The 115,343-nt window shown below is 67.7% G+C and carries 93 protein-coding genes and 1 pseudogene (2 of these 94 running past the window's edge); 51 read left to right on the forward strand and 43 right to left on the reverse strand.

Features of this window, described 5'->3' with window-relative positions:
• A protein-coding gene (locus FND50_RS05955) for a helix-turn-helix transcriptional regulator (RefSeq protein WP_144285107.1) crosses the window boundary here: on the reverse strand, positions 1 to 254 show its 5' portion. The gene continues 19 nt to the left of window position 1, outside the view; 254 of the gene's 273 nt are visible here — the first part of the coding sequence; its start codon is at positions 252 to 254; the stop codon falls past the left edge of the window.
• A 42-nt stretch (positions 255 to 296) separates the two neighbouring features.
• Between FND50_RS05955 and lhgO the strand changes: the two genes are divergently transcribed.
• Positions 297 to 1,502, forward strand: a complete 1,206-nt coding sequence (gene lhgO / locus FND50_RS05960; RefSeq protein ID WP_144285108.1) for an L-2-hydroxyglutarate oxidase — start codon at positions 297 to 299, stop codon at positions 1,500 to 1,502.
• A 10-nt stretch (positions 1,503 to 1,512) separates the two neighbouring features.
• Here lhgO and FND50_RS05965 read toward each other — a convergent pair whose 3' ends face one another.
• The 3 genes from FND50_RS05965 to FND50_RS05975 form a co-directional block, all read right to left on the reverse strand.
• Positions 1,513 to 2,106, reverse strand: coding sequence for a TetR family transcriptional regulator (locus tag FND50_RS05965; protein WP_144285109.1), 594 nt, complete (start codon positions 2,104 to 2,106; stop codon positions 1,513 to 1,515).
• Positions 2,096 to 3,619 (reverse strand): MFS transporter, encoded by a 1,524-nt coding sequence (locus tag FND50_RS05970; RefSeq protein WP_144285110.1) that lies wholly within the window; start codon positions 3,617 to 3,619, stop codon positions 2,096 to 2,098. The genes FND50_RS05965 and FND50_RS05970 overlap by 11 nt, the downstream gene beginning before the upstream one ends.
• A gap of 71 nt (positions 3,620 to 3,690) precedes the next feature.
• The gene (locus FND50_RS05975) at positions 3,691 to 5,088 is read right to left on the reverse strand and encodes a cytochrome P450 (RefSeq protein ID WP_144285111.1); all 1,398 of its coding nucleotides are present in this window, start codon (positions 5,086 to 5,088) and stop codon (positions 3,691 to 3,693) included.
• A gap of 97 nt (positions 5,089 to 5,185) precedes the next feature.
• Between FND50_RS05975 and FND50_RS05980 the strand changes: the two genes are divergently transcribed.
• Entirely contained in the window at positions 5,186 to 5,770 is a 585-nt protein-coding gene (locus tag FND50_RS05980; protein WP_005258658.1) for a TetR/AcrR family transcriptional regulator, read from the forward strand.
• A gap of 36 nt (positions 5,771 to 5,806) precedes the next feature.
• Here the strand turns inward: FND50_RS05980 and FND50_RS05985 are convergent, their stop codons facing one another.
• Complete coding sequence (locus FND50_RS05985; RefSeq protein WP_144288988.1) at positions 5,807 to 7,342, reverse strand: acetyl-CoA hydrolase/transferase family protein; 1,536 nt, start codon at positions 7,340 to 7,342, stop codon at positions 5,807 to 5,809.
• 357 nt (positions 7,343 to 7,699) lie between these two features.
• Here FND50_RS05985 and FND50_RS05995 point away from each other — a divergent pair, with 357 nt between their 5' ends.
• Positions 7,700 to 8,482 carry a class II aldolase/adducin family protein gene (locus FND50_RS05995; RefSeq protein ID WP_144285112.1) on the forward strand — a complete coding sequence of 261 codons (783 nt, stop codon included), beginning with the start codon at positions 7,700 to 7,702 and terminating at the stop codon, positions 8,480 to 8,482.
• Between the two features lie 29 nt (positions 8,483 to 8,511).
• Here the strand turns inward: FND50_RS05995 and FND50_RS06000 are convergent, their stop codons facing one another.
• The 3 genes from FND50_RS06000 to FND50_RS06010 are packed head-to-tail and all read right to left on the reverse strand — an operon-like array spanning position 8,512 to position 11,621.
• On the reverse strand, positions 8,512 to 9,471 hold the full coding sequence (locus FND50_RS06000; RefSeq protein ID WP_144285113.1) for a C-terminal binding protein: 960 nt from the start codon (positions 9,469 to 9,471) through the stop codon (positions 8,512 to 8,514).
• Positions 9,468 to 10,097, reverse strand: a complete 630-nt coding sequence (locus tag FND50_RS06005; RefSeq protein ID WP_005258663.1) for a TetR/AcrR family transcriptional regulator — start codon at positions 10,095 to 10,097, stop codon at positions 9,468 to 9,470. The genes FND50_RS06000 and FND50_RS06005 overlap by 4 nt, the downstream gene beginning before the upstream one ends.
• Positions 10,098 to 10,145: 48 nt before the next feature.
• Entirely contained in the window at positions 10,146 to 11,621 is a 1,476-nt protein-coding gene (locus FND50_RS06010) for a sodium:solute symporter (RefSeq protein ID WP_144285114.1), read from the reverse strand.
• Between the two features lie 203 nt (positions 11,622 to 11,824).
• Between FND50_RS06010 and FND50_RS06015 the strand changes: the two genes are divergently transcribed.
• Positions 11,825 to 12,715: a LysR family transcriptional regulator gene (locus FND50_RS06015; RefSeq protein WP_005244617.1), complete on the forward strand. Its 891-nt coding sequence runs from the start codon at positions 11,825 to 11,827 to the stop codon at positions 12,713 to 12,715.
• A gap of 7 nt (positions 12,716 to 12,722) precedes the next feature.
• Here the strand turns inward: FND50_RS06015 and FND50_RS06020 are convergent, their stop codons facing one another.
• The 3 genes from FND50_RS06020 to FND50_RS06030 are packed head-to-tail and all read right to left on the reverse strand — an operon-like array spanning position 12,723 to position 15,735.
• Positions 12,723 to 13,385, reverse strand: a complete 663-nt coding sequence (locus FND50_RS06020) for an IclR family transcriptional regulator (protein WP_144285115.1) — start codon at positions 13,383 to 13,385, stop codon at positions 12,723 to 12,725.
• 37 nt (positions 13,386 to 13,422) lie between these two features.
• On the reverse strand, positions 13,423 to 14,571 hold the full coding sequence (locus FND50_RS06025) for a CaiB/BaiF CoA-transferase family protein (RefSeq protein ID WP_144285116.1): 1,149 nt from the start codon (positions 14,569 to 14,571) through the stop codon (positions 13,423 to 13,425).
• Between the two features lie 12 nt (positions 14,572 to 14,583).
• A complete protein-coding gene (locus tag FND50_RS06030) occupies positions 14,584 to 15,735 on the reverse strand; it encodes an acyl-CoA dehydrogenase family protein (protein ID WP_144285117.1) in 1,152 nt (383 codons plus the stop codon).
• Positions 15,736 to 15,918: 183 nt separating this feature from the next.
• On the opposite strand from FND50_RS06030, the gene FND50_RS06035 reads away from it, so the two are divergent.
• Positions 15,919 to 16,296, forward strand: coding sequence for a hypothetical protein (locus tag FND50_RS06035; protein WP_144285118.1), 378 nt, complete (start codon positions 15,919 to 15,921; stop codon positions 16,294 to 16,296).
• A gap of 194 nt (positions 16,297 to 16,490) precedes the next feature.
• Here FND50_RS06035 and FND50_RS06040 read toward each other — a convergent pair whose 3' ends face one another.
• Complete coding sequence (locus FND50_RS06040; protein WP_005244612.1) at positions 16,491 to 16,694, reverse strand: cold-shock protein; 204 nt, start codon at positions 16,692 to 16,694, stop codon at positions 16,491 to 16,493.
• Positions 16,695 to 16,926: 232 nt separating this feature from the next.
• Between FND50_RS06040 and FND50_RS06045 the strand changes: the two genes are divergently transcribed.
• A complete protein-coding gene (locus tag FND50_RS06045) occupies positions 16,927 to 17,766 on the forward strand; it encodes an alpha/beta fold hydrolase (RefSeq protein WP_144285119.1) in 840 nt (279 codons plus the stop codon).
• 20 nt (positions 17,767 to 17,786) lie between these two features.
• Here the strand turns inward: FND50_RS06045 and hutG are convergent, their stop codons facing one another.
• The 4 genes from hutG to FND50_RS06065 are packed head-to-tail and all read right to left on the reverse strand — an operon-like array spanning position 17,787 to position 23,189.
• The gene (gene hutG / locus FND50_RS06050) at positions 17,787 to 18,749 is read right to left on the reverse strand and encodes a formimidoylglutamase (protein ID WP_120659739.1); all 963 of its coding nucleotides are present in this window, start codon (positions 18,747 to 18,749) and stop codon (positions 17,787 to 17,789) included.
• Positions 18,746 to 19,969, reverse strand: a complete 1,224-nt coding sequence (gene hutI, locus FND50_RS06055) for an imidazolonepropionase (protein ID WP_144285120.1) — start codon at positions 19,967 to 19,969, stop codon at positions 18,746 to 18,748. The genes hutG and hutI overlap by 4 nt, the downstream gene beginning before the upstream one ends.
• Positions 19,970 to 20,016: 47 nt before the next feature.
• Positions 20,017 to 21,693, reverse strand: coding sequence for a urocanate hydratase (hutU, locus tag FND50_RS06060; RefSeq protein WP_144285121.1), 1,677 nt, complete (start codon positions 21,691 to 21,693; stop codon positions 20,017 to 20,019).
• 59 nt (positions 21,694 to 21,752) lie between these two features.
• Positions 21,753 to 23,189: a cytosine permease gene (locus FND50_RS06065; RefSeq protein WP_005258709.1), complete on the reverse strand. Its 1,437-nt coding sequence runs from the start codon at positions 23,187 to 23,189 to the stop codon at positions 21,753 to 21,755.
• Between the two features lie 230 nt (positions 23,190 to 23,419).
• Here FND50_RS06065 and FND50_RS06070 point away from each other — a divergent pair, with 230 nt between their 5' ends.
• Both FND50_RS06070 and hutC read left to right on the forward strand, forming a co-directional pair.
• Positions 23,420 to 28,114, forward strand: a complete 4,695-nt coding sequence (locus FND50_RS06070; protein WP_144285122.1) for an NAD-glutamate dehydrogenase — start codon at positions 23,420 to 23,422, stop codon at positions 28,112 to 28,114.
• A 105-nt stretch (positions 28,115 to 28,219) separates the two neighbouring features.
• Positions 28,220 to 28,984 (forward strand): histidine utilization repressor, encoded by a 765-nt coding sequence (gene hutC, locus FND50_RS06075; protein ID WP_144285123.1) that lies wholly within the window; start codon positions 28,220 to 28,222, stop codon positions 28,982 to 28,984.
• A gap of 25 nt (positions 28,985 to 29,009) precedes the next feature.
• Here the strand turns inward: hutC and FND50_RS06080 are convergent, their stop codons facing one another.
• Positions 29,010 to 29,603: a PadR family transcriptional regulator gene (locus FND50_RS06080; RefSeq protein ID WP_144285124.1), complete on the reverse strand. Its 594-nt coding sequence runs from the start codon at positions 29,601 to 29,603 to the stop codon at positions 29,010 to 29,012.
• A 137-nt stretch (positions 29,604 to 29,740) separates the two neighbouring features.
• On the opposite strand from FND50_RS06080, the gene FND50_RS06085 reads away from it, so the two are divergent.
• Together FND50_RS06085 and FND50_RS06090 are read left to right on the forward strand one after the other, a co-directional pair.
• Complete coding sequence (locus FND50_RS06085) at positions 29,741 to 30,967, forward strand: glycosyltransferase family 87 protein (protein WP_144285125.1); 1,227 nt, start codon at positions 29,741 to 29,743, stop codon at positions 30,965 to 30,967.
• A gap of 115 nt (positions 30,968 to 31,082) precedes the next feature.
• The gene (locus FND50_RS06090) at positions 31,083 to 31,364 is read left to right on the forward strand and encodes a DUF2277 domain-containing protein (protein WP_144285126.1); all 282 of its coding nucleotides are present in this window, start codon (positions 31,083 to 31,085) and stop codon (positions 31,362 to 31,364) included.
• Between the two features lie 107 nt (positions 31,365 to 31,471).
• Here FND50_RS06090 and ipdC read toward each other — a convergent pair whose 3' ends face one another.
• From ipdC to echA20, 4 genes are read right to left on the reverse strand one after another with little or no spacing between them, the layout of a single operon-like run.
• Positions 31,472 to 32,533, reverse strand: a complete 1,062-nt coding sequence (ipdC, locus tag FND50_RS06095; protein WP_144285127.1) for a (3aS,4S,5R,7aS)-5-hydroxy-7a-methyl-1-oxo-octahydro-1H-indene-4-carboxyl-CoA dehydrogenase — start codon at positions 32,531 to 32,533, stop codon at positions 31,472 to 31,474.
• A complete protein-coding gene (ipdB, locus tag FND50_RS06100) occupies positions 32,530 to 33,291 on the reverse strand; it encodes a cholesterol ring-cleaving hydrolase subunit IpdB (protein WP_144285128.1) in 762 nt (253 codons plus the stop codon). The genes ipdC and ipdB overlap by 4 nt, the downstream gene beginning before the upstream one ends.
• The gene (ipdA, locus tag FND50_RS06105) at positions 33,288 to 34,178 is read right to left on the reverse strand and encodes a cholesterol ring-cleaving hydrolase subunit IpdA (protein WP_005563742.1); all 891 of its coding nucleotides are present in this window, start codon (positions 34,176 to 34,178) and stop codon (positions 33,288 to 33,290) included. The genes ipdB and ipdA overlap by 4 nt, the downstream gene beginning before the upstream one ends.
• A 5-nt stretch (positions 34,179 to 34,183) precedes the next feature.
• Complete coding sequence (echA20, locus tag FND50_RS06110; RefSeq protein WP_144285129.1) at positions 34,184 to 34,960, reverse strand: (7aS)-7a-methyl-1,5-dioxo-2,3,5,6,7,7a-hexahydro-1H-indene-carboxyl-CoA hydrolase; 777 nt, start codon at positions 34,958 to 34,960, stop codon at positions 34,184 to 34,186.
• A gap of 64 nt (positions 34,961 to 35,024) precedes the next feature.
• Here echA20 and FND50_RS06115 point away from each other — a divergent pair, with 64 nt between their 5' ends.
• The 6 genes from FND50_RS06115 (at position 35,025) to FND50_RS06140 (ending at position 40,945) form a co-directional block, all read left to right on the forward strand.
• A complete protein-coding gene (locus tag FND50_RS06115; RefSeq protein ID WP_144285130.1) occupies positions 35,025 to 35,813 on the forward strand; it encodes an SDR family oxidoreductase in 789 nt (262 codons plus the stop codon).
• On the forward strand, positions 35,810 to 36,724 hold the full coding sequence (locus tag FND50_RS06120; protein ID WP_005244594.1) for an SDR family oxidoreductase: 915 nt from the start codon (positions 35,810 to 35,812) through the stop codon (positions 36,722 to 36,724). Before FND50_RS06115 ends, FND50_RS06120 begins: the two co-directional genes overlap by 4 nt.
• A 201-nt stretch (positions 36,725 to 36,925) precedes the next feature.
• Positions 36,926 to 37,789 (forward strand): LLM class F420-dependent oxidoreductase, encoded by an 864-nt coding sequence (locus FND50_RS06125; protein ID WP_144285131.1) that lies wholly within the window; start codon positions 36,926 to 36,928, stop codon positions 37,787 to 37,789.
• A gap of 89 nt (positions 37,790 to 37,878) precedes the next feature.
• On the forward strand, positions 37,879 to 39,126 hold the full coding sequence (locus FND50_RS06130) for a glycosyltransferase family 4 protein (RefSeq protein ID WP_144285132.1): 1,248 nt from the start codon (positions 37,879 to 37,881) through the stop codon (positions 39,124 to 39,126).
• Positions 39,120 to 39,860, forward strand: coding sequence for a class I SAM-dependent methyltransferase (locus FND50_RS06135; RefSeq protein ID WP_144285133.1), 741 nt, complete (start codon positions 39,120 to 39,122; stop codon positions 39,858 to 39,860). Before FND50_RS06130 ends, FND50_RS06135 begins: the two co-directional genes overlap by 7 nt.
• The gene (locus tag FND50_RS06140) at positions 39,857 to 40,945 is read left to right on the forward strand and encodes a prenyltransferase (protein ID WP_144285134.1); all 1,089 of its coding nucleotides are present in this window, start codon (positions 39,857 to 39,859) and stop codon (positions 40,943 to 40,945) included. The genes FND50_RS06135 and FND50_RS06140 overlap by 4 nt, the downstream gene beginning before the upstream one ends.
• Here the strand turns inward: FND50_RS06140 and FND50_RS06145 are convergent.
• From FND50_RS06145 to FND50_RS06165, 5 genes are read right to left on the reverse strand one after another with little or no spacing between them, the layout of a single operon-like run.
• Entirely contained in the window at positions 40,921 to 41,583 is a 663-nt protein-coding gene (locus FND50_RS06145; RefSeq protein ID WP_144285135.1) for a class I SAM-dependent methyltransferase, read from the reverse strand. The genes FND50_RS06140 and FND50_RS06145 overlap by 25 nt on opposite strands.
• Positions 41,580 to 41,972, reverse strand: coding sequence for a carboxymuconolactone decarboxylase family protein (locus FND50_RS06150; protein ID WP_005244588.1), 393 nt, complete (start codon positions 41,970 to 41,972; stop codon positions 41,580 to 41,582). Before FND50_RS06150 ends, FND50_RS06145 begins: the two co-directional genes overlap by 4 nt.
• Positions 41,969 to 42,844, reverse strand: coding sequence for an NAD(P)-dependent oxidoreductase (locus FND50_RS06155; protein ID WP_144285136.1), 876 nt, complete (start codon positions 42,842 to 42,844; stop codon positions 41,969 to 41,971). The genes FND50_RS06150 and FND50_RS06155 overlap by 4 nt, the downstream gene beginning before the upstream one ends.
• Positions 42,841 to 43,593 carry an SDR family oxidoreductase gene (locus FND50_RS06160; RefSeq protein ID WP_144285137.1) on the reverse strand — a complete coding sequence of 251 codons (753 nt, stop codon included), beginning with the start codon at positions 43,591 to 43,593 and terminating at the stop codon, positions 42,841 to 42,843. The genes FND50_RS06155 and FND50_RS06160 overlap by 4 nt, the downstream gene beginning before the upstream one ends.
• A gap of 41 nt (positions 43,594 to 43,634) precedes the next feature.
• Positions 43,635 to 45,104, reverse strand: coding sequence for an aldehyde dehydrogenase (locus FND50_RS06165; RefSeq protein ID WP_144285138.1), 1,470 nt, complete (start codon positions 45,102 to 45,104; stop codon positions 43,635 to 43,637).
• Positions 45,105 to 45,218: 114 nt separating this feature from the next.
• Between FND50_RS06165 and FND50_RS06170 the strand changes: the two genes are divergently transcribed.
• Together FND50_RS06170 and FND50_RS06175 are read left to right on the forward strand one after the other, a co-directional pair.
• Positions 45,219 to 46,115, forward strand: coding sequence for an SDR family NAD(P)-dependent oxidoreductase (locus tag FND50_RS06170; protein WP_144285139.1), 897 nt, complete (start codon positions 45,219 to 45,221; stop codon positions 46,113 to 46,115).
• A gap of 279 nt (positions 46,116 to 46,394) precedes the next feature.
• A complete protein-coding gene (locus FND50_RS06175) occupies positions 46,395 to 46,805 on the forward strand; it encodes a hypothetical protein (RefSeq protein ID WP_144285140.1) in 411 nt (136 codons plus the stop codon).
• Positions 46,806 to 46,833: 28 nt separating this feature from the next.
• Here FND50_RS06175 and FND50_RS06180 read toward each other — a convergent pair whose 3' ends face one another.
• Positions 46,834 to 47,436: a TetR/AcrR family transcriptional regulator gene (locus tag FND50_RS06180; RefSeq protein WP_005262931.1), complete on the reverse strand. Its 603-nt coding sequence runs from the start codon at positions 47,434 to 47,436 to the stop codon at positions 46,834 to 46,836.
• A gap of 84 nt (positions 47,437 to 47,520) precedes the next feature.
• On the opposite strand from FND50_RS06180, the gene FND50_RS06185 reads away from it, so the two are divergent.
• From FND50_RS06185 to FND50_RS06225, 9 genes are all read left to right on the forward strand, one after another.
• Positions 47,521 to 48,738 (forward strand): cytochrome P450, encoded by a 1,218-nt coding sequence (locus tag FND50_RS06185; protein WP_144285141.1) that lies wholly within the window; start codon positions 47,521 to 47,523, stop codon positions 48,736 to 48,738.
• A gap of 63 nt (positions 48,739 to 48,801) precedes the next feature.
• Positions 48,802 to 49,362 carry a TetR/AcrR family transcriptional regulator gene (locus FND50_RS06190; RefSeq protein WP_007300914.1) on the forward strand — a complete coding sequence of 187 codons (561 nt, stop codon included), beginning with the start codon at positions 48,802 to 48,804 and terminating at the stop codon, positions 49,360 to 49,362.
• A 5-nt stretch (positions 49,363 to 49,367) separates the two neighbouring features.
• Positions 49,368 to 50,594: a cytochrome P450 gene (locus tag FND50_RS06195; protein ID WP_144285142.1), complete on the forward strand. Its 1,227-nt coding sequence runs from the start codon at positions 49,368 to 49,370 to the stop codon at positions 50,592 to 50,594.
• Positions 50,587 to 51,372 carry an SDR family oxidoreductase gene (locus FND50_RS06200; RefSeq protein ID WP_144285143.1) on the forward strand — a complete coding sequence of 262 codons (786 nt, stop codon included), beginning with the start codon at positions 50,587 to 50,589 and terminating at the stop codon, positions 51,370 to 51,372. Before FND50_RS06195 ends, FND50_RS06200 begins: the two co-directional genes overlap by 8 nt.
• On the forward strand, positions 51,369 to 52,721 hold the full coding sequence (locus FND50_RS06205; protein WP_005262924.1) for a cytochrome P450: 1,353 nt from the start codon (positions 51,369 to 51,371) through the stop codon (positions 52,719 to 52,721). Before FND50_RS06200 ends, FND50_RS06205 begins: the two co-directional genes overlap by 4 nt.
• On the forward strand, positions 52,721 to 52,939 hold the full coding sequence (locus FND50_RS06210) for a ferredoxin (protein WP_144285144.1): 219 nt from the start codon (positions 52,721 to 52,723) through the stop codon (positions 52,937 to 52,939). Before FND50_RS06205 ends, FND50_RS06210 begins: the two co-directional genes overlap by 1 nt.
• Positions 52,936 to 53,514, forward strand: a complete 579-nt coding sequence (locus FND50_RS06215) for a nuclear transport factor 2 family protein (protein ID WP_144285145.1) — start codon at positions 52,936 to 52,938, stop codon at positions 53,512 to 53,514. The genes FND50_RS06210 and FND50_RS06215 overlap by 4 nt, the downstream gene beginning before the upstream one ends.
• Entirely contained in the window at positions 53,508 to 54,764 is a 1,257-nt protein-coding gene (locus FND50_RS06220; protein ID WP_144285146.1) for a hypothetical protein, read from the forward strand. The genes FND50_RS06215 and FND50_RS06220 overlap by 7 nt, the downstream gene beginning before the upstream one ends.
• Positions 54,765 to 54,776: 12 nt before the next feature.
• On the forward strand, positions 54,777 to 56,387 hold the full coding sequence (locus tag FND50_RS06225) for an acyl-CoA synthetase (protein WP_144285147.1): 1,611 nt from the start codon (positions 54,777 to 54,779) through the stop codon (positions 56,385 to 56,387).
• A 43-nt stretch (positions 56,388 to 56,430) separates the two neighbouring features.
• On the opposite strand, the gene FND50_RS06230 is transcribed toward FND50_RS06225, so the two are convergent.
• The 3 genes from FND50_RS06230 to FND50_RS06240 form a co-directional block, all read right to left on the reverse strand.
• Positions 56,431 to 57,096, reverse strand: coding sequence for a GNAT family N-acetyltransferase (locus tag FND50_RS06230; protein WP_144285148.1), 666 nt, complete (start codon positions 57,094 to 57,096; stop codon positions 56,431 to 56,433).
• A 102-nt stretch (positions 57,097 to 57,198) separates the two neighbouring features.
• Positions 57,199 to 57,684 (reverse strand): nitroreductase family deazaflavin-dependent oxidoreductase, encoded by a 486-nt coding sequence (locus FND50_RS06235; protein ID WP_144285149.1) that lies wholly within the window; start codon positions 57,682 to 57,684, stop codon positions 57,199 to 57,201.
• Positions 57,685 to 57,693: 9 nt separating this feature from the next.
• The gene (locus tag FND50_RS06240; protein ID WP_144285150.1) at positions 57,694 to 58,857 is read right to left on the reverse strand and encodes a steroid 3-ketoacyl-CoA thiolase; all 1,164 of its coding nucleotides are present in this window, start codon (positions 58,855 to 58,857) and stop codon (positions 57,694 to 57,696) included.
• A 160-nt stretch (positions 58,858 to 59,017) separates the two neighbouring features.
• Here FND50_RS06240 and FND50_RS06245 point away from each other — a divergent pair, with 160 nt between their 5' ends.
• Both FND50_RS06245 and FND50_RS06250 read left to right on the forward strand, forming a co-directional pair.
• Positions 59,018 to 60,274 (forward strand): cytochrome P450, encoded by a 1,257-nt coding sequence (locus tag FND50_RS06245; RefSeq protein WP_144285151.1) that lies wholly within the window; start codon positions 59,018 to 59,020, stop codon positions 60,272 to 60,274.
• Positions 60,275 to 60,370: 96 nt separating this feature from the next.
• Entirely contained in the window at positions 60,371 to 61,627 is a 1,257-nt protein-coding gene (locus FND50_RS06250) for an erythromycin esterase family protein (protein WP_144285152.1), read from the forward strand.
• Positions 61,628 to 61,636: 9 nt separating this feature from the next.
• Here FND50_RS06250 and FND50_RS06255 read toward each other — a convergent pair whose 3' ends face one another.
• The 5 genes from FND50_RS06255 to FND50_RS06275 are packed head-to-tail and all read right to left on the reverse strand — an operon-like array spanning position 61,637 to position 66,171.
• Positions 61,637 to 62,050, reverse strand: a complete 414-nt coding sequence (locus FND50_RS06255) for a nuclear transport factor 2 family protein (protein WP_144285153.1) — start codon at positions 62,048 to 62,050, stop codon at positions 61,637 to 61,639.
• Between the two features lie 10 nt (positions 62,051 to 62,060).
• Positions 62,061 to 62,924 (reverse strand): TIGR03619 family F420-dependent LLM class oxidoreductase, encoded by an 864-nt coding sequence (locus tag FND50_RS06260; RefSeq protein ID WP_005262910.1) that lies wholly within the window; start codon positions 62,922 to 62,924, stop codon positions 62,061 to 62,063.
• Positions 62,925 to 62,938: 14 nt separating this feature from the next.
• On the reverse strand, positions 62,939 to 64,114 hold the full coding sequence (locus FND50_RS06265) for a thiolase domain-containing protein (protein WP_144285154.1): 1,176 nt from the start codon (positions 64,112 to 64,114) through the stop codon (positions 62,939 to 62,941).
• A complete protein-coding gene (locus tag FND50_RS06270; protein ID WP_005563778.1) occupies positions 64,114 to 65,178 on the reverse strand; it encodes a thiolase domain-containing protein in 1,065 nt (354 codons plus the stop codon). The genes FND50_RS06265 and FND50_RS06270 overlap by 1 nt, the downstream gene beginning before the upstream one ends.
• Before the next feature lie 12 nt (positions 65,179 to 65,190).
• Positions 65,191 to 66,171 carry a Zn-ribbon domain-containing OB-fold protein gene (locus tag FND50_RS06275; RefSeq protein ID WP_144288989.1) on the reverse strand — a complete coding sequence of 327 codons (981 nt, stop codon included), beginning with the start codon at positions 66,169 to 66,171 and terminating at the stop codon, positions 65,191 to 65,193.
• Positions 66,172 to 66,250: 79 nt separating this feature from the next.
• On the opposite strand from FND50_RS06275, the gene FND50_RS06280 reads away from it, so the two are divergent.
• Positions 66,251 to 67,288, forward strand: coding sequence for an LLM class F420-dependent oxidoreductase (locus tag FND50_RS06280; protein ID WP_144285155.1), 1,038 nt, complete (start codon positions 66,251 to 66,253; stop codon positions 67,286 to 67,288).
• Between the two features lie 73 nt (positions 67,289 to 67,361).
• On the opposite strand, the pseudogene FND50_RS06285 reads toward FND50_RS06280, so the two are convergent.
• Positions 67,362 to 68,311 (reverse strand): annotated as a pseudogene (locus tag FND50_RS06285) (hypothetical protein).
• Between the two features lie 172 nt (positions 68,312 to 68,483).
• Entirely contained in the window at positions 68,484 to 69,338 is an 855-nt protein-coding gene (locus FND50_RS06290; RefSeq protein ID WP_144285156.1) for a crotonase/enoyl-CoA hydratase family protein, read from the reverse strand.
• Between the two features lie 79 nt (positions 69,339 to 69,417).
• Between FND50_RS06290 and FND50_RS06295 the strand changes: the two genes are divergently transcribed.
• The gene (locus FND50_RS06295; RefSeq protein ID WP_144285157.1) at positions 69,418 to 71,070 is read left to right on the forward strand and encodes an acyl-CoA synthetase; all 1,653 of its coding nucleotides are present in this window, start codon (positions 69,418 to 69,420) and stop codon (positions 71,068 to 71,070) included.
• Positions 71,071 to 72,186, forward strand: a complete 1,116-nt coding sequence (locus tag FND50_RS06300) for a nitronate monooxygenase family protein (RefSeq protein WP_005262901.1) — start codon at positions 71,071 to 71,073, stop codon at positions 72,184 to 72,186. It begins immediately after the preceding gene.
• Between the two features lie 41 nt (positions 72,187 to 72,227).
• Here FND50_RS06300 and FND50_RS06305 read toward each other — a convergent pair whose 3' ends face one another.
• Genes FND50_RS06305 through FND50_RS06315 form a run of 3 tightly spaced genes read right to left on the reverse strand, consistent with a single transcriptional unit; the run spans position 72,228 to position 76,106 of the window.
• Complete coding sequence (locus FND50_RS06305; protein ID WP_144285158.1) at positions 72,228 to 73,796, reverse strand: long-chain-fatty-acid--CoA ligase; 1,569 nt, start codon at positions 73,794 to 73,796, stop codon at positions 72,228 to 72,230.
• Positions 73,793 to 74,914 carry an acyl-CoA dehydrogenase family protein gene (locus tag FND50_RS06310; RefSeq protein WP_144285159.1) on the reverse strand — a complete coding sequence of 374 codons (1,122 nt, stop codon included), beginning with the start codon at positions 74,912 to 74,914 and terminating at the stop codon, positions 73,793 to 73,795. Before FND50_RS06310 ends, FND50_RS06305 begins: the two co-directional genes overlap by 4 nt.
• A 10-nt stretch (positions 74,915 to 74,924) precedes the next feature.
• Positions 74,925 to 76,106 carry an acyl-CoA dehydrogenase family protein gene (locus FND50_RS06315; protein WP_005262895.1) on the reverse strand — a complete coding sequence of 394 codons (1,182 nt, stop codon included), beginning with the start codon at positions 76,104 to 76,106 and terminating at the stop codon, positions 74,925 to 74,927.
• Between the two features lie 247 nt (positions 76,107 to 76,353).
• Between FND50_RS06315 and FND50_RS06320 the strand changes: the two genes are divergently transcribed.
• The 14 genes from FND50_RS06320 to FND50_RS06385 all read left to right on the forward strand — a co-directional run bounded on the left by FND50_RS06320 (position 76,354) and on the right by FND50_RS06385 (position 90,156).
• Entirely contained in the window at positions 76,354 to 76,545 is a 192-nt protein-coding gene (locus FND50_RS06320; RefSeq protein ID WP_144285160.1) for a ferredoxin, read from the forward strand.
• 104 nt (positions 76,546 to 76,649) lie between these two features.
• Positions 76,650 to 77,567 (forward strand): 3-oxoacyl-ACP reductase, encoded by a 918-nt coding sequence (locus FND50_RS06325; protein ID WP_144285161.1) that lies wholly within the window; start codon positions 76,650 to 76,652, stop codon positions 77,565 to 77,567.
• 579 nt (positions 77,568 to 78,146) lie between these two features.
• Positions 78,147 to 78,911 carry an ABC transporter permease gene (locus tag FND50_RS06330; RefSeq protein WP_005262890.1) on the forward strand — a complete coding sequence of 255 codons (765 nt, stop codon included), beginning with the start codon at positions 78,147 to 78,149 and terminating at the stop codon, positions 78,909 to 78,911.
• Between the two features lie 20 nt (positions 78,912 to 78,931).
• Complete coding sequence (locus FND50_RS06335; RefSeq protein WP_144285162.1) at positions 78,932 to 79,783, forward strand: ABC transporter permease; 852 nt, start codon at positions 78,932 to 78,934, stop codon at positions 79,781 to 79,783.
• A gap of 12 nt (positions 79,784 to 79,795) precedes the next feature.
• Complete coding sequence (locus tag FND50_RS06340) at positions 79,796 to 80,971, forward strand: MCE family protein (RefSeq protein WP_144285163.1); 1,176 nt, start codon at positions 79,796 to 79,798, stop codon at positions 80,969 to 80,971.
• A gap of 2 nt (positions 80,972 to 80,973) precedes the next feature.
• Entirely contained in the window at positions 80,974 to 81,990 is a 1,017-nt protein-coding gene (locus FND50_RS06345; protein ID WP_039952901.1) for an MCE family protein, read from the forward strand.
• A 2-nt stretch (positions 81,991 to 81,992) separates the two neighbouring features.
• A complete protein-coding gene (locus FND50_RS06350; RefSeq protein WP_144285164.1) occupies positions 81,993 to 83,048 on the forward strand; it encodes an MCE family protein in 1,056 nt (351 codons plus the stop codon).
• Positions 83,045 to 84,337 (forward strand): MCE family protein, encoded by a 1,293-nt coding sequence (locus FND50_RS06355; RefSeq protein WP_144285165.1) that lies wholly within the window; start codon positions 83,045 to 83,047, stop codon positions 84,335 to 84,337. Before FND50_RS06350 ends, FND50_RS06355 begins: the two co-directional genes overlap by 4 nt.
• The gene (locus FND50_RS06360) at positions 84,334 to 85,563 is read left to right on the forward strand and encodes an MCE family protein (protein WP_144285166.1); all 1,230 of its coding nucleotides are present in this window, start codon (positions 84,334 to 84,336) and stop codon (positions 85,561 to 85,563) included. Before FND50_RS06355 ends, FND50_RS06360 begins: the two co-directional genes overlap by 4 nt.
• Positions 85,560 to 86,975, forward strand: a complete 1,416-nt coding sequence (locus FND50_RS06365; RefSeq protein WP_144285167.1) for an MCE family protein — start codon at positions 85,560 to 85,562, stop codon at positions 86,973 to 86,975. The genes FND50_RS06360 and FND50_RS06365 overlap by 4 nt, the downstream gene beginning before the upstream one ends.
• Positions 86,972 to 87,715 carry a hypothetical protein gene (locus FND50_RS06370; protein ID WP_144285168.1) on the forward strand — a complete coding sequence of 248 codons (744 nt, stop codon included), beginning with the start codon at positions 86,972 to 86,974 and terminating at the stop codon, positions 87,713 to 87,715. The genes FND50_RS06365 and FND50_RS06370 overlap by 4 nt, the downstream gene beginning before the upstream one ends.
• Positions 87,712 to 88,230, forward strand: a complete 519-nt coding sequence (locus FND50_RS06375) for a hypothetical protein (protein WP_005262880.1) — start codon at positions 87,712 to 87,714, stop codon at positions 88,228 to 88,230. The genes FND50_RS06370 and FND50_RS06375 overlap by 4 nt, the downstream gene beginning before the upstream one ends.
• A 2-nt stretch (positions 88,231 to 88,232) precedes the next feature.
• A complete protein-coding gene (locus FND50_RS06380) occupies positions 88,233 to 89,057 on the forward strand; it encodes a nuclear transport factor 2 family protein (RefSeq protein WP_144285169.1) in 825 nt (274 codons plus the stop codon).
• A gap of 88 nt (positions 89,058 to 89,145) precedes the next feature.
• Positions 89,146 to 90,156, forward strand: coding sequence for an NAD-dependent epimerase/dehydratase family protein (locus FND50_RS06385; protein ID WP_144285170.1), 1,011 nt, complete (start codon positions 89,146 to 89,148; stop codon positions 90,154 to 90,156).
• Here the strand turns inward: FND50_RS06385 and FND50_RS06390 are convergent.
• Together FND50_RS06390 and FND50_RS35990 are read right to left on the reverse strand one after the other, a co-directional pair.
• Entirely contained in the window at positions 90,126 to 91,679 is a 1,554-nt protein-coding gene (locus FND50_RS06390; RefSeq protein ID WP_260850925.1) for a trehalose-6-phosphate synthase, read from the reverse strand. The genes FND50_RS06385 and FND50_RS06390 overlap by 31 nt on opposite strands.
• Positions 91,680 to 91,706: 27 nt before the next feature.
• Positions 91,707 to 91,877: a hypothetical protein gene (locus FND50_RS35990; protein ID WP_186301244.1), complete on the reverse strand. Its 171-nt coding sequence runs from the start codon at positions 91,875 to 91,877 to the stop codon at positions 91,707 to 91,709.
• 167 nt (positions 91,878 to 92,044) lie between these two features.
• On the opposite strand from FND50_RS35990, the gene FND50_RS06395 reads away from it, so the two are divergent.
• Positions 92,045 to 93,748, forward strand: coding sequence for an ABC transporter ATP-binding protein (locus tag FND50_RS06395; RefSeq protein ID WP_144285171.1), 1,704 nt, complete (start codon positions 92,045 to 92,047; stop codon positions 93,746 to 93,748).
• Positions 93,745 to 95,493, forward strand: coding sequence for an ABC transporter ATP-binding protein (locus tag FND50_RS06400; RefSeq protein WP_144285172.1), 1,749 nt, complete (start codon positions 93,745 to 93,747; stop codon positions 95,491 to 95,493). The genes FND50_RS06395 and FND50_RS06400 overlap by 4 nt, the downstream gene beginning before the upstream one ends.
• Before the next feature lie 58 nt (positions 95,494 to 95,551).
• Here the strand turns inward: FND50_RS06400 and FND50_RS06405 are convergent, their stop codons facing one another.
• Positions 95,552 to 96,487, reverse strand: a complete 936-nt coding sequence (locus tag FND50_RS06405) for a methionyl-tRNA formyltransferase (protein ID WP_144285173.1) — start codon at positions 96,485 to 96,487, stop codon at positions 95,552 to 95,554.
• 110 nt (positions 96,488 to 96,597) lie between these two features.
• Here FND50_RS06405 and FND50_RS06410 point away from each other — a divergent pair, with 110 nt between their 5' ends.
• The 3 genes from FND50_RS06410 to FND50_RS06420 all read left to right on the forward strand — a co-directional run.
• Positions 96,598 to 97,401, forward strand: a complete 804-nt coding sequence (locus FND50_RS06410) for an alpha/beta fold hydrolase (protein ID WP_144285174.1) — start codon at positions 96,598 to 96,600, stop codon at positions 97,399 to 97,401.
• A gap of 45 nt (positions 97,402 to 97,446) precedes the next feature.
• Entirely contained in the window at positions 97,447 to 98,646 is a 1,200-nt protein-coding gene (locus tag FND50_RS06415; RefSeq protein WP_144285175.1) for a sensor domain-containing diguanylate cyclase, read from the forward strand.
• A 290-nt stretch (positions 98,647 to 98,936) separates the two neighbouring features.
• Positions 98,937 to 115,343: the 5' portion of a non-ribosomal peptide synthetase gene (locus FND50_RS06420; protein ID WP_144285176.1), read on the forward strand. The gene runs 336 nt beyond the window's last position; 16,407 of the gene's 16,743 nt are visible here — the first part of the coding sequence; its start codon is at positions 98,937 to 98,939; its stop codon lies off the right edge, out of view.

The raw sequence follows: 115,343 nt of genomic DNA on the forward strand, positions 1-115,343 counted from the left end.
TGCGCTGAGATCGTCCAGTCGACCGTCCGGCCCACGGCCTCCGCATACCGTTCGAGCGTCGACAGGCGGGGGTCGACGTCGCCGCGTTCGAGCCGGGCCACGGCCGACTGCGACGTGCCCATGTGGGCGGCGATCTCCGTCTGCGTCAGACCGCGCTCGCGGCGAGTGCTGACGAGCTCGTCCAGCAGCGCTCGACGCCGATCGGACAGGTGCTCCAGTCCGGGAAAAGACGTGCGTCGAGGGGTGGGCGACATACCATCGATGATATCTCGAGAACGGTATACGGAGGGGTGCTCATGGCGAAGGTTCGTGCGGCCGTCATCGGCGGCGGCATCATCGGTCTGGCGGTCGCCCGGGAACTTCTGCACCGGATGGACGGCGTCGAGGTAACGCTGTTCGAGAAGGAATCGCGGGTCGCAGCCCACCAGACCGGCCACAACAGCGGCGTCGTCCACGCCGGCCTGTACTACCCACCGGGCAGCCTGAAAGCGCGCCTGTGCCGCCGTGGCGTCACCCTCCTGCAGCAGTACGCGGAGAACAAGGGTGTGGCCTACGAGGAATGCGGCAAAGTGGTGGTCGCCCACGACTCGTCCGAAGTGGCGCGGATGGCCGCCATCTTCGACAGAGCGGTGGCCAACGGCGTCCCCGGCATCCGCCAGGTCCCGGGGGAGGAGATCCCCGAGATCGAACCGCACGCACGCGGCGTCGCCGCCGTGCACTCGCCGCACACCGCGATCATCGACTACGTGGCGGTCGCGAAGGCTCTCGCCGCGGACATCGCCGCCGCGGGCGGACGCGTCCTCCTCGGCCGGGAGGTCGTGGGCCTGGACAGCCGGACCGCGGAAACGGTGGTCACCACCCGTCAGGGCAGCGAGGCCTTCGACCTGGTGGTCACGTGTGCGGGACTGCAGTCCGACCGGGTGGCACTGATGTCGGGTGAACCGCGATCACCTCGGGTGGTGCCCTTCTTCGGCGACTACTTCCTGCTCGAGCCCGAGCGGTCCTCGCTCGTGAAGGGGCTGATCTACCCGGTTCCGGACCCGCGGTACCCGTTCCTCGGCGTCCACCTCACCAAGAGGATCGACGGGCGAATCATGCTCGGACCGAACGCCTTTCTCGCCTTCGGGCGGGAGGCATACGACCGTCGGGGTTGGTCGGCGTCGGACGTGATGTCGGCGGTCGGGTTTCCCGGGTTCTGGCGGTTCGCCGTGCACAACACCGCGGCGGCAGTCCGTGAGGCCCGCACCGTCTTCAGCACGGGACAGTTCGTGAAGGAGGCGCAGAAGTACGTGCCCGACGTGCGCCGCTCCGACGTCACCCGCGGACCCCGGGGCATCCGCGCTCAGGCGATGAACGCCGACGGCAGCCTCGAGGACGACTTCGTCATCACCGGGGCGGGACGCGTCGTTCACGTCCGGAACGCGCCCTCACCGGGTGCGACGTCGTCACTCGCCATCGCGGAACACGTCGTGACGGAGGTTATCGCCCGCGCGACCGCGTGACCTGCCGGGTCTACGACGTGGCACGCCCGAGCGGCAACCCGTCCTCGAGGAACTCCAATGCGCGCAGGGCGAGTGGCAGATCACCGGGAAGCAGATCGACCACACCGAGGATGACCCCGACGATCGCCCCGGCGAGCGCGCGGACCTCGAAGTCGTCGGCGGTGCGTCCGACCCTGCGCGCCATGACACCCGCGATCATGTCGATGCTGCGCACCATTTCCTGCATGATGGCACCGCGAAGTTCCGGGACCGAGTACAGCAGTTCCTGACGCTTCCGCTCGAAGTCCAAGTCTGCCTGGGACAGGCCGGCGAACACGGACTCGGCTGCCTTCCGGAATGCGGTGATCAGCGGGACGTCCGGCGGTTGCGCTTCGATCGCCTCGATCATGATCGGATCGAGGTCGTCGGCGAGCACCAGTTGTTCCTTGGTGGGGAAGTATCGGAAGAACGTGCTCGGCGACACGTCCGCCGCCTCCGCGATCTGCTCGATCGTGGTTTCGGCGTAGCCCTGTTCACGGAACAACCGAAACGCCTCGGAACGGATGGTCAGCCGGGTGCGCGCCTTCTTCCGCTCCCGCAGGCCTGGTCGAGCGTCAATGGACATGTACCGATTCTGACTCATCCTGCTCCCGGGCCGGGGTATCGCGGGGCGTGAACCGCGCTGCGAGCACCATCGCGACGGCGCAGATGCCCGCGCACACCCACAGCATGAGCCCCATCCCGGACAGGAACGACGCCTGGACGTGCGCGAGCATCGACGGGTCGCCGGTCGCCTCGGCCACCGCGACGCCGGCGTTGACGCCGTCGCGGACCGGATCCACGTCGAGTGCGCCCAGTTCGGTCCGGTAGCGGGTGGCGAGCACGGTGCCCAGCACCGCGACCCCGATCGTTCCGCCTGCCTGCCGCAGCGCCTGGATCAGCGCCGAGCCGGAACCGGACCGTTCGGCCGACAGTGCCCCCAGGGCCGCACCCATCGCCGCCGGCATCACGAAACCCATTCCCGCGCCGACGAGTGCGATCCATGTCGCGGTGAACCAGTACGCGGAATCGACGGAGGTCAGGGCGCCGGTCGCGAGTCCCGCCGTGAGGAGGGCGAACCCGATGACGATGACCGGCCGGGCGCCGGCGCGCCGAAGCAGTTGGTCGCAGAGCCGGGTGCCGACCAGCAGTCCGCCGATCAACGGCAGCAGACGGAGGCCGCTACCCAGCGCGTCGACCCCGAGCACGGCCTGGAAGTACTGCGGAACCGTGAAGAACAGCCCGAACATCCCGAAGTTGACCAGCGTCGTGAAGATCGTGCCCCAGCGGAATCCGGGACTGGCGAACAGCGACGTGTCGATCAGGGGATGACGCGACCGACGCTCCCACATCGCGAACAGTCCGAGCACGACCACGGCAGCCGCGATCGACGTAAATGCCAGTGTGTCGCCCCAGCCGTCCTGGCCGGACTTGATGAAACCGTAAGTGAGGCAGAGTAATCCGAATGACGACAGTGTGGCGCCGAGATAGTCGGTGGGCGACTGCTCCTCGCTGCGCGATTCCGGAACCAGGGTCGCGACGGCGATCGCGCCGACGACGACCAGCGGCACGTTGATCAGGAACACCGATCCCCACCAGAAGTTTTCGAGCAACCACCCGCCGAGAATCGGGCCGAGGGGCAGGCCGATCGCGGTGGACGTCACCCAGATGGTCAGTGCCCGCGACTGTTCGCCGGCCTCGGGGAACAGCACGGGCAGCACCGCCATCGACAGCGGCATCATCACCGCGGCCCCCAGCCCCAGCAGGGTGCGTCCGGCGATCAGTTGACCCGACGTGGTCGCGTAACTGCAGAGCAGCGACGCGACACCGAACAGGACGAGTGCGCCGAGCAGAAGCTTCTTGCGGCCGTAGCGGTCGCCGAGCGCGCCCGCCGGCAGGAGCGCCGCGGCGAGTACCAGCGTGTACGCCGAACTGAACCATTGCAGTTGCGAGTTGTTCGCCCCGAGATCGACCGCCAGTGTCGGCAGTGCCACCGTCAGGACCGTGATGTCGAGTCCGATGGTCAGCATGGCCACGGACAGGGCTCCGAGCGCCCACCAGCGGCGGGGGACGACTTCGATGACCGTCGTTTCACTCATGACAGCTCCACTCGAAAGAAAGTTACTATATTTTGATAGTAACTCTCACTTTGTGGCTGTCAAGGGACCGGTCAGCGCCGGCGTATCTGCAGTGTGAAGCCCTCGGGCATGAGGGTGAGCCGCTCGGCGACCTTCAGTCGATAGCTCGGGTCGCCCACGATGTCGTATCGACGCAGGATCGTGCCGAGAACCAGGACCGCCTCGTGCAGGGCGAACTGTCGTCCGATGCAGGCGCGCTCGCCGGTCCCGAACGGCTTGTACACGTGCGCGGGACGGGACCGGATGCGCTCGGGCAGGAAATGGTCGGGGTCGAACGCCTCGGGATCGTCACCCCACACGGGGTCGCGGTGCAGGGCGGGGATGAGGACGAGAACCCAGTCGCCAACCTTCATCGGGTACTTGCCGACGAGGGTGGTGTCGACGGTCGCCTCCCTGCCGTACGCGGGGGCTGTCGGCCACAGCCGCAGCGATTCGTCGAGCACCCGGCGCACGTAGCGGAGTTTCGCGATCTGCTCGAACGCAGGCTCTTCGTCGCCCCAGACCGCGTCGACCTCCGCCTGCGCCTTCGCGAGGACGTCGGGATGTCGCGACAGATAGTACAGGGCGAACGACAGTGCGCCGGAGGTGGTCTCGTGCCCCGCGACCAGGAACGTCACCACCTGGTGGCGGATGTTCAACTCGTCGATCCGATGGGGATCGTCCTCCCGCGCTGCCCGCAGCATGAGTTCGAGCAGGTCCTCGGGGCCGGCCTCGGCGCTGTCGCGACGGGCACGGATCACCTCGTCGACGACCTCGGCCATGTGTTCGAGGTTGGCGACGTTGCGTCGATCCGACCGTCGCATCAGCAGGCGCCCGAGCGTGCTGGACTTCACGAACGTGGTGCGCTGCGAATGGCTCAGCGCTCCGACCATCGCCTGCACGAAGGGGTGCGGCCGCTCGCGTCTGAACGAGTCGAAGGAATAGCTGAAGCCGGTGCGGCCGATGGTCTCGAGCGTCAGCTTCGTCATGTCGGAGGAGACGTCGATGGGGGAGCCGTCCACCCGCTCGTCCCAGTGCTCCGCCAATTCGCCTGCGACATCCAGCATCGTGCGGTGATACGACCGCATCGCGGATTTGGTGAATGCCGGGGCGAGGAGGTTGTGCGCCTTGCTCCAGTTCGGCTCGTGGTTGTAGGCGGTGAACAACCCGTCGCCACCCACCTCACGCAGCGACGCGACACCGGGCGCCAGGTGCTTCGCGAACCGGGATTCGTCGGAAAGTTCCGCGACCATGTCGGCACCGGAGGCGAATACGAACCGATTGCCGAGGACGTTGCGCTCGAAGATGGGCCCGAGCTTTCTGCCGATCTCCATCGAATTCTGCACGGGAGTGCGGATGCTGATCCCGAAGACGTCGCCGACGACGGGAAGCCGCCATCGAGGATGCGGGATGGTCGCCTCCGCTGTGGTGTGCAGTGATTCGACGCTCATGTCGACCCCCGTGTCGATGTGGCCTGCGTTACTGAATTGATGTCTAGTACGCAAGGTACGCCTTACTGAACCGGTGTCAAGCAGTACGGTGACTGGCATGACCAGCGCCCGCCGACGGCTCGCCCCGGAGCAGCGCCGGGCGCAGTTGCTCGACATCGGCGCGCGGCTGTTCGCTGACCGCCCCTACGAGGACGTGTGGATCGAGGAGGTCGCGGAACTCGCCGAGGTGTCGCGCGGATTGATGTACCACTACTTCCCGACGAAGCGCGATTTCTTCGCCGCGATCGTCGAACGCGAATCCGAACGACTGCTCGAGGTGACGGCCCCCGACTCCACGCTCCCCGTCGAGGAACAGGTCGCGGCCGGCCTCGACGCGTACTTCGAGCACGTCGCGAGCCACCGGCACGGAGTCCGGGCCATCAACCACGGCGCACTGTCGGCCGACGCCGACATCCGGGCCATCGTCGAGCGGGAACTCGACGCCCAGCAGCGCCGCATCGTCGACGCGCTCGATCCCCCCGACGGCGAACGGGAACTCGTCGGCGTCGCGGTGCGCGGGTGGATCGCCTTCGTGCGCGCCGTGTGCATGGACTGGCTCGATCACCCGTCGATCGCCGAGGGTGAGCTACGTGAACTCTGCCTGCGCTCGCTGCGCGGAATGCTGGGTGGGCGGCTCGACTGAGCCGCGCTCAGCGTCCGGCTCTGCCGGGGGTCCGGGCTACCGGGCGGGACCGTCCTGGAGCCGCATCGAGCCGGACTCGACGTACCGCTGGTGGAACGAGAACGCCTCCCCGAGCAGGTGCGGCGTCTGGCCGGCTCCCGGGGTGGCCGTCGCCCGCTCGACGTAATCGGTGAGCAGCGGCCGGAATTCCGGATGCGCACAGCGCTCGATGATCACCCGTGCCCTCCGGCGCGGCGACAACCCCCGCAAGTCGGCGAGGCCCTGCTCGGTGACCAGCACCTGGGTGTCGTGCTCGGTGTGGTCGACGTGCGGGGTCATCGGGACGATCGACGAGATCGCCCCGTTCTTCGCCGTGGACGGGCTGAGGAACATCGACAGGTACCCGTTGCGCGCGAAGTCCCCGGAACCGCCGATGCCGTTCATGATCTTGGTGCCCATCACGTGCGTCGAATTGACGTTCCCGTAGACGTCGGCCTCCAACATCCCGTTCATCGCGATGATTCCCAATCGGCGGACCACCTCGGGGTGGTTGCTGATTTCCTGCGGACGGAGCCGGATGTGCTGCCGGTAGAAGTCGATGTTGGAGGTCAACTCCTCGATCCCCGCCTCCGAGAGTGCCAGCGCGGTAGCCGACGCGAACCGGACGGTGCCGTGCTTGATCAAGTGCAGCATCCCGTCCTGGATGACCTCGGAATAGCAGGTCAAACCGCGGTACGGGCCGCGATCGAGCCCGCCGAGTACGGCATTGGCCACGTTTCCGACGCCCGCCTGCAGTGGCAGCAGGGTGTTCTCCGGGAGCCGGCCACGCCTCACCTCGTGGTCGAAGAAGTCGAGCACGTGGGCCGCGATCGCCTCGCTGACCGCATCCGGGGCGGTAAGCGCGCTCGCACTGTCGGGGGCGTTCGTCTCCACCACCGCAACAACCTTGGCCGGGTCCACCCGGTAATGCGGTTGCCCGATGCGGTCCTCGACGTCGGTGAGTTCGATCGGCCGGCGGTGCGGGGGCAGCGCTGTGCCGTAGTAGATGTCGTGGATTCCGTCCATCGCGTCCGGAACCCACGAGTTGACCTCGAGAATGACTTTCTCCGCGACGTCGAGCCAAGTCTTGTTATTTCCGACCGACGCGGAGGGGATCAGCTCACCGGTCTCGGTGATGCCGGAAACCTCGACGACCGCGACGTTCACCACACCGTAGTAGCCCTCCCACACCTGCTGGGCCACGTGTGAGAGGTGGATGTCGACGTAATCCATCCGCCCCTGGTTGATCTTCTGGCGCGCCGTGGATTCCGCCTGGTAGGGCATCCGCAGGGCGATTCCGTCGATCTCGGCGAGCATCCTCTCGGTCTCCGTCGACACGGACGCCCCGGTCAGCAAGTCGATGGTGAAATTCGCGCCGGCCGCGCGGGCGGAGTGAATCCGGTCAGCCAAGGCCGGGATGACCGCCTTGGGTGTCCCTGCGCTGGCGAAACCGCTGACAGCGACGGTGTCACCCGGACCGATGGCCTTCACCGCTTCCTCCGCCGACGTCACCTTCTGCTGAAACGCCGAATGTCGAATCCGGTTCGACTGCAACGGGGACGCGGGATCACTGATCTGGAGGCTCACGGCGGCCAGTGTAGAAGTGAGTGGCGTGACGCGAACACCCGAAAGTTCGTCGGATCACATCCGGTGTTCGCCACTACCCGTCGTCCGCGACCGTTCGTCGCGGCGGGCCCGCCGCTCGTCGGTTCTGCGAGGTCGCCCGTCGAATCGCGCACGCGGCCGCCTCGTATCGTGATTTTGGTCACACGACGAGGGCTTACCGTGCGGAAGCTCGGCGAGAACGCCGATGGAGAGGCGGAGGGTGCGGGATCGGCAGAACGCTGGCATGTAAATAAATCAGTTGATATATTTAAGCCGAAATCCCTTCGGTGATCAAGGAGATCCCGCATGAGTGCACCCACCGTTACGTCGCAGGCCCGAACGAGCCCGGCGAAGACCGAGGCGGAACTGCGTCGTGAACTCGCGGCGGTGTACCGCCTGCTCGCGCATTTCAAGATGACCGACCTCATCTTCACGCACGTCTCGGTCCGGCTTCCCGGGCCCGAACATCATTTCCTCATCAACCCGTACGGTCTGCTCTTCGAAGAAATCACAGCCTCCAACCTCGTGAAGGTCGGACTCGACGGCGAACTCGTCGCACCGTCCGAATATCACGTCAACCCTGCGGGGTTCGTGATCCACGGCGCGATTCACGAGGCCCGGCCGGACGCGCAGTGTGTGTTGCACACCCACACGAAGGCCGGGTGCGCGGTGGCCGCGCAGGAGCACGGACTGCTGCCGCTGAACCAGATCTCGATGGAGTTCTTCAACCGGGTCGGCTACCACGACTACGAGGGCATCGCGCTCAACACGGCCGAACGTGTGCGGTTGGTCGAGGACCTCCTCGACCACCCCGCGATGATTATGCGCAATCACGGACTGCTCACCGTGGGCGAATCCGCCGCCGAGGCGTTTCTGCGAATGTTCTATCTGGAGAAGGCGTGTGACATCCAGATCGCCGCCCAGGCGTCCGGTGAACTGCGCGTTCCGTCGCCCGAGATCGCCGAGCACACCGCCCGCCAGTTCGCCGGCGAGGCCACGGACGACTACACCGACGATCAGGCCTACGAGATGGCGTGGGCGGCGCTGCTGCGGATGCTGGACCGCACCACCCCTGACTACAAGGACTGACGGCGGCTCACGAGAACTGGCAGGGGCGATCACATCCCCGGTGCGGCAACGACTCCCACCGGGGATGTGCCGGTCAGGACCGCCGCGACGTTGCGCGCCGACTGCTGCGCCAGGGTGTGCGCGACCTGCGGTGAGTACCACGCGGCGTGCGGGGTGATCACGAGGTTCGGGATCTGCAGGATCGGATCGTCCTGTGCGGGCGGTTCGTTCGGGAGAACATCGACGGCCGCACCGGCGAGGTGCCCACCGCGCAGCGCGGCTCCGAGCGCGTCGTGGTCGACGAGCCCGCCACGGGAGACGTTCACCAGATACCCGCCGCGCTTCATCGCGGCCAGCGCGCGGTCGTCGATCAGGCCGTGCGTCTCGGGAGTCAGGGGAACATGCAGGCTCAGCACGTCGGAACGGCGCAGCAGGTCCTCGAACCCGACCACCTCGATACCCTCGGCCGCCAGTTCCCCTACGCGGTCGCCCAGTCCGCGGCCGCTGACGAGGACGGTCATCCCCACGGCTCGGGCGCGCAGTGCGAAAGCGCCGGCGATCCGGCCGAAGCCGTAGAGGCCCAGCACGGTTCCCGCGATCCGACGCGGCGGCGCGGCGGTGACGTCCCACCCGCCGGCATGCACGGAGCGGTCGAGGGCGTGCGTGGATCGGAGCAGTCCGAGGGTGAGCGCGAGCGCATGATCCGCGACCTCCTCGGTGCAGTAGTCCACCGCACGCGTGACCCAGAGGCCGCGTTCGTGGGCCGCCGACACCGGCAGGTGGTCGTACCCGGCGGACGTGGCCGACAACAGTCGCAGGTCCGGGAGATCCGACAGGTGACGCGGCTCGAGTCCGGTGGTCTCCGGACCCACGAGCAGGGCGATGACGCCCGGGCCGGACGGGAACTCGGACTGGTGCACGACATCCGCGGAAATACCTGCGGCGGCAAGCGAATCGGACAGTGCGTCGGCCGGAATGAAATCGTCGAGAACGACGACGCGGTCGGTCATCTGCCTACTGCCCCCGCTTCTTCGGTGGTTCGTCGCACGGCGGCGTCGACGCAGCGGGCTGCCGCGTCGTCCGCGCTGATCGCTTCCATGACAACGGGATCCAGGATGGCCTGTAATGCAAGACCGTCGGTCAGCGCGACCAGCGCGACGGTGACGGCGTCCGCGTCGAGGTCGGCGGAGACGGTGCCCTCCCGCTGTGCTGCGACGACCGACTCGCGCACGACGCCCCGCCAGCGGGCGAGGAAGGCCGCGATCTCACCGCGCGCGGTTTCCTCGGCCGCGCCCTCCGCGTAGAAGAACAGGAACACGCGGGTCATCGCCAGTCGGCGTTCGTCGAGCGGCAGGATGCTGGCGGTGATGTTCCGCAGCTTCTCGATCGGGCCGGCGCCCTCCTCGTCGAGAATCGTGCGGTACCGGTCGCCCTGGATGTCGCCGGCCCGGCGAAGCGCCGCGAGGAGCAGTTCGTGCCGGGACCCGAAGTAGTGGTTCAACACTCCGGTCGACCACCCGCTCTCCTCCGCCACCGCTCGCGTGGTGACGGCGGAGATCCCCTCCCGGGCGATCAACGCGAGGACGGCGTCGGCGAGCGCCAGTCTCCGCTCGTCGTGGTCGACGATCTTCGGCACGTTCTTTCCTCCCGCTCGTGCGCACTCACCCGCGTGCGCCGGTGTCACTCAGGCTATCGGGGCCGGGACCGGAATCGGGTCTTCCTCGGCCTTTCCCGACACGCGCGCGTTCCACACGGACATCACGTTCGCCGGGGTAGGTGCGGTGAACAGGCTGGTGGCCACGAACACCACCAGCGCGCTGACGAGTCCGACGTACACCGGCTCGTTCGCCATGACGTCGCCGACGACGAACATCGTCGCGATGGTCGCCACGGTGCCCACTGCCATGGCCGCCATCGCCGCGGTTCCCGTGGCGCGCTTCCAGACCAGTCCACCGAGGATCGGGACGAGGAGCCCGCCGACCAGGATGTCGTAGGCGATCGTGAGCGCGGAGACGATGTCGTTGATGAGCGCGGCGATGACGATGCTGACGAGGCCGATCACGATCACGTAGAGGCGGTTGCCGCGCACGTCGGCTTCCGGATCGGACGTGTCCAGTTCGGGGCGTGTGCGGCCGAAGATCTGGGCGACCAGCGGAAGGACGTCCTGCCGGGCGACCGTGGCGGTGGCGATCAGCGCGCCGGACGCGGTCGACATCATCGCGGCCACCGCGGCGGCGAGGACGATGCCGCTGAGACCGACGGGCAGGACGTGGACGGCGACGTCGGCGTACACGTCGTCGGACGAACCGATGTCGGGCATGAGGGCCGACGCGGCCAGCCCGATCAGTGCGCCCGCGACGCCGTACAGCAGGCAGTAGACGCCGGCGGTGACGCCGCCCCACCGTGCGACCTCCGGCGACTTCGCGGTGAAAACCCGCTGCCAGATGTCCTGTCCGATGAGGATGCCGAGTGTGTAGACGACGAAGAACGTGATGATGGTGCCGGTGCCGATGGTGCCGAGCCCGAGTGCCTGTTCGCCCACGCGCTCCTTGATGCCGGCGTACCCGCCCGCCTTGCTCCACGTGAACGGGAGGAGCAGGACGAAGACGCCGATGGTCTTGATGACGAACTGGACGACGTCGGTGAGCGTGATCGACCACATGCCGCCCATCGCGGAATAGGCCACGACGATGAGGCCGCCGAGGACCACCGACAGGGTCCGGTCGAAGCCGAACAGCACGTTGAAGATGGTGGCGTAGGCGATCGTGGAGGTGACGGTGAGCATGAGGGTGTAGGCCATCATCACGAGACCGGACGCCCCGGTGGCGTCGATGCCGTACCGGAGTTTGAGCATCCCGGAGACGGTGTAGACCTTCAGGCGCTGGATCCGCGCGGCGAAGAGCAGGCTGAGCAGGAGGACACCGGCGGCGATCGATACGACCAGCCACATTCCGGAGATGCCGTACTTGTAGCCGAGGCCGACGCCACCGACGGTGGAGGCGCCGCCGATGACGACCGCCGCCATCGTGCTGGTGTAGAGGAATCCGCCGAGGCGGCGGCCGGCGACGAGGTATTCGCTGGAGTTGCTCGCCCGGCGTTTGCCCCACCAGCCGAACGCGAGCATCGCGCCCAGGTAGATCAGGATGATGGTGATGTCCATGGTGCGTCCTTCACGTGTCCTAGCGGATCGGTGATGACGGGCGGTGGTCCCGTCGGTGCCGGTCTCGTCAGACCGTTGCCCTAGACGGTAGGAGAATATTGACGTGAAATAAATCACTTGATACAAATAATCACTTCAGAAAATCGTGAAGTGATGGTGCGAGCCAGCTCACACCCTGTTTTCGACCCCGCCGGAGGAGTGCGATGCGCAGCTCGCTGCCCGATCTGAAGCTCCTCCAGATCTTCGCGGCCGTCGTCCGCCACCAGGGGTTCGCGCCCGCGCAGCAGGAACTCGGACTGTCCGCCTCCGCGATCAGCACCTACATGAGCCAGCTCGAGCGCCACCTCGGCATCGTGCTGTGCCACCGCGGCCGCGGCGGCTTCGGTCTCACCAGCAAGGGCGAGCTCTACCACAAGGAATGCCTGCGCATCCTCGGCGAACTCGAGGGCTTCGAACGCTACGGCGCCGCGCTGCAGGGGGAGCTCAGGGGAACCCTCACCATCGGGGTTCTCGATTCCACCGTCACCGACGCCACCTTGCCGCTCGCCGACGTGATCGGCGTGTTCAGCAAGGACCACCCCGCCGTCTACCTCGACCTGAAGATCCAGACGCCGCACGAACTGCAGGTCGGCGTGCTCGACGACCGCATCGACGTCGCGGTCGGCGCGTTCGCCTCACCGATGAACGGCCTCGTCTCCCAGGCGCTGCACCGGGAGCAGCACTGGCTGTACTGCAGCGACAAGCACCCGCTGTTCGGCAGGAAGCGGGTGCCGCCGGAGGTCATCACGCAACAGCGGATGGTGACCCGCGGCTACTGGTCCGAGCAGGAACTCGCCCGCCAGGGGTTCCCGCAACCCTCGGCGACGGTGGAGAACATGGAAGCGCAGCTCATCCTCGTGCTGTCCGGCGCGTACATCGGATACCTGCCCGAGCACTACGCGGAGTACTGGGTGGACCGGAACCGGCTGCGTCCGATCCTGCCGGCGTCGTTCGGTTATCAGGCGCCGTTCTCGCTGATCTACCGGCGCGGCCGGGCCCGCGAGCCGATGGTCCTCACGTTCCGCGAGTTCGTCCGGACCAGCATGGGCAGCTGATCGGTGCTCACGGGGCCGGGGAGCCCAGTTCGGTCGACAGCGCACGGCAACGCTCGACGAGAACCAGGCCGTGCTGCGCGCAGAGTGCGTCGTCGAGGCGGAACGTCGGCCCGACGACGCTCAGCGCGCCCACGATCCGCCCCACCGCGTCGTAGATCGGGGCCGCCACACCGGTCGAGTGGTCCTCGATGGTGTCGTGGGCGATCGCATACCCCTCGCTGCGCAGGTCGCCCCGCAGTGCGGCGCCGACGGCCGTGCCCTCGAGCGGCACCGTCTGCCCCACCCATCCCATGTGCCGGATCGCGTGGGTACCCTCGATCTGCGCGAGATACAGGGCGGTGCCCTTCGGGCCGTGGGTCGACAGGTACGTGGATTCGCGGGTTTCCTCCGCGATCGCGACCATCGCGGGCCGGGCCCGGGACAGCAGCTGGTTGTCGCTGATCGCCCGGGCGCCGATCTGGAGAAGTCGCGGCCCGGCCCGGTAGACGTTGTCGTCGCCGCGGACCAGGAACTCGCTCTGCTCCATGCTGCGAATCAGGCGCAGCGCGGTACTGGTGGCGAGACCGGCCGCTTTCGCGGCGTCGCCGAGCGTCAACCCGCCCTGCTCGGTGATCGCGCCGAGCAGTTCGAAGGTGCGGCTCGCGCTGCGGGTCACATCTCCGGGGGCCATGGGTCGTCTCCTGACGGTCGCGGGTGTCGGCGTGAATCTACCGCGACGCGATCTCGGACAGCAGGGGCTGCCGGTGTTCGTCGAGCAGTGGGCTGCGGCGGACCCCGGGGCGCGCGCTGTCGCCGAACACGACCGGCTGCCGGACGTAGTCGATCGTTCCCGCGACCGGATGATCGAACGACTCCACGAGTCCGCGGTGCCGGCTCTGCTCGGACGACAACGCTTGTTCGACGTTCCAGATCTCGGAGCTCGCCAGTCCGGCCGCGCCGAGGATCGCGACCACCTCGGCGACCGTCTTGTCCTTCGCCCAGATCTCGATCTCCGCACGCAGGGCGGGTTCGTGATCGGTGCGGGACGTGTCGTCGGCGAAACGGTTGTCGCCGAGAAGGTCTGCACGGTCCATGGTGTGCGCGAGCTTCTCGAATCCGGACCGGCTGGCGACGGCGAGGACGAACAGGCCGTCCGACGCCCGGTACGTGTCGAACGGGGTGGAGACGGGATGGCGATTACCCACGCCCACCGGCGCGACCCCCGATGCCTGCCACTGGCTGTGCGCGGTGGGGAGCATGGCCAGCATGCTGTCGAACATGGCGACGTCGAGGTGTTGCCCCACACCCGATTCCCGGGTGCCGACGAGGGCGGAGCTGATGCCCCATGCCGCGAACAGTCCCGCGACGAGGTCACCGAACGATTCGCCGAGCCGGGTCGGTCCGGATTCGGGGGAACCGGTGATGCTCATGACCCCCGACATCGCCTGCACGACGAGGTCGTAGGCGGCCGAACCCGCGAGCGGCCCGTCCTGCCCGAAGCCGGAGATGGACGCGTAGACGAGCCGGGGGGTGCGGGTGTGGACGGTCTGGTAGTCGATGCCGAGCCGGGCGGTCACCCCGGGCCGGAAGTTCTCGACGAGAACGTCCGCCGTGTCGAGGAGATCGAACAGCACCGTCCGATCCGCGTCGTCCTTGAGATTCAGTGCCAGCGAGCGTTTTCCGCGATTCAGTACGTTGAAATAGATGCTCTCGCCGTCGCGGAACGGGCCCAGGTGCCGCGAGTCCTCGCCAGCGGCGGGTTCGATCTTGACGACGTCGGCGCCGGCGTCCGCGAGCAGCGCCGTGCAGTACGGTCCGGCCAGGACGCGGGAGAGATCGACGACGCGGATGCCGTCGAGGGGAGGCAGGGTAGGCATGACGGGCCCTTCTCAGAATTCGGTCGAGCGCGGGGACGGTGCGTTGGAGGCGATGGTGAGCAGCTGGATCTGCGAGGTGCCCTCGAAGATCCGGAGGATCCGGCAGTCGCGGTAGAGGCGTTCGATCTCGGATTCGCGCATGAAACCGGCACCGCCGTGAATCTGCACGGTCTGGTCGACGATCGAGAAGCAGGCCTCCGTGGCCACGTACTTCGACACGGACGCGGCGCGGCGCAGGTCGGCCCCGGCATCCTTCACCTCCGCCGCCCAGTCCGCGGTGACGCGGGAGGCGACGAGTCGCGCGTCGCACGCACCCAGTAGCAGCTGAATCGCCTGGAATTCGGCGATGGGATGTCCGAACTGTTTGCGTTCGGACGCGTAGGAGCGGCCCAGTTCCCACGCGCGCAGGGCGATTCCGTTGGCCATCGCCGCCACGTCGATGCGGGCACGGTTGAGGGCGGTGAGCGCGATGTTGCCGCCGCGGCCCTCCGTTCCCACCACGGCGTCGTGGGGAAGCACCACGTCGTCGAGGTAGACGGTGTAGGTGGGGGCGGACCGGATGCCCAGCTTGTCCTGGGGCTCCGAGTAACTCACGCCGGGGGTGCCCTGGGGGAGGACGAACGCGGTGATGCCGCGGAAGCCTGCGGACGGATCGGTCTTGGCGAAGAGGACGACCAGATCGGCCTCCTTGGCGTTGGAGATGTACGTCTTCGAACCGGACAGGTGCCACCCGTCGTCCTCGCGCCGCGCCGTCGTGCGCATCGAGGCGATGTCGGAGCCGGCGTCCGGTTCGGTGAGGGCGAACCCGGCGAGCAGTTCGCCGGACGCGAGCCGGGGCAGCCACCGGCGCTTCTGCTCCTCGGTTCCGCCGACGAGGATCGGCTCGAGCCCCAGGTAATGCGCGGTGTAGATCGAGGCGAGGGCGGCGTCGGTGCGGGCCACCTCCTCGATGGCGATCAGCTGTGTCTTCGTGGACAGGCCCAGTCCGCCGAATTCCTCGGGCACCGAGATGCCCATCAGGTCCTGTTCGCCCAGTCGTTTCACCAACTCCGCCGGGAACTCCCGCGTCTCGTCGCGGAACGCCGCGCCGGGGTGGATCTCGCGGTTGGCGAACCCACGCACTGTGGAGCGGAACTCGGCGGCATCGAGCAGCTGATCGGTCACGGAAACTCCTATCGAAAGATCAAATTGCCATCTAGTGAAATGGCAATGCCACTTGGTGGCATATCGACTATGAAGGAGACCATCGGATTTGTCCAGGGGTGCCGGTGTCCACGGCACGGAAGGCGGGTACTCGACCCCGCACGGGCAGCGCACATCCCGCGCGGCACGGTGGAGGGAGGCATCATGCGCGCGATTGCACGAGGGATAGTCACCGCAGGAACGATGATCGGCGCCGTTCTCGCCGGCGCGGGGACGGGCGTGGCGGAACCCGCCGCCGAGCCGTCCGGCACCTATCAGGGAACGACCACCGCGCCGGCGGGTGAGTTGATCTGGAAGGGCAAGACGTTCCAGGGCGGCACGGTCGTCAACAACTTCGCGTTCGGTCTGACCGGACTCGCGGGCACGACCTCGCAGGACGGGAACGGAGACACCGTCATCGATTACGGCCCATCGGGTCTGGGGTTCCTGACCGACAGGATGTCCCCCAACGCAGACGGGACCTACACCGGGGCCGTGTACGTGGGCGGCAACCAGGTGGGAAGCTTCGGCCTCTCGAGATAGCTGTCCCGGGGCCTACTGCGACAACGAGGCCGCACCGCTGGGGTGCGACCTCGTCGTCATAGTGTCATCTGCGACATCGTCGCAGTGGCATGTGCGACATCGTCGCAGTGGCATGTGCGACATCGTCGCAGTGGCATGTGCGACATCGTCGCAGTGGCATGTGCGACTTCGTCACAGTGTCATCGGGGCGTCGGTCAGACGGCCCGGACATTCTGGGCCTGCGGGCCCTTCTGGCCCTGTCCGACCTCGAATTCCACCCGCTGGTTCTCCTCCAGCGACTTGTAGCCGCTGCCCGAGATCTCGGAGTAGTGAACGAACACGTCCGCGCTGCCGTCGTCCGGCGCTATGAATCCGAAGCCCTTCTCGCTGTTGAACCACTTCACAACACCCTGCGCCATACCGTTCACTCCCTGCAGTTGCCGCCCGGGACCTCACATCGAGATCCCGTTCGCGTGGATATCATCCTCGCATCCTGGCGCGCGTGCTTCCAGTGGTACGCCCACGATTCCTTCGGATCCGGGGCGCCGTACCAGGTCTGCGGAAGAAATTTTCTCGACGACCGATGATTCTGCCCGTCGGCGGCGGTCCTACCTGCGACCGAGAATCACCACCCCGAACGAGGAGAACTCGATGAATCGCCCATCGACCGCCACCGCCACCGCCGATGCCCGGACCCTCGAGGTCCCCGGTGCCAGGCTGTACTACGAGGTACGGGGCACGGGCCCCGTCGTCGTGCTCGTCGGCGCCCCGATGGACGCCGACTCCTTCGCGCCCGCCGCCGATCTGCTCTCGTCCGACTACACCGTGCTCACGACGGACCCGCGGGGCATCCACCGCAGCCCGGTCGACGACCGCGACCGCGATTCGACCCCCGAGATGCGCGCCGACGACCTCGCCCGGCTCCTGATGCACCTCGACGCGGGCCCTGCCGTGGTGTTCGGCTCCAGTGGCGGAGCCGTCAGCGCGCTCGCGCTCGTGCAGGCGCATCCCGAGCTGGTCCACACCGTGATCGCCCACGAGCCGCCGCTGGACGAGCTCCTCGCCGACCGCGAGCAGTTGCGGGTGAAGACCGACGACATCATCGACGCGCACCTCGCCGGGGACGTCGTGGGGGCGGGAAGGAAGTTCCTGGCCCTGGCGAACATCCACCTGCCCGAGGAGCTGTTCCAGCAGATGTTCGCGGGCGAACGGGATGCGCAGACCGAGGCCGACGACTACTTCCAGCACGCGCACATGCTGCGCCCGACCACCCGCTGGTGCCCGGACATCTCCGCCCTGCGCTCGGCCCCCACCCGCGTCGTGGTCGGGATCGGCGAGGAGTCCGGTGGTCAGCTCTGCGATCGTACGTCGCGGGCGCTCGCCACCGAACTGGGCGTCGATCCCACAATGTTCCCCGGCGGCCACATAGGCTTCGCCGAGGACCCGGCCTCGTTCGTCACCCGTCTGCGCGCCGTCCTGTGGGAGCGCTGAGCGGACGGTTCCGGGCGACCTCAGCGGACGATGGGAACCCGCTTCGTGACGATCCGATGGATCAACCGGGCCGCGGTGCGGGCGGTGCGGTTGTCGATGTCGAACGACGGATTGAGTTCGGCCACATCGCACACGGCGAGCTTGCCACTGGCGGCGACGGCGTCGCACACGAATTGGATCGTCTCCGCAGGCACACCGTACGCGGCGGGAGCGCTCACTCCCGGTGCGACGGCGGCGGGAAGGACGTCGAGGTCGATGGTGAGGTAGACGAGATCGACGTCCGACAGGAACTCGCTGACGAAGACGGCCACCCGGTGCCGGTCGGAGACCGAGCAGTCGTCGTCCAGGAGGTACCGGACGTCGTATCCGCGTGCGGTGTCGAACAGCGCGGTGGTGTTGCTCGGCTGGCTGATGCCGAGCACGGAGTACTGCAGGGCGGTGCCCGCCGCGTGCTCCTGTTCGAGGATCTGCCGGAACGGTGTGCCCGAACTGGGGACCGGATCGGACCGCAGGTCGAAGTGGGCGTCCAGGTTCAGGATCCCGATCCGCCGCTTGGGTGTGCGGACGGCTGCCTGCGCCAGACCGAGGTACGTGCCGTAGGCAACCTCGTGGCCGCCGCCGAGGACCACCGGGAACTGGCCGGCGTCGAGGGTCGCGGCTACGACGGCGCCGAGAGCCATCTGCCCGGCTTCGAGGCGGTTGTCGGTGACCGCGACGGTGCCGGCGTCGTACGCGCGGAGCGGCTCGGCGAGCGCCATCGACGCCAGCGCGGCCCGCAGCGCGTCCGGCCCGCGGGCCGCCCCGCGGCGACCCTTGTTCCGCTCCACGCCCTCGTCGCTCGAGAAGCCGACGAACACGCAGGCGCCGGGTTCGGAGTCGTCGTGAAGTGGCGTGACCGCCTGGTGCCAGCGGAGGTGGTGACTCGACGTGCCGTCCACCCTGCCGATCCAGGGGGGTGGGGGAATCAGCAGGTTCTCCATCATCGCAGGGCCCTCGCTTTCTCGTGACCGGTGTGCGCGGACCAGGCGAGTTCGCCGCCCCGCCACACATCGCGGACCAGGGGGACGCCGGGCCGGTAGGCCAAGTGTAGGTACGACGGTGCGTCGAGGGCGAGGACATCGGCCCGCGCTCCGGGGCGCAGGACCCCGACGTCGGCACGTTGCAGTGCCCGGGCACCGCCCGCGGTCGCCGCCCAGACGGCTTCGTCCGGGGTCATGTGCATGTCCCGCACCGCGATCGCGATGCAGAACGGCAGGCTGGTGGTGTAGCTGGTGCCGGGGTTGCAATCCGCACCGAGCGCCACCGTGACCCCCGCGTCGAGCAGGGCCCGGGCGTCCGGGTACTTGTTCCGGGTCGAGAAATCCGCACCGGGCAGGAGAGTGGCCACCGTCGAACTCTGTGCCAGCGCATCGATGTCGGCCTGCGTGGTGTAGCAGACGTGGTCGACGGACGCGGCCCCCAGTTCGACGGCGAGCTGGACTCCGGGGCCCTCGCGGAGCTGGTTGCCATGGACGCGGGGGATGAGCCCCTTCGCCATTCCGGCGGTGAGAACCGCGTGTGCCTGATCGCGGTCGAACGCGCCGGTCTCGCAGAACACGTCGATCCATTTCGCCTGCGGTGCACAGGCGTCGATCATCTCCGCGCACACCATGGCGACGTAGTCGTCGGCGCGCCCCGCGTATTCCGGCGGCGGAACGTGAGCGGCAAGCAGCGTCACCTCGTCGGTGAGGGACGCCGCGATCGTCGTGCTGCGCAGTTCGTGCGCGACCGTCTGCCCGTACCCGGTCTTGCACTCCACGGTGGTGCTGCCCGAACGCAGGGACTCGTCCAGCAGCCGCCGCGTGTTCGCCTCGAGCTGTTCGTCGGTCGCGTTCCGCGTCGCCTCGATCGTGTTGCGGATACCTCCCGCCGCGTACGGCTGTCCCGCCATGCGCGCCGCGAATTCCTCAGCGCGTTCCCCGCCGAACACGAGGTGCGAGTGGCTCTCCACGAAGCCCGGCAGCACCGCCCGGCCGTCGAGATCGTGCCCGACGTCGCCGGCAGGCGCCGAGTCGGCGCGGCCGACCCAGGCCACCACGCCGCCGTCGAAGACGACGGCGGCGTCGCGGATCAGCCCGAGCGGACCTTCCCCCACTGTCGGGTCGTTGGTCACCAGGGTGCCGATGCCGGTCAGCACTGTGGAGCGGGAGGTGTTCGCTGTCACTGCTGTTCCTTCCAGTGGTTCGAAAATACGGTCGCTCGGGCCTGCGGTCATCCTTCGGACATCGGCACGCGCACGCCGCGCTCCTTGGCGACGTCGATCGCGTGGTCGTATCCGGCGTCGGCGTGCCGGATGACGCCCATGCCGGGATCGTTGGTCAGGACGCGCTCCAGCTTCTCGGCGGCCAGATCGGTGCCGTCCGCGATGCACACCTGACCGGCGTGGATGGACCGTCCCATGCCGACGCCGCCGCCCTGGTGGATGGACACCCACGACGCCCCCGACGCGGTGTTGACGAGTGCGTTGAGCAGCGGCCAGTCGGCGATCGCGTCGGAGCCGTCGAGCATCGACTCGGTCTCGCGGTACGGGGACGCGACGGATCCGGAGTCGAGGTGGTCGCGGCCGATGGCGACGGGCGCGGACAGCTCGCCGGACGCCACCATCTCGTTGAACTTCAGGCCGGCCTTGTGCCGTTCGCCGTAACCGAGCCAGCAGATCCGGGCCGGCAGGCCCTCGAACGCCACCTTCTCGCCCGCCATCGTGATCCAGCGCTTGAGGTGCTCGTTCTCGGGGAACAGTTCGAGGATCGCCTTGTCGGTGGCGGCGATGTCCTTCGGGTCACCCGACAGCGCGGCCCAGCGGAACGGGCCGAGGCCCTCCTCGAACAGCGGACGGATGTAGGCGGGCACGAATCCGGGGAAGTCGAACGCGCGGTCGTAGCCGGCCTTGCGGGCCTCGTCACGGATGGAGTTGCCGTAGTCGAACACCTCGGCGCCCTTGTCGAGGAAGCCGACCATCGCGGCGACGTGCCGTGCCATCGACGCGCGGGAGTCCTCGGTGAACTTCACCGGGTCCTTGTCGGCCATCGCCTTCATGTCGGCGAAATCGACCCCGAGCGGCAGGTACGACAGCGGGTCGTGTGCCGACGTCTGGTCGGTGACGATGTCGATGGGGGCGTTCATGGCGAGCAGTTCGGGGAAGATCTCCGCGGCGTTGCCTTCGAGGCCGATCGACAGCGGACGCTTCGCGTCGCGGGCCTCGATCGCGAGACGCAGGGCGTCGTGGATGTCGGTGGCCTTGGTGTCGAGGTACTTGTGCGCGATCCGGCGGTCGATGCGGGTGACGTCGCAGTCGACGCAGATCGCGACGCCGTCGTTCATCGTCACGGCGAGGGGCTGAGCGCCGCCCATGCCGCCGAGCCCGGCCGTCAGCGTGATGGTGCCCGCGAGCGAACCGCCGAAGCGCTTCCGGCCCACCGCGCCGAACGTCTCGTACGTGCCCTGCAGGATGCCCTGCGTGCCGATGTAGATCCACGACCCGGCCGTCATCTGCCCGTACATGATCAGGCCGAGGGCGTCGAGCTTGCGGAACTCCTCCCAGTTGGCCCAGTCGCCCACCAGGTTCGAGTTCGCGAGGAGGACTCGGGGCGCCCACTCGCTGGTGCGGAACACGCCCACCGGCTTTCCGGACTGCACCAGCATCGTCTCGTCGGACTTCAGGGTCTTCAACGTCCGGACCATCGCGTCGAACGCCTCCCAGCTGCGCGCGGCCTTGCCGGTGCCGCCGTAGACGACGAGGGAGTCGGGATGCTCGGCGACCTCGGGGTCGAGGTTGTTCATCAGCATGCGCAGGGCGCCTTCTTGCTGCCAGCCGAGTGTCGTCAGTTCGGTGCCGCGGGGCGCCGACACGTGGCGGGGTCCGGAAACCGGAGGCGTCGTGGTGGTCATGTCGTGTACTCCTTGATGGTCGAACGAGGAAGAAGGAAAAGTCTGGGTGTCAGCGTGATTCACAGTCGCGAATCCGCCATGGCGGTACTGGCCGGATAGATCATCGACGGGGGTGGGTTGCTGCTGCGCCGCGCGAGCGGGTAGTAGATGGCGCCGGTGAAGACGATGCCGACGATCCACGAGATGTCCGCGCCGCCCAGCATTTCCGTGACGGGTCCGGTGTAGAGCTTCTGGGCGAGGAATGGGATCTGCGCGAGAACGCCGACGGTGTAACAGATCATCGCCGTCTTGTTCCAGCGGCCGTAGCGGCCCGCCGGGTCGTACAGCGCCGGAATGTCCACGCGCTCCTTGGAGATGAGGTAGTAGTCGATCAGGTTGATGGCGCTCCAGGGGGTGAAGACCATCAGCAGCACTAGGACGAAGTTCTTGAAGTTGTTGAGGAAGTCGGCGCTGGCGCCGATCGCGATGAGCATCGAGATCGCGACGAACCCGATGATGTACAGGGTGCGGGCCCGGGACGAGATGCGCGACTGTCCGTTGAAGGCGGTCACCGTGGTGAGGATCGACATGAACCCGCCGTAGGCGTTGAGGCAGTTGACGGTGAGCTTCCCGACCAGGATCACCAGGTAGATCATCAGGGCGATCGCGGCGGGTCCGGCGAGTTCGCCGATGAAGCCGACCTGGTCGCTGAGGAACGCATCCCCGGCCACGGCGGCGACGAGTGCGCCCAGCGTCATCGACCACTGCGAGCCGATCACGCTGCCCGCGAACGTCGACCAGAACGTCTTGCGCTCGCTCGTCGAGCGCGGCAGGTAGCGGGAGTAGTCCGCGACGTACGGTCCGAACGTCAGCTGCCAGCCGGCGCCGAGCGAGATCGCGAGGAGGAACGTGACGATGTCGAAGCCCTTGTTCCCGACGAACGCGGCCACGTCGTACTCGGCGAACAGGCGAATCGCGAGATAGGTGAATCCGATGATGCCCACGACGGTCGCGATCTTGCCGACCACATGGATGAGTTTGTATCCGGTCACCGCCACGAACGCGGTCATCGCGCCGAAGATGAGGATGCCGACCGTCGGGTTATCGATGTGGAGGATCTCGTTCACGGCCTGACCTGCGAGCACGCTGCCGGTGGCGGCGAAACCGAGGTACATCAGGACGACGAGGACCAGCGGCAGCACGGCGCCCAGAACGCCGAACTGGGCCCGGCTCGAGATCATCTGGGGCAGGCCGAGGCGCGGTCCCTGGGCGGAGTGCAGCGCCATGACGGCACCGCCGAAGAGATTGCCGATCAGCAGGCCGACGATGGCCCACAGCGCGTCGGCGCCGAAGACGACCGCGAGGGCGCCGTCGACGATCGCGGTGATCTGCATGTTGGCGCCGAACCAGAGCGTGAACTGGCTGCGCGGAGATCCGTGGCGCTCGTCGTCCGGGACGACGTCGATGGTGCGACGCTCCGGCGCGAGGCTGATCTCGGGAGGTCCCTCGTGTGTCATAGGCCTGTTTGTCTCTCTGTGACGAGTCCGGCGCTGCTGGGTCGGTCCCGGGTGCTCTGTCCCATGTCCTGAATCCAGTGTGCTCTGACTCACGTTTTTTATCGCCTTAGATGTATAGTCCTGTATAGACAACCCCCTGTCAAGCGTTCTCCAAGGACCCAGCCGAGAGGCGTGCCGGCCCGCCACTGCACCAGTCGGGAGTGTCGATGCTACCGACGGAAGGTACTGACATGAGAGTAATTTCGACGTCCTCACATTCGCTCGAGCGCGATGAACAGCAGTTTTCCGCTCCGGACGAGCCCCAGCGTTTCCGCGACCTCTACCTCCACACCGCCGGTCATCCCACCGCCGACGGCGCAGATCCGCAGGCGCGTGATCGCATCGCGAACACGCATCTCGAGACCGGGCGACACCGGAACCCCGGGACCGCGGTGGTGCGCGGAATCGACGCCGCAGACCCCAGCGGGATCGGGCCCGCGGTGCAGATCGTCACCGACGACATGGCCCTGCTCGTCGAATCGGTACTGCTGACCGCGGCCAGGGTCGGCGCCCCGATCGAGGAGGCGCTGCATCCGGTCCTCGTCGCCCGCCGCGCGGAGTCGGGCACCCTCACCGACCTCTCGCCTGTGAGCGACTCGGGGACGGCGGAGTCGTGGATTCACGTGGGTCTGCGCTCCGACACCGCGGACTCCGTCGTCGCGGCACTGGTCGAGGCATTGCACACCGTCCTCGCCGACGTGTGCCGGGTCGACCGGGATCTGGCGCGCATGCGCGAACTGCAGATCCAGGTCTCCGAACACCTCGACTCGCAGACCGGGCAGGACTCGCTGTCCGAAGAAGTCCGCGAGGCCGCCGACTTCCTGCGGTGGTGCGAGGCGGGCAACTTCACCGTCCTCGGGTACGCGCGGTACGGCGCCGACGGCGCACCCGAGGAGAGTCTCGGCGTGCTCCACGACCGCGAGGGCGATCGGGCGCCGGCCACGGAACCCGGTCCCGTCCTGGCGATCGGGCAGGCGGCGCTTCCGGTGTCCGTGCACCGGTCGTCGTACCCGTCGGTGGTCGGTGTTCGGGCCGGAGGAGTGGAGCACCGCTTCGTCGGCGCGTTCACCCCCGCGGGCAGGCACGAGAACGTCCTGGACATCCCGGGTGCGGGACGCCGGGTGCGGGCCCTGCTCGATCGTGCCGGTTTCGACATCGACTCGTTCTCCGGGCAGGCCGTGCTGCAGGTCGTGCAGGCGCTGCCGCTGACCGAGTTGTTCGCGGCGAGCCCGGATTCGCTGCATTCGGCCCTCACCGAGGTCGCCGGCATCACCGCGCGCGAGCACATTCACCTCTTCCTGCGCACCGATGTCCCGGGCGACAGCATGTCGGCGCTGGTGTTCATTCCCCGCGATCGGTACAACACGCGGACGCGTCTGGCGACCCAGCGCGTCCTGCTGGACGAACTGGACGGCACCGCAGTCGAATACACCACGAACGTGTCCGAGTACCCGCTGGCGATGGTGCACTTCACGATGCGGGTCCCGGCGGACACCGAGGTGACGGACACCCGGCGACTGGAGATCCAGCGTCGGATCTCCCGGGCCTGCCGGACCTGGGACGACCGGTTCCACGACGAACTCGCCACCGCCGAACGCGAACTCCTCGCGCACTATTCGGAGCACTTCCCGGAGGTGTACAAGCACGACTTCGACGCCCGGCGCGCCCACGCCGATCTGGTGGTGTTCGAGAGGCTGACGGACGGCGCGATCGACACGCGGCTCGACGCGAACGCGCCGGACTGGCGCTTCACCTTCTTCGTCGGCGGTGCATCCGCCTCGCTCAGCGATGTTCTCCCGATCCTGCAGAGCATGGGCGTCGCGGTCCTCGACGAGCGGCCCTACACGGTCGCGAACAGTCGCGGAACGGTGTGCTGGATGTACGAGTTCAGGATCCGCTACGCGTCGCCGGGGCCGGTGGACGACGCGCTGCCGCGCCGCTTCACGGAGACCTTCGCCGCGGCCTGGGCAGCTCGCGCCGAGACGGACAGCTTCAACGAACTCGTACTCCGCGCGGGCCTGGACTGGCGTGAGGTGGAGGTGCTGCGGGCATACGCGCGGTACCTCCGGCAGGGTGGATTCCCCTACAGCCAGAACCACATCGCGACGGTCCTCGGTGATCATCCGGAGATCTCTCAGGCGCTGATCCGGCTGTTCGCCGCGAGGTTCGATCCGGACGGCACTGCTCCGGACGGCGCTGAGGAGTGCAGCGAACTGATCGCCTCGCTGGAAGCGGCGATCGGCGACGTGCTCGGCCTGGACGCCGACCGCATCCTGCGCGCCTACCTGAACGTGGTCCTGGCGACTCTGCGCACCAACCGCTACGCCCGCCCGGGCCGGGAACGTCAGGTCCTGTCGTTCAAATTCGATCCGCAGCGGATCCCGGAACTGCCGCAGCCGCGGCCCCGCTTCGAGATCTACGTCTACTCGCCGTGGGTCGAGGGCGTGCACATGCGGTTCGGCGCCGTGGCGCGCGGAGGCCTGCGGTGGTCCGACCGCAAGGAGGACTTCCGCACCGAGGTGCTCGGCCTGGTGAAGGCGCAGGCGGTCAAGAACTCGGTGATCGTGCCGGTCGGCGCGAAGGGCGGGTTCGTCGTCGCGCGCCCGCCCGCTCCCACCGGCGACCCGCTCCGCGATCGCGACGCCCAACGCGCCGAAGGCGTTCGCTGCTACCGCAGTTTCATCAGCGGGCTGCTGGACGTCACCGACAACGTGGACCTCGCGACCGGTGCCGTGATCCCGGCGCCGCGGGTGGTGCGGCACGACGGCGACGACACGTACCTCGTCGTCGCTGCGGACAAGGGCACCGCGACGTTCTCCGACATCGCCAACGACGTTGCCGCACAGTACGGGTTCTGGCTGGGTGACGCATTCGCGTCGGGTGGATCCGTCGGCTACGACCACAAGGCGCTCGGCATCACCGCCCGGGGCGCGTGGGAGAGCGTGAAGCGGCACTTCCGCGAAATGGGTGTCGACACCCAGTCGCAGGAATTCACGGCCGTCGGGATCGGCGACATGAGCGGCGACGTGTTCGGCAACGGAATGCTCGCGAGCCCGCACATCCGGCTCGTCGCCGCATTCGATCACCGGCACGTGTTCCTCGACCCGAACCCCGACGCAGCCACATCGTTCGCGGAGCGGGAACGACTCTTCGCGCTGCCGCGGTCGTCGTGGGCGGACTATGCGCCCGGCCTGATCAGCGCAGGCGGCGGTGTGTGGGAACGGTCGAGGAAGAGTGTTCCGATCAGCGAGGAGGCGCGGCGCGCACTCGGACTGAGCCCCGGGACCACCGAACTGTCCCCACCGGACCTCGTCCGCGCGATCCTGCAGGCACCGGTGGATCTGCTGTGGAACGGCGGCATCGGAACATACGTGAAGGCGGCCACCGAAACCCATCTCGACGTGGGGGACAAGGGGAACGACGGCGTCCGCGTCGACGGTGCCGACGTCCGGGCCCGGGTGGTCGGTGAGGGCGGCAACCTCGGCTTCACCCAGCTGGGACGCATCGAATTCTCCCGCATCGGAGGGCGAATCAACACGGACGCTCTCGACAACTCGGCGGGCGTGGACTGCTCCGACCACGAGGTCAACATCAAGGTTCTGCTCGACGCCCTGGTCAGCGGCGGCCGTCTCGCCGCCGACGACCGTACTGGTCTGCTCGCCGAGATGTCCGGGGAGGTGTCGCGTCTCGTGCTCTCCGACAACGTCGCCCAGAACGACGTGCTGGGCACGTGCCGGGCCGACGCAACCGCGTCCCTCACGGTGCACGGACGGCTCATCGGCCATCTGGAAGGCCGCTACGGTCTGGACCGCGTCATCGAGGTGCTGCCGTCCAGGAAGGAGATCGCCGCCCGGGAGCGCGCGGAGACGGGACTCACCTCACCCGAACTCGCGACCCTCATGGCACACGTGAAGCTGGCGCTGAAGTCGGACCTGCTGGCCGGCGACCTGCCCGACAGCCCGGCTTTCGCGGACGCCCTCGCCGGGTATTTCCCGCGCAGGCTCCGGGAGTCCTTCGGCGACGCCATCGGCGACCATCCGCTGCGCCGGGAGATCGTCGCGACGGTCCTCACCAACGACGTCGTCGACAACGGCGGCATCACCTACGCGTTCCGGCTGGGTGAGGAGGCCGGAGCGAGCAGCGCCGACGCCGTGCGGGCGTTCGCGGTGGTGTCGGCCGTGTTCGACCTGCCGTCGCTCCGGCGCGACATCCGGGACGCCGACCTCGACGCCGCGCTCTCGGACGACCTCACGCTGTTCACCCGGCGGCTGCTCGACCGGGCGTCGCGTTGGATGCTGACCCGCAGGCCCCAACCGCTCGCGGTCGGGGCGGAGATCGCCCGATTCCGTGACCGCGTCGCGGACCTGACACCGCGCGTCGCGGGCTGGCTCTGCGGTGAGGACGCGGAGAACCTCCGGAGTCGCACGGCCGCGCTGGTGGCCCGTGGTGTCCCCGCGGACCTGGCCGGGCGGGTGCAACTGCTCCTGGACCGGTTCGCGTTGCTGGACATCGTCGAGATCGCCGACATCACCCAACGCGATCCCCGCGAAGTGGCCGAGGTGTACTACCGGCTCGGGGAGTGCCTCGGGTTGGTGCACCTCCTGGTGGGGGTCTCGCAGCTGGGACGGGGAACCCGGTGGAACGCGCTGGCCCGGTTGTCGTTGCGCGACGAGTTGTACGACACGGTCCGGGCACTGTGCCTCGACGTGATCTCGGGCAGTGAAGTGGTGGACACGGCGGAGCAGAAGATCGGGGAGTGGGAGGACCGCAACGCGGCCCGGCTGGCGCGCGCCCGGCACACGCTCGACGCCGTGACGGAGTCGGGGGAGCACGACCTGGCGGCCCTCTCCGTCGCGACCAGGCAACTGCGCAGCATGGTGAGGTGACACCGGGCGCACCGCGCGATGAGGGCTTACCCGTGCAGTCGGCCGATAGACTGCAACGGCCGACTGCACGGGAAGTTCATCGGTGTTGCAGAGGGATGGGTGTCAGTGGTGGTGGAGATCGCAGTAGTCGACGCGGAGCTTGCTGCGTTGTACAACGGACCGGGGACGGAGTCGGCCCCGGCGTACGAGCGCGTCAAGCAGTTGATCGTGTCGCAGATCAACGCCGGCCGCTGGCAGGAGGGCGATCAGTTGCCCTCGGAGAATCAGCTCGTCGGCGCTCTCGGCCTCTCCCGCATGACCATCAACCGCGCGCTGCGCGAACTCAGCGCCGAGGGTCTCGTGGTGCGCCTGATGGGTGTGGGGACGTTCGTGGCGGCCACGAAGACGGCGTCGTCTCTGTTCGAGGTCAAGAACATCGCGGACGAGATCCAGCAGCGCGGACACCGCCATCGAACCGAAGTGGTGTACGTGCGTGAGGAAGACGCCGACCCGGCGAACGCCTTCATCCGGGATTCGATCCGCGGCAAGGTGTTCCACTCCCTGATGATCCACTACGAGGACGACACACCGATCCAGCTCGAAGACCGGTTCGTCAATCCCGCCGAGGCGCCCGGGTATCTCGATCAGGACTTCACCCAGCAGACGCCCAATCACTATCTGAGCGTGGTGGCTCCCCTGACGAGGGGCGAGCACGTGGTCGAAGCGATCCTCGCGTCACCCGAGGAATGCCGGCTCCTCCACATCGAGCGCGCCGAACCGTGCCTGATGATCCGGCGCCGCACGTGGTCCTCGCGGGGCCTCGTCAGTGCCGCGCGTCTCGTCCATCCCGGGTCCCGGAATCGGCTCGAAGGGACGTTCGGGACCGGCTGACCGGGGTAGATACCGAACCGGAGGCTCACGGCCGCACGTCCTTCGTCTGCGGTGCGGGCCAGGTGAGGCGGCCCGAGTGGATGTCGGAGATCGTCGACGCGATCCAGGCGAGTTCGCCCCGCGCCGCGTGGAGTGCGTAGTCCGCTTCGACGACGAACAGCGCAGGCACTCCGTCGTCGAGCGCTCGGGTGTGCCGTGCCTGGTCGGATTCGATTCTCGCGGTGAGTCGTTCGGCGCGTTCGGTGAGCGCGTCCACGGCGCCCTCGCGTCCCACCGCGCCGAGGTAGCTGATCGCCGCGAAGAACGGGGAGAACTCTCGTGCGGCACTGCGGATCTGGAGGTCGAGTCGGCTCACGAGTTCCGCGTGCCCGGCCTCGGTGAGGGCGTAGACGGTGCGGGCGGGCCGACCTTCCCGTTGCGCACGTTCGTGTTCCTCGATCCAGCCCGCCGAGGCGAGGGCCGCGACCACATTGTTCAGCGAGCCGCGATTGAGCGGCCACTGGCCCTCCTCGCTGCGCTCGCGCAGCGTGACTTCCACCTGGTACGGGTGCATCGGCGATTCGAGGAGCAGGCCGAGCACCGGCAGGACGAGGGGGTTGTCGAGAGTGCGCGCAGGCATGATCGAAATATATCAGTCTAAATAAACTATGACGAAGTGCGCGGTTCGGACGCCGCGACCTCGACTTTGTCACGATTGGGTCACGGCCCGCTACGGTGGATCGTTGACCACGACGCCGATCATGAAAGAACAAATTCTTGTTGCAGAGTGAATCGAAGTTCAGGGCTTATCGTCTCCACGCCGTCGCGCTCCTCGTGGGCGTCCTCTCCTTGGGGGCGGTGGCCTACCGAGAGTTCGATGCGGCGACGGGCTACCTGATGGACCTCTCCGTGTTCCGCGACGCCGGCTACGCCTTCGTCAGCGGCCTGCCGCTCTACTCCGCGGACTTCCCGAGCAGTTCCGGGTTCAGGTTCATCTACGCACCCTTCGCGGCGATCCTCTTCGCGCCGATGGCGGAGATCGACCCCGCGGTCCTGCAGGCGCTATGGTGCGCCCTCAACCTCGGACTCGTGTGGTGGATGGTCAAGGTGGCGCTGTCGAAGCTCGACGTCGCACGCCCCGAACTTCTCGCTCTGCTGTCGTTGGGCCCGGTACTTCTCCTCGAGCCGATGCGCTCGAACTTCGACTTCGGTCAGATCAACATCATTCTGATGGCGCTCGTGGTCGCCGACTGCACCGGTGTGATCCCGAAGCGGTTCCGCGGAGTCGCGATCGGACTCGCCGCGGCCGTCAAGATCACCCCGGCAGCCTTCCTGCTGGTCCTGCTCGTCCGCCGCGACTTCCGCTCGATCGGACGATCGCTCGCCACGATCCTGGTCACCGTCGGCCTCGGCTTCTGGCTGCTGCCGCAGTCGTCGGTGTGGTTCTGGACCACCGAATTCTTCGCCACCGGCCGTGCAGGGGCACCCGACTTCTTCCGCAACCAGGCCGTCACCGGCGTCATCGCCCGGCTCGGGGCGGAGGGCCGGCTGGCCAGCATTCTCTGGGTGCTCAGCGCAGCCGCCATCGTGTCCGCCGCGGCGTGGTCGGCGTATCGCTTCACCCGGTCCGGTGAGCACCTGATCGCGCTGTCGGTCGTGGCCCTGGCATCCCTGCTCGCCGCGCCGTTCGCCGTCACCCACCACTGGGCATACAGCATCCTGTTGATTCCGATTCTGATCGCACCGCAGTACCGCAGCTGGCGTCCGCTGATCGGCGCCGCGACCCTGATCTTCCTGATCGGCCCGAACTTCGTCCTGCAGTCCTCGTCGTCCGGCTGGGTGGAGGCGGCCGTGCGTGAGGTGATCGGAAGCTCGCAGTGCCTCATCGCGCTGGTCCTGCTCGGCGCGGCAGTCGTGGCCGCACGGTTTCGCACCCCGCTCCCGGACGTCGAGACGGACGTCGTGCCCGCGGACGAAGACACGCTGGAGCCCGCCCGCAGCTGAGGCCGCGCTACCCCGACGGGCGAATGTACCTTCCGGCGCCTCAGGTGCGCCGAAAGGTACATTCGCCCAGCGCCGAGGAGCCGCGGAGAGGGCGGCGCGGCGCTATCGTCGAGTCATGTGCCGAAACATCACCGAGCTGCGCGGACTCGAACCGGCGGCCACCGCGGAGGAGATCGAGGCGGCGGCGCGTCAGTACGTCCGGAAGGTCAGCGGAATACAGAAGCTGTCGGACGCCAACCGTGAGCCCTTCGAGGAGGCGGTAGCCGTCGTCACCGAGGCCACCACGAAGCTGCTCGCGGCACTGCCGAGGCGGAAGCAGCCGCCGCAGACGGTGCCCCCGCTGCGACGGCCGGAGGTCCGGGCGCGCATCGCGGCGAAGGCCGCGTCATCCAGCTGAGCGCGGCGAAGGCCGCGTCATCCAGCTGAGCGCGGCGAAGGCTGCCACCCCTTAGCCGGACGAACGGGACGCTCGCCCGAGTCAGATCGAACGAGCGTCCCGTTGGTTCAGGCGCGGAGGGCGCCGAGTGCGTCGATGCGTTTGATCGCGTCGGCGACGATGCCGTCGATGAGGTCCTTGCATGTGGGCAGGTCGTCGAGCAGTCCCACGACCTGCCCGGAGGCGAGGACGCCGGCGTGGGTGTTGCCTTCGACGAGCCCGGCCTTGAGCAGCATCGGGGTGTTGGCGGCCATGATGATCTGCTGCCAGGTGCGGTCGCTGGACTTTTTCATGGCGAGGCCGTCCTTGACGAGCGTCGACCATTTCATGCCGGTCATGGCCTTGAACTTGGACGCGTTGCGGGCGGCCGCGACCAGCCCGCGCATGTTGCCGGAGTGTTCGAGGCTGTTGACGAGGTCGGTGTTGAGGACCCGGTGAGGCATGCCGTCGACCTTGCGGGAGACGGTGGTGTCCTGCAGTCCCCGGGCGAGGTATTGCTGTTTGACGGAGTCGGGGACCGTCGATTCCCGGGTGAGCAGGAAGCGGGTGCCCATCGCGACGCCGGCGGCGCCGTAGGCGAGGGCGGCGGCGAGTCCGCGTCCGTCGTAGAATCCGCCCGCCGCGACGACGGGGATGTCGACGGCGTCGAGCACCGACGGCAGCAGCAGTGTGGTGGCCACGGGGCCGGTGTGCCCGCCGCCCTCGCCGCCTTGCACGATCACCGCGTCGGCGCCCCACGAGGCGACCTTCTTTGCGTGTTTGGCGGCGCCGATCGACGGGATGACCACCACTCCGGCCGCTTTCAGCTTCGCGATCAGTTCCTGCTTCGGTGCCAGCGCGAACGACGCGACGCGCACGTTCTCCCGGATGAGCAGGTCGATGCGTTCCGGGGCGTCGGACGCGTCGGCGCGGATGTTGACCCCGAACGGTTTGTCGGTGAGGGTCTTCGTCTTCGCGATCGCCGATTCGAGTTCGGTGTAGGTCATCGTCGCCGATGCCAGGATGCCGAGGCCGCCGGCGTTGGCGGTGCCGGCGACGAGCCGCGGTCCGGCCACCCAGCCCATCCCGGTCTGGACCACCGGGTGCTCGACGCCGACCAACTCGGTCAGCGCGGTGCGGAGCGTGCTCATACCGACACCTCCCGGTCGCGCAGGCTGCGGGGGTCGAGGACCTCGCGGATCAGCCGCAGTTCTTCGTCGGTGGGTTCGCGGGTCACGCCGGCGTCGGCGAGCCCTGCCACCTCGAACGAGGTGTTCTCGGCGACCTGGTCGGCGGTGACGCCGGGGTGCAGCGACAGCGCGCGGAACGTGTGGCCGGGTCCGCCGAAGTCGAACACCCCGAGGTTGCTCACCACCCGGTGCAGGTGGTGGAAGCGGTACGCGGGGTTTTCCGGGTCGATCTGGTCGTAGCCGACGCCCGAGACGATGTCGACCTTGTCGCAGAACACCCGCGACGAGTGCTTGCCCACCCAGTAGCTGGTGGGGTGGTTGATCGTGTTGCCGGGCGCGCCGCGGACGCCGAACATCTGACGCGTCGGTTGCTGCAGCGGACCGAACGCCGACAGGTTCTGGTTGCCGTGCCGGTCGATCTGGTTGGCGCCCATCACGACGTGCCGCCGGCCGGAGGCGACGACGTCGAACACCTTCCGGAACGGCATCCAGCCCTCGATCGGGGCCTTCGCGCCGACGGCGGGGGTGTCCGCGAAGATCAGGGCCTCGCCGTCGGTGATCAGCAGGTCGGGTTCGGTGGTCAGTCGCGCGAGCCGGGCGCCGATCAGGGGCAGGGTCGCCATCGGGCTGGCCATGATCTCGCCTGCCCCGGAGAAGATGTCGGCGCACGCGATCGCGCAGTACTCCGCGCGGGTGACTTCGGTGATCGTCTCGCTCATGCCTGCTCCTCTGCAAATTTCTTCACGGCGCCCTGGTAGTCGTCCTCGCTGCCGGACAGGTAGGTGTCGACGAACTGCTGCCACGCCTCGGGGGTCTTCGCCGATTCCGCGTAGTGGCGCTGGAACTTCTCGTCGCGGCCGTAGCTGTCGCCGGCGAGGGTGAAGTGGGCCCCGTTCGGGGCCTCCACCACGCCGTCGACCATCATGCGGTTGAGGATGAGGTTCTGCAGCGGAACGGTTTTCACCAGTTCCTCGGTTTCCACCACCCGCTCGACGGAGACGAACCGCTTCTCGGCGGCCGCGCAGTACAGGTCGTCGAAGTAGGGGTCGACTCCGGTGTAGGCGGCGTTGCCGTGCTTGTCGCCGAGGTTCAGATGAACCAGTGCCGCATCGAGATTGAGGGCCGGCATCGCGATCAGCGTCTCCGGCTTGCCGGACGCGTCCGGGTAGGGGGAGGTGACGGTGCGCAGTTCGTCGCCCCAGAATCCCCGGACGTCGGAGCCGAGCCCGGCACGGATCGGCAGGAACGGCAGTCGGGCGGCGGCGGCCTCGAGGCCGCACTTGACCATGCCCTCGTCCATTTCGCGGACCTCGATCTCACCCGCGGTGCGCGCCTTCGCGAACCACGGGTCGTAGAACGGGGCCGAATCGAGGGACACGAAACCGTAGTACGCCTTCGTGACCTTGCCCGCCGAGCACAGCAACCCCAGGTCGGGGCCGCCGTAGGTGACGACGGTGAGGTCGGTGACATCCGAGCGCAGCAGCGCCCGGACCAGCGCCATCGGCTTGCGGCGCGAACCCCAGCCGCCGATGCCGATGGTCATTCCGCTGCGCAGTTCCCCGACCGCATCGTCGAGCGACATCCTCTTGTCGCGCTTGCTCGCCATGGATGTCAGCCTTTCCTGTTGTTCGAGTGGGAGCGGGGCTTGCCGGTTTCGACGAACTCGTCGCGGTGCTCGTCCGAGACGCCGGCCAGGTTGAGTTCGAAGGTGTAGCCCTGCTCGAGGCGGTAACTGGTCTTCACGTCGACGGGGTCGATGCCGTTGATGGCTTCCTTGGCGCAGCGGATGACCCGGGTGTCCTTGGCTGCGATCTTGGCGGCGATGTCGCGGGCGGTGTCGTCGAGTTTCTCGCGCGGCACCACCTCGTACACCGATCCGAAGTGCTGGAGTTGCTGGGCGGTGACGTTCTGCGCCGTGTAGTACAGCGTGCGCATCATGTGCTGGGGGACGAGCCGGGCGAGATGGGTGGCGGCGCCGAGTGCGCCGCGGTCGACCTCGGGCAGTCCGAAGACGGCGTCGTCGGACGCGACGATCACGTCGGCGTTCCCGACCAGGCCGATGCCGCCGCCGACGCAGAATCCGTTGACCGCGACCACGACGGGCACGGCGCAGTCGTAGACGGCGGCGAACGCGGCCGCGCAGCCCCGGTTGGCGTCGACCAGTGCGCCGTAGCCGTCGGTGGCCTGCATTTCCTTGATGTCGACGCCGGCGTTGAATCCGCGCCCCTCCGCCCGGAGGATCACCACGTGGGTGTCCGGGTTCCGGCCCGCGGCCAGGATGGCGTCGGCCAACTCGAACCAGCCCCGGGACGGGATGGCGTTCACGGGCGGGTAGTCGACGGTGACCGTGGTGATGCCTCCCGGTTCGCTAGCACTCCGAATTCCCACTGTTCTTCTCCCTCGTCATCTCCACGACTTCACGCACCAAGCAATTGCTTGGTAGGGTAGCACGATGGAAACGCGTTTCACTCTGGACGGAGCAGTCGTGCTGGTGACCGGCGGTGTTCGCGGGGTGGGCGCGGGCATCAGCCGCACCTTCCTGCGGGCGGGCGCGACGGTGGTGGCCTGCGCCCGCCGACCGGGCGAGGAGCCGGTGGAGGTGGACGGCCGGGCCGCCGAGTTCCTCCCGTGCGACATCCGCGATCCGGAGCAGGTGCAGGGCCTCGTCGACCGGATCGTCGAGCGGCACGGGCGGCTCGATGTCCTGGTCAACAATGCCGGCGGCGCTCCGTTCGCGCTCGCCGCGGATGCGAGTCCGAAGTTCCACTCCAAGATCGTCGAGCTGAATCTGCTCGCCCCGCTCCTGGTGTCGCAGGTCGCGAATGCGGTGATGCAGAAACAGGATTCGGGTGGCGCGATCGTGAACATCTCCAGCGTCAGCGGCTCGCGACCGTCGCCGGGGACCGCGGCGTACGGTGCGGCGAAGGCCGGGGTCGACAGTCTCACCAGCAGTCTCGCGGTCGAGTGGGCGCCCAAGGTGCGGGTCAACTCGGTGGTCGTCGGCCTGGTCCGCACCGAACTCGCGCATCTGCACTACGGCGACGAGGCGGGGATCGCGGCGGTCGGGGACACGGTCCCGCTGGGCCGGATGGCCTGCCCCGAGGACATCGGCAACTGCGCGGTGTTCCTGGCTTCACCGCTGGCGGCGTACGTCAGCGGTTCGACACTGACCGTCCACGGCGGCGGAGAACGTCCCGCCTTCCTGGCGGCAGCTACAGCATCTACAGAGGAGAAGGCATGAGTGGAGTGGTCGACGGTCGCGTCGTCATCGTGACGGGCGCCGGACGCGGAATCGGACGCGCCCACGCGCTGGCGTTCGCCGCCGAGGGCGCGAAGGTCGTGGTCAACGACATCGGAGCCGGTATCGACGGTTCCGCCACCGGGGAGAGTCCCGCCGAACAGGTGGTCGCGGAGATCGTCGCCGCGGGCGGCGAGGCCGTTGTGAACGGCGACGACGTCGCGGACTGGGCGGGCGCCGAGAATCTGATCAACACCGCCATCGACACGTACGGACGCCTGGACGTGCTGGTGAACAATGCCGGGTTCCTGCGCGACCGCATGCTCGTCGGGATGAGCGAGCAGGAGTGGGACGCCGTCGTGCGCGTGCATCTGAAGGGGCATTTCGCGACGCTGCGCCACGCCGCCGCGTACTGGCGCGCCGAGGCGAAGGCGGGCAACCCGGTCGACGCCCGGATCGTCAACACCAGTTCCGGTGCCGGACTGCAGGGTTCGATCGGGCAGGGCAATTACGCCGCCGCGAAGGCGGGGATCGCGGAGATGACCATCCAGGCGGCCGCGGAATTGAAGAACTACGGCGTCACCGTCAACGCGATCGCCCCGGCCGCACGCACCCGGATGACGGTCGGCGCGGGTGGCGCGATGGCGGAGGCGATGGCCGCGCCCGAGGAGGGGTTCGACGCGATGGCCCCGGAGAACATCTCCCCGCTCGTCGTGTGGCTGGGCAGCACGGAGTCGAAGGACGTCACCGGACGCGTGTTCGAGGTGGAGGGAGGCAAGATCACCGTCGCCGAGGGCTGGCGGCACGGTCCCACCCAGGACAAGGGCGCGCGCTGGGAACCGAAGGAGATCGGACCCGTCGTCGCCGACCTTCTCGCCAAAGCCGAAACCCCGGTCCCGGTGTACGGCGCCTGAGCAGGTGAGTGGCGAAGTGTGCTGGGGCACGCATTGCCACTCACCTGCACCGGACGAACGGGACGCCCGTTGCCTCAGATCGAACGAGCGTCCCGTTCGTCCGGCTGCTCGGGGAACTGGAGAGTTGTTTGGACACATTGATAAACAGGTGTCCAGAAGTTAGTGTGCAAGAAGGAAAAGGCTCTCGGCCAAGGAGAATTCGTGAAATTCGGCATTACGTTGTTTACGAGTGACCGCGGGGTCGGGCCGGCCTCGGCCGCGAGGGGTGCAGAGTCCAACGGATTCGACTCGTTCTACGTGCCCGAGCACACGCACATTCCGGTGAAGCGCGATGCGGCGCATCCTCAGACGGGTGACGCGTCGCTGCCCGACGACCGCTACATGCGCACCCTCGACCCGTGGGTGGCGCTGGCCTCGGCGTCGGCGGTCACGGAGCGGATCGAACTCGGGACGTCGGTCGCGCTACCGGTGGAGCACGACCCGATCACGCTGGCCAAGACGATCGCCTCCCTCGACCATCTCAGCGGCGGACGGGTCACCCTCGGCGTGGGGTACGGCTGGAATCTCGACGAACTCACCGATCACAACGTTCCGCCGGCACGTCGCCGGACGATGCTGCGCGAGTACCTCGAGGCCATGCGTGCGCTGTGGACGCAGGACGAGGCGTCCTACGACGGCGAGTTCGTGAACTTCGGTCCGAGCTGGGCGTGGCCCAAACCGGCCCGGGTGCCTCCGGTGATCGTCGGCGCCGCCGGTAACGACAAGAATTTCCGGTGGATCGCGAAATCGGCCGACGGGTGGATGACCACACCGATCGAGCAGGACATCGACGACCGCGTCGTAACGCTACGACGGATGTGGCGTGAGGCCGGCCGGGACGGCGAACCGCGGATCGTCGTGCTCGACGGCAGGCCGGACGTGGACAAGTTGCGGCGGTGGAAGGGCCTCGGTGTCACCGAGGTCGTGTACGGACTGCCCGACCGGAGCGAGGAGGACGTCCTGGCGTACCTGGGGCGCCTGTCCGGAAAACTCGAGGGATTGCGCGAGTCGACCGCGGTGAGGTGAGTGAGTGCGGTTGGATGGGATGAGGGCACACTCGAGTAAGAACGTGTTCTAGTATTGCTTGCCAACTGCTCGAGGAGAGGCCGAAGTCCGTGCGCATCGCACTCTTGTCGTATCGAAGCAAGCCCCACTGTGGTGGGCAGGGTGTGTACGTACGCCATCTCAGCCGTGAGCTGGTCGAACTCGGCCATCAGGTCGAGGTGTTCTCGGGGCAGCCGTACCCGGACGTCGACCCGCGGGTGACGTTGACGAAGGTCCCCAGCCTCGACCTGTATCGCGAGCCGGATCCGTTCAGAACGCCGCACCCACGCGAGTTCCGCGACGCCGTCGACGTGCTCGAGGTCGCGACGATGTGGACGGCCGGTTTCCCGGAGCCGCTCACGTTCAGCCTCCGCGCGGCGCGACTGCTGAAGGAGCGCGCCGACGAGTTCGACGTGGTGCACGACAACCAGTGCCTCGGCTACGGGCTGCTGCAACTTCAGAAGGCCGGACTTCCGGTCGTCGCGACCATCCACCACCCGATCACCCGCGACCGCGAACTGGACCTGGCGTCGGCGAAATGGTGGCGCCAGGTGACGGTCCGGCGCTGGTACGGCTTTCTGCGTATGCAGAAGCGGGTGGCGCGTGCCATCCCCGCACTGCTGACGGTGTCGCAGTCCTCCGCCGACGACATCAGCGCGGCCTTCGACGTTCCCGCCGACAACCTGCAGACCATCCCGCTGGGTGTGGATACCGAGGTCTTCCGGCCCCCGGCCGCCGCCCGGGTTCCGGGCCGCGTCGTGTGCGTGGCCAGCGCCGACATGCCCCTCAAGGGGGTGTCGACGCTCCTCGAGGCGGTCGCGAAGGTGCACACGGAGCGGGCCGTCGAACTGGTGCTGGTCACCAAACTCGCACCCGGGGGAGTGACGGAGAAGCTCATCGAGGAGCTGGCCATCGGCGATGTCGTCCGGACGGTGTCGGGTATCGACGACGCCGACCTGGCGTCGCTGCTGGCATCGGCCGACGTCGCGTGCGTCCCGTCGCTGTACGAGGGCTTCTCGCTGCCCGCCGTCGAGGCGATGGCGTGTGGCACCCCGCTGGTGGCGAGCCGCGCCGGCGCCATTCCCGAGGTGGTGGGAACGGACGAGGAGGCGTGTGTGCTGGTGACGCCCGGCGACCCACAGGAACTCGCGGACGTGCTGGGCGCGTTGCTCGATGATCCGCAGCGCCGGGCCCGGCTCGGCGACGGTGGCCGTCGACGTGTGCTCGAGCGCTACAGCTGGGCCGCCGTGGCGGCGAGAACCGCGCAGACGTATGCCGAAGCGATAGCGCAGACCCGTGAAGGAGGCCGACCGTGCTGACCGTGGACTTCGACCGGCTAATTGTGAAGCCCGGCGACAAGGTGATCGACATCGGGGCGGGCGCCGGACGGCACTCGTTCGAGCTGTATCGACGCGGCGCCGACGTCATCGCCTTCGACCAGAACGCCGACGAACTCGCGGACGTCGAGAAGATGTTCGTGGCGATGGCCGAGGTCGGTGAGGTCCCGGCGGGTGCCTCCGCCCGCGTCGAGGTCGGCGACGCGCTGAACCTGCCGTACGAGGATGCGACGTTCGACGTCGTCCTCATCTCCGAGGTCCTCGAACACGTGCCCCGCGACGGCCGTGCCATCGCCGAGCTGACCCGCATCCTCAAGCCGGGTGGTGTTGCGGCGGTGACGGTTCCGCGGTGGCTTCCGGAGAAGATCTGCTGGGCGCTGTCCGACGCGTACCACGAGGTGGAGGGTGGCCACGTCCGCATCTACCGCGCCGACGAGCTGGCGGAGAAGCTGACGGCCGCCGGCCTGCAGGTCCGGGGCCGGGATCACGCCCACGCCCTGCATTCGCCGTACTGGTGGCTCAAGTGCGCGGTCGGGGTGGAGAACAACGACAACCCCCTCGCGAAGGCCTACCATCAGGTTCTGGTGTGGGACATGATGAAAGCCCCCTGGCTCACGCGCACCGCCGAGAAGGTCCTCAACCCCGTGGTCGGCAAGAGCGTCGTGTTCTACCTCGAGAAGCCGAGGGAACCGAGCGTGGTGAAGGCGCCGCGGTGAGAGCCGCCGGCGTCCCGTCGGTACCGAACGTGTTGTCGGAGAGCCAGGTCAGGCAGACAGCACGGTCGATCGCGGCAGCGCAGGAGTCGTCGGGGGCGCTGCCGTGGTTTCCCGGTGGGCACACCGACCCGTGGGATCACGTCGAATCCGCCATGGCCCTCACCGCCGCCGGCCTGATCGACGAGGCGGTGGGCGCGTACGAGTGGTCGCGGCGGACGCAACGCCCGGACGGTTCGTGGCCGATGAAGTTCCGCGACGGGGCCGTGGAGAATCACGATTCCGACAGCAACTTCTGCGCCTACCTCGCGGTGGGGGTGTGGCACCACTACCTGATCACCGGTGACCGGGATTTCGTCGACACCCTGTGGCCGTCCGTGCAGGGTGGTCTCGATTTCGTCGTCGACATGCAGTCGTCGAGCGGAGAAATCTGGTGGGCCCGCGGCGAGAACGGTCAGGACTGCCCCGAGGCGCTGCTGACCGGGAACTCCAGCATCCATCACAGCCTGCACTGCGGGCTGCTCCTCGCCCGGCTGGTCGACGACCCGCAGCCGGAATGGGAGTTCGCGAAATACACGCTGGGCCACGCGATCAGACAGCACCCGGAGGCGTTCGCGATCAAGGACGAGTACTCCATGGACTGGTACTACCCGATCCTCGGGGGCGCCGTCCGCGGTGAGGTCGCGTCGGACCGCATAGCGTCGCGGTGGGACGACTTCGTGGTCGAGGGACTCGGTATCCGCTGCGTGGACCACCGGCCGTGGGTGACCGGCGCCGAGACGTGCGAACTGGTGCTGGCTCTCGACGCGATGGGGGAACACACTCGTGCGCTCGCACAGTTCGCCGCCATGCAGCACCTGCGGGATCCGGACGGCTCGTACTGGACGGGGCTCGTCTACAGCGACGGCAAGCGGTGGCCGGTCGAGCAGACCACGTGGACGGGCGGGGCGATGATCCTCGCCGCGGACGCGCTGTCCCGCACCACGCCCGGACACGGAATCTTCCAGGACGCGGCGCTGCCCGTGGGACTACCGATCGGCCTCGACCGCTGCGGCGACTACTGTCATGCCAGCGGTTCGCCCGTCTGACCGCCCACCCGCTCGAGAACACGCAGCGACCCGGTGACGGACGTCTCCTTGAATTGTCCTGTCCCCAAAGCCCGTTCGTAGATCTCGAACGGTGGTCGCCCGCCGTCCGCCGGGTCCGGGAACACGTCGTGGATCACCAGGGCGCCGCCGACGTTCACCCACGGTGCCCACCCCTCGAGATCCGCCGACGCCGCCTCCGACGTGTGTCCGCCGTCGATGAAGACGAAGTTCACGGGAGTACGCCAGAACGTCGCCACCGTCGACGACCGGCCCAGCACGCCCACGACGTACTCCTCGAGCCCGGAATCGGCCATCGTGTGCCGGAACCGGCCGACCGTGTCGAGCAGGCCGGTGTGCGGGTCGACGAACGCCGGTTCGTGGTACTCCCAGCCGGGCTGATGCTCCTCGGAACCGTGATGGTGATCGATGGTGACGATGCGGGCGCCCCGCGCCTTCGCCGCCGCCCCGAGATAGATCGTCGAACGACCGCAGTACGTGCCGATCTCGACGCCCACCCCGCCGGGGGACAGGTACTGCATCGCGGCCTCGTGCAGGGCCGTTCCCTCGTCATCCGGCATGAAGCCGGGGGTGGACTCGGCGAGTCGGAGAAGCTCTGGTGTCAGGTGTTCGGTGCTCATGTGGCCTCTGCGTCCGGGGCGGCCGCTCTGGCCGCTTTCTTCCGCTTGTGTAGCACCCCGCCGATCATCGAGTCGAGTTTCGTCCCCAACGGCCAGCCCACGTAGTGGCACAGGAACAGCGCGATCTCCCGGAGTTGGTCCTCGTCCAGTTCCTCGTTGTGCAGGGCCGCCCCCACCTGGATCTCGGCCACGTCGACGAGCCCCTGCGCGGTGAGCGCACCGAGGAGGAGAAGCCGGCGATCGCGGATGCTCAGCCCGGGCCGCGACCAGATGTCGGCGAACAGGTGGTCGGCGGTGACGGCGAAATGCGCGCCGGGCCCGTCCTGCATCTCGAATCCGTAGACCTTCTCCATCATGGCCAGGCCACGGGTGCGGGTGTCGTCGGTCATGGTTGCTCCTTCTTGTCGACGGTGCTGTCGACGCCGAGTCCAGGACCCAGGCCCGTGAGCGCGAGTCGGGCGAACGGCAGCGCGACGTCGAGTCGTTCGCCGAGCCCGATCGCCAGCGACAGGTCCTTCTCCCCGAGGTCCCGGACGTGGGTCATGATCGGGTACCAGTTGTCGGTCTCGTCGAGAGCGTCGGTGGTGTCGCGGAGCATGATCGCTCCGGCGCCACCGGTGATCGCGTCGGTGTGCCGGACGACCTTTCCGAGTTCGGTGATGTCGAGACCGGCGGCCTCGGCGAGCCGCTGCGCCTCGGCGGCGGCCGTGAACGAGACGAAGTGCAGCAGGTTGCGGGCCAGCTTCATCCGCGTTCCCGCGCCCACGTCTCCGGCGTGTACGACGAGTTCGGCCCAGTGCCCGAACGGCTCCCGCACTTTCTCGAACGCGTCGTCGCTCGCCCCGACCATCACCGCCAACTTTCCCTTGTGAGCGCCGGGTGCGCCGCCGCTGACGGGCGCGTCGATCAGGTCGACGCCGTGCGCACGGCACCGGTCGGCGAGTTCGACGGCGGTGACGTCGCTGATGGTGGAGTGCACCGCCACGACGGTGCCCGGCCGCGCGGTGTCGAGGATCTGTGTGACGACCGCGCGCACCTGCTCATCGTTCAGCACGGTCACGGAGATGACGTCCGCGTTCTCCGCCACCTCCCGCGGACTCGACGTCACCTTCGCGCCCGCCTTGCCGAACGGCTCCAACGCCTCCGGCCGGGTGTCGCACACGATGAGCCCGCCGGGGCGGTCCAGCAGCCGTTTGGCCATGGGCGCACCCATGTTGCCGAGGCCGATGTAGCCGACGGACACCTGCTCGGTCGTGGTCATGACCGGAAGATCTGTCCGCCGTCGACGTTGAAGATCTGCCCGGTGATCCAGTTCGCCTCGTCGGAGAGCAGGAACAGGCAGGCGCCGACGAGGTCGTCGGGGGTGCCCATCCGCTTCAGTGGCAACGTCTTGACCATGTCTGCCACCATATTTCCCGGCGTGACGGTACGGGTGGCTTCGGTGTCGATCGGTCCGGGCGCGATGGCGTTGACCCGGATGTTCATGCCACCCACCTCGTGGGCGAGTTGCTGGGTGAGGCCGTTGATCCCGACCTTCGCGAGGCCGTAGAAGCCGGAGTACAGCCATGCGGCCGTGGACGACTGGTTGACGATGGAGCCGCCACCGCGGCTGTTCATGTGCGGCCACACGGCCCGGGTCACGTTGAGGGCGCCGTCGAAGTTCACGGCCATGAACTTCTTGTAGTAGTCCCACGGCACGGTGATGAGGAGATCGAGCTTCATACCGCCGTAGATCGCGGCGTTGTTCACGAGATGGTCGATGCCGCCGAACTTCTCGACCGTGAACTCGGCGAGTTGCTTCGCCGAATCCTCGTCGGCGACGTCGACGTCCTTGAACACCGCAGTCCCGCCGTCCGCGCTGATCTGCTTGGCCACGGTCTCACCGAGCTCCGCATTGAGATCGGCCACCACCACGTTCGCGCCCTCGCGGGCGAGGGCACGCGCGTAGCCCTCGCCGATGCCCTGCGCGGCGCCGGTGACGATGGCCGTCTTCCCGTCGAAACGTCCCATATCGATTGACTCCTGTGTTGTCGGGCCGGCTCGCCGGCGCACTATTGGGCCGGTTCCGCGACCAGCTTGGTTTCCAGGTATTCCTCGAATCCGGCCACGCCCATCTCGCGGCCGATTCCGGACTGCTTGTAACCGCCGAACGGGGCGTCGGCGGAATACCAGACGCCACCGTTGACGCTGAGCGTTCCGGTGCGCACGCCGTCGACCACTCGCTTCACGCGTGCGGGGTCTGTGCCCCACACCGACCCGGACAGCCCGTACGGCGAGTCGTTCGCGATGCTGATCGCGTCCTCGTCGCCGTCGTGGGGAATGATCACCAGCACGGGTCCGAAGATCTCTTCCCGAGCCACCCGGGCGGTGTTGTCGAGGCCGGTGATCAGGGTGGGTTCGACGAAGAATCCACGGTCCCGATCGGCCGGGCGGCCGCCACCGACCACGATGGTGCCGCCTTCCTCCTTCGCGAGCCGCAGGTAGTCCTCGACGCGGGCGCGTTGCCGCGCGGAGATGAGGGGACCGCAGATGGTGCCGGGTTTCGCGGGATCGCCCGCGTGCAATCCGCCGAGCGTCCGGGCCGTGGCCTCGACCGCCTCGTCGTACTTGTCGCGGGGAACGAGCAGCCGGGTGGTGATGGCGCAGCCCTGCCCCGCGTGGGTGGACACGGTGAATGCGGCGACTCCGCACGCACCGGCGAGGTCGGCGTCGTCGAGCACGATGAACGCCGATTTGCCGCCGAGTTCGAGGAACACCTTCTTCAGCGACTCGGACGCCGCCGCCATGACGGCCTTGCCCGTGGCGGTCGAACCGGTGAACGACACGAGGTCGACGCGGGGGTCGACGGAGAGCTGAGCGCCGAGGGAGTGGTCGCTCGACGTGACGATGTTGACCACGCCGGCCGGGAGGTCGGTCTCCTCGGCGATCAGGTGCCCGACGAGGGCGGCGCACCAGGGAGTGTCGGGCGCGGGCTTGAGGACCACCGTGTTGCCGGCCGCGAGTGCGGGGCCGATCTTGGCGAAGTTGATCTGGTGCGGGAAGTTCCACGGCGTGATTGCCCCGACGACGCCGACGGCCTCCTTGAGAACGCGTCGGCGGGTCTTGATGCCCATCGGCTCGGCGATGCCCAGATCCTGTTCCCAGGAATAGCTTTCGGCGAGGTCCGCGAAATACCCGAGGTCGGCGACCGGGCCTTCGAGTTGCGGTCCGCTGGTGAGGAAGGCGGGGGCGCCGACTTCGGCGATGGTGATGTCGCGCAGTTCCTCGATGTGGGACTGCAGCACGTCGCGCAGCTGCCGCAGGCAGCGGGCGCGGAAGGCGTGGTCGCGGGACCACGTGGTGTCGTCGAAGGCCCGCCGGGCCGCGGCGATCGCGGCGTCCATGTCGGACGCGGTGGCGTCGGCGGCTCTCCCGAGCACCTCCTCGGTGGCCGGGTTGATCACCTCGAACGTGCCGCCGGAACCGGGAATCAGTTTGCCGTCGATCAGGAGAGCAGAGCTGTCGGTGGGGCGCAGAGTCATGGATTTTCGCTTCCGAATCGGGTGAGTGTCACATCGATCTCCGAAAACTGGACATGTGTCTGGACTATAGTTTGAACAACTGGATGCCGCAATGACGAGTTCGACGGAGGTGCGATGAATTCACGCGAGGAGAGACGGCTGGACGGGCGAGGCGCCGTCGTCACCGGCTCGAGCCGGGGGATCGGCCGGGCCGTCGCGCACGCGCTCGCGGCCGAGGGGGCCGGCGTGGTGGTCAACGGCCGTGATCCCGATGCGGCGGAGAAGGTGGCCGACGAGATCGTGCTCGGCGGTGGCCGGGCGATCGCGGTGGCTGGATCGGCCGCCGCCCATGGCGTCGCGGAGGCGCTGGTCGACGCCGCGGAATGCGCGTTCGGCCAGGTGGACGTGCTGATCAACTGCGCCGGCGTCGCGGAGCCCGCCGGGTCGTCCATCCTCACCGTCACCGACGAGCAGTGGCGCGAACTCGTCGATGCGCACCTGACGGCGACGTTCCGCACGTGCCGGGCCGCGGCGCCCCTGATGGCGGAACGGGGGCGCGGAACGATCGTGAACACGAGTTCGTTCGCGTTCCTCGGTGACTACGGCGGAACCGGATATCCCGCAGGCAAGGGGGCGGTCAACAGTCTGACCCTCGCCATCGCGGCCGAACTGGCCGGATCCGGCGTCCGCGCCAACGTGGTGTGCCCCGGTGCCAAGACCCGCCTGTCCGTGGGAGCGGAGTACGAGCAGCACATCGAGGAACTGCACAGGCGGGGGATGCTCGACGACGCAACGCGCTACGGCTCGCTGCATCCGGCACCCGCCGACTACGTCGCCCAGCTGTACGCGTTCCTGGCCAGCGACCTCGCCGCCAAAATCACCGGCGGGATCTTCGCCGGATCAGGGTGCTTCGTCGGCAGATTCGACCGGCCGGCTCCGACTGTGCTGGCCTACCGCGACCACGAGACCGAGCCGCCGTGGTCGCTCGACGAGCTGGCGAAGTTGGTGGGTTCCGCTCACTGCGAGCGGTGATGTGACTTGTCCGACGACTCCGAATCGGTGCCCTCCGAGCCCGAGTCGTCGGGATCGGCGAACATCGCCTCGATCCGGTTCAGGATCTACGGGCAGCTCAGTACCTGACGGGTGGGAATCACATGATGCGGTTGCTCGCGGACGAAGCCCGGCAATGTGTCATGTGTTTTCTTTCGGTGCGGCCGGGTGGGGGAAACCCCGCGGTTCCGACGCGAACGCACACCGAATCGGCGGACAATGACTGCACCGGCCAGTGGGTTGCGGCGAGGAAGGGGCGTCATGTCCGAAAGTTCGTCGATCAAACAGGGCGTCGCGGCGGGGACCGCGATGGGTGCAGCGGTCATCATGGTCACCGTCGGACTCCTGCAGTTCTTCCAAGGGCTCGCCGCGGTCTATGAGAACGAGGAGTTCGTGGTGGGGGTGGAGTACCTCTACAAGTTCGACTTCACGGTGTGGGGCTGGATCCATCTCGTGCTGGGTGCGTTGGTCGCGGTGACCGGCCTCGCGTTGTTCACCGGCGCCGCGTGGGCCCGGGTGTCGGCGATCGTGATCGCCGCGATCTCGATCGTGGCCAATTTCCTGTGGCTGCCGCACTACCCGTGGTGGTCGGTGATCGTCATCGCGCTCGACGTGGTGGTGATCTGGGCGATCTCGACGTGGCGGCCGAACCCTTCTGACGCCTGGGCCTGAGAACGGCGACAGTAGGGGTGGTGGCCTTTCAGGACGGGGTGTGCGTTCGCTCCGGCCACCCGACGCTGGACAGTGCTCCGCGCAGCACCGATTCGTAGATCGAGTCCAGGTCCAGTTCGTCGCCGAGGAAGTCGGTGTTCACCAGCATCACGAAGCCGTGCATCGCGGCGAAGATGCTCACTGCCGCGTCGAGGGTGTCCTCGGGCGGCAGTCCGCACGACGCCAGCATCGTGCGCAGCGCTGTGTTCGCGTCCAGTGCCGCGGTGATGAAGGCGTCCCGGTCCACCGGGCTGGTGGTCAGCGTCTGATACCGATGCGGATGCTCGGTCGCCCAGACGCGGTGCGCGTCGACGAGCGCACGAAGGCCGTCCGGACCGCTTCGGCCCATGGCGATCTCGCGCAGGTGGGCACCGAGTTCCGCCATGGTGCGCACCTGGACGGCACCGCGGATGTCGTCGAGGTTGCGGACGTGGTTGTAGAGCGACGCGGTGACGACGTTCAGCCGGGCGGAGAGACTCGTCATCGACAGTGGCTCCCAGCCGAGTTCGTCGATGATCTCGATCGCGGCATCCACGACCTTGTCTCGCGTGAGTGTGCGACGTCGGATCGGTCCGTTCTGCCCTTTCACCATGGGTCCAGCATAAGGGCTTCCATTATAAATGAAAGTGTGTAGTTTAAGACGCATCCCATTCGTTTATCGATCGAGGAGCAGTGTATGACCGCGTCTCGGATTGATCTCAAATCCCCCGACGTCTACGCGGAAGGGGTCCCCTACGCGTTCTTCGACCATCTGCGGGCGAGCGAACCCATCTATTGGCAGCCCGAGGAGAACGGCTCCGGGTTCTGGGCGGTGACCAAGCATGCCGACGTCGTCGCCGTGTCCCGCGACAGCGCGACGTTCTCGTCGGCGGTGGGCACCACCCAGATCGACGATTTCGACGAGCAGACCCGCGCGAAGCAGGCCGCCATGCTCGTCAACCTCGACCCTCCCGACCACACCCGGCTCCGGCAGCTCGTCAGTCGCGGATTCACCCCGCGCACGGTCAAAGTGCTCGAGGCGCACATCCGCGACATCTGTGCGCGGATCGTCGATCGGCTTCTCGACGCACGCGACGTCGACTTCGTTCCCGAGGCGGCAGCGCCGTTGCCGCTCGAGGTCATCGCGGCGCTGCTGGGTGCGCCTGCCGGGGACGTCGACAGGCTCTACGACTGGTCCAACCGGATGATCGGCTTCGACGACCCCGAGTACGGCACCACCCAGGCCGACGGTGAGATGGCCGCGGCGGAGATCTTCCTGTACGCCAACGAGCTTGCAGCACAGCGCCGCATCGAGCCACGCGACGACATCGTCACCAAGCTCGTGCAGCCGGACGGGAACGGCGACACGCTCACCGAGATGGAATTCAACATGTTCTTCGTCCTGCTCGTGGTGGCGGGGAACGAAACGACGCGCAACGCGACCGCCGGTGGGATGCAGGCCTTCATCGATCATCCCGATCAGTGGCGACGACTGCAGTCCGAGCCGGAACTGGCTGCGAGTGCGGTGGAGGAGATCCTGCGGTGGGTGACCCCGGTGATGGACTTCCGGCGAACCGCCACCCGGGACGCCTACATCGGCGATCAGTTGGTCAGGGCCGGCGACAAGGTGGTGATCTACTACCCGAGCGCCAACCGGGACGAGGACGTCTTCGACGAGCCGTACCGGTTCGACATCGGCCGGAGCCCCAACCCGCAGATCGCGTTCGGCGGTAGCGGGGTGCACTTCTGCCTCGGCGCCCACCTGGCGCGGCTCGAATTGAAGATCCTGTTCGAGACTCTCGCCGCGCGGATCGACCGGGTGGAACCCACTGGCCCGGTCGCCCGGCTGCGGTCGAATTTCATCAGCGGCATCAAGACGATGCCCGTGCGAATTCACCCGCGCAGTCCGGTGTGAGAGTCCGATTTTCGTTGCCAGTCGCCGGTAACTGTAGTAGCGTCCAGACACGTGTCCAGTAGTATGAATTTCGAGTCCACCCGCCGCCGTCTGACCGAGAAGCAGGCCGATACCGTCGACCGCCTCACCAAAGCGGCAGTCGAAGTACTGCGTGAAGAGGGATTCGCGGGACTCACCGTTCGCTCGGTGGCCGGCATCGCCGGGGTCGCGCCCGCGACGGCCTACACGTACTTCTCGTCCAAGGAGCACCTCGTCGCCGAGGTCTTCTGGCGGCGTCTCGCCGCCTCGCCGCAGCCGGTGGACGAGGGACTCGATCGCACTGGACGCGTGGTCGCCGTGCTCCGTCACATCGCTCTCCTGGTGGCGGACGAACCCGAACTCGCCGGAGCCGTCACCAACGCGCTGCTCGGCCGCGACCCCGACGTGGAGCACCTCCGCGCCCGCATCGGGCTGGAGATCCGCGACCGGCTCGCCACCGCACTGGGCGACGGCCACGATCCCGACGTCCTCGAGGCACTGGAGCTGCTGTACGCCGGCGGCCTGGTTCGCGCGGGAATGGGATACGGGTCCTATGCCCAATTCGCCGATCGACTCGAAACTTCCGCCAAGCTGATTCTGGAGTAGATGCCATGACCGCAGCCTCGATGCCCGGGGTGTCACACAATCCGGTGACGTTCAATCCGTACGACTATGGCTTCCACGAAGATCCGTACGTCACGTATCGAAGACTGCGGGAAGAGGCCCCCCTCTACTACAACGAGGAACTCGACTTCTGGGCGTTGTCCCGGCACGAGGACGTCGTCGCGGCGTTCCGCGACAACCAGCGCCTGTCGAGCGCGAACGGGGTGTCGCTCGACCCGGCGGCGTACGGACCGCACGCCCACAAGACGATGTCCTTTCTCGCGCTGGACGATCCGCGGCACATGCGGATGCGGCAGTTGGTTTCCCGCGGCTTCACGCCGAGGCGGGTGAACGAACTCGAGGGGCGGATCCTGGATCTGACCCGGCAGTACCTCGACCCGGCGCTCGCGGCGGGCGAGTTCGACTGGATCGCCGAGTTCGCCGGCAAACTCCCGATGGACGTGATCTCGGAACTGATGGGGGTGCCGGAGGCCGACCGCGTGGAACTCCGCCGGCTCGCCGACCTCGTGGTGCACCGCGAGGAGGGCGTTCTCGACGTGCCCCACGCCGCGATGGAGGCGTCGCTCTACCTCGTCGGCTACTACGCCGACATGCTGGCGGAGCGCCGCAGAAAGCCGACCGAGGACCTCACGTCCGCACTGCTCGAGGCTGAGATCGACGGCGACCGGCTCACCGACGACGAGATCATCGCGTTCATGTTCCTGATGGTGGTGGCAGGCAACGAGACCACCACCAAACTCCTCGGCAACGCGCTGTACTGGGGTTTCCGCTATCCGGGCGAGGCCAGGCACGTCTTCGAGGATGCGAGTCGAGTGTCGGAGTGGGTGGAGGAGACCCTGCGTTTCGACACGTCCAGCCAGATGGTCGCCCGGACGGCGTCCGTCGACCTGGACTTCCACGACCGGACGATTCCCGCCGGCGACAAGGTGCTGATCCTCATCGGCTCCGCGAACCGCGACTCGGCGGTGTTCGAGGACGCCGACGAATACCGGATCGGCAGGGACACGTCCAACAAGCTCGCGAGCTTCGGCGGCGGCACCCACTTCTGCCTCGGCGCCCACATGGCCAGGCTCGAAGCGCGAATCGCGCTCACCGAACTCGTCTCCCGCATCGACGACTACGACATCGACGAGGCGAACAGTGTGCGCGTCCACTCGACCAACGTGCGCGGTTTCGCCACCCTCCCCATGAAAGTGCAGGTCCGCGATGCCTAGGTTCGAGCCCAACCCGCAGCGACGCCCGTCGGTCGTCGCCGGGGCCTCTTCGGGAATCGGCACGGCGACGGCCTATGCGCTGGCCGAGGCCCGTCACCCCGTCGCGCTCGGTGCCCGCCGGGTGGCCGAATGCGAGGAGATCGCGGAGAAGATCCGCAGCAACGGGGGAGAAGCGTTCGCGCAATACCTCGACGTCACCGACACCGCATCCGTCGACGAATTCGTCACCGCGGCGGAGAAAGCGCTCGGCCCCACCGAGATCGCGTTGTCGGGGGCAGGCGACCTGGAGTTCTCCGTCGCACACGAGATGGACCCCGAACAGTTCCTGGGCCAGGTCAACGTTCACCTGGTCGGGGCGCAGCGTCTCGCGCACCGCCTCCTTCCCGGCATGATCGAACGCCGGCGCGGAGATTTCATCCTGATCGGATCCGATTGCGCCGACACCCCCCGGCCCCGGATGGGCGCCTACAACGCCGCGAAGGCCGGCGTCGAGATGATGGGCCGGCAGATGCGAATGGAACTGGAAGGCACCGGTGTCCGGGCATCGGTCGTGCGTCCGGGCCCCACCCAGACATCCATGGGGATGAACACCACCGAGGAGGTCATCGGACCCGTCCTCGAAGACTGGGCGAAATGGGGATTCGCCCGGCACTCGTACTTCCTGCGCGCCTCCGCGATCGCCGACGCCGTCGTCGCCGCCGTCAGTGCGCCGCGCGGCGCACACCTGGTGCTGATCGAAGTGCAGCCCGAGGCGCCCCTGCGAAAGGATGGAGAATGAACCTGGCTACCCCGCAACGTGTGTCCGGCGGTGAGCACGAGCACGGACATCTCGAAGAATTGCGCACCGACCCGATCGCGCTGATGCGCCGCGTCCGGGAGGAGTGCGGCAACGTCGGTGTCTTCCAGCTCGCCGACAAGAAAGTGGTGCTGCTGTCCGGCGCCGAAGCCAACGAATTCTTCTTCCGCTCCACCGACGAGGATCTCGACCAGCAGGCCGCCTACCCGTTCATGAAGCCGATCTTCGGCGAGGGGGTCGTGTTCGACGCGAGCCCCGAGCGCCGCAAGGAGATGCTGCACAACCAGGCGCTGCGCGGCGAGCAGATGAAGGGCCACGCCGCGACGATCGCCCACGAGGTCGACCGCATGGTGGCGCAGTGGGGCGACGAAGGGGAGATCGACCTCCTCGAATTCTTCGCGGAGCTGACCATCTACACGTCCTCGGCCTGCCTGATCGGCACGAAGTTCCGGGAGCAGCTCGACGGGCGATTCGCGCACCTCTACCACGAGCTCGAGCAGGGCACCGACCCCATCGCATACGTCGACGCCTACGCCCCGATCGAGAGCTTCCGTCGGCGGGACGAGGCGAGGGTGCAGTTGGTGGCCCTCGTCCAGGAAATCATGAACGGGCGCATCGAGAACCCCCCTCAGGGCAAGGAGGATCGGGACATGCTCGACGTGCTCGTCTCGATCAAGGACGAGGACGGCAACGAGCGCTTCACGGCGGACGAGATCACCGGCATGTTCATCTCGATGATGTTCGCCGGGCACCACACCACGTCCGGCACCGCGGCCTGGACCCTGATCGAGCTGCTGCGGCACCCGGACTACGCCAAGCAGGTGGTCGCCGAACTCGACGACCTCTATTCGGACGGCTCCGACATCAGTTTCGGGGCGCTCAGGCAGATCCCGAAACTCGAAGCGGTGCTGAAGGAGACGCTGCGGTTGCACCCGCCGCTGATCATCCTGCTGCGCGTCGCGCGGGGCGAGTTCGAGGTCGGCGGCTACCGGATCGCCGAGAACGACCTCGTGGCGGCCACGCCCGCGATCTCCAACCGGATCGCGGAGGATTTCCCGAACCCGGACACGTTCGATCCCGAGCGCTACATCGACCCCAACCAGGAAGACATCGTCAACCGCTGGACGTGGATTCCGTTCGGCGCAGGCAGGCACCGCTGCGTCGGGGCCGCGTTCGCGCTGATGCAGTTGAAGGCGATCTTCTCGATTCTCCTGCAGGACTGGGAGTTCGAGATGGCGCAACCCTCCGAGACGTACCGCAACGATCACAGCAAGATGGTGGTGCAGCTGCAGCAGCCGTGCACGGTGAGGTACCGGAAGCGAAGCACGTGATGAAAGTCGAAGCCGATCTCGACCTGTGTCAGGGTCATGCCGTGTGCGAGATGGAGGCACCCGACGTCTTCGTCGTCCCGAAGCAGGGCAAGGTCGAGATCCTCGACACCGACCCACCCGAGAACCTGCGCGCCGAAGTCGAGAGCGCCGTGCGTTTCTGCCCGACCCAGGCCCTGCGGATCCTCGCGGACAACGACTCCGAAGGAGATACCCGATGACACAGTTCGATCGAAGGATCGGCCCGGCGGTGCAGTTCGATCGTGCGGAGCTCGACGAGATGGTGCAGCGCTGGGTGGACGAGAACAAGCGGTGCGAGTCGCTCGGCGACTGGAAGCCGCTCGCCGAGATGTACACCGAGGACGCCACGTACGGATGGAACTACGGGCCGAAGGACGACTTCATGGCCGTGGGCCGCGACGAGATCCGCGACCTGGCGCTCGGCCAGGAAATGGACGGGCTCGAGGGCTGGCAATACCCTTACCAGCAGTTCGTCATAGACGATCGCAGCGGCGACGTCATCGGATTCTGGAAGCAGGTGTCCGAACGCACCCGCGACGACGGCACGCACTATCAGGTCACCGGAATCGGCGGCAGCTGGTTCCGGTACGGCGGCAACTTCCAATGGTCCTGGCAGCGTGACTTCTTCGACTTCGGCAACGTCTCGAGCCTGTTCCTCGAGATGATCACGAACAACGCGATGTCCGACGGCATGAACGCGCGGATCCAGCGCGCGACGTCCGGTCGGCTGCCGGGGTGGTATCCGGTCGGCACGGCCCCGGTCCCGCTGTGGTGAGTACGGTGAAGGTTCCGGCGTCGTTCGCCGATCTGTCCCGCGAGGATCTCGCGATTCTCGTTCCGGAACTGCTCCTGTGCGGTCATCTCATCGACCGCTCCGGTATGCCGCACCTGATCGGGGCGTTCGGTCGCGAGGGCATGACGCAGGTCGCGATCGAGGAGTGGATGGCGTCGAGCCCCCTCTACACGCGGCGGATGCAACGCGCGCTGGGATTCGAGGGCGACGGCGTCGTGACGATCTTCAAGGGTCTGCAACTCGACATCGGTGCGCCGCCCCAGTTCATGGACTTCCGGTACCGCGTCACCGATCACGATCACGGCGAGTTCTGGCTGGATCACTGCGGGGCGTTGATGGACGTCGAACCGATGGGCGACGAGTACGTCACGGCGATGTGCCACGACATCGAGGACCCGACGTTCGACGCCACCGCATTGGCGACCAACCCGCATGCGCAGGTGCGTCCCGTGCACCGTCCGCCCCGCAGGCCTGCGGACCGGACACCGCACTGCCTCTGGACGGTCACCATCGACGACACCAACGTGCCACCCCCGATTCCGGAAGGACTGGTGACGGTGGGGAAGTCGCGGGCGGCGACAGTCGAGTTGTCGCCGATCGACACCGGCGGGCCGGGGCAGCACGACTACGCGGGCGCGCTCCTCGACGACCTGCGGTTCCCGGACTTCTCCCATTCGGCTCTGACTCGGATGGCGGAGGAGGTGTGCGTGCAGCAGCACCTGCTGACCCTCGGTTTCCTGCTCGCGGTGCGGGCCCGCACCGATGCCGAATCCGCGCTCGACATCGCCCGCAAGCAACTCACCGGCATCGCCGGCCTCACGTCGGAGCGGATCCGGATCGCGCTCGGACTGCCCGCGGACCTCGAGGGCCTGGCCGTCGTCCTCGCCGTGCATCCGGCGTTCAACCCCCGTCAGTACGTGGACGTCACGGTCACGCTCGGCGACCGCATGCTGCTGACCCTCGGCAGGGACTGCGGAGCCGGGGAAGACGGGGCGTGGCCGTCCATGATCGACGCCGAGCACCTCGGGCCGTTGACTGCGCTCGTGCGCGGGGTGTCGCCGCGGTGTGCGGTGCAGGTGGTCGAGGAGACGGATGCGGCGCTGACCGTGGAGATCGTGATCGGTGAGCCGCCCGCCAAGGAGGCACCCGAGGTGGCGCTCACCCGGTTCAGCACGGGAGCCGACTTCGCGTTCACCGATCGAGGAATACCCCTACCACTCACAGTCGTCTGAGAGGACGCCCCCGTGGCCTACAACCTTGCGGACCTCTTCGAGCATTCAGTCGACGCGATGCCGGAACGGGTGGCGCTGATCTGCGGCGCCCGTCGCGTCACCTACCGCGAACTGGAGGACCGCGCCAACAGGCTGGCCCACCACTTCCTGGACGTCGGGCTGACCGTCGATTCGCACATCGGCGTGCACCTGCACAACTCCATCGAGACCATGGAGACATTGCTGGCGGCGTACAAGATTCGTGCGGTTCCGGTCAACATCAACTACCGCTACACCAGCGACGAACTCGCCTATGTGTACGGCAACGCGGAACTCGACGCCGTGGTCCACCATCGGATCTACGCGCCACGCATCGCGGACGTTCTGCCCTCGCTGCCGCGGATCCGGCATACCGTCGTCGTCGAGGACGATCTCGGCGGCGCCGGTGTGCCCAGCGACTCGGTGCCGTACGCGGAGGCACTGTCCGGCAGTGGCGACCGGGACTTCGGCGAACGCAGCTCCGAAGACCTGTTCATCATGTACACCGGCGGCACCACCGGACGTCCCAAGGGTGTGGTGTGGACACACGAGGCGATTTGGCGCGTCCTCGCGGGCGGTCTCGACTTCTACACAGGTGACGCGATCGACGACGAGTACCAGCAGTCGCGCGTCGGGTCGCAGGGGGAGCCGACTCTGTGGTTCGCGTTGCCGCCGTTGATCCACGCGGCCGCGATGATGCCGACGTTCACCGCGCTGTTCAGCGGGAACACCGTGCTGCTGGAATCGAAGTTCGACGCCGCCCGAACGTGGGAGCTCGTCGAACGGCACAAGGTACAGATCCTGATCATCACCGGCGACGCGATGGGGCGGCCGCTGATCGAGGCGCATCAGCCGTCGCGCACCGACACGTCGAGTCTGGGGGTGGTGGCATCCGGGGCCGCGCTGTTCTCGCCGGTGATCAAGGACGCCTTCCTCGACGCGTTCCCGGGACTGCTGGTTTCGGATTCGATCGGCGCGTCGGAGACAGGTTTCGGCGGAATCGGTTTCGCGACTAAGGGTGAGAAGCAGGTGGGTGGGCCCCGGGTGCCTGCCGGACGGTACGCCCTGGTGATCGACGAGGACGACGTTCCCGTCGAACCGGGGTCGGGGAAGGACGGCTGGTTCGCGAAGGGCGGGTACGTCCCGCTGGGCTACTACAACGACCCGGAGAAGACGCGGGAGATCTTCCGGGAGGTCGACGGGCGACCGGTCGTCGTCACCGGCGACCGCGCGCGGATCGAGGCCGACGGATCGATCACCCTGCTCGGCCGCGGCAACATGGTGATCAACACCGGCGGCGAGAAGGTGTTCGCCGAAGAGGTCGAGAGCGCGGTGAAGGCGTACCGCGACGTCTACGATGCCATCGTCGTCGGCGTCCCCGACGAACGGTGGGGGCACCGGGTCTCGGCGGTGGTGCAGGCGCGCGACGGGCGGGGCGTCGACTTCGCCGGACTCGAGGAACACGTGCGGCAGAGCCTGGCCGGCTACAAGATTCCGCGCCTGGTGTGGGTGGAAGACACCGTCCAGCGCACCCCGAGCGGCAAGCCCGACTACCGCTGGGCCCAGGGCCTCACCACACAGCGCGACCCCGACCACCGCACGTGAGTGGCGAAGCGCGCTCCCGCACGCTTCGCCACTCACGTGCGGGTCAGGCGGGAGCGCGGACGACCAGGACAGTTCCCGGGAACTCTGCGGCGAGTTCCTGACGGCTGTGCTTCACGGCCGCGGTGCCGTAGCCCTTCTTCCTGGCGTCGGGGGAGATCCAGATGGCGACGTCGACCTCGCGTCCCGACAGCTCGCCGAACACCATGCCGACGGCCGTGTTCTCCGCGGTGTCCTCACACACGAACCACGCGGCGGACTCGTCGTCGACACGGCTCAGGCCTTCGGTGCGTTCCTTCTCGACCCGCTCCTCGGACCACTGCGTGCCCGCGTCGTCGACCTGCTCGACGCAGCGGCGCCGGAACAGTTCGGCGTCTTCCTCGGTCTCGGTGAACGGACGGAGGCGGAAGTTCCGCCCGGTGCTCGCCGGCCGGTCCGTCGACGTCCACTCGAGCGTGGCGTCGAGGTCCTTCAGTTCCGTCTGGATGCGGAGCCGTTCGACCTTGGTGAGACGGCGGAACGTCAGGTTGAGGACGGCTTCCGCGTACGCCTCGGACGTGTCGAGGAGTCCGGCGACGGTGGTGAGGGCCTCGGCGTGGTCCTCACTGTCGACGATGGCGTCGAGAACCTCGTGGCGCTGCTCGAGTGCACGCAGCAGGACCGCGGTGAGCTCTCGACGGTCGTGGATCCGATCTTGAACCTGTGTACTCATGTCTGCAATTCCTCGCCCTCGGCCGTCGTACAAGTCCGTACGCGTCAATACTGCAAGAAGTCCTCCGACATGGCACCCGTTACCCGGCGGTACATACACGCGCTATCGGGGGTCGCAGACCACGACGGGGATCGTGCGGTCGGTCCAGGCCTGGTAATTGTCGAAATCCGGATACATGTCGACGAGCCGCGGCCACAGGCGCGCACGTTCCTCGGGATCCGCCGCGTGGGCGGTCATCGGCCGCGCCCGCGACTTCACCTGGACGGTCACCTCCGGATTCGCGCGCAGGTTGAGGTACCACATCGGGTGCTTCGGGAGGCCGCCCTGCGAGGCGACGAGGATGATGCGGTCGCCGTCCTCGAGGAAAAGCAGCGGGCTGATCCTCGGCTCGCCGCTCTTCCGTCCGGTGGTGGTGAGCAGGCAGACGGGCAACCCGCGGGGGAAGGCACTACCCACCCGCCACTTGCTGCCCAGTCGCCCGCCCGTCCGCCGGTACAGCACGACGTTGATCTTCGACATCCACTTGATGAAGGAGACCGTCCACTTCGAGTCGAGGCCGGGCGGTCGGGCGGCGGCGGGTGCGTTCATCGGCAGATCCTAGATCCGCTCGATGATGGTGCCGGTGGCGAGCGCGCCGCCGGCACACATCGTGATCAGTGCCGTCGACCCGTCGGTGCGCTCGAGTTCGTGCAGCGCGGTGGTGATGAGTCGAGACCCGGTGCTGCCCACGGCATGTCCGAGTGCGAGCGCACCGCCGTTGACGTTGACCCTGTCCATGTCGGGCTTGTGCACCGACCCCCACGACAGCAGGACCGACGCGAACGCCTCGTTCACCTCGAACAGGTCGAGGTCGCCGATCTTCATACCGCTGCGTTCGAGGACGCGCGCCGTGGCCTGGACGGGTCCGTCGAGGTGGAATTCGGGTTCGGAGCCGACGAGTGCCTGGGAGATGATGCGGGCCCGGGGCTTCAGACCGAGGGTGCGCGCCCTGGCTTCGTCCATCAGCATGACGGCGGCGGCGCCGTCGGAGATCTGCGAGGACGTGCCCGCCGTGTGGATGCCGCCCTCGAGAACGGGCTTCAGCTTGGCGAGCGACTCGGCGGTGGTATCGCGCAGACCCTGATCGCGCGTCACCACCCGGGTCTCCCCGGTGAGGTTGCCTTCCTTGTCCACCACGGGTGCGGTCACCTGCAGCACTTCCCGGTCGAAACGCCCTTCGTCCCACGCCTGCTTGGCGCGTGCCTGCGAACGCACTCCGAGTGCCTCGACGTCGGCGCGGGTGATTCCGCGGCGACGGGCGATGCGCTCGGCGGCCTCGAACTGGTTGGGCATGTCGATGTCCCAGTCGGCGGGCCTGCGCGGGCCGGCGTTCTCGCCGACGTTCGCGCCGAGCGGCACCTGGCTCATCGCTTCGATGCCGCAGGCGATTCCGACGTCGATCGCGTCGGTGGCGATCAGGCCTGCGATCAGGTGGTTGGCCTGCTGGGCGGAGCCGCACTGGCAGTCGATCGTGGTGGCGCCGACCTGCCAGGGCAGTCGGGCATGCAGCCACGCGGTCCGGGTGATGTTGTTCGACTGCGCCCCGGCCTGGGTGACGCAACCACCGATCACCTGCTCCACCAGTTCGGGGTCGATGCCGGAGCGGTCGAGGATGCCCCGCTGAGCGGCGCCGAGGATCTCGGCGGCGTGCAATCCGGACAGCCAGCCACCGCGCTTTCCGATCGGGGTGCGTACTGCCTCGACGATTACTGGTGTGCCCACGGTGGGCTCCTTTCCTTGTCCTCAGAAAATAGAACAGGTTCTGCTGTCCGGGCAAGGTCTGAATGAGCTTTCCTTTGCTAGTCGCCTGGCTTGTGCTTCAATGCTAGTAGAACGTGTTCCACATCACGGAGTGGTGTATGGCTTAGGGCAGGAGACAGCAGTGGCGCAGCCCAATCTTCCAGAGGGTTTCGACTTCACCGACCCGGACATCTACGCAGAGCGCATCCCGTACCAGGAATTCGCCGAACTGCGGAAGACTGCCCCGATCTGGTGGAACCCGCAGCCGCCGGAGATCGGTGGCTTCCACGACGACGGCTACTGGGTCGTCAGCAAGCTCGAGGACGTCAAGGAGGTGTCGCGGCGCAGCGATGTCTTCTCCACACACGAGAACACCGCGATCGTGCGCTTCGCCGACGACATTCCGCGCGAGAACATCGAGATGCAGCGCTTCATCCTCATCAACAAGGACGCACCCGAGCACACCAAGCTCCGCAAACTCGTCTCCCGCGGATTCACACCCCGCGCGATCAACAGCCTGCGCGAAGAACTCACCGAGCGCGCCGAGAAGATCGTGAAGGAGGCCGCCGAATCGGGTGCCGGCGACTTCGTCACCCAGGTGGCGTGTGAGCTTCCGCTGCAGGCGATTGCCGAACTGCTCGGTGTGCCGCAGGAGGATCGCCTGAAGGTCTTCGACTGGTCGAATCAGATGACGGGCTACGACGACCCGGAACTGGACATCGACCCGCAGGCCGCGTCGATGGAGATCCTCGGCTACGCGTACCAGATGGCGGACGAGCGCAAGAAGTGCCCCGCCGACGACATCGTCACGACGCTGATCGAAGCGGACATCGATGGAAATGAGCTGTCTCCAGAGGAATTCGGTTTCTTCGTGATCCTGCTGGCGGTTGCCGGCAACGAGACCACGCGCAATGCCATCACACACGGCATGATGGCGTTCCTGGACCATCCCGATCAGTGGGAGCTCTACAAGAAGGAGCGCCCCAAGACGGCGGCGGACGAGATCGTCCGGTGGGCGACCCCGGTCAACTCGTTCCAGCGCACCGCACTGGAAGACACCGAACTCGGCGGAGTGCAGATCAAGAAGGGGCAGCGAGTCGTAATGCTCTACGGCTCGGCGAATTTCGACGAGGACGCGTTCGAGAACCCGGAGAAGTTCGACATCATGCGGGAGAACAACCCGCACGTCGGATTCGGTGGAACGGGCGCCCACTTCTGCCTCGGCGCCAACCTGGCGCGACTCGAGATCGACCTGATCTTCAACGCGATTGCGGATCACCTGCCCGATATCAGTAAGCTGGGAGATCCGCGACGGTTGCGCTCGGGCTGGCTCAACGGTATCAAGGAGTTTCAGGTCGATTACAAGACTGCGTCAGGCGGTTGCCCGGTCAGACACTGACCCCCTGATTCAGCGGCGTCGGAGGGCACCCTCATCCTCTCCGACGCCGCTGTTCTCTTTCGCCGACGTGGTGTCCGAGGGAATGTGGGAGCCACCATGACTGTGCAGTCCATCGTGGATGACGCGGGTGCCGTCTTCTCGGCACCGGGAGACCCGACCGTCACCGCTGCCCTCGGCGCCTTCCTCCGTCGCCTGGACTCCGCGCCCCGCCTCCTCGGGTTCGGCGAGCCCATGCACGGGGAGGAGAGTTTTCTGCAGCTCCGCAATCAGATGTTCCAGTTCCTCGTCGAACACGAGGGCTATCGCTCCATCGCGATCGAAAGCAGTTGCCTGAAAGGGATACTCGTCGACTCATTCGTGCGGGGTGCGGACCGCCTGCCACTCGACGACGTCATGGAGCACGGTTTCAGCCACGGTTTCGGTGAGTCCCGGGCGAACCGCGACCTGGTCGGATGGATGGCCGAATACAACCGTCGGCACGAGCCGGGCGAGCAACTGAGATTCTTCGGATTCGACGGCCCCATCGAGATGACGGCCGCGGACAGCCCGAGGCAGGCCCTGACCTTCCTCGACACCTACCTGCGGACCCACCTCGGCGAGGAGGACCTGCCCTGCACTCCGGACAGGATCTCCGCACTGATCGGCGACGACGACCGCTGGAGCAACCCGGCCGTCGCGATGGACCCGACCCAGGCCGTCGGTGCCACCCCCGAGGCCGTCGAGTTGCGTCTCATCGCCGCCGACCTGATGACGCTTCTCGCGTCGCAGGCGCCTCACCTCCTCGCCGAAGGCACGCGGGACGAATTGTGGGAGGCCGAGCTGCACGGTCGCATCGCCACCCGCCTGCTCAGCTATCACGCAGGAATGGCGGAGAACTCTCCACGCCGCATCGCCCGGCTCCTGGGAATCCGCGACACTCTGATGGCGGACAACCTGTCCGCGCTCGTGCAGAGGGAGGCCGATCGAGGCCCGACGTTCGTCTTCGCTCACAACGGCCACCTGCTGAAAGGTGAAACCCACTGGGATCTCGCCGGACTGCATCTGCACTGGTGGTGCGCCGGCGCCCACCTGGGTGTGTGGCTCGACGACGCTTACGCGGTCATCGGTGGGGCCGTCGGGCAGGCGCCCGGCCACGGCATCGGACAGCCGCCACCCGACACCGTCGAGGGCCGTCTCTTCGCCGTCGGGGAGAGCTGTCTCGTGCCGGCCGCGCCGGTGGCGCGCAGGACAGGAGACGTGGAGAAGCGTGCCGACCCGTCGGACAACTCCACGTATTTCCCGCTGGAGCCCGCCGGCCTCGGCGAACTCGACGCGATCCTGTTCCTCCGGCACATCGACGCCGCCGGCACGTGAGCCGGGCGCTCAGACCTTGCGCAGTGTCTTCATCGCCCGCTCGACCTCCCAGAAGGCCCGCAGGGACGTGATCTTGCCGTCCTCGTTCACGCGGTAGATGAACACGCCCTCGGCGTCGATCCGAGATCCCGCCACCGTGGACCGGATGGTCCCGATGTTCACGTTCTCGTTCCCGCACACCAGTGAATCGGTGATGATGAACTCGAGCGATTCGGTGGTCGCGATCGTCATGTCGTAGAACCGCGAGATCGCGTCGAGGCCGTGGTGACCCATGCCTTCGGGGTCGAAACCCGAAGGGCCGACCGGGTCTTCGACGCACGCGTCCTCGGCGAACAGGGCCAGCCACTCATCCTTGCGCCTGCCGCTGGCCGCCTCGCGGGAAGCCTGCCCGGCGAGGCGGGCAGGATGATCCGTCGTCGTCATGTCCACACCCCTATCCGATGTACTGGTCGGCGAACTTGCGCAACGATTCCTGCTTGGCGTCGAGCGGTCCGTCGAAGCCGATGCCGTCGAAAACCCACGGGACGACGATCGTGTCGGTCACTCCGGCATCTTCCAATTCGGCGTAGCCGTCCTTGCCGAAACGGTCGATGCACACGGTCTGGATCTCGTAGGGCAGATCGGCTCGGCCGTACTCCTCCCGGAGTTCCCGCAATCGCGCGATGACCTGAACGAGATCGTCGAACTTGATCATCGCGGACGTCCAGCCGTCGCCCACCCGGGCGGCGCGTCGTAGCGCGACGTCGGTGTGTCCGCCGACGTAGAACGGCACCGGCTTGGTCGGCGCCGGGCTCATCTGCAGGCGGTCGAAGTCGAAGAACTCACCGTGGTACTCGACCATGCCGCCGCCGAGGATCAGCTTGATGACGTCGATCATCTCGTCGACGCGCGCACCGCGCTTCTTGTACGGCACGCCACACCATTCGAATTCCTCCGGTGCCCAGCCGATCCCGACGCCGAACCCGAAACGGTTGCCGATGAGGTTGGCGACCGAACCCACCTGGCGGGCGAGAAGGACCGGGTTGCGGGAACCCAGTTTGAGGACCTGGGTGTAGAACTCGATCTTCGACGTCACCGCGCCCATGGCCGCCGCCGCGATCAGCGGATCCACCCACGGGGTTTCCTCGTTCCACATCCGCGAGCCGTCCGGTGTGTACGGGTAGTCGGCGCTCTGCTTCTCCATGAAGAACAGTGAGTCGGGAAGTGCGATGGACGAGAACCCGCACTCCTCGGCTGTTTTCGCCAGGGCAGGCAGTTGATCGAGGGGATTCATGGCGATGCCGACGGTGAACTTCATGGTGATGTCCGCTCCTAGTTGTTCGGCCGGTCGGAACCGACCACCCACATCGAGAAGTACTGCGAACCGCCGCCGTAGGCGTGGCCGAGTGCCTTGCGCGCGTCCTTCACCTGATGGTCGCCGGCGCGGTGCATCACCTGCATCGCCGACTCGGCAAACCGGATCATGCCCGAGGCGCCGATGGGGTTGGACGACAGGACACCGCCGGACGCGTTGAGCGGAAGCCGGCCGCCGAGGGCGGTCTCGCCCGCCTCGGTCAGTTTCCAGCCCTCGCCCTCGGAGACGAACCCCAGATTCTCGAGCCACATCGGTTCGAACCAGGAGAAGGGGACGTAGATTTCGGCCACGTCGATCTCGTCGAGCGGATCCTTGATGCCCGCGGCCTTCCACAGCGCGGCCGCGGCGTCCCGGCCGGCCTGCGGATTCACCTGGTCGCGTCCCGCGAACGTGGTGGGCTCGGTGCGCATCGCGGTGGCGTGGATCCAGGCCACCTCACGACCGTCCGCCGTGACCTGCCCGGCCGCCTCCTCGTTGCCGATCACCATCGCGCAGGCGCCGTCCGAGGACGGACACGTCTCGTCGTAGCGGATGGGATCCCACAGCATCTGCGAGGCCTGCACGGATTCGAGCGTGATGTCGGGTTGCTTGAGATGGGCGTACGGGTTGAGGCTGCCGTTCAGCCGGTCCTTCACCGCCACCATCGCGCCGATGTGATCGGGTGCGCCCGACCGCCGGATGTACGAGCGGACGTGCGGGGCGAAGTAGCCGCCCGCGCCCGCACCGACCGGCATGTGGAACGGAATGGGGGTGGACAGCGCCCACATGGCGTTCGACTCGGACTGCTTCTCCCACGCCACCGTCAGTACCCGCTTGTGCACCCCCGACTTCACGAGGCTCGACGCCACCACCGCGGTCGAACCGCCGACCGAGCCTGCGGTGTGCACACGCAGGAGTGGTTTGCCGTTGGCGCCCAGCGCGTCCGACATCGCAAGCTCCGGCATCATCGACCCCTCGAAGAGGTCGGGGGCCTTCCCGATCACGACCGCGTCGATGTCGTTCCAGCCCACCCTGGCGTCTTCCATCGCGCGGTCGATCGCCTCGCGAACCAGCCCCGCCATGGACACGTCGTGCCGCTTCGCGACGTAATGCGTCTGACCGGTGCCGAGCACCGCGGCCAATTGATTCGCCATCAGTTGCGTCCCTCCAAGACTGCGACCAAATTCTGTTGCAGCACAGCACCACTCGTAGCGTGCGCCAGCGTGCGCCCGGCGTTGCCGTCCATGATGGCCTTCGCTGCGTAACCTATGCGTTCCAGACCCGCCGAGAACATCGGGTTCCCGCTCAGCGGGCCGCCCGACGGGTTGATCGCCGTCGCATCGGACAGTCCGATGGCCTCGCGGAGGATCAGTTCCTGATGGGTGAACGGTCCGTGCAGTTCGGCTACGTCGATTCCGCCGACGTCCCCTCCGGTGGCGGCGCGGGCGGACGCCGTCGTCGACGGTGAGACCGTCAGGTCGCGGGCGCCGAAGTTCGGGGAATCGATCCGATGCTCGATCCCGGTGATCCACGCAGGCCGCTCGCACAGCTCACGGGCACGATCGCCCGCGGCGAGCACGACAGCGGCGGCGCCGTCCGTGATCGGTGCGCAGTCGTGGGCGCGCAACGGGTCCGCGACGAACGGGCTGGCGAGCAGCGCGTTGATGTCGACGTGCCCCGACAGCTGGGTGTTCGGATTGCTCTCCGCCGCTGCCCGGCTGCGCGCGGCCACGGCCGCCATCTCCTCGGCCGTCCACTTTCCGGCGTCGAGTCCGAGGCGGGCCTGCAGTCCGGCGAGCGACACGGAGTCGAGCGCGAGCGGGGTGACCAGGTAGGGGTCGAGTTGCATCGACAGGATCTTGCGGAGGTTGCCCGCCGACGACTTCCCGAAGCCGTAGACGAGGGCGGTGTCGACCTCGCCGGTCATGATCTTGATCCAGGCCTCGTAGAACGCCCACGCCGCATCCATCTCGACGTGCGACTCGTTGATCGGCGGAACCGCACCGATCGAGTCGACGGCGGAGATGAAGGAGAACGAACGGCCGGCCAGGTAGTCCGAAGACCCGGAACACCAGAAGCCGATGTCGGACTTGGTGATTCCGAGCTCCTCGTACAGCTGCTGGAAGCAGGGAACCAGCATCTCGACGCCGTTGGTGGTGCCGGTGGTCTCGCGCACGTGTGGTGCGTGCGCGAACCCGACGACTGCGATATCTGTCATTGTGCCGCGCCCTTACAGGTGGTGTTTGTAGGTGTCGTACTCGGCGTCGGGCTCGCCCGTCGGCCTGAAGTACTCGATGTTCTCGAGGGTGTAGCCCCACTCCTCGCGCGGCTTCCATTTGGCCTCCACGCGCATGCCCATCCGCACGTCGGCGGCGTCGCAGTCGAGGATCAGGTGCAGGAACGCGATGTCCGCGCCGTCGAGCAGCACGTAGGCGGCGACGTACGGCGGCTTGATCCGCTGTCCGAGGAAGGGGACATTCACGATGCAGAACGTGGTGACGATGCCCCTGTCCGGCAGTTCCACCTGCTCCTTCGTCGGGATGCCGTCGGTGGGGTTGGCGCTGCGCGGCGGGATGTACACCTTGCCGTCCGGTCCGGTGCGGCCACCGATCAGCTTGCCCGCCTTCAACCCTCGGAGGTAATAGCTCTCCTCGGCGGAGGCGGAGTGCATGTAGTCGAGATCGATCGGCGTCGTGACCATCGTGACCGGTTCGGACTCCGCGGACGGGCCGGGTTCGCCGGTCGACTCCCCGGGTTCGAAGCACACGATGTCCTGGATGCGCCCGACCCGCTCCTGCGCCCACCGTGCCCGGACCCGCATGCCCGTGCTCATTCCTGCGGGGGAGTCGACGTCCACCGCGTGCACCAGGGACGTGTCGGCGCCGTCCAGCGTGATCAGCGCCCACGCGAAGGGGGTGGTGAGTGGCTGTCCGGCAATCGGTTCCGGCATCCACGTCCAGCTCACCACGGTCCCGGCGTCGGAAACCCCGACGAAGTCGGTGAGAGGTTCGGCGGTGTTCGGGTCGAATTCGGGCGGCGGGACGTAGACGCGTCCGTCCGAGCCGCGGGCGCCGATGACCTTGCGGTCGCGCAGCGCGGTCACGAAGGCGCCGATGGTCGGACCCACCGATCGGGTGTAGTCGAATTGAAGTTTCAGCGGGGCGCTCAACGGTTCGTTCGAGAATTTTTCGGCCACCGCGCTCTTTCCCATGCTCACAACTTCGAGTAGAACAGGTTCTAGTGTTTGTGGCAAGGGTCACTTCTGACGACGGTCGATGCGGAGGCACACGATGAAGCTCGGGTTGCAACTGGGATACTGGGGCGCACAGCCGCCGGCGAATGTCCCGGAGTTGATCGCCGCGGCAGAAGCCGAGGGATTCGACGCCGTCTTCGCCGCCGAATCCTGGGGTTCCGACGCCTTCACCCCCCTCGCCTGGTGGGGTTCGAGCACCGAACGCGTCCGGCTGGGCACGTCCGTCGTACAGATCTCCGCGCGCACACCCACCAGCACCGCCATGCACGCACTCACCCTCGACCACCTCAGCGGCGGCCGGGCGATCCTCGGGCTCGGAGTGTCCGGGCCGCAGGTCGTCGAAGGGTGGTACGGGCAGCCGTTCACGAAACCGCTCGCCCGCACCCGCGAATACGTCTCCATCATCCGGAAAGTCCTGTCGCGGGAGGAACCCGTCACCAGCGACGGCCCGCACTTCCCGCTGCCCTACACCGGGCCCGGCAGTACCGGCCTCGGGAAACCGCTCAAGCCGATCACCCACCCGTTGCGTGCCGACATCCCCATCTGGCTCGGCGCCGAAGGTCCGAAGAACGTCGCGCTCACCGCCGAGATCGCCGACGGCTGGCTCGCCATCTACTACTCGCCCCGCCTCGCACCCATGTACAACGAATGGCTCGACGAGGGTTTCGCCCGCCCCGGCGCCCGGCGCAGCCGCGAAGACTTCGAAGTCGCGGCCACCTGTCAGGTGATCGTCACCGACGACCGCACCGCCGCCATCGCCGGCCTCAAACCGATCACCGCCCTGTACGTCGGCGGCATGGGGGCCCCCGAACTCAACTTCCACGCCCAGGTCTACACCCGCATGGGCTACGGCGAACAGGTCGAGGAAATCGGGCGCCTCTTCCGCGCAGGCCGCAAGGACGAAGCCGCCGCCGTCGTCCCCGACGAGATGGTCACCGAGACCATGATCATCGGCAACGTCGACGAAGTTCGCGCCGACGTCAAACGCTGGGCCGACGCCGGCGTCACCATGCTCCTCGTCTCCTGCCGCGACGCCGACCACGTCCGCGAACTGTCCGCGGCGGTCCTCGGCTGACCTCCCCCACCGCCGGCTCCCCCTGGCCGGGCGAATGTACCTTTCGGCGCACCTGAGGCGTTGAACGGCGCATTCACCCGGGCGCTCTGAGCATCCAGACCTCCGGCCGGGGGCGGGACGACGCCAGCTGGTAGTGCGACCGGAGGTCGGCGATCACGCGGTCGGGGTCGTCACGGACGGCGCTCGGTAGCGTCGGCAGCACGATGATGCCGTGGTTCTGCATCCGGGTGCGGCGCTCGACCGTCGATTTGTACGCCTTCGGTGCCAGATGCCAGTCGAGTGAGTCGATGTCCCAGGCGAATGCGACGTCGTCGATCCATCCGTCCGGCATGGCGATGAACTGTCGACGATCTTGCGGTTGAAAACCATTCGGGGCAGTCCGCTGCGCAGCCATAGTCTGCGCGCTTCGGCCTCGGACACCGAGTGGACGTCGGCACTCACTTCGCGCAGCACTGTCCGGGGGAGTGCTGCACCCCGGCCGCTACCCGAGTCCAACTCCTCGATCAGCTCGGCAACGCTCACCTCGCCTCGCTGGATCACCTCGGCGATGAGGGATCGAGTGCTGTCCAGGGTGCGGCACCGTCGTGCCGCGTCGAGCAACGCGCGTGGAAGCGGGGCGCAGGGAAGCCCGTTGCGGGTCACCGGCACGGGCAACCGCGTCGTACGTTCGACGAGGACGAAGCCCGTGGACTGCACGCGCCGGTGCGTGGCGATCAGAACGTGGGCGTCGCCGGAGTACGACGTTCCGTAGCCGTATTCGTGCAGCGCTGCGCGACCGGTGAGGACTGCGTTCTGGCCGCTGAGCACGATCGCGGCCACGGCACGCTGACGCGCGGTCGGGTGGCCGTTGCCGAGCATCACGACACCCGGAAGGATGCGTTGCCACGGCCCGCCTGGACGGCATCGAGCGTCGATCGCCGAATTCGATACGCCCCACTGCCTCAACTCGGCGGTGCGGATGATTCCGGACCGGCTCACTCCGTACAGGTCTTCGAGGCGATGCCCCCACTCTCCCCGTCGCATGGAGTCGATGATGACGCACTCGCTGTCGGCGGCAGGTGTGGTCGCCAGGCGATTTGGTGAGCCTGTGGATAAGTAGGGGCCTGTGGATACCCTCACATCCTGGGCCGAATGTACCTCTCGCCGCCTCAGATGCGCCGAAAGGTAGATTCGCCCGGGATTAGTGCACCCGGGGTCAGCGGCCCTCGAATTTCGGCGCGCGCCTTTCGGAGAAGGCTCGGGGGCCTTCCTTCGCGTCGGCGCTCTTGAAGACCTCGATGCCGAGGGCGGCGTCGATCTGGAATGCCTCTTCCTCGTGCATGCCTTCGGTGTCGCGGATGGTCTTCAGGATCGCCTGGACGGCGAGGGGGCCGTTGGCGGAGATGAGGTCGGCGAGTTCGAGGGCCTTGTCGAGGGCCTGACCGTCGGGGACGACGTGCCCGATGAGCCCGATTTCCTTGGCCTCGGGGGCCTTGATGTGACGTCCGGTCAGCAGGATGTCGGCGGCCACGGTGTACGGAATCTGCCGGACGAGGCGCACGGCGGAGCCGCCGAGGGGGAAGAGTCCCCATTTGGCTTCGGAGACACCGAATTTGGCGCTCTCTCCGGCGACTCGGATGTCGGTGCCCTGCAGGATCTCGGTGCCGCCTGCGATGGCGGGACCCTCGACTGCGGCGATGAGGGGCTTGGTGAGGCGCCGTCCCTTGAGAAGCGCCTCTATCTTCGACAGGTCCCAGCCCGACGAATTCTTTCCCTCGCTCCGCTCGCCCGTGCCCGAGAACGAGTCGCCGGGGTGCTGCGACGTCATGGCTTTGAGGTCGGCGCCCGCGCAGAATGCGCCGCCTGCGCCGGTGAGGATGGCGACCCGGATGTCCGGGTCGGAGTCGACCTGATCCCACGCGTCCCGCATGATCGCCATCATTTCGCCGGACAGCGCGTTCTTCGCCTCGGGGCGGTTCATCGTCACGATCAGGACGTGCCCGCGCTTCTCCACGAGGCAGTGCGGCGACTGTGCCGAAATGTCGGATTTCTCGGTCGTTGTAGAGGACACTGAAGTCTCCCGAAGGGTGTGTGAGCTGGCTCTCAAATTGGGTCTTGCCAGAAACGGTAACACGTTCTACTTTGTTGACGTGGCCCTTAATATCGCAGACCTCGTAGAGCACGCAATCGACCTCGTTCCGGACCGCGTCGCGTTGGTGTCCGACGACCGGGAAGTGACGTACGCGCAGATGGAGGAGAGGGCCAATCGCCTCGGCCACTACCTGCGTGAACAGGGTGTCCAGCCCGGCGACAAGGTGGGCATCTACTGCCGGAACACCATCGAGGCCATCGAGGCGATGGTGGCGGTCTTCAAGATCCGCGCCGTGATGGTGAACGTCAACTACCGGTACATCGAGAACGAGTTGCAATACATCTTCGACAATTCGGACATGGTCGCGCTCGTTCACGAGCGCCGCTACTCCGACAAGGTGGCGAACGTGCTCCCCGAGACGCCGCTCCTGAAGACCACCGTCGTGGTCGAGGACGGCACCGATCTCGACTACGAGGGCACCGAATACGAGGCCGCACTGGCGCAGGGGTCCCCCGACCGCGACTTCGGCGAGCGCAGCAACGATGACCTGTACATGCTCTACACCGGTGGCACCACCGGCAAACCCAAGGGCGTCATGTGGCGTCACGAGGACGTCTGGCGGGTTCTCGGTGGCGGCATCAACTTCATGACCGGGGAATACGTCGAGGACGAGTGGGACCTCGCGAAGCTGGGCGCCGAGAGCCCCGGCATGACCCGTTTCCCGATCCCGCCGATGATCCACGGCGGCAGCCAGTGGGCGGTGTTCCAGAGTCTGTTCGGCGGCGGAAAGTGCGTGATGCAACCCGAATTCGACGGCCACGACGTGTGGCGGATCGTCGATCAGCACAAGGTCAACCTCATCTTCATCACCGGCGACGCGATGGCGCGACCGATGCTCGACGCGCTGGTGGAGGGCGACAAGGCGAGCGGCGAACCCTACGACCTGTCGTCGCTGTTCCTGATGGCGAGTTCGGCGGCGCTGTTCTCGCCCAGCATCAAGGAGAAGTACCTCGAGCTGCTGCCCAACCGGATGATCACCGATTCGATCGGGTCGTCCGAGACCGGTTTCGGCGGCCTCAGCGTGGTCGCGAAGGGCGACTCGCACGGCGGCGGCCCGACGGTGAAGATCGACGCGTCCACGTCCGTTCTCGGTGAGGACGGCAACCCGGTCGAACCCGGCTCCGGCGTGATCGGGATCCTGGCGCGCAAGGGGCACATCCCCATCGGCTACTACAAGGACGAAGAGAAGACCAAAGCCACGTTCAAGGAGATCAACGGCATCCGCTACTCGATCCCAGGCGACTTCGCGCAGGTGGAGGCCGACGGCACGGTGACGATGCTCGGCCGCGGTTCGGTGTCCATCAACAGCGGCGGCGAGAAGATCTTCCCCGAGGAGGTCGAGGGCGCGCTCAAGTCGCATCCCGACGTTTTCGACGCCATCGTGGTCGGCATCCCCGACGAACGCTTCGGCCAGCGGGTCGCCGCCGTCATCCAGGCCCGAGGCGGGGCGCGCCCGAGCCTGCACGAGATCGCCGACGCGGCACGCAAGGAGATTGCCGGATACAAGGTTCCGCGCAGCCTCTGGTTCGTCGACGAGATCAAGCGCTCACCGGCGGGTAAGCCCGACTACCGCTGGGCCAAGGAACAGACCGAGACCCGCCCGGCCGACGATCACAACGGCAACGGTTCGCCCGAAAGCAAAGGCGCGTAAATGCACACGAGTTTGAGCGAGAAGTTCGGCATCGAGTACCCGGTCTTCGGGTTCACTCCCTCCGAACACGTCGCCGCGGCGATCTCCCGGGCCGGCGGTCTGGGTGTACTCGGCTGCGTCCGGTTCAACGACCCCGAGGAACTCGAGGCCGTCCTGTCGTGGATGGACGAGAACACCGACGGCAAGCCGTACGGCGTCGACATCGTGATGCCCGCCAAGGTTCCCACCGAGGGCACGTCGGTGGACCTCGAGTCGCTGATCCCCGCCGAACACCGCGCGTTCGTCGACCGGACCCTGGCCGAGCTGGGGGTGCCGCCACTGGATTCGGGCGCCGAACACGCGACCGGTGTGCTCGGCTGGCTGCACTCGGTGGCGCGCTCGCACGTGGACGTCGCCCTGAATCATCGAATTGCGTTGATCGCCAACGCCCTCGGCTCGCCGCCGAAGGATGTCATCGACCAGGCCCACGAGAAGGGCGTTCCGGTGGCCGCGCTGGCCGGCGCGGTGGAGCACGCGCGCAGGCACGTCGCGAACGGTGTCGACATCGTCATCGCGCAGGGGTACGAGGCCGGTGGACACACCGGTGAGATCGCGTCGATGGTGCTGGTTCCCGAGATCGTCGATGCCATCGGTGATTCCGCCGCGGTCCTCGCGGCCGGCGGTATCGGCAGCGGACGTCAGGTCGCCGCTGCGCTGTCGCTGGGGGCGGCGGGGGTGTGGATGGGGTCGTACTGGCTCACCACCTCCGAGTACAAACTCGGCAGCGCGTCGTCCGAGGGACCGTCCGCGATCCAGCGCGCCCTGCTCGGTGCGACGTCCGCCGACACGGTGCGGTCCCGGATCTACTCGGGCAAGCCCGCGCGCCTGCTCAAGACCAAGTGGACCGACGCCTGGTCGAAGCCGGACGCGCCGGCGCCGCTGCCGATGCCGCTGCAGAATCTACTGGTCAGCGAGGCGCATCAGCGGATCGCCGCGTCGGAGAACCCGGATGTCGTCGCGATGCCGGTGGGACAGATCGTCGGCCGGATGAACGAGATCCGTCCGGTGGCCGAGGTGATGGACGAACTCGTCAAGGGGTTCGACTCGGCGGTGTCCCGCCTCGACAGCTTCCGGTAGCCGATGTGAGTGGCAAAGTGTGCGTCAGCACACTTTGCCACTCACCTGCGGGAGTAGCCGGTTCCGCCCCGGATCCACACCGGATCGGTGCAATTGGCGCCCTCGGCGCTCAACACGCGGGTGAGGACCTTGAACGTGGCGGTCCGCGGGAACTCGGCACACACCCGGATCAGACTCGGGCGCTGCTTCGGACCCAGATCGGACTGCGCGTCGAGGAAGCTCGTGAAGGCCACGGGATCGAAGTCACGCGTCGGGACGACGGCCGCCATCACCCGGTCCCCGACGTCGGGATCGGGCACCGCGTACACCGACACCTGGGCGAAGCCGTCGTACCGCATCAGGATGCGTTCGATGGGCGCCGAACCGATGTTCTCGCCGTCGACGCGCAACCATCCCGAACTGCGTCCCGCGAAGTACACGAATCCGTCGGCGTCCCGGTAGGCGAGGTCGCCGCTCCAGTACTTGCCGTCGCGGATCCGCTCGGCGTCGGCCTCGGGATTGTTGTAATAGCCCGCGAACGCACCCGACCCCGCGACGTTGACGAGTTCACCCGTCGCGGCCTCGGCGTTGGCCACTCCGCCGGCGGAATCGAATTCGGCTGGGGGACAGGGATCGCCGGTCTCTGGGTCGAGGATCGCGATGCCTTCGGGGAGCTTGCCGAGGGAGCCTGCCGGCGTCCCGGGGCCGGCGGAGACGGCGACACCACCCTCGGTGGAGCCGAATCCGTCGACCACCGCGGTGCCGAAGCGGCGCGAGAACGCCGCGACAGCGGGCGCGGACCCCTCGTTGCCGTACATCACCCGAAGTGTGTTGTCGGCGTCGTCGGGCATCTCCGGGGTAGCCAGCACATACGACAGCGGCTTTCCGACGTAGTTGGCGTACGTGACGCCGAACTTCCGCACGTCGGACAGGAAGTGAGACGCGGAGAACTTGCGCCGCAGCGCGATCGAGCTGTGTCCCGCGAGCGCCACGGACCATGCCGCCATCATGGCGTTGGAATGGAACATGGGCATCGACATGTAGACGACGTCGTCCGGGGTCAGCCCGAAGCGTTCGGCGAGCATGATGCCGGGTCCGGTGATCTTCGCGTGGGTGCAGCGCACCGCCTTCGGATCGCCGCTCGTGCCGGACGTGAAGATGAGCATGAACAGGTCGTCGGCCGCGGCGGCCCTCGGCGTGAAGGGGCGCTCTACGGCGAGCAGCGCGGACCAGTTCGGTGAATCCACGTCGACGACGGGAACACAGGGGTCGAGACCGTCCAGCAGCGCGGACCGCCCGGATTCGGTGAAGACCACCTGGCAGTCGGCCAGCGCGATGTCGCGGGCCAGTGCCGCCCCGCGTCGAGTGGTGTTGAGCCCCACGAGGACGGCGCCGGACAGCGCCGCCGCCCCGGCGAGGAGCGAGAACTCGGGGACGTTGTCCATCAGGACACCGAAGTGCCGGGGACGCTGTGCATCGAGCAGGTCGTCGAGGATCGCGGCGCGCCGCAGGCTCGCCCGCACGTGTTCGGACCACGACAGGAACCGGTCCTCGAAGTACAGCCCCTGGGCGTCCGATTCTGCGACGCCCAGGAGCAGATCCGATACCGTGCGCGCGAGCGTGGCGGTCATGCCGGGACGGTGGCCAGTTCGGCGCCGAGGATCCGCAACTGCTGCGTGGCCGAACCGAGCCGGAATTCGAGTGCCTTGGCCGCGAGGAAGTACCGATGCACGGGGTGGTCCTCGTCGAGTCCGACGCCACCGTGGACGTGGACGAGGGTATGGGCCACCCGGTGTCCGGCGTCGGACGCCCAGAAGTTGGCGGTCTGGATGTCGCCTTCGCTGGGCAGGCCCTCGCTGAGCCGCCACGCCGCCTGCCACAGCGTGAGCCGGACGCCCTTCACGTCGATGTAACCGTCGGCGAGTCGCTGGGCCACGGCCTGGAAACTGCCGATGGGACGACCGAACTGCACCCGCTCGCGGGCGTAGGCCGCAGTGAGTTTCAGGGCTTCGTCGAGGACGCCGTACTGGTACGCGCAGGCGCCGAGCGAGCCGCGCTCGACGAGCCAGTCCACGATCTCGCCGCCCTGGTCGACGGCACCGAGCACGCGGTCCTCGGTCAGCGACACTCCGCGGAGGGTCACCTCACCGGTGCTGGCCAGATCGACGGTCTGCTGGCGGGTGACGGTCACTCCGGCGTCGTCGGGGCGGACGAGGAAGACGGCCACACCGTCCGGGGTGGTCGCCGGGACCAGGAAGAGGTCGGCGGACGGCGCCGCGTCGACCACGATCTTGGTGCCGTCGAGGGTCCAGCCGCTCGCGCCGCGTTCGGCCCGCGTGACGGGCGCCCCCGGGGTGTCGTTGAGTTCCTCGTCGAGGGCGACGGTGAGGATCTGCTCACCACGCGCGGCCGGAGTGCCCCAGTCGGAACGCTGCCGTTCGGTTCCGAACTTCGCGATCGCCCCTGCCGCCATCACGATCGACGACAGATAGGGCACCGGCGCGACGGCGCGGCCCAGTTCGACGAGGATGCTGCACTGCTCGAGAACGCCGAAACCGTCGCCGCCCACCGACTCCGGCAGCGCGGCGCTCAACACGCCGGACGACGCGAGCGCGGACCACAGCCGGCGATCGATGCGGTCCTCCGCGTTGTCGAGTTCGCGCAGCCGGTCGTTGGTGACGAGGTCCGAGACGATTCCTCGGGTGAGGCCGGCCAGGTCCTGCTGGGCCTCGGTGGGGGTGAAGTCCATTGTCGTAGTCCTAACGCTTCGCTGGGGGCAGGCCGAGGGCGGTCATGGCGATGATGTCGCGCTGCACCTCGTTGGTTCCGCCGCCGAACGTGAGGATCAGCGACGACCGGTGCATCCGTTCGAGTCGCCCGCGCAGCAGGACCCCGGGGGAGTTCTGCCGCAGCGTGGCCGAAGGTCCGAGGATCTCCATCAGCAGCCGGTACGCCTCCGTGGCGAACTCCGTGCCGTAGACCTTGTTGGCCGACGCCGCTTCCGGGCCCGGCGCGTGGTCGGTAGACGAGGCGATCTCCCAGTTCATCAACTTGAGGTACTCGGCCTTGGCGTGGACCCGAGCCAGATTGATCTGCACCCATTCCTGGTCGATGACGCGGCGCCCGTCCGGCAACTTGGTGTTCTGCGCCCATTCGCGCACTTCACGCTGGGCGGTGAGGACCGGCCCGGCGGATGTCAGGGCGACGCGCTCGTGGTTGAGCTGATTGGTGATCAGTGCCCAGCCGCCGTGTTCGGGGCCGACCAGCGCGGACGACGGAACCCGCACGTCCTGGTAGTAGGTGGCGCTCGTGTCCGGACCCGCCATCGTGTGGACCGGGGTGTACGAGAAGCCTTCGGCGGTGGTCGGGACGATCAGCATGCTGATGCCCTTGTGCTTCTTGGCTTCGGGATCGGTGCGGCACGCCAGCCACACGTAATCGGCGTACGCGATCAGGCTCGTCCACATCTTCTGGCCGTTGATGACGTAATCGTCGCCGTCCTTGACGGCGGTGGTCCGGAGGCTGGCGAGGTCGGTGCCCGCTTCGGGCTCGGAGTAGCCGATGGAGAAGTGCAGTTCGCCGGCCGAGATCTTGGGCAGGAAGAACGCCTTCTGCTCGGGGGTGCCGAAGTGCATGATCGTCGGCGCCACCGAGTTGATGGTGAGGAAGGGGACCGGGGCGCCGGCGATGGCGGCCTCGTCCGTGAAGATCAGCTGCTCCATGGCCGACCGTTCCTGGCCGCCGTACTCCTTGGGCCACCCGAGCGTCAGCCAGCCGTCCCTGCCCATCTGGGCGACGACGTCGCGGTAGACGTTGCCCTCGCCGTATTCGCCGGTGGTGGCGGCCAGTGCCTCTCGACGCTCCGGCGTCATCAGCTTCGCGAAGTACGCGCGCAGCTCTTCCCGCAGCTGCTGCTGCTGCGGTGTGTAGGTGATGTGCATCGAAATACCTCTCCAGTCCGAGAGCGGAATCAGCTGAAATCTGGCACAGGTTCCAGTCTCTGCGGTGCATTCGCGGAGCCGGCCCCGGCCGGCCCCGGAGCGTGCCCGGTAGGCGTGCTCGCAGTCGTGGAACGAATCATTGCACACGACTGGAACAGGTTCTAGTGTTATCGCAGGAACGGAGTGTGCCGCAGCCCGGCGGCACCCGGATCCGCGAGTGACGAGACGAGGAGAAGTGAGGGTTGACATGGAGGTCAGAGTCGATTTCGACCGTTGCGAGGCCAATGGCGTGTGCGTGGGGATCGCACCCGACATCTTCGAGCTCGACGACGACGATCAGCTGCACATTTCGAGTGCCATTCCTCCCGCTGACCGGGAGGAAGACGTGCGTACGGCGATCGCCCAGTGTCCGAGGGCCGCACTCACCGAGCACCCCTGAGGATTGTTGCCCGGAATGAGAACACGTTCTACAGTGACGTCGACCTACCGCCGTGTCGTGGTTCGCGACCTGCGGCGAGTGCACAGAACCAGGAGAGCGTGTTCATGAATGCTGTGGCTGACCGCGATGTGAACGTGGACGGCAAGGTCGCCGTCGTGACCGGCGCCGGATCCGGCCTCGGGAAGTACGAGGCGATCGCATTGGCCCGCGCGGGTGCGTCCGTCGTCGTCAACGACCTGGTTGCGAACGACGCCGTGGAGGCCACGCTCGAGGAGATCCGGGGTCTGGGCGCGAAGGTCGAGTTCGTGGCAGGCGACATCGGGGAACGGTCCACCGCCGACGCGATCATGGAGGCGGCGCAGAGCCGGCTCGGCAGCCTCGACATCCTGGTGAACAATGCGGGCATCACGCGGGATCGCATGCTGTTCAACATGTCCGACGAGGACTGGGATCTGGTGCTGAAGGTTCATCTGCGCGGGCACTTCCTGCTGTGCCGCGCAGCCGCGTCGTACTGGCGGGGCAAGTCCAAGGAGGCCGGTACGCCGGTGTACGGGCGCATCGTCAACACCTCGTCCGAGGCGGGACTGCTCGGCCCCGAGGGGCAAGCGAACTACGGCGCCGCCAAAGCAGGCATCACGGCGCTCACGCTGTCGGCGGCCCGTGGGCTGTCCCGGTACGGCGTCCGAGCCAACGCGATCTGCCCCCGCGCCCGCACGTCGATGACGGAGAACGTCTTCGGAGAGGCGCCGGCCGAGGGGGTCGACCCGTTGTCGCCTGAGCATGTGGCCGCGCTGGTCGCCTACCTCGCATCGCCCGCCGCCGACTCCGTGAACGGTCAGGTCTTCGTCGTCTACGGCCCGATGGTGGCGTTGATGGCGGCACCGGTCGTGGAGCGGCGCTTCGATGCCGTGGACGGTCGGTGGACACCCGGTGCGCTTGCGGCGGAACTCGGGAACTACTTCGGGGATCGGGATCCTGCCACCATGTTCTCGGCCTCCGCGGCGCTACGCGAACTGGGCTGACCCGCGTCTACGGGGCCGAAGAACCGACACGAAGGTTGTTTCCGTGTCGTTTCCGCAGGTAATGCGCCCGCGATGGGCGATACTGAAGGCAACTGAAGAGCGGCGGAACGGGGGCCGGGTGACCGTGGTGGGGTGTTCGAGAGGTGTGCCGGGATATGACTAGATCGTGTTCTAGTTCTGCTGTCGTCGAGCAGTTCGATCGAGCCTGCCCATCCGGCCCGGGAACTCCCGGTCCCGGCCTCCGTGTGCGGTCGCCGAGAGCTGGGGCAGGAAACGATTCCGGAGTTCGTCGGAGCGTGGTCGCGTTCGTTCAAAGTTCTTGTGCTATAACATCTTAGGTCCGCTACTCGGATTTCCGCACGGCGCGAATTGACAAGTCTGATCGGACGGAGAAACGCCCGGCGTTTCGGTCGAATTCGGCCCTCGGGGCGTGCTGAATGTGGGACGATTCATGCTGATGAGTGACCACCTTTGACAGGTGAACACGTTCTAGTTAATATGACCTGAGTCACAGACCGCCGGGGGGCTGGGCTCGAACTGGCAGTCGGTGCTGGGCGAGATCATGGACGAGGAGGACGGATGGTAGACCTCCTCGAGGTGCCGTTGCGTGCGGTCGGCGGGTTCTTCTCGATGTCGGGCGAAACGTTGAGGGCAGTCTTTTCGAGGCCCTTCCAGCGTCGCGAGTTCGTCGACCAGGCGTGGTTCGTCGCCCGGGTCTCGATGGTGCCCACCGTGCTGGTGGCCATCCCGTTCACGGTGCTGGTGAGCTTCACGATCAACATCCTCCTCCGTGAGATCGGCGCCGCCGACCTCAGCGGCGCCGGCGCCGCTCTCGGCACCGTGACCCAGGTCGGTCCCATCGTCACCGTGCTCATCGTCGCTGGTGCAGGCGCCACCGCCATCTGCGCAGACCTCTCCGCCCGCACCATCCGCGAAGAGATCGACGCGATGCGGGTGCTGGGCATCAATCCGATCCACCGCCTGGTCGTGCCACGTGTGCTGGCGTCGACCGTCGTGGCGCTCCTGCTCAACGGGCTGGTCTGCACCATCGGCATCCTCGGCGGCTTCGTCTTCTCGGTCTACATCCAGGACGTCAACCCGGGTGCGTTCGTCAACGGCATCACCCTGCTCACCGGATTCGGGGAGCTCGTGATCTCGGAAGTCAAAGCCGGTCTGTTCGGCATGATCGCCGGCCTCGTCGCCGCCTACCTCGGCCTGAACGTCAGGGGTGGCGCGAAGAGCGTCGGTGACGCCGTCAACCAGACCGTCGTGTTCTCGTTCATGGCCCTTTTCGTGGTCAACGTTCTCGTCACCGCCGTCGGCATCAAGCTGACGGCAGGGTGATCGACATGGTGGTGGAGTAGATGGCACTAGCGGCGGCCGGGCGCTTTCCCCGAACTCGCAGACGGTTCGCGTCGGCGTCCCGCTCGATCGACCGGCTCGGTGAGCAGGCGCTGTTCTTCGCGCGTGCCATCGGATGGGCGCCCCGCGCCCTGATGCACTACCCGAAGGAGACGCTGCGGCTCATCGCCGAGATCAGCATGGGCACGGGTGCTCTCGCCGTGATCGGCGGAACGGTCGTCATCGTGGGCTTCCTGACCCTGTTCACCGGCGGCACCATCGCGGTGCAGGGCTACAGCTCGCTCGGCAACATCGGCGTCGAAGCCCTCACCGGCTTCTTCGCGGCCTTCATCAATGTGCGTATCGCAGCACCGGTCATCGCGGGCATCGGGCTGGCGGCCACCATCGGCGCCGGCTCCACCGCCCAGCTCGGCGCCATGCGCGTCTCGGAGGAGATCGACGCGCTCGAGACGATGGCGATCCCGTCGATCCCGTACCTGGTCAGCACACGTGTCGTGGCGGGCATGATCGCCATCATCCCGCTGTACGCCCTGGCGGTGATCGCGTCGTTCATGGCCAGCCGGTTCGCGACGGTGGTGCTGTACGACCAGTCGTCCGGCGTGTACGACCACTACTTCTCGACGTTCCTGATACCCACGGACATCCTGTGGTCGTTCGCCCAGGCCATCGTCATGGCGATCGCGATCATGCTCATCCACACCTACTACGGTTTCAACGCCTCGGGCGGTCCGGTCGGTGTCGGTGTGGCCGTCGGCAACGCGGTGCGCTCCTCGCTGATCGCCGTCGTCACCGTCACCCTGCTCATCTCGCTCGCCATCTACGGCGGGTCCGGCAACTTCAACCTTTCGGGATAGGAGTGCCGGTAGATGACTGATTCGGGTGGGAAGAAGAAGCTCGCGGCACTCGTCCTCGTCGTGAGTCTTCTCGCGATCATCGGTGTGTCACTGGCCATGTTCAACGGAACCTTCAGCGAGTCCACGCCCGTCACCGTCACGTCGGATCGCTCCGGGCTGGTGATGGAACCCGACGCCAAGGTCAAGCTCCTCGGCGTCGAGGTCGGCCGCGTCGGCTCCATCGAGCACGTGACGGAGGGCGCCGAGCTGAAACTGGCGATGTATCCCGACATGATGTCGCTGATACCCTCCAACGCCACCGTGGAGATCAAGTCCACCACCGTGTTCGGCGCCAAGTACGTCAACTTCGTGATGCCGGAGAACCCGGCGTCCACCCATCTCCAGCCGGGGGCCGTCATCGCGTCCGACAACGTCACCGTCGAGTTCAACACGGTCTTCCAGCACCTGTCCGACGTACTGACCCAGGTGCAGCCGGAGAAGCTGAACGCCACGCTCGGGGCCATCTCCTCGGCGCTGCGCGGACGCGGCGAAGAACTCGGCGCCCTGCTCGAGCAGAGCGACAGCTACCTGGCGAAGATGAATCCGAGTCTGCCTCAGCTGCAGGAAGATCTGGCGAAGGCGGCGCAGGTCACCGACGTGTACGCCGACACCGCACCGGATCTGCTGCGGGTGCTCGACAACGCGACGGCCACCAGCGCCACCGTCGTCGACGAACAGGACAACCTGGATGCCGTCCTGCTCAACGTCACGGGGCTGGCCGACACGGCGAACACCGTGCTGACCGAGAACGAGCAGAACCTGAACTCCGCCCTCGACCTGCTGCTCCCGACGACGGATCTGCTCGCCGAGTACTCGCCCGAGATCTCCTGCTTCATCGTCGGCCTGAACAACGTGATCCCGCTCGCCGAACAGCTCATCGGCGGCAATCAGCCGGGTATCGCGCTGAGCGCCAGCTTCATGTACGGGCAGGAGCCGTACACCTATCCGAAGGACCTGCCGAAAGTGAACGCGACAGGTGGGCCGAACTGCCACGGTCTTCCCAACCCCGATCTCAGCAAGCATGCGAACTTCGTCGTGGCCGACACCGGAACGGTGCCGTTCGTGCCGTCGACGGAAGTCCAGGTGCACCTGCCCAAGGTGTTCCAGTTGCTGTTCGCGGGCGTGTACCCCGGACAGGGTGGGCAGTGACTGTGCGCGCGACCACGGTCAAACTGCTGATCTTCGCGACGGTGATGTCGGTGATCTTCGCCGGACTCGCCCTGGTGTTCAGCCAGTACCGGTTCAGCAGTTCCGACGGCTACCACGCCACGTTCACCGACGTGTCCGGGCTCAAGCCCGGCGACAAGGTGCGCATCGCCGGCGTTCCCGTCGGCGCCGTCGAGAAGGTGAGCATCGACGACGACAACCTCGCCGACGTCGATTTCACCGTCGACACCAAGTACTCGCTGTTCGACGGGACCAAGGCCACGGTGCGGTACGAGAACCTCGTCGGCGACCGGTACATGGAACTTCTCGAAGGTGCCGGATCGGTGGAACCCCTGCCGGACGGTGGATCCATCCCGGTCGAGAACACCTCTCCCGCACTCGATCTCGACCTCCTGCTGGGGGGGTTCAAACCTTTGCTGCGGGCATTGGACCCGCAGCAGGTCAACGACCTGTCCCAGGCCCTCGTCCAGGTGTTCCAGGGGCAGGGCGGAACGCTCGTCTCACTCCTCGGGAGCACGAGTTCGTTCACGAACACCCTGGCCGACCGGGACCAGTTGATCGGCGAGGTGATCACGAACCTCAACCAGGTCCTCGGCACCATCAACGACCGCGGCGACCAGTTCCGGTCGACGCTCGACCAGTTGCAGCAGTTGGTCAGCGGGCTCTCCCAGGACCGCGATCAGATCGGTGACGCCATTCCCCGCATCGCGGGGGCGACGGGGGATCTCGCGAATCTGCTCGAAGGTGTGCGGCCGCCGTTGCAGAGCACGATCGCCGAGGCCAACCGCACTGCAACTCAGCTCCAGGCGGGGGAGGACGACCTCGACTGGGTGCTCCAGAATCTGCCCGACGCCTACCGGAGGCTCATCCGCATCGGCACGTACGGCAGCTTCTTCCAGATGTACGTCTGCACGGTCAAGTTCAAGTTCTCCGGCCCGGACGGATCGGATCTGCTCCTCAACATGCCGGGCGGTCAGACGGCAGGGAGGTGTGCACCGTAGCCATGAAGCGCGAACGTAATCCCGTACAGGTGGGAATCATCGGTGTCGCCATCGCGAGCATGATCGTGATCGCCACCCTGCAATACGATCAGCTGCAATTCCTTTCGGGCGGAACGCAGTACTCCGCCTACTTCGAGGACGCGGGTGGGCTGATGACCGGCGACACGGTGACGCTCGCAGGCGTCGACGTCGGGAAGGTCGCCGAGGTCGAACTCGACGGTCAACACGTGCTCGTCACGTTCACGATCCAGGACGGCGTCGCCCTCGGCGACGCCACCGAAGCGAACATCAAGACGAACACCGTCCTCGGGCGCAAGTCTCTGGCCGTCACCCCGCTCGGGTACGACACGATGCCGGTGGGCTCGACGATTCCGTTGGAGCGCACCAACTCTCCGTACTCTCTCAACGACGCGCTCGGCGATCTGTCGACCACCGTGTCCGAACTCGACACCGAAGAGGTCAACAACGCGTTGAACGCGATGTCCGGCGCGCTGGAGAACACACCGCCCGAGTTGCGCACCGCGCTGGACGGCCTGTCCCGCTTGTCGGAGAGCATCAATTCGCGGGACGAGACTCTGCGACAGCTGCTCTCGCGTGCCGAGAACGTGACGGGAATCCTCGCCGAGCGCAGCGGGCAGATCAACTCGCTGATCGTCGACGGGAACCAGCTGTTCGGCGAGCTCGACCGTCGCCGTACGGCGATCAGCCAGCTGATCGTGAACATCTCCGCGGTGTCCCGGCAGCTCACGGGACTGGTCCAGGACAACGAGGAGCAGATGAAACCGACGCTCGACAAGCTGAACTCGGTGGTCGACATCCTGCAGCGGAACAAGGACAACATCTCGCAGGCTCTCGACGGCCTCGCGCCGTACGCCACTCAGCTCGGCGAGTCGGTCGGTAGCGGTCCGTTCTTCATGGCGTACGTCTACAACATCGGCATCGGCAACCTGTTCCAGGGGCTCAGCGACGCGGTGACCTGGCCGGAGCATCTCCCCAACGACCTCCAAGCCTACCTGCAGACAGGTCCGTCCATCGAGCTGAGGGAACCGCCGCGATGACGACGAACCCGGAAATCACCAACGCGCGGAAGAAGTGGCTGATCCGCGGCGGCGTCGCCGCGGTCGTGGTGGTGCTGATCGTCGGCGCCGCAGTGATGTTCGTGCCCAAACTCTTCCAGAACACGATCACCGCGTACTTCCCGGCGACCACCGGGCTGTATTCGGGCGACGACGTCCGCGTCCTCGGTGTGAAGGTCGGGACGATCGATTCGATCGAGCCCGGCGCCGACTTCGTGCGGGTCACGATGAACGTGAAGAAGAGCGTCGAGATCCCGGCCGACGCGAAGGCCGTCATCGTCGCACCCAGCCTGGTGTCGGGACGGTTCGTCCAGCTGACACCCGTGTACGCGGGTGGGCCGACGATGGGCGACGGTGCGAGCATCCCCGTGGAGCGCACCGCCGTCCCGGTGGAGTGGGACGAGATCAAGACCGAGCTGAACAAGCTGTCGGAGGCGCTCGGACCGCAGGGCGCCGACCCGCAGGGCTCGCTCGGAACGTTCATCGACACCGCCGCCGACAATCTCGACGGCAACGGAGAGTCGTTGCGGAACACGCTGCGGGAACTGTCGGAGACCATGCGGACGCTGTCCGACGGCCGGACCGACCTGTTCTCCACCATCCGCAACCTGCAGACGTTCGTGGCGGCTCTCTCGTCGAGCAACGAGCAGATCGTCCAGTTCGAGGGCAGGCTCGCGTCCGTGTCGAACATGCTTGCCACCAACTCCGACGAACTCGGAACCGCCCTGAACGATCTCGACCTCGCGCTCGGCGACGTCAACCGGTTCGTCGTGGAGAACCGGGCGAGCCTCAGCGAACAGGTCGGCCGCCTGGCCGACGCCACCCAGGTGCTCGCCGACAAGAGGCCGCAGATCGAGCAGGTGCTCCACGTCGCGCCCACGGCGCTGGCCAACTTCAGCAACATCTACAAGCCGGCGCAGGGATCACTGGTCGGTGCGGTCGCGATGGCGAACTTCGGGAACCCCGTGAACTTCATGTGCGGTGCCATCCAGAGCCTGCAGGCCAACGAGGCGAACCGAAGCGCGGACCTGTGTACCCAGTACCTGTCGCCGGTCCTGAACTCGCTGACGGCGAACTACCTGCCCATACTCACCAACCCGACGACGGGTGTGAACGCATTCCCCGACCAGATCGAATTCACCCCGCCGAGTCTCGAGGCCTCCGTACCTCCGCGGTCCGCGCCGCCGATGACCGGGACCCTCGCCGGGATGCCGACCGTCGCCGTGCCCAAGGACCTGAACGATCTGCTGCAGCCGGGAGGTGGGCGATGACGAAGCACACACGGGTGCGTCGCGGCGCCGTCGCGGCCGTGGCGATCACGTTGTCCCTCACCCTGACCGGGTGCGAGTGGGAAGGCCTGAACTCGCTTCCCCTGCCGGGCACCGAGGGGCAGGGCGACGACGCCTACACGGTCGAGATCCAGATGCCCAATGTCACGACGCTGTCGCAGAACTCGCCGGTCCGCGTGAACGACGTGACGGTGGGTTCGGTGACGGGCATCGACGTGCAGGACTGGCACGCGCTGGTCACCGTCTCGATCAACGGCGACGTCCAACTACCTGCCAACGCGACCGCCAAGATCGGCCAGACCAGCCTCCTCGGCTCGCAGCACCTCGAACTGGCTCCGCCGACCGACACCGAGCCCGCGGGCAGGCTCGTGGACGGCGACGTGATCCCCATCGAGCGGGCGGGCGCTTACCCGACCACCGAGCAGACGTTGTCGTCACTGTCGGTGGTGCTCAACGGTGGCGGCATCGCCCAGATCCACGACATCACCCAGGAACTCAACGCCGCACTGGGTGGCCGGGAGGACTCGATCCGGGATCTTCTCCCGCAGCTCGACCAGCTCGTCACGAGCCTGGATCAGCAGCGCGGAGACATCATCGGCGCGATGGAGGGACTCGACCGGTTGTCGGGAACCATCAACGAGCAGAAGGCCACCCTGGACGCGGCGCTGGACGGCATCCCGCCCGCGCTGGAAGTGCTCGTCACCCAACGGCAGAACCTCACCACCGCGCTGGTCGAGGTGGGCAAGCTCAGCGACACTGCTTCCCGTCTCGTGGAGAACAGCGGCGAGGAACTGAACGCGAACCTGGCAAACCTCACGCCGGTGCTGCGTGAACTCGCCAACTCGGGGAGCGCGCTGACCGAGGTGCTGACCCTGATGCTCACGTACCCGTTCCCGATGAAGACGATGGACAAGGCGATTCAGGGTGACTACGCGAACCTCATGATGACGATCGACATGACCAACGAACGCGTCGACAGCAACTTCCTGACCGGCACCGGCCTCGGCGGATCGCTCGGCGGCGTCGAGGGCGCCGTGGGATCGCTCGCCGGGGTGGCCGGGCAGTCGGGCGATCCGCTGCAGGCACCCCTGCAGCCGGCTCCGAAGCCGGCACCCGCACCGCCGGTGATTCCGGGGCTTCCGCAGATACCCGGACTGCCGCAGATACCGGGCCTTCCGCCGCAACTGGGAGGGGCGCCGACACCATGAGAATGACGAGATTCGTTCGCATTCAGCTGATCATCTTCTCGATTCTCACCGTCATCGGGCTCGTGGTGATGTCGATCCAGTACGTGAAGGTGCCGGTGCTGTTCGGCGTCGGGCGCTACGAGGTGAGTGTCCGACTGCCGTCCACCGGTGGGCTCTACTCGCACGCCAATGTCGCCTATCGCGGCACCAACATCGGTGTCGTCGAGAACGTGACGCTCACCGGCGACGGTGTAGCAGCGAAGATGTCGCTCGACAGCGACTACAAGATTCCGGCCGACGTCGACGCGGCAGTCAAGAGCGTGTCGGCGGTCGGCGAGCAGTACGTCGATCTGATCCCCCGGGACGGCGCCGCCGAGGCCGACGGCCCGTACCTCGCGAACGGCGACGTGATCCCGTTGGATCGTGCCACCATTCCGCAGGACGTCGGCGAGATGCTCGACCAGGCGGACGAACTGCTCGCGAGTATTTCGGACACCAGGTTGCAGACGGTGATCGACGAGGCGTTCACGGCGTTCAACGGGTCGGGCCCCGACCTGCAGCGGCTCATCGACTCGGCCCGGTTGTTCGTGGAGGAAGCCGACGCGAACAGCGACGCGACGAAGGCCCTGATCGACCAGGTCGGCCCACTGCTCGACACCCAGACGGTCAGCAGCGACGCCATCCGGTCGTGGACCCAGGACCTGGTGACGTTCACCGACCAGTTGCGGGCGAGCGACCCGAGCCTGCGGTCGGTGCTGGAGAAGGGCCCGGGAACGGCGCAGGAGGCCACCCAGCTGTTCCAGGACCTGCAGCCGACACTGCCGATTCTGCTGCGGAACCTGGTGAGCGTCGGCCAGGTCGGGGTGATCTACAACAAGAGCATCGAGCAGGTTCTGGTGATCTACCCGCCCCTGACCGCCGCGCTCGTGACGGCGGCGACAGGCGGGCCGGTGGAGGACGGCGCGATCGTCGACTTCGCGCTGCAACTGCACGACCCGCCGGCCTGCACGACGGGATTCCTGCCACCGGAGCAACGCCGGTCGGGAGATCAGACCGACCCGATCGCGACACCGAACGACCTGTACTGCAAGGCCGCTCCGGACGACCCGGCCGTGGTGCGTGGCGCGCGGAACCTGCCGTGCATGGAGTTCCCGGGACGTCGCGCGCCGACGGTCGAGGCGTGCCGCGAGGGCTGGGAGGCGTCGGGCAACAACCCGCCGTACGGGCCGATCATGCCGCCGGATGTACCCTCGTACACAGCCGTTCCGAGTTCCTACGAAGGCGCCGCGGGTGCACCGGTCGCGGCCGTGCCCTACGACCCGGCCACCGGTAGCTTCATCGGTTCGGATGGAAAGACGTACACCCAACCGGATCTGGCGGTGCAGGGAAAGGACTCGACGTGGCAGACGATGATGACAGGTCAGCAGATTTGAGTTCCAGCACAGACGAGCGCGCAACCGACTCCGCGGAGCAGGCGACCGAGCAGACAGCCGCGGCGAAGGACCGGAACAGGCGAAGGGCAGTCCGGCACGCCGGCCCGCCGGTGGGGGAGACCGCGGCGCCGAAGCCGGTGGTCCTCGCCAAGCAGGCAGACGCGAAAGCCGAGCCCGAGTCGGAGAAGGTCTCGACGACGAAGGCGGCATCCCAGGGCGCTCCGGCGCTCGATGCACCGAAGCAGCGTCGTCCCCTGAACTCGTTGCTCGCTCGGGGCGTTACCGCGGTCGTCGTCGTCGCACTGGTCGTCGCGGCGGTGATGCTGCTGCTCGACCGACAGTCCGCACGGGAACGGGACGACCGCCGTCAGGCCTTCGTCGACACGGCCCGGCAGACGGTGCTCAACCTGACGACCATCCATCCCGAGACCGCGAAGGAAGACGTCGACCGGATCATCGCCGGCGCGTCGGGTCAGTTCCTCGAAGAGTTCCAGGGCCGTGAGGATCCGTTCGTCGGCGTCGTGCAGGACGCGAATGTGACCACCGAGGGCCAGGTCGTCGAGGCCGGCGTCGAGAACGGGAGCGAGACGTCGATCTCGGCGAACGTTCTGGTGGCCGCCCGGACGATGGTGAGCAGCAAGGAGCAACCGGAACCCTCACCGCGCGACTTCCGGATGCGAGTGACGGTCAGCGACGTCGACGGCAAGTTGACCGCATCGAAGGTGGAGTTCGTCCCATGAGCGACAACAACGAAGACAAGCGAAAGTTCGCCGTCACCAAGCAGGCAGCGCTGAAGATCGCGGCCGCGGTCGTGGTGGTTGCGCTCGCCGTCGGAGTGGGCTTCCTCTGGTACGGCCACCGGCAGGATCAACTCTCGGAGCAGGCGCGCATCGACGCCGTCGACGCCGCGGGCAAGCAGGCGGTCGCGATGCTGGCGTACGACTTCGCCGACGTCGACAACCAGTTGGCTGCTGCCGCAGACGGACTCACCGGCTCGTTCCGGGACGACTACACCACACTCGTGCAGGAAACCATCGCGCCGGGCGCCAAGGAGAAGCAACTCACCGTGCAGGTGTCGGTGCAGGCCGCCGCGCCCGTGTCGACCACACCCGACGAGGCGGTGGTCCTGCTGTACCTCAACCAGACGACGACGAGCGCCGACGCTCCCGACGCCCGAACGTCGGGCAGCCGCGTGCGGGTGTCGCTGCAGAAGGTCGACGACCGCTGGCTCGTCGATCAGTTGACCCCGGTGTAGCGGTGCCGGACCCCACGCCGACCGTAGCGGAACTGCTTGATGCCGTTGGGCGTTCACCGTCGGCGGTCGCGGTGCACGACCGAGCCGCGTGGGTCGGGCTGTTCTCGGACGGCGCTCGGGTCAACGACCCGGTGGGCTCGCGGCCACACGTCGGCACGGCAGCGATCGAACGGTTCTACGACACGTTCATCGCCCCCAATTCGATCACGTTCCATGTGACGCGTGACGTGGTGTGCGGGATGTCCGTGGTCCGAGACCTCGACCTGGAGACCCGGATGTCGACGGGAGTGGTGCTGACGGTGCCGATGCACCTGCGCTACGACCTCGTGGTGGAGTCGGGTGTAGTGGCGGTCGACGGGTTGCATGCGCACTGGGAACTGCCCGTGATGATCGCCCAATTGGCCAGGGCGGGGTGGCGGGGCGCGGCGGCGTCGGTGAAGCTGGCGCCGCAACTTCTCTCGAATCAGGGCGTACTCGGTGTAACGGGTTTCATGCGAGGGCTGCGAACCGTCGGACGTCCGGGTAGGAACGCCGCCACCGGATTTCTGGCGGCCGTCCGCAGTCAGGACACGGCCGCGATGTCGGAGAGGCTCGCTCCCGGTGCGGTTCTCGAGCTGTCGCCGGGTACCCCGCTCTCTCGCGCTCAGTTCGCGGGAAGCCTCCGTGAACTGCAGTGGAGCAAGATGATCGTGGCGGGGCGCACCGTGACGGCATCCGTGCGCGCGGCCGCGTGGGAGGGTGTGGCCCTCCTGGAGTTCGCGCACCGCTCCCATGAGATCTCACGAGTGCGGATGTTCGTCGAGGCGGTCACCCCCTTCGCAAAATGAAACAAGTTCTAGTACTGTCGGGGTCTCCTGGCCGATTGCCGACGCACGACGTTGCGTGGCGGGGCCACAACCGAACGGGGAGTCGTCGATGAAGGTTGCAGTAACCGGCGCCGCGGGATTCGTGGGCAACAATCTGCTGAATCTGTTGGTCGAGGCGGGGCGCGAGGTGACCGCAATCGACCGCGTGCGTTCCCGGTACGCACCCGAATACGGGGTCACGTGGGTGAACGCCGACGTACTCGACGTCGAATCCATGAAGCGGGCGCTGGACGGCGCCGAGGTGGTCTACCACCTGGTCGCGATGATCACCCTCGCCCAGAAGGACGATCTGGCCTGGACCGTCAACACCAAGGGCGTCCGGACCGTCGCCGAAGCCGCTCTCGCAGTGGGTGTTCGGCGGATGGTGCATTGCAGTTCCGTGCACTCCTTCGATCAGAGCAGTTGCGGCGGGACGCTCGACGAGAACTCGCCCCGGTCCGTCGACGCGTCGATCCCGGTGTACGACAGGTCGAAATGGGCGGGCGAGATCGAACTCCGCGAGGTGGTCGAGGCCGGGCTCGACGCGGTGATCTGCAATCCCACCGGGGTGTACGGGCCCGTCGACTACGGACTGTCGCGGGTGAACGCGTTGCTGCGCAACGCCGCTCGCGGCCGCGTTCCCGCGGCGGTGCAGGGCGGTTTCGACTTCGTCGACGTCCGCGACGTCGCCGCCGGGCTGATCGCCGCCGGGAAGAAGGGCCGGACCGGTGAGAATTACCTGATCTCGGGGCACATGCTCGGCATGCACGATGCCGTGAGGAGGGCTGCGCGTGCGGCGGGTCGTCGGGGGCCGCTGTACTCGTTCCCACTCAGCGTCATCGAACGCGTGCTGCCGGTCGCCGAACCCATCGGGACCCGGTTCGGCTCCGACGTACTGTCGCGGTCGGCGATGGCGGCGCTGCTCGCGGCGCCCGTCATCGACGGCACCAAGGCGCGGTCCGAGCTCGGCTACGTTCCGCGTCCCGCCGACGAGACGATCCGCGACTTCGTCGCCTTCCTGGTGACGTCCGGTCAGCTGAGCCGGGGCGGTCAGTTCTCCCCGGTCGCGTCCTCGTTGTAGTCGGACTCGGAAGCCTCGGCGGGAGCGATCAGTGCCGGGCCGGCGGCGCCGCCGTGAGCGAGGGCGTCGAGGAAGGACCTGGCCCACCGGTCGACGTCGTGTGCGAGGACCTGCCTGCGCAGGGCCCGCATGTGGCGTCGGCCGTCCTCCTTCGGCTGGTTCAGGGCCTGCTCCATCGCGTCCTTGACGCTGTCGAGATCGTGCGGATTGCACAGGAACGCCTGACGGAGTTCGGCGGCCGCGCCGGTGAACTCGCTGAGCAGCAGCGCACCGCCGAGATCACTGCGGCACGCCACGTACTCCTTGGCGACGAGGTTCATGCCGTCACGCAGCGGAGTCACCAGCATCACGTCGGCGGCGACGAAGAACGCGATCAGCTCCTCGCGGGGGATCGGCCGGTGCAGGTAGTGCACCACCGGCCGGCCGACCTCGCTGTACTCGCCGTTGATCCGCGACACCTTGCGTTCGATGTCGTCGCGCATCTGCACGTAGCTGTCGACCCGCTCGCGGCTCGGCGTCGCCAGCTGCACCATCACCGTGTCGGCGGGATCGATGCGCTGCTCGTCGAGCAGTTCGTGCAGCGCGGCGAGGCGGACGTCGATGCCCTTCGTGTAATCGAGGCGGTCGACGCCGAGCATGATGTGCTTGGGATTGCCCAGTTCCTTGCGGATCTTCTTGGCGCGGTCCCGGATCGACTTGGACCGGGACTGTTCGTCCAGCTGGCCCGAATCGATGGAGATCGGGAACGCGCCGACGCGAACCGTGCGGAACCCCACCTGCACGACGCCCAGCTTGGAGCGGACGCCCACGTTGCCGCGGGAGGTCTGCTGACCGGCGAGTTTGCGGGCCAGGTACAGGAAGTTCTGGGCACCGCCCGGGAGGTGGAACCCGATCAGGTCGGCGCCGAGCAGACCCTCGATGATCTCGGTGCGCCACGGCATCTGCATGAACAGTTCCACCGGCGGGAACGGAATGTGCAGAAAGAACCCGATGGTGAGGTCGGGGCGGAGCATGCGCAGCATCTTCGGAACGAGTTGCAGCTGATAGTCCTGGATCCACACCGTGGCGCCGTGTGCGGCCGCCTTCGACGTGGCCTCCGCGAAACGCCGGTTGACCTCGACGTACGCGTTCCACCAGTCGCGGTTGTACTCGGGCTTGACGATGACGTCGTGGTAGAGCGGCCAGAGGGTGGCGTTGGAGAAGCCCTCGTAGTAGTCGGCGATCTCCGCGGCGCTCAGCGGAACGGGGTAGAGCTCGAGGTCGTCCTCGACGACGGGATCGAGTTCGGCGTCCGCGACCCCCGCCCAGCCGACCCATGCGCCCTTGTTGCGGCGCAGGATCGGCTCGAGCGCGGTGACGAGGCCACCGGGGCTGCGCTTCCAGCGTGTGGTGCCGTCCGGAAGGCGTTCGAGGTCGACGGGGAGTCGGTTCGCGACGACGACGAAGTCGGCTTGCCCGGACACAGGATCAGAAGTCGAGCGTGATGACGATGCTGACGATTCCGAACTGGCAGCCACGGGCATCCTTCGCAGTCGAAGTGGATGAAATTCTCAGTCGAGCTTGGTGGGTCCGATTCCGAGCATGGAGAGCAGCATCCTGCACTCGTCGGCATCTTCGGCGTATGCAGCGACAACGCGCTGCGCCTGGCGGGCGGTCTCGTCGGCTAGGGGTTCGAGATCCTCGTCCGCGATGTCGTTTTCGGCGGTCGTCTTCGCGGCCATCTTTGTCCTCTCGGGCTTGCTGCTGCGTCACGCGCAGTAGTTCGTATCGGCGACTCTATGAGAACCGGGCATGTCAACGCTAGTTGCCCATCGATTAGTGTTCATCTAGTTAGGGTCTGCTTACTTTGTTGGTGGGTGGGGAAGCGTCGGCGTTGGGAGTTACGCGCGTGAAGACTGGTGGCACCGCAATACTGCGTCGCACGCTGGTACGGAATCGTGTTCGGCTGGGGATCGGCACCGTGCTCGTCTGCCTGCATCAGGTGGCGGAGACGCTGGTCCCGATCTCGATCGGCGTGATCGTCGACCGGGCCGTCGCGACCGGGGACGTGTTCGCTCTCGCGGTGTGGCTGTGCGCCCTGGCGCTGCTGTTCCTGGTGCTCACCGCGGCGTGGCGTTTCGGTGCCCGGTTCATCGTCGTGGCGATGCAGAACGAGGCGCACCAGCTGCGGATGGAGGTGGCGCACCGCATCCTCGACCCACGGGGAGTGCGCACCGACCTGCGTGCCGGTGAGCTGCTGTCCGTGTCGACGTCGGACGCCGACCGCGCGGCCTGGATCGCGGACATCACACCACGGGCCGCGGCGGCCCTCACCGCGGCGATCGGATCCGCCGTCGCCCTCCTGCTGATTGACGTGCCCCTCGGACTCGCCGTTCTGATCGGCACCCCCGTCATCCTCGGTCTCCTCCAGCTCGCGGCGCCGCTGATCACCCGCCGGGCCACCGATCAGCAGGCCGCCGTCGCGCGGGCCTCGGCCATGGCCACCGACCTCGTCAGCGGGCTCCGCCCCCTGCGCGGGATCGGCGCCGAGGTGTCGGCGTCGCGGCGATACCGGACGGCCAGCCGCGAGGCGCTCGGCGCCACCCTGCACACGGCGAAGAGTTCCGCCGTGTTCGCCGGGGTGTCGATGACCGTCAGCGCCCTCCTCGCCGTCGGTGTCGCGGGTGTCGCAGGCTGGTTCGCCCTCGAGGGGCGCATCACCATCGGTGAGCTGATCACCGTCGTCGGACTGTCCCAGTTCTTCATCGAACCGCTCGGCGTCCTGGCCGGTCTGCCCGGGTTCCTCGCTCTCGCCCGCGCGTCGGCGGACCGCCTCGCCCTGGTCCTCGATGCGGAACCTCTGCTGCCCGCCGGGTCGGGCCGGACACTCGACGGCAGCGAGCTCAGCCTGACCGGGGTGTCCTACCGGTCCCTGAACGCGGTGGACCTCCGGGTCACTCCCGGCGAACTGCTCGGCATCGTCGCGTACCGCCCGCAGGACGCGGAGGCGCTGGCCGCGCTGCTGTCCGGGCAGGTTCCGCCCGACCGGTACGACGGCGAACTGACGGTGGGCGGAGTGCAGCTGTCGGACGCGGATCTCGCGCAGGCCCGCCGGGCGCTGCTCGTCGAACCGCACAACGGCGACCTGTTCTCCGGAACCGTCGCGTCGAACGTGACCGCAGGCAGGTCCGGCGCGACGACGTCCGAGGTGCAGGCGGCGCTGACCGCGTCCGCGGCGGTGGACGTCGTCGAAGCACACCCCGAGGGACTCGACCACGAGGTCGCCGACCGCGGGTCCTCGCTGTCGGGGGGTCAGCGGCAGCGGGTCGCCCTCGCACGTGCACTGGTGGCGCAGTCGCCGGTGATGGTGCTGCACGATCCGACGACCGCCGTGGACGCGGTCACCGAACACACGATCGCGGGCGGCATCGCGGACCTGCGGCATCGCGCCTCCGCCGGCAGCCAGACGACGATCCTCATCACGAGCAGCCCCGCGCTGCTGTCCGTGACCGACCGCGTCGTCGTCCTCGACGACGGAACGGTGGTCGGCGAGGGCACACACTCGCAATTGGCGACCGAGAACGCGAACTACCGTCAGGCGGTCTTGCGATGAGTGAACTGCTGCCCATCGCGAACGCCCGCGACACGTGGGCGTGGCTGAAGTCCGAACTGGGACACCGCCGCGGCCGGAGCGTCGTCACCATGCTGGTCGCCGCCGTCGCGGCGGGCATGGCGTTGGTTCCCGTCTACGTCTTCGGCGTCCTCGTCGACCGGGTGCAGGACGGTGCGCCGCCGTCCACCATCGGGTGGGTGGTCGCGGTGATCGCGTCCGCCGCGGTGATCGGCGGCGTGTGTGCCGGGTTCGCGTCGTTCCTGATCCGCAGCCTCGGCGAGGGAATCCTGGCGGATCTGCGCGAACGCACCGTCGACCGGGCGCTCCGGCTGCCGATCCAGACGGTCGAACGCGTCGGCAAGGGCGACCTGTTGTCGCGGGTCGGCGACGACGTCGCGGTGATCGGCAAGGCCGTCACCGACGTGGTCCCCAACCTCGTCACGGCGATCCTACTGGTGGTGCTCAGCATGGTCACGATGCTCGGTATCGACTGGCGGCTCGGGCTCGCAGGCATGGTGGCGCTGCCGGTGTACGCGCTGGCGATGCGCTGGTACCTGCCGCGGTCCGCGCCGGTGTACGCCGCAGAGCGTGTCGCGATGGGGGAGCGTTCGCAGGCCCTGATCAGCAGCATGCAGGGCGCCCGGACGGTGCGCGCCTACGGTCTGGAAGACAGCCATCTGGCGCAGATCAACGGTGCGTCGGAGAAGGCCCGCGGCCTGTCCGTCGGCGTCTTCGCACTGTTCACCCGGTTCGCGGGGCGCGGCAACCGGGCCGAGTTCGTGGGGCTCGCCACCATCCTCGCCGCCGGATTCGCGCTGGTGAACGCGGACATCGTCACCGTCGGGCAGACCACCACCGCGGCACTGCTCTTCCACCGGTTGTTCAATCCGATCGGCATGCTGATGTACACGTTCGACGAGGTGCAGTCGGCGGGTGCGAGCCTGGCACGGCTCGTCGGCGTCGGCGACCTCGACGACGAGTCGAGCACCGGGAGTGCCGCCGTCCGGGAGTCCGCGGATTCGACGCTCGAACTCACCGACGTCCGGCACACCTACGACGGCAGCCACGAAGTGGTGCACGGCATCGGTCTGCACGTGCAGTCCGGGGAACGCGTTGCCCTCGTCGGGTCGACCGGAGCAGGCAAGACGACGGTCGCGGCGATCGCGGCCGGCTCGATCGTCCCGACTTCCGGCTCGGTGCGCATCGGCGGCACCGCGCTGCCGGACCTGGAGCCGGGTGGTCTCCGCCGCCGGGTCGCCATCGTCAGCCAGGAAGTCCACGTGTTCGCCGGACCGCTGATCGACGACCTTCGGCTCGCCGCACCCGACGCCTCCGAGGAGGACGCGGCGATGGCACTGAAAGCCGTCGGCGCCGACGGCTGGGTGAACGCATTGGACGACGGCGTCCAGACCGTGGTCGGGGAGGGCGGCCACGAGCTGACCGCCGCCCAGGCGCAGCAATTGGCTCTGGCGCGACTCGTTCTCGCGAACCCGGCGGTCGCGATCCTGGACGAGGCGACGGCCGAAGCAGGCAGCGCGGGTGCGCGGGAACTCGAGGCGTCGGCCGAGGCGGCGACCCGTGGTCGCACGACGCTGGTGGTGGCCCACCGGTTGACGCAGGCGGCCGCCGCCGATCGGGTCGTCGTCCTCGAACACGGCCGGATCGTCGAGCAGGGTCCGCACGCCGATCTCGTCGCGGCCGGCGGCCGATACGCCGAACTCTGGTCGGCGTGGGAGGGTCGGTAGGGCGTTCCGCCCCGTGCGCCTTTTTGGTAGCCCCCGCTACCAGAAAGGCGCACGGGCGTCAGCTGAGGTAGCCGCCGCCGTGGGGGAAGAAGTCGGTTCCGGCGAGTTCGGTGCCGTCGTCGAGCCGGACGCGCTGGATCTTGAGGCCCTTGTTCCGGCCCGTGCGAGCGTCGGGTCCGGCGACGATGACCATTCCGTCGCCTTCGTGGATGAAGACACGCCCGGGCGTTCCACCGTAATTTCCTTCGGACACGGCGGCCTTCAGAACCCGGACACGCTGTCCCTTGTAATGGGTGAAGGCGTTCGGGTATGGGTCGGACTGCGCGCGGACGAGCCGTTCGATCGCGTCGGCGGACCACGTCCAGTCGATGAGGCTGTCCTCGGGGGCACGCTTGTGGAAGAACGTGGCCTGCGAGCGGTCCTGCGGCGTCCAGTCCGTGCGACCGGACGTGATCAGCTCGAGTGCGTCGAGGGTGATCGGGCCGATCATGTCGACGGTGCGGTGGAACAGATCGGTGACGGTGTCCGACGGCCCGACGGGCGTCGACCTCTGCAAAACGATGTCGCCGGCGTCGAGTTCCTCGTCCATCAGGTGCGCGGTGAGGCCTACTTCTTCTTCACCGTTGATGAGCGCCCAGATGAGCGGGGAGAATCCTGTGTACTTGGGCAGGAGCGAGTCGTGGATGTTGAGGGTGCCGTAGCGGGGAGAGTCGAAGACGTCCCGTGGCAGCCAGGTGCGCCAGTTGTTGGCGACGACGATGTCGGGGTCGGCCTGCTTCAGCGCGGCCTTGAAGTTTTCGTCCGGCTTGGTGGCGATGTGCACGGGCACCCCGTGCTCGGTGGCCAGGTCGGCGACGGAGTCCGCCCACATCTGTTCGTAGACGTGGTCGCTCTTGGGGTGGGTGATCGCGAGGACGACCTCATGGTCGGACTGGAGCAGGGCCTGCAGGGTACGGTGACCCCAGGTTTGATATCCGAGTGTGGCGACTCTCAACGCGGTCCTCCTGGACGAGCTTGTCGGTCAGCGCCGCATGCGAGCGGCAGCGAAGCCAGCTTAGGCTATCCAATCTAATTCGGTGAGACCGCCCATGGAAGGAAGGCAACATGACGATCGCCACGATCAACGGGATCCCCCTGAATTACCAGGTCAAGGGATCCGGCGATTTAGTGGTGCTCATCATGGGAACCGGAAGTCCGGGACGGGTGTGGGATCTGCATCAGACCCCTGCGCTCATCGAGGCCGGCTACCGCGTCTGCACGTTCGACAACCGGGGCATCGCGCCGTCCGGTGAGAGCCTCGGCGGGATCACCATGGACGATCTCGTCGCCGACACCGCGGGACTGATCGAGCACCTCGGCGGCGGACCGGCGCGTGTCGTCGGCACCTCGATGGGTGCCCGTGTCGCGCAGGAACTGGCCCTGACCCGGCCCGACCTCGTGCACAAGGCGGCGTTCCTCGCCGGTCACGCCCGCATGGACTACTTCCAGCAGACCCTCACCGAAGGCGAGCGCGCCCTGCACGACAGTGGTGTCGAACTCCCGGCCAAGTACCGGGCCGCGGTGACTGCCGTGATGAATCTGTCGCCCGCCTCGCTCGTCGACCCGCACACGGCCCGCGACTGGCTCGACCTGTTCGAGTTCAGCGGCGGCCGGACGTCGGACGGCGTGCGCGCGCAGATGGAGATGGACCGCAGCTTCGATCGCAGGCAGGCCTACCGGGCGATCACGACGTCGTGCCTGTCCATCGGTTTCGCCGACGACAGGATGATTCCGCCGTATCTGTCGCGTGAGGTGGCCGAGGCCATCCCGTCTGCTCGGTACTACGAGATCCCCGACGTGGGGCACTACGGCTACCTCGAACAGCCCGAAGTGGTGAACAAGGTGCTGCTCGAGTTCCTCGCCAACTGACAGTTCCGAGCGGTTGGGGGCGATCACGGTGACGGCGAGGTTCTGATGGCGTTGGGTATTCCGCGTCTCGGGGTGGGCATCGTCCGGTACGACATCGTGAACGGGTCCTTATGGTGGGATGAGAAGGCCGCCGCCATCTTCGAGGACGACGGTTCCCGGCCACCGCTCGAATGGTGGCGGGAGCGGGTCCATTCCGAAGACATCGGAACGGTGCGCCGCATGTTCGGTGACACCGCCGGGTCCGTCGGCGCGGAGTGTGTGTTCCGCATCGTGCTGGCAGATCGGTCGACCCGGTACATCCTCACCCGCAGCATCGACGTCACCACCGATGCGTCCGGTGCCCCTGTCGAGCTGACGGGAGTGGTCATCGAACTCGGGCACGTTGCCGGCCGGGACGCGCAGCTCGCGTCGTTGCTCGATCGGGTGGGCTTGGGGTTCTTGGCGCTCGACGGGGACCTTCGGATCATCTACGTCAACTCCGGCTGCCTGCGGCATGTGCGGCGGTCGCGGGACGAACTACTCGGCCGTGTCGTCACCGAGGTACTTCCCGAAACGCGCGGCAGCTACTTCGACGCGCTGTGCCGCAAGGTCCTCGCCACCGGCCGGGAGCAGCAGACCCGGGTGGACTCGCTGTACTCGCCCGGTATGACGATCGAGGTGACCGCGGCGGCCGATTCCGGCGCACTGGTCGTGCATTTCCGGAATGTCACCGCGGAAGTCACCGCCCAACAGCAGGCGGCTGAGGCACACGCCCTTCTTCTGCACGAGGCCACGCACGACAGTCTCACCGGACTGCTCAATCGCGCCGCCATCACCGAGCACCTGCAGCGCCTGTTCGAGCCCGGTGCGGGGCCTGCGGTCGCGTTGTTCCTCGACGTCGACGGGTTCAAGGACGTCAACGACACCCGGGGGCATCGCGTCGGTGATCGCATCCTGCAGGGGGTGTCCGAGCATTTGCGCCACGCGATGCGCGCTCCGTCCGCGGTCGGCAGGCTCGGCGGCGACGAGTTCGTCGCCATCCTGCCCGACAACGACGAACTCGACGTCGACGACGTGGTCACCCGGATGCTTGCGTCGATCACGACGCCGATCGACGTCGGCGACGAACTCCTCGTCGTGACGATCAGCGTGGGGATGGCGCGCAGCACGTCGGCTCTCACGGTCGACGAACTGCTCCATCATGCGGACACCGCCCTCTACGCAGCGAAGCGTCGAGGTGGGAACACCGCGGTCTGGCACCAGTAGGTTGCTGGGCGGCTGCCCCTGGGTGTCGACGCCGCCGCTCGTGTGCCAACGCCGCGAACGAGCGGTATGTTTACACGGCCGAACTCGACGCCGGGACCGCTTCGGTGCGGTAAAAGCTGTCGGCGGTGCGAGGGACACGCGTTCGTGGTGATTGAACACGAATTACCGCTGTGATAACCCGCGCCTGTCAACTTGCCGGCAACCGGCTTGTTGCTAGTGGGTAGCCTAACCTAAACTCCTTCGGGTGCCCGTCGTTGGACGGGCGCTCTCGACGGACGATCGGATCACCCATGTCTCCGGACCACTCGGCGGCTGCTCGCCCACAGCGCACTTCGGCTGAGGGCACTTCTCACTCGGCTCGCGTCAGTTCGACGTCTGTCGCGTTGCCGGTGACGGCCGCGCAGTCCGAGGTGTGGGTCGGGCAGCAGTTGAACCCGGGCAGCCCGGTCTACAACCTCTCGCTCGTCGTCGAGGTCGCGGGCCGGATCGACCTGGACCGTACCTCCGCGGCGATCCGGAAGACCGTCGAACGAGCCGAAGCCCTGCACGTGCGTTTCGAGCGAGGCGCCGACACCGAACTGCTGCAGGTGCCGACGGCTCCGGGCCAGTGGACCCTCGATGTCGTGGACCTGCGCGGCGACGAGGATCCCGAAGCGAGTGCGCGCGCGTGGATGGATCGCGACATGGAGACCGTGGTCGACATCGACTGCGGCGAACCGTTGTTCCGGCACGCCCTGCTGCGCACCGGGGACGAGTCGGTGATCTGGTATCAGCGCTACCACCACAGCCTCATCGACGGATACGGCATCACCCTCCTCGTGGCCGACGTCGTCGATCGATACGAGCACCCGGAACTCGAGACGTCCACGGCGCCGTGGCCCCTCGACACTCTCGTGACGTCCGACCGCGACTACCGTGCGTCGGCGCGCTTCGAGTCCGACCGCGACTTCTGGATCCAGCAGGTGATCGACGCCCCGGAGCCGCCTCGGCTGCTCCCGCAGGTCGTCGACCACTCCGGGTCGCCGATCTCCGCCCTCGTCGAGATCGACGGGGACGACGCCGACGCGATCTACACCTTCGCCTCCGACGCCGGGATCAGGCGCACCCGGCTGCCGCTCGCCGCGGTCGTGGCGTACATCCACCGGTTCACCGGCCGCCGCGACCTCACCTTGTCGCTGCCGATGACGGCGCGGGTCGGACGCGAGCTGCGCCGCATCCCGGGTATGTGCTCGACGATCCTGCCGCTCCGGGTGCAGGTGGATCCCGAGATGACCGTGGGCGAACTCGCCACCCGCATCGACACGACGCTGATCTCGGTGCTGCGGCACGGGCGCTATCGCGGCGAGGACCTCGCCCGCGATCTGCGGTCGATCGATCCGGACCGTCAGATCTTCGGTCCCGGAATCAATTCCATGATGTTCGAGCACTCGCTGACGTTCGGCGGTTTCCCGGCGTGGGTGCGGGGTTCGGCCACCGGACCGGTCCGCGACCTCGATTTCTCCATCCGCGGTGGGCAGGATTCGGAGCCCATCCAGATCGACCTCCGGGCCCCGGCCGGTCTCGGCGCCGAGCTCGAGGCGCATCGCCGCAGGCTCGAGCACTTCGTCGGGCAGTTCGTCGCCGACCCGTCGCAGCCCATCGCGTCGCTCGATCCGATGACCGAGGCCGAGCGCAGGCAGTTGCTGGTGGAGTTCAACGACACGGCGTCCCCACAGGAATCGGTGACTGTTCCCGACCTGTTCCATGCTCAGGTGTCGCGGACACCGGATGCCGAGGCCCTGATCGCCGGCGACATCCGGCTCACCTACCGGGAACTCGGGGAACGCGTGGCGCAGCTGTCCCACCACCTGCGCGCCCGCGGTGTCGAGGCGGAAACAGCGGTGGCGGTGGGTCTTCCGAGGTCGGCAGAGATGGTGATCGGGCTGCTCGCCGTCATGTGCTCGGGTGGGGCGTTCGTGCCCCTCGACCCGTCGTGGCCGGAGGACCGCCGGACCTCGGTCCTCGCGGACGCCGGGGCGGCGCTCGTTCTCACCGGACCCGGCGGAGTCACCGACGCGGGGGAGCGGGCCGTGCCGGTCGACCTCGCGGCGTGGGCGCACGCCGACCAGTCCACCGAGCCGCCCGCAGTGACCGTGCAGGGTTCGCGGCTGGCGTATGTCATCTTCACGTCGGGTTCGACGGGCAGGCCCAAGGGCGCCATGATCCGTCACGAGGCCGTCTGCGCGCGGCTGCTGTGGCAACGCGACCAGATCCTGGGCTTCGGACCCTCGGACGCGTCGCTGTTCAAGGCGCCACTGTCGTTCGACATCTCCGTGAACGAGATCCTGCTGCCCCTGGTGGCGGGTGGCCGGCTGGTGGTGGCCGAACCCGGTGGGGAACGGGACCCGCAGTATCTGCTGGACCTGATCGCCGGCGAGTCGGTGACGTTCGTCTATCTCGTGTCGTCGATGCTGGACGTGCTACTCGATTTGTCACGGGGTACGGATCGGCTGGCGGCGCTGAAGCATGTGTGGTGCGGCGGTGAGGTTCTCACTCCGCGCCTGTTCGAAAGGTTCCGATCGCAGCTCGCCATCACGCTGTACCACGGCTACGGCCCCGCGGAGGCGACGATCGGGGTGTCGCACGTGATCTATCGGGAGGACTCCGAGCGGATCGCGACGTCGATCGGCCGTCCGAACCCCAACACGCAGCTGTATGTGCTGGACGAACACCTGAACCCGGTGCCGCTCGGCACCGGCGGTGAGCTGTACGCCGGCGGATTCCTTCTCGGCCGCGGTTACGTGGACGCTCCGGGGCTCACGGCGTCCCGCTTCGTCGCCAACCCGTTCGCTAACGACGGCTCCCGGTTGTATCGAACAGGTGACCTCGCGCGGTGGGCGCCGGACGGGTCCCTCGACTTCCTCGGCCGCGCGGACAATCAGGTGAAGATCCGGGGCATGCGACTCGAACTCGAGGACGTCGAGGTGGGCATCGTGTCCCATCCCGACGTCCGGCACAGTGCGGTCGTCGTGCGGGAGACGCCCTCGGGGGCAAAGTATCTCGCGGCCTACGTGGTGCCGAAGCAGGATACGGTACCGGACGTCGCCGAACTGCGGGTCTGGGCGTCGTCGAAGCTGCCGGAGTACATGGTGCCGTCGGCGTTCGTCGTCCTCGATCGGTTCCCGCTCACCCCCAACGGAAAATTGGACCGGCGTGCACTACCCGAGCCGGACCTCGGCGCGGCCGGCGAGAACGTCGCGCCCCGCACCGCCGCCGAGGAAACCCTGTGTGCGCTGATGGCGGGTGTTCTCGGGGTGAAGTCGGTGGGTGTCACCGACGACTTCTTCGCGTTGGGTGGCGACAGCATCGTCGCGATCCAGCTGGTCAACCACGCTCGGCGGGAAGGTCTTTCGATCAGCCCGCGGGAGATCTTCCAGCTCCGTACCGCCGAGGCGCTCGCCCGGGTCCAGGACGGCCGGACCGCGGCCGCCGTGGACTCCGACGACGTCGCAATCGGTGACGTCCGCAGCACCCCGATCGTCGCCCGCACCGCTGAGCGGGGCGGCGAGATCGCCGCGTTCCACCAGTCGGTGCTCGTGCGGATTCCCGCCGCCCTCGACGAGCACGCCGCGACTGCGGCGCTCGCCGCGGTTCTCGCGCGGCACGACGCCCTGCGCGCGACCCTCGTCCGCGGTGACCGCTGGATGCTGTCCGTGCCGGAACCGTCCCCGGCGGTGGTCGACGGAATCCTGCGGGTGGTCGAATTCGACGGCAGCGCGGACCAACTCGACATCGAGACACGGGCGGCTGTCGGAAGGCTCGACCCGGATGCGGGCACGATGGTGCAGGCCGTCCTCTTCGTCGCGTCCGACGGTCCCGGCCGGTTGCTGCTGATCGGACACCACCTGGTGGTCGACGGGGTGTCCTGGCGCATCATCCTCGAAGACCTCGCCCGCGCGGGATCAGCGGTGGCGGCGGGCGGCGTTCCCGAACTCGCTCCGGTCGGAACGTCGCTGCGCCGCTGGTCCGAGCTGCTCGACGAGCAGACGCGGTCGGGTGCCTTCGACCACGAACTGTCCTTCTGGGCGGACGCGGCGACCACGGAAGACCCGCTCCTCGGGTCGCGTGCGCTCGATCCCGCCCTCGACCTCGCCGGCGACGCCGAAACCCTCACGGTGACATTGCCTCCGGAGTTCACCCGGCCGCTGCTCTCCACCGTGCCCGCAGCGTTCCACGGCCACGTCAACGACGCGCTCCTCACCGGGGCCGCGGTGGCGCTGCAGAGGTGGCGAGACGGAGAGCCGGGCCCCGTGCTCCTCGATCTCGAGGGGCACGGACGCGAGGAAGACCTCGTTCGCCGCAGCGACGGACCCGCCCTCGACCTCTCCCGGACCGTCGGCTGGTTCACCACCGTCTACCCGGTGGTGCTCGACCCCGGCGCAGCGGCGGACGAGGCGGGAATCGCCGACGCGCTGAAGGCGGTGAAGGAGCAGTTGCGCCGCATCCCGGATTCCGGGTTCGGCTACGGCGCGCTGCGCTACCTCGGTGTCCCGAAGCCGGAACTCGCGAACGCGCCGACCCCGCAGGTGCTGTTCAACTATCTCGGTCGGGTGACGTCCGCGGAGGGCGTCGACTGGCTGCCCCGAGCGATGGGCGGCGCGGACGATCCGCGGATGCCCCTCGGACACGCCTTGGCGTTCGACGTGATCGCCGAGGACGGCGCCGACGGCCCAGTCCTGCGCACGACATTGACGTGGGCGCCCGGTGTGCTCACCCGTGACGCCGTCCTCGCGCTCGCCGACGAGTGGACCGCGGTGTTGCGGGTGCTGGCCGGAGTCGACCGTCTCGGCGGTCGCACGCCGTCGGACTTCCCACTGGTGTCGCTGACACAGCCGGACGTGGACGCGCTGGCGGGGGCGGCCGACGTACTTCCGTTGACACCGCTGCAGGAGGGCATCTACTTCCAGTCGGCATTCGAGGACACGGGCACGGACCCGTACGTGGTGCAGCAGGTGATCGAACTGACCGGGCCCGTCGACGCGGCGGCGTTGCACCGTGGGCTGCAGGCGGTCGTCGACCGGCACGCTGCCCTCCGCGTCGGAGTGCGGGCGCTCTCGGACGGCAGGGTCGTGCAGGTGGTCGGCGAGAACGTCCAGGTGCCGATGGAGGTGCTCGATCTGACCGGCGTCGCGGATCCGGAGCAGCGCGTGGAACAGGTGCTGGCGGCAGATCGGGCCCGGGGCTTCGACTTCGGTCGCGGCCCCCTGCTGCGCTACACGCTCGCGCAGGTGAAACACCAAAAGTTTCTTCTGCTGCAGTCGATTCACCACATCGTCGCCGACGGGTGGTCGGTGCCGGTGATGCTGCGGGAATTGATGGCCCTCTACAGCGTCGAGGGGAAGCCGCTGGCGCTGCCGACGCCCACGCCGTACCGGAGCTACCTCGAATGGCTGGATGCGCGCGACCGTCGGGCCTCGCTCGCCGTGTGGCGGGAGGCGCTCGCCGATGCCCCCGAACCGGTGGAACTTCCGAAGCCGTCGTCGAAGGGAGAGTCCGGGATACACAGTGTCCGGGCGACACTGCCGTCGGACGCCACCGTCGCGCTGTCCGCGGTGGGCCGGGCCCGCGGATTGACGCTCAGCACGCTCGTGCACGGCACGTGGGGTCTGGTCCTCGGTCGCCTCACCGGCCGGGAGGACGTGGTGTTCGGTTCGACGGTGTCGGGCCGCGGCGGCGACCTGCCCGGTATCGAGACCATGGTGGGCCTGTTCATCAACACCGTGCCCACCCGGCTGCGATACCGGCCGACCGACACGGTGGCCGAGACCCTCGCCCGGTGGCAGCAGGAGCAGTCGACGCTGCTCGACCACCAGTACCTGGGCCTGCCCGAGCTGCGCCGGGAAGCGGGACTGCAGGACCTGTTCGAGACGCTCGTCGTGTTCGAGAACTATCCGCTCGGCGACGGCGCGGTGGCGGATCCCACCGGTGCGGTGCAGTTGACCGGCATCCGGTTCGACGAGCACCCGCCGTACCCGATGACGCTGATCGTCGTGCCCGGTGACGCGCTGACGCTCGAGCTGAAATACGACGCCGCCCGCATCGATGCGGCGACCGCGACCCGATTCGCGGAGTCGACGGTGGCGTATCTCGCGGAGCTGATCCGGGACGTCGACCAGAACGTGTCTTCCGTCGTGCTGGCGTCGCGTGAGCCGATCGACGCGGCACTGCGCGACGTCGAGGCGGAGTTCCCCGAGACGACGGTGACGGCGCTGCTCGAGGAGCAGGCCGCCCGGACACCCGACGCGGTGGCCGTCGTGTTCGAGGACGAACACCTCACCTACGCCGAACTGCACGCGCGCGCGAACCGCCTCGCCCGGCTGCTCGTCGACCGCGGGGTGACACCCGAGTCGAAGGTGGCGGTGGCACTGCCCCGTTCGCTGGAACTGATGGTCGCGCTCCTCGCGGTCGGGAAGGCGGGCGGCGCCTACGTTCCACTCGACACCGGTTACCCCGCCGACCGGCTGGCGTTCATGCTGGAGGACGCGGAACCGGTGTGCGTCCTCACCGACGGCACCGTGCCGTTCTCCGGGTCCGATGTTCCGCAGGTCCGGGTGTCGGACGCCGACCGGTACGCACCCGAGCCGCTGACCGGTGTCGCGCTCGTGCCCCAGCACCCCGCCTACGTGATCTACACGTCGGGCTCGACGGGACGGCCCAAGGGGGTCGTCGTGCCGCACGCCGGCATCGTCAACCGTCTGTTGTGGGTTCAGCGGTTCCGTCCGATCACCGCTACGGACAACGTGTTCCAGAAGACGCCGTCCAGCTTCGACGTGTCGGTGCTGGAGTTCTTCGGACCGCTCCTCGCCGGGGCGACCCTCGTACTGGCGCGGCCGGACGGCCACAAGGACCCGGCGTACCTCGCCGACGTCATCGTCCGGCAGTCGATCACGCGTGTGCATTTCGTGCCCTCGATGCTCGAGGTGTTCCTCGCCGAGCCCGCCGCAGCCCGGTGCACCGAGCTGCGGATCATCTCGTGCAGTGGCGAGGCGCTTCCCGTGGCATCCGCGCGGCGCGTCGCCGAACTCCTGCCGGGAGTGGAACTCGACAACCTCTACGGTCCGACCGAGGCGTCGGTGGACGTCAGCTACGCCGCGTCGGTGCAGGGAATCGACGCGTCCGCACCGTCCGTGCCGATCGGCCTCCCCACGTCCAACACCGGTCTCTACGTGCTCGATCGGTACCTGCAGCCGGTGCCCGCGGGCGCGGCCGGTGAGCTGTATCTGTCGGGGCCACAGCTGGCCCGAGGCTACCTGGGCAGGCCCGGGTTGAGCGCCGAGCGCTTCGTCGCCGACCCGTTCTCCCACACCGGGTCCCGCATGTACCGCACCGGTGACGTCGCCCGGGTCAACGCCGACGGTGCGGTCGAATACCTCGGCCGGGTCGACGATCAGGTGAAGTTGCGCGGCTTCCGCATCGAACTGGGCGAGATCGAAGCCCAGATGGCCGCCTGCCCCGGAGTGCGGCAGGCTGCCGCCGTCGTGCGCTCGGACCGGCCCGGTCAGCAGCAACTGGTCGGGTACGTCGTCGGGGACGCCGACGTCGACGACGTCCGTGCGCGCCTGACTGCGGCCCTGCCGGAGTTCATGGTGCCCGTCACGTTCGTGACCGTGCCCGAGTTCCCCGTCGGCCCCAGCGGGAAGCTGGACCGCACAGCCCTTCCCGTGCCGGACTTCTCCGCGCAGGCGACGTCCGCGCCGGTCGTGGACAGCGGACCGGCGGGGGTGCTGGCCGCCCACTACGCCGAGGTTCTCGGTCTCGGGACCGTCGGGGTGGACGACGACTTCTTCGCGCTCGGCGGCGACAGCATCCTCGCCATCCGCCTGGTGAATCTCGCTCGCCGGGAGGGAATCACCGTCACCCCGCGGCAGATCTTCGAACAGCGGACGCCGGCCGCGCTCGCGCGGCTGGTCGCGGCCACCGTCGTCGCGTCGGCCCCGCGCGTGGAGGAGTCGGGCACCGGTGTCCTGCCGCCGCTGCCGGTGGTCCATCGGCTGTCCGAATGGAGTGGCGGAAAGAACCGCTTCAACCAGGCCGTTCTGCTCCACACACCGGCGGGAACCAGCACCACCGTCCTGACGGCCGCCCTGCACTCGGTGATCGGTCACCACGACGGCCTGCGGCAGAAGCTCACCCGGCACGCGCCGGGTGTGTGGTCGCTCGAGATCACCGAATCCGCCGACCTGGAACTGCGTCGTGTCGACGTCACCGGACTCGACGCCGCCGCGCTGCGCGAAACCGTCGCAGCAGAATCCGACGCCGCCACCGATCGGCTCGACCCCGACGACGGCACCATGCTGTCGGCGGTGTGGTTCGACGCCGGCCCGCAGGAGCTGGGCAGGCTCCTCCTCGTCGCACACCATCTGGTGATCGACGGGGTGTCGTGGCGGACGCTGATCGAGGACCTCGCCATGGCGTGGGTGGCGGCCGACAGCGGCCAGGACGCCGCGCTCGACCCGGTGCCCACGTCGCTGCGCGGATTCGCCCGCATCGTCACCGAGCAGGCGCAGGACCCCGCCCGGCTCGCCGAACTCGACCACTGGCTGCGCGTCACCGAACCCGGTGCCGACCTGGTGGCCGGCACCGACGGGCACGCGGTCGTGAGCAGCGGCGCACGGCGGACGGTCCTCCTGGACCCGCAACTCACGACAGCGTTGCTGACCACCGTTCCCGCCGTGGTCGGCGCCGAGGTCACCGATGTGTTGCTCGCAGCGCTACGACTGTCGGCGGACCGGTGGTTCGCCGGCCGTGGACGCGAGAACGACCTGCTGGTGGACCTCGAGCGGCACGGCCGCGAAGAACTCGCCGAGGGTGTGGACCTCTCCCGGACCGTCGGCTGGATCACCAACGTCACCCCCGTCCGGCTGCGCAGCCGGACGGGCGCACTCGAGACGCTCGGGGACGTCAAGGAGCAGCTGCGCGGCGCCCCCGACGGCGGTATCGGCTACGGCATGCTGCGGTACGTCAACGCGCGCACCGCGGGTCTTCTGGCGGCACGGGCGGAATCGCAGGTGCTGTTCAACTACCTGGGCCGCATGTCGCACGCGGTGCCCGGACCCTGGACGCCCGCGATCGAATCCGACTCTCTGGCAACCGATCCCGATGCCGATCTCGGTGGCCCGTACCGGCTGGTGATCAACGCCCTGTGCGAGGAGTCCGAGCGGGGCACCCAACTGCAGGCCGTCTTCGCCTGGTCGGACGCCGACCTGAGCGAGGCCGACGTCGTCGCGTTGAGCGACGGCTGGGTGTCCGCGCTTCGTGAACTGGCGGACGCCGCAGGAGAGCACGACGGACCGGCGATACTCACACCGTCCGACCTTCCCCTCGTGACGCTGACGCAGGAGGAGATCGACCGTATCGTCGAGGCGAGCCCGAGTGGGGTCGACACGGTGCTGCCGCTGTCGCCGTTGCAGGAGGGCCTCTACTTCCAGGCCGGGTTCGACTCCGGCGCCGACATCTACACGGCACAGTTCTCACTCGACTTCGCGCACCGCCTCGACACCGACAGGCTCGCCGCCGCGCTGCGCACACTGCAGCGACGCAATCCCACGCTGCGAGCGGGGTTCATCAGTGCAGGGCTGCCTGCGCCGGTGCAGTTCTTCGGCGCCGGCCTGGACGTGCCCGTCGCCGAGTTCGACCTCCGGGAACTCGACGAGCCCGAACGCGCGTCCTACGCCGAACAACTGACCGCGCAGGACCGGCTGACCCCGTTCGACCTCACCTCCCCGCCGCTGTGGCGGGCAATGGTGCTGCGGCTCGGCGACTCCCACGACCGACTGGTGATCAACCGGCAGTTCCTGCTGTGGGACGGATGGTCCAACGGCCTCGTCGTCAGTCAGCTGCTCGCCCTCTACGAATCGAGTGGCGACGACTCCGGGTTCGGTGCCCCCGAGGGCACGTTCGAGGACTATCTGCGGTGGCTGGCCGCGCAGGATGCGGACGCCGCACAGTCGGCGTGGACCGAGGCGCTCCGCGGACTCGACGAAGCGACCCTCCTCGCCGCGACGGTGCCGGGGGAGCCGCAGCCACCGCAGCGCCGCGACGCCGTGCTGTCCGAGGAGCTGAGCGAACGGCTCCGTGCCGGTGCCCGCGGTGCCGGTGTCACGTTCAACGCGGTGCTGAACGCCGCGCTGGCCGTCGTGCTCGGAATCGAGACCGGACGCCGGGACCTGGTGTTCGGCACCACCGTGGCTGGACGCCCACCGGAGGTCCCGGGCATCGACGCGGTGGCGGGAATGTTCCTCAACACCGTCCCCGTCCGGACGACGCTGCGCGCCGGCGAGACCGTCGCCGACCTGCTCCGGCGAATCCAGTCGGAGAGGTTGGCGCTGACCCCGTACGACTACCTCGGGCTCGCCTCCATCCAGCGGGTCTCCGAGCACCGGCAGCTGTTCGACGTGCTGTACGTGCTGCAGAACTTCGTGGACGAGAAGCAGGTGGCGGCGCTCGATGCGGCGCACGACATCAGCGGCGGCGACAGCATCGATCACACGCACTACCCGGTCACGGTCGTCGTGACGCCGGGCGCGAGCGTGAAGGTGAAGTTCGAGTTCCACCCCGAGAAGATCTCGGAGTCGCGGGTCGAACGTATGCTGTCGCGGTACCTGACCGTGCTCGAGGAGTGGTCCACCGACCTGTCGGGTGTGGTCGGCGGAATCGCCGGTGCCGCAACGCCCGCGCCGTTCGAACGGAAGGCTCTGCCCGACACGACTATCGCCGATCTGTTCGCCGACGCGGCCCGACTCCGACCGGACGAGACGGCCCTGGTGTTCGGGGACCGCACCGTGAGTTACGCCGAACTCGACGCCGACGTGAACCAAATGGCCCGGCTCTTGCTGGGCCGCGGCGCGGGCCCGGAGCGGATCGTCGCACTCGCGCTGCCGCGGTCGGTGGAGATGGTGGTCGCGCTGTTCGCCGTGCTGCGCACCGGATCCGCGTATCTGCCGCTCGAACTGGACCACCCCGCCGAGCGCCTCGTCGCGATGCTCGACGACGCGCGTCCGACGGTCCTGGTCACCACGTCGGACGTCGCCGGAACGCTCGCCGCTGCGACGGTCGACACGCTGGCCGTCGACACGCTGGACGTCGGCGCGGTCGCGTCCGGACCGCTGTCGGAGGCCGAACTCGGCGGATTCGCGCCCGGAACCCCCGGGCGCCTGGACCATCCGGCGTACGTCATCTACACGTCCGGGTCCACGGGCAAGCCGAAGGGCGTCGTCACCCCGTACCGCGGCCTGACCAACATGCAGTTCAACCATCGTGAGGCGATCTTCGAACCCGTCGTGACCGCTGCGGGCGGCCGGCGACTGCGCATCGCGCACACCGTGTCGTTCGCGTTCGACATGTCGTGGGAGGAACTGCTGTGGCTGGTCGAAGGCCACGAGGTCCACATCTGCGACGAGAATCTGCGGCGTGACGCCGAGGCGCTCGTGGCCTACTGCGACACCCACGCGATCGACGTCGTCAACGTGACGCCGACGTACGCCCAGCACCTCGTCGAGGAGGGTCTGCTCGACGACGGTCCGGGGCGGCACCGGCCGCCGCTGGTGCTCCTCGGCGGCGAGGCAGTACCGGATTCGGTGTGGAACCGGTTGCGCGACACGGACGGAACGGTCGGGTACAACCTGTACGGTCCCACCGAGTACACGATCAACACCCTCGGCGCGGGTACCGCCGACAGCGCGACACCCACCGTCGGCACCCCGATCTGGAATACGTCCGCCTACGTGCTGGACGCCTGGTTGCGTCCGGTCCCGGACGGCGTTCCCGGTGAGCTGTACATCTCCGGGGTCGGGTTGGCGCGCGGCTACCTCGACCGGTTCGCGCTGACGGCGGAGCGGTTCGTCGCCGACCCGTTCCGGGAATCCGTACGTATGTATCGGACGGGCGATCTCGTCCGGAGACGTGAGGACGGGAATCTCGACTTCCTCGGCCGCACGGACGACCAAGTGAAGATCCGCGGTCACCGGGTGGAACTCGGCGAAATCGCGTCCGCGCTCGAAGCTCTGGACGACGTGCGTCAGGCTGCCGTCGTCGTCGATTCGGGCCCGGGTGGCTTCAAGCGGCTCGTCGGCTACGCCGTCGTGAGTACTTGTCAACCGCGGGACGTTGAAAAGTACTCACAGGCGCTGCGCGCAACGTTGCCGGACTACATGGTGCCCGCCGCGGTCATCGAGGTCGACAGCCTGCCGATGACGGTCAACGGCAAGCTCGACGTCAAGGCTCTGCCGTCGGCGGACGACGTGCTCGGCCGCAGCGGCGGCGCGCGCACGGAACCGCGCACCGACACCGAACGGGTGCTGTCCGCCTTGTTCGGGGAGATCCTCGGCGTCCCCGCCTCCGGGGTCGACGACGACTTCTTCGACCTCGGCGGTCACTCGCTGCTGGCCACCAGGCTGATCAGCAGGGCACGGGCCGCACTCGACACCGACCTCACCATGCGCGACCTGTTCGAGGCACCGACGGTCGCCGAACTCGCCGCCCGGATCGGCGACGACACCGGTTCGACACGTCCGGTGCTGGTGGCCCGGCCACGGCCCGAGCATCTACCGCTCTCCGCTGCGCAACAACGCCTCTGGCTCCTCCAGCAGATGGAAGGCGCCTCGGTTCGGGATGGGGCGGGCCCCGCCGTCGCGTACAACTTCCCGATCGTCCTGCGACTGCAGGCTGCACTGGACCCCGGGTTGTTCGAGCAGGCGCTGACCGACGTCGTGTCGCGGCACGAATCGCTGCGAACAGTCTTCGGGGAGCACGACGGTGAACCGGTGCAGGTGATCCTGGACGACGCCCGCCCCGACGTCGCGGTGGTGGACGGCACCGAGGCCGACCTGGTCCGGCTCGTCACCGAGACCATCGGCCGCCCGTTCGACCTGGCCACGGAGATCCCGGTGCGCGCGAGCCTCATCCGGGTCGCGGACGAACAGGTGCTGGCCATCGTGCTGCACCACATCGCCACCGACGAATGGTCGGACCGCCCGTTCCTGCGGGACCTGATGACGGCGTACGCCGCTCGCGCGCAGGGTTCGGCGCCGGCGTGGGAGCCGCTCGACGTGCAGTACGCCGACTACACGCTGTGGCAGCGCGACGTTCTGGGTGATCCGCAGGACCCGTCCAGCCTCGTCAGCCGTCAACTCGACTACTGGGCGACGACTCTCGACGGTGCGCCGGAGGAGTTGGTGCTCCCCACCGACCGCACCCGGCCCGCGCGGCCCAGCTTCGCCGGTGGCGCGATCGAGACGACGCTCGACGCCGCGACGACACGGGCCCTGCGTGCGCTCGCGCGGACGTCGGGAACCAGCATGTTCATGGTGCTGCACGCGGCGTCGGCGGCGTTGCTGCACCGTCTCGGTGCGGGCGACGACCTGCCGATCGGCACGCCGGTCGCCGGTCGCAGCGAACAGGGTCTCGACGACCTGATCGGATTCTTCGTCAACACCGTGGTGCTGCGGACGGACGTGTCCGGCAACCCCACGTTCGACCAGCTGCTGGCACGGGTCCGAGACACCGACCTGGCGGCGTTCTCGCATGCGGACGTCCCTTTCGAAACCGTCGTGGAGAAGGTGAATCCGGCGCGGACCCTGGCCCGGAACCCGCTGTTCCAGGTGATGGTCGGCTACCACAGCCGGACGTCCGATTCGGCGTTCGCACCCGGACTGGCCCTCGCCCCGGTGGCGTTCGAGGAACGCACCGCCAAGTTCGACCTGGTGTTCAACTTCACCGAGTACCTCGACGACGACCGGGTCGAGCTGCGCCTCGAATACGGCTCCGACCAGTTCGACCGGGCCACCGCGGAGAAGATCGCGCGCAGGCAGGTCGTGGTGCTGGACGCCCTCGCGTCGGACTCGGGTCGCACGGTCGGCGACCTCGACGTGTTCCTCGGCGACGAACGCGAACTCGTGGTGCGCGGGTTCAACGACACCGCACAGCCGGTGGCGGAGGAGACGTTCTACGAGGCATTCGCCCGCCACGTGGCCGCGACCCCGGACGCCGTGGCCGTCGTCGACGGCGACGGCGAGGGCGAGGGCGAGGTTACCTACGCGGAACTGAGTGTTCGCGCCGACCGAATCGCCGCACTGCTGCATCGCCGCGGCGTCTGCGCCGAAGACGTTGTGGGACTCGCGGTCCCGAGGTCGGCGCAGATGGTTTCGGTCGTGCTCGGGGTGCTGAAACTCGGGGCCGCATACCTTCCGCTCGACCTGAACCACCCGTCCGACCGCATCTCCTACATGCTCGCCGACTCCGCCGCGCGGGTGCTGGTGACCACGGTGGGGGAGAGCCCGCGCATCGCGGACGTCGGCAGCCTCGCTCGCGTTCTCCTCGACGACGCGTCCGTCGTCGCGGAACTCGAGACCGGCCCCGGCCCGCAGGTGCCGCAGCCCCCGCAGGGCTTGGACCACGCCGCGTACGTCATCTACACGTCGGGCTCCACCGGTAAACCCAAGGGCGCGATCCTCACTCACGACGGGATCCCCAGCCTCGTCGCGACCGCCGAACAGCGGATGAAGCTCGTCCCCGGTTCGGTGGTGATGCAGTTCGCGTCGATCGGATTCGACGTCGCGGTCTTCGAGTTGTCGATGGCACTGTGCACGGGATCCCGCCTGGTGATCGTGCCCGACGAGTCCCGCGTCGCCGGACCGGAACTCACCGACTTCATGGCCGCACACGCCGTGACGCACGCGATCATTCCGCCGTCACTGCTGGCGGCGTTGCCGTCGGGGTGTGACGTCCCCGAGGGCTGCACCGTGCTGGTGGGCACCGAGACCGTGCCGCCGGAACTGATCGGACGCTGGGCGGAACGGCTCAACCTGCTGGCCGCGTACGGCCTCACCGAGGCCACCGTCAACAACACGCTGTGGCAGGCGCAACCCGGATGGAACTCGGCCGTGCCGATCGGCATCCCCGATCCCAACGAGCAGGCGTACGTCCTCGACGACCGCCTGCAGCCGGTACCGCCGGGAGTGGCGGGCGAGTTGTACATCGCGGGACGCGGACTGGCCCGCGGCTACCTCGGCCGGCCCGACCTCACGTCGGTACGGTTCGTGCCCAGCCCCTTCGGCGACGCGGGCACCCGGATGTACCGGACCGGTGACCGGGCGCGCTGGCGGGCCGACGGCAACATCGACTTCCTCGGACGCGTCGACGACCAGGTGAAGATCCGCGGATTCCGCATCGAACTCGGCGAGATCATCGCGGCCCTCGGAAGCCATCCGGTGGTGAAGCAGTCGGCGGTCGTCGCGGACCGGTCCGGCGACATCGTCCGGCTCGTGGGCTATGTGACACCGGCCGACGGTCACGGAGCCGGGCAGATCGATCCGCAGGCGGTGCGGGAACACGCCGCCGCGCGGTTGCCCGACTACATGGTGCCGACTCTCGTGGTCGTGCTGGACGGCGATCTCCCGTTGACGCCCAACGGCAAACTCGACCGCAAGGCGCTTCCGCTGCCGGACTGGTCGGCCCTGACCGGGGACGGCGCCCCGCAGACGTCGGAGCAGAAGGAGATCGCCGCAGTGTTCGCCGACATCCTGCATCTGCCGTCGGTGGGCATCCACGACAACTTCTTCGACCTCGGCGGCAACTCCATGGCGTCGATGCGGGTGGTGGGACGGATCCGCGGGCGGTTCGCCGTCGACATCGGTATCCGGGAGGTGTTCGACAATTCCACGGTGGCCGAACTCGCCGCACTCGTCGCGGGGGCCTCGTCCACCGGCAGGCCGGTGCTGACGGCAGCGGACCCGAGACCGGAGGCGCTGCCGCTGTCCGGGCCGCAACGCCGGTTCTGGAAGCAGTTCCGGGCGGCCGGCGCCGAGGCGCGGGCCAGTCACGCATTGTCGCTGCAGCTTCGCGACACCGTCGATGTCGAGATCCTGGCGCAGGCTCTCGACGACGTCACGTCCCGGCACGAACCGCTGCGGACCGTGTACGTGGAGGCCGGGGACACCGTCATCGCGCAGGAAGCGGTGCGGCCCGCCCTCGAACTCGTCGACGTCGGGGACGGGGACGTGCACCGCACCGTCTTCGAATTGGCGCAGGAACCCCTCGATCTCACCGAGCACGCACCGCTCCGGGTGCATCTCGTGACCGGCGCCGACAGCACCCAGGTGTTGCTCCTCGCGATGCACTACATCGCCGTCGACGAGTGGTCCGTGGTGCCGTTGCTCGGTGATCTGATGGGCGCGTACGCCGCGCGCTCGCACGGCGAGGAACCTGCGTGGGAACCGCTGCCCGTCGGATACGCCGACTACGTCGTGTGGTCGCAGGCGCTCGTCGGCGATCCCGAGGACCCGGGCAGCCGTCGGTCGCGTCAGCTCGACTACTGGCGGGCGACGCTGGACGGCATGCCGTCCCGGCTCGACCTGCCCGCCCCGGCCGGGCGCGGATCGCGGACGGCGGAGATCGTGCCGGTCGAGATCGACGCGGAACTCCACAGCGCGGCCCGGAAGTTCGCGAGCGAGACGGGCACCAGCCTGTTCATGGTGTTGCAGGCCGCACTCGCCACCGTGCTGACACGGCACGGCGCGGGCACGGACATTCCGCTGGGGTCTCTCGTCGCGGGACGCACGGAGGACGCGCTGGACGCGCTGGTCGGCTGTTTCTTCAATATCGTTCTGTTGCGAACGGATACGAGCGGTGGTCCCGATCCCGTGGAGTTGCTGCGGCGTGTC

It is taken from the genome of Rhodococcus sp. WB9, from assembly GCF_007558985.1.
GTDB classification, from domain to species: domain Bacteria; phylum Actinomycetota; class Actinomycetes; order Mycobacteriales; family Mycobacteriaceae; genus Rhodococcus_F; species Rhodococcus_F opacus.

Excerpts from the sequence above, each read along its gene's own strand:
- FND50_RS06325 (WP_144285161.1), top strand. The coding sequence starts at position 76,650 with ATGAATGCTGTGGCTGACCGCGATGTGAACGTGGACGGCAAGGTCGCC.
- FND50_RS05970 (WP_144285110.1), bottom strand. The coding sequence starts at position 3,619 with ATGAGTGAAACGACGGTCATCGAAGTCGTCCCCCGCCGCTGGTGGGCG.
- FND50_RS06270 (WP_005563778.1), bottom strand. The coding sequence starts at position 65,178 with ATGACAGATATCGCAGTCGTCGGGTTCGCGCACGCACCACACGTGCGC.
- FND50_RS06000 (WP_144285113.1), bottom strand. The coding sequence starts at position 9,471 with ATGACCGACCGCGTCGTCGTTCTCGACGATTTCATTCCGGCCGACGCA.
- FND50_RS06155 (WP_144285136.1), bottom strand. The coding sequence starts at position 42,844 with ATGACCACGACCGAGCAGGTGTCCGTCGGCTACATCGGCCTCGGCAAC.
- FND50_RS06250 (WP_144285152.1), top strand. The coding sequence starts at position 60,371 with ATGACTGTGCAGTCCATCGTGGATGACGCGGGTGCCGTCTTCTCGGCA.
- FND50_RS06265 (WP_144285154.1), bottom strand. The coding sequence starts at position 64,114 with ATGGCGAATCAATTGGCCGCGGTGCTCGGCACCGGTCAGACGCATTAC.
- FND50_RS06170 (WP_144285139.1), top strand. The coding sequence starts at position 45,219 with ATGAATTCACGCGAGGAGAGACGGCTGGACGGGCGAGGCGCCGTCGTC.
- FND50_RS06180 (WP_005262931.1), bottom strand. The coding sequence starts at position 47,436 with ATGGTGAAAGGGCAGAACGGACCGATCCGACGTCGCACACTCACGCGA.
- FND50_RS06065 (WP_005258709.1), bottom strand. The coding sequence starts at position 23,189 with ATGACACACGAGGGACCTCCCGAGATCAGCCTCGCGCCGGAGCGTCGC.
- FND50_RS06235 (WP_144285149.1), bottom strand. The coding sequence starts at position 57,684 with ATGAACGCACCCGCCGCCGCCCGACCGCCCGGCCTCGACTCGAAGTGG.
- FND50_RS06165 (WP_144285138.1), bottom strand. The coding sequence starts at position 45,104 with ATGACTCTGCGCCCCACCGACAGCTCTGCTCTCCTGATCGACGGCAAA.
- FND50_RS06330 (WP_005262890.1), top strand. The coding sequence starts at position 78,147 with ATGGTAGACCTCCTCGAGGTGCCGTTGCGTGCGGTCGGCGGGTTCTTC.
- FND50_RS06350 (WP_144285164.1), top strand. The coding sequence starts at position 81,993 with ATGAAGCGCGAACGTAATCCCGTACAGGTGGGAATCATCGGTGTCGCC.
- FND50_RS06015 (WP_005244617.1), top strand. The coding sequence starts at position 11,825 with ATGCGCAGCTCGCTGCCCGATCTGAAGCTCCTCCAGATCTTCGCGGCC.
- ipdB (WP_144285128.1), bottom strand. The coding sequence starts at position 33,291 with ATGAGCGAGACGATCACCGAAGTCACCCGCGCGGAGTACTGCGCGATC.
- FND50_RS06415 (WP_144285175.1), top strand. The coding sequence starts at position 97,447 with ATGGCGTTGGGTATTCCGCGTCTCGGGGTGGGCATCGTCCGGTACGAC.
- FND50_RS06185 (WP_144285141.1), top strand. The coding sequence starts at position 47,521 with ATGACCGCGTCTCGGATTGATCTCAAATCCCCCGACGTCTACGCGGAA.
- FND50_RS06280 (WP_144285155.1), top strand. The coding sequence starts at position 66,251 with ATGAAGCTCGGGTTGCAACTGGGATACTGGGGCGCACAGCCGCCGGCG.
- FND50_RS06210 (WP_144285144.1), top strand. The coding sequence starts at position 52,721 with ATGAAAGTCGAAGCCGATCTCGACCTGTGTCAGGGTCATGCCGTGTGC.
- ipdA (WP_005563742.1), bottom strand. The coding sequence starts at position 34,178 with ATGGCGAGCAAGCGCGACAAGAGGATGTCGCTCGACGATGCGGTCGGG.
- FND50_RS06160 (WP_144285137.1), bottom strand. The coding sequence starts at position 43,593 with ATGGGACGTTTCGACGGGAAGACGGCCATCGTCACCGGCGCCGCGCAG.
- FND50_RS06115 (WP_144285130.1), top strand. The coding sequence starts at position 35,025 with ATGGAAACGCGTTTCACTCTGGACGGAGCAGTCGTGCTGGTGACCGGC.
- FND50_RS06045 (WP_144285119.1), top strand. The coding sequence starts at position 16,927 with ATGAATCGCCCATCGACCGCCACCGCCACCGCCGATGCCCGGACCCTC.
- FND50_RS06335 (WP_144285162.1), top strand. The coding sequence starts at position 78,932 with ATGGCACTAGCGGCGGCCGGGCGCTTTCCCCGAACTCGCAGACGGTTC.
- FND50_RS06385 (WP_144285170.1), top strand. The coding sequence starts at position 89,146 with ATGAAGGTTGCAGTAACCGGCGCCGCGGGATTCGTGGGCAACAATCTG.
- FND50_RS06145 (WP_144285135.1), bottom strand. The coding sequence starts at position 41,583 with ATGAGCACCGAACACCTGACACCAGAGCTTCTCCGACTCGCCGAGTCC.
- FND50_RS06375 (WP_005262880.1), top strand. The coding sequence starts at position 87,712 with ATGAGCGACAACAACGAAGACAAGCGAAAGTTCGCCGTCACCAAGCAG.
- FND50_RS06320 (WP_144285160.1), top strand. The coding sequence starts at position 76,354 with ATGGAGGTCAGAGTCGATTTCGACCGTTGCGAGGCCAATGGCGTGTGC.
- FND50_RS06195 (WP_144285142.1), top strand. The coding sequence starts at position 49,368 with ATGACCGCAGCCTCGATGCCCGGGGTGTCACACAATCCGGTGACGTTC.
- hutU (WP_144285121.1), bottom strand. The coding sequence starts at position 21,693 with ATGACCACCACGACGCCTCCGGTTTCCGGACCCCGCCACGTGTCGGCG.
- FND50_RS06300 (WP_005262901.1), top strand. The coding sequence starts at position 71,071 with ATGCACACGAGTTTGAGCGAGAAGTTCGGCATCGAGTACCCGGTCTTC.
- FND50_RS06190 (WP_007300914.1), top strand. The coding sequence starts at position 48,802 with ATGAATTTCGAGTCCACCCGCCGCCGTCTGACCGAGAAGCAGGCCGAT.
- FND50_RS06200 (WP_144285143.1), top strand. The coding sequence starts at position 50,587 with ATGCCTAGGTTCGAGCCCAACCCGCAGCGACGCCCGTCGGTCGTCGCC.
- FND50_RS06400 (WP_144285172.1), top strand. The coding sequence starts at position 93,745 with ATGAGTGAACTGCTGCCCATCGCGAACGCCCGCGACACGTGGGCGTGG.
- FND50_RS06410 (WP_144285174.1), top strand. The coding sequence starts at position 96,598 with ATGACGATCGCCACGATCAACGGGATCCCCCTGAATTACCAGGTCAAG.
- FND50_RS06020 (WP_144285115.1), bottom strand. The coding sequence starts at position 13,385 with ATGGCCCCCGGAGATGTGACCCGCAGCGCGAGCCGCACCTTCGAACTG.
- FND50_RS06260 (WP_005262910.1), bottom strand. The coding sequence starts at position 62,924 with ATGAAGTTCACCGTCGGCATCGCCATGAATCCCCTCGATCAACTGCCT.
- FND50_RS05965 (WP_144285109.1), bottom strand. The coding sequence starts at position 2,106 with ATGTCCATTGACGCTCGACCAGGCCTGCGGGAGCGGAAGAAGGCGCGC.
- FND50_RS06305 (WP_144285158.1), bottom strand. The coding sequence starts at position 73,796 with ATGACCGCCACGCTCGCGCGCACGGTATCGGATCTGCTCCTGGGCGTC.
- FND50_RS06090 (WP_144285126.1), top strand. The coding sequence starts at position 31,083 with ATGTGCCGAAACATCACCGAGCTGCGCGGACTCGAACCGGCGGCCACC.
- FND50_RS06255 (WP_144285153.1), bottom strand. The coding sequence starts at position 62,050 with ATGACGACGACGGATCATCCTGCCCGCCTCGCCGGGCAGGCTTCCCGC.
- FND50_RS06150 (WP_005244588.1), bottom strand. The coding sequence starts at position 41,972 with ATGACCGACGACACCCGCACCCGTGGCCTGGCCATGATGGAGAAGGTC.
- FND50_RS35990 (WP_186301244.1), bottom strand. The coding sequence starts at position 91,877 with ATGGCCGCGAAGACGACCGCCGAAAACGACATCGCGGACGAGGATCTC.
- FND50_RS06080 (WP_144285124.1), bottom strand. The coding sequence starts at position 29,603 with ATGCCTGCGCGCACTCTCGACAACCCCCTCGTCCTGCCGGTGCTCGGC.
- ipdC (WP_144285127.1), bottom strand. The coding sequence starts at position 32,533 with ATGAGCACGCTCCGCACCGCGCTGACCGAGTTGGTCGGCGTCGAGCAC.
- FND50_RS05980 (WP_005258658.1), top strand. The coding sequence starts at position 5,186 with ATGACCAGCGCCCGCCGACGGCTCGCCCCGGAGCAGCGCCGGGCGCAG.
- FND50_RS05995 (WP_144285112.1), top strand. The coding sequence starts at position 7,700 with ATGAGTGCACCCACCGTTACGTCGCAGGCCCGAACGAGCCCGGCGAAG.
- FND50_RS06070 (WP_144285122.1), top strand. The coding sequence starts at position 23,420 with ATGAGAGTAATTTCGACGTCCTCACATTCGCTCGAGCGCGATGAACAG.
- FND50_RS06275 (WP_144288989.1), bottom strand. The coding sequence starts at position 66,171 with ATGGGAAAGAGCGCGGTGGCCGAAAAATTCTCGAACGAACCGTTGAGC.
- FND50_RS05975 (WP_144285111.1), bottom strand. The coding sequence starts at position 5,088 with ATGAGCGTCGAATCACTGCACACCACAGCGGAGGCGACCATCCCGCAT.
- hutG (WP_120659739.1), bottom strand. The coding sequence starts at position 18,749 with ATGATGGAGAACCTGCTGATTCCCCCACCCCCCTGGATCGGCAGGGTG.
- FND50_RS06355 (WP_144285165.1), top strand. The coding sequence starts at position 83,045 with ATGACGACGAACCCGGAAATCACCAACGCGCGGAAGAAGTGGCTGATC.
- FND50_RS06035 (WP_144285118.1), top strand. The coding sequence starts at position 15,919 with ATGCGCGCGATTGCACGAGGGATAGTCACCGCAGGAACGATGATCGGC.
- FND50_RS06215 (WP_144285145.1), top strand. The coding sequence starts at position 52,936 with ATGACACAGTTCGATCGAAGGATCGGCCCGGCGGTGCAGTTCGATCGT.
- FND50_RS06025 (WP_144285116.1), bottom strand. The coding sequence starts at position 14,571 with ATGCCTACCCTGCCTCCCCTCGACGGCATCCGCGTCGTCGATCTCTCC.
- FND50_RS06390 (WP_260850925.1), bottom strand. The coding sequence starts at position 91,679 with ATGCCCGTGGCTGCCAGTTCGGAATCGTCAGCATCGTCATCACGCTCG.
- FND50_RS06205 (WP_005262924.1), top strand. The coding sequence starts at position 51,369 with ATGAACCTGGCTACCCCGCAACGTGTGTCCGGCGGTGAGCACGAGCAC.
- FND50_RS06310 (WP_144285159.1), bottom strand. The coding sequence starts at position 74,914 with ATGGACTTCACCCCCACCGAGGCCCAGCAGGACCTGGCCGGCCTCACC.
- FND50_RS06120 (WP_005244594.1), top strand. The coding sequence starts at position 35,810 with ATGAGTGGAGTGGTCGACGGTCGCGTCGTCATCGTGACGGGCGCCGGA.
- FND50_RS06340 (WP_144285163.1), top strand. The coding sequence starts at position 79,796 with ATGACTGATTCGGGTGGGAAGAAGAAGCTCGCGGCACTCGTCCTCGTC.
- FND50_RS06365 (WP_144285167.1), top strand. The coding sequence starts at position 85,560 with ATGAGAATGACGAGATTCGTTCGCATTCAGCTGATCATCTTCTCGATT.
- FND50_RS06360 (WP_144285166.1), top strand. The coding sequence starts at position 84,334 with ATGACGAAGCACACACGGGTGCGTCGCGGCGCCGTCGCGGCCGTGGCG.
- FND50_RS06010 (WP_144285114.1), bottom strand. The coding sequence starts at position 11,621 with ATGGACATCACCATCATCCTGATCTACCTGGGCGCGATGCTCGCGTTC.
- FND50_RS06315 (WP_005262895.1), bottom strand. The coding sequence starts at position 76,106 with ATGCACATCACCTACACACCGCAGCAGCAGCAGCTGCGGGAAGAGCTG.
- FND50_RS06040 (WP_005244612.1), bottom strand. The coding sequence starts at position 16,694 with ATGGCGCAGGGTGTTGTGAAGTGGTTCAACAGCGAGAAGGGCTTCGGA.
- FND50_RS06175 (WP_144285140.1), top strand. The coding sequence starts at position 46,395 with ATGTCCGAAAGTTCGTCGATCAAACAGGGCGTCGCGGCGGGGACCGCG.
- FND50_RS06230 (WP_144285148.1), bottom strand. The coding sequence starts at position 57,096 with ATGAGTACACAGGTTCAAGATCGGATCCACGACCGTCGAGAGCTCACC.
- lhgO (WP_144285108.1), top strand. The coding sequence starts at position 297 with ATGGCGAAGGTTCGTGCGGCCGTCATCGGCGGCGGCATCATCGGTCTG.